78 protein-coding genes, 1 tRNA gene and 1 other annotated feature are annotated in these 84,464 nt (G+C 28.6%); of the genes, 10 read left to right on the plus strand and 69 right to left on the minus strand.

All coding sequences use genetic code 11. From position 1 onward, the window contains the following. Nucleotides 1-14 precede the first annotated feature (14 nt). The 14 genes from HMPREF0078_RS05700 to HMPREF0078_RS05765 form a co-directional block, all read right to left on the minus strand. Nucleotides 15-389 carry a RidA family protein gene (locus HMPREF0078_RS05700; RefSeq protein WP_039920558.1) on the minus strand — a complete coding sequence of 125 codons (375 nt, stop codon included), beginning with the start codon at nucleotides 387-389 and terminating at the stop codon, nucleotides 15-17. Between the two features lie 99 nt (nucleotides 390-488). Further along, nucleotides 489-1,589: a tetratricopeptide repeat protein gene (locus HMPREF0078_RS05705; RefSeq protein WP_039920559.1), complete on the minus strand. Its 1,101-nt coding sequence runs from the start codon at nucleotides 1,587-1,589 to the stop codon at nucleotides 489-491. Between the two features lies 1 nt (nucleotide 1,590). Beyond that, nucleotides 1,591-2,292, minus strand: coding sequence for a hypothetical protein (locus tag HMPREF0078_RS05710; protein WP_004839175.1), 702 nt, complete (start codon nucleotides 2,290-2,292; stop codon nucleotides 1,591-1,593). Next, nucleotides 2,292-3,992 (minus strand): arginine--tRNA ligase, encoded by a 1,701-nt coding sequence (argS, locus tag HMPREF0078_RS05715; RefSeq protein ID WP_004839176.1) that lies wholly within the window; start codon nucleotides 3,990-3,992, stop codon nucleotides 2,292-2,294. The genes HMPREF0078_RS05710 and argS overlap by 1 nt, the downstream gene beginning before the upstream one ends. 14 nt (nucleotides 3,993-4,006) lie before the next feature. Then, a complete protein-coding gene (locus HMPREF0078_RS05720) occupies nucleotides 4,007-6,352 on the minus strand; it encodes an endonuclease MutS2 (protein WP_004839177.1) in 2,346 nt (781 codons plus the stop codon). Then, nucleotides 6,352-8,568 (minus strand): peptidase U32 family protein, encoded by a 2,217-nt coding sequence (locus HMPREF0078_RS05725; RefSeq protein WP_004839178.1) that lies wholly within the window; start codon nucleotides 8,566-8,568, stop codon nucleotides 6,352-6,354. The genes HMPREF0078_RS05720 and HMPREF0078_RS05725 overlap by 1 nt, the downstream gene beginning before the upstream one ends. Further along, nucleotides 8,568-9,092, minus strand: coding sequence for a cell division protein ZapA (zapA, locus tag HMPREF0078_RS05730; protein ID WP_004839179.1), 525 nt, complete (start codon nucleotides 9,090-9,092; stop codon nucleotides 8,568-8,570). Before zapA ends, HMPREF0078_RS05725 begins: the two co-directional genes overlap by 1 nt. A gap of 8 nt (nucleotides 9,093-9,100) precedes the next feature. Further along, the gene (gene pheT / locus HMPREF0078_RS05735) at nucleotides 9,101-11,479 is read right to left on the minus strand and encodes a phenylalanine--tRNA ligase subunit beta (RefSeq protein WP_004839180.1); all 2,379 of its coding nucleotides are present in this window, start codon (nucleotides 11,477-11,479) and stop codon (nucleotides 9,101-9,103) included. An 8-nt stretch (nucleotides 11,480-11,487) separates the two neighbouring features. Beyond that, on the minus strand, nucleotides 11,488-12,510 hold the full coding sequence (pheS, locus tag HMPREF0078_RS05740) for a phenylalanine--tRNA ligase subunit alpha (RefSeq protein WP_004839181.1): 1,023 nt from the start codon (nucleotides 12,508-12,510) through the stop codon (nucleotides 11,488-11,490). Nucleotides 12,511-12,727: 217 nt separating this feature from the next. Beyond that, nucleotides 12,728-13,459, minus strand: a complete 732-nt coding sequence (locus tag HMPREF0078_RS05745) for a TrmH family RNA methyltransferase (protein ID WP_004839182.1) — start codon at nucleotides 13,457-13,459, stop codon at nucleotides 12,728-12,730. Further along, nucleotides 13,459-13,812, minus strand: a complete 354-nt coding sequence (rplT, locus tag HMPREF0078_RS05750; RefSeq protein ID WP_004839183.1) for a 50S ribosomal protein L20 — start codon at nucleotides 13,810-13,812, stop codon at nucleotides 13,459-13,461. Before rplT ends, HMPREF0078_RS05745 begins: the two co-directional genes overlap by 1 nt. A 12-nt stretch (nucleotides 13,813-13,824) precedes the next feature. After that, complete coding sequence (gene rpmI, locus HMPREF0078_RS05755; protein WP_004839184.1) at nucleotides 13,825-14,025, minus strand: 50S ribosomal protein L35; 201 nt, start codon at nucleotides 14,023-14,025, stop codon at nucleotides 13,825-13,827. A gap of 9 nt (nucleotides 14,026-14,034) precedes the next feature. Continuing rightward, nucleotides 14,035-14,589 carry a translation initiation factor IF-3 gene (infC, locus tag HMPREF0078_RS05760; protein ID WP_004839185.1) on the minus strand — a complete coding sequence of 185 codons (555 nt, stop codon included), beginning with the start codon at nucleotides 14,587-14,589 and terminating at the stop codon, nucleotides 14,035-14,037. A gap of 207 nt (nucleotides 14,590-14,796) precedes the next feature. Continuing rightward, on the minus strand, nucleotides 14,797-16,173 hold the full coding sequence (locus tag HMPREF0078_RS05765; protein ID WP_039920560.1) for an NAD(P)/FAD-dependent oxidoreductase: 1,377 nt from the start codon (nucleotides 16,171-16,173) through the stop codon (nucleotides 14,797-14,799). A 151-nt stretch (nucleotides 16,174-16,324) separates the two neighbouring features. Between HMPREF0078_RS05765 and HMPREF0078_RS05770 the strand changes: the two genes are divergently transcribed. Together HMPREF0078_RS05770 and HMPREF0078_RS05775 are read left to right on the plus strand one after the other, a co-directional pair. Then, complete coding sequence (locus HMPREF0078_RS05770) at nucleotides 16,325-16,966, plus strand: SdpI family protein (protein ID WP_039920562.1); 642 nt, start codon at nucleotides 16,325-16,327, stop codon at nucleotides 16,964-16,966. 160 nt (nucleotides 16,967-17,126) lie between these two features. Next, a complete protein-coding gene (locus HMPREF0078_RS05775; RefSeq protein WP_004839188.1) occupies nucleotides 17,127-18,869 on the plus strand; it encodes a hypothetical protein in 1,743 nt (580 codons plus the stop codon). 60 nt (nucleotides 18,870-18,929) lie between these two features. On the opposite strand, the gene HMPREF0078_RS05780 is transcribed toward HMPREF0078_RS05775, so the two are convergent. Beyond that, nucleotides 18,930-20,171 (minus strand): aminotransferase class I/II-fold pyridoxal phosphate-dependent enzyme, encoded by a 1,242-nt coding sequence (locus HMPREF0078_RS05780; protein WP_004839189.1) that lies wholly within the window; start codon nucleotides 20,169-20,171, stop codon nucleotides 18,930-18,932. Nucleotides 20,172-20,293: 122 nt separating this feature from the next. Here HMPREF0078_RS05780 and msrB point away from each other — a divergent pair, with 122 nt between their 5' ends. Then, a complete protein-coding gene (gene msrB / locus HMPREF0078_RS05785) occupies nucleotides 20,294-20,731 on the plus strand; it encodes a peptide-methionine (R)-S-oxide reductase MsrB (protein ID WP_004839190.1) in 438 nt (145 codons plus the stop codon). A gap of 97 nt (nucleotides 20,732-20,828) precedes the next feature. Here the strand turns inward: msrB and HMPREF0078_RS05790 are convergent, their stop codons facing one another. The 14 genes from HMPREF0078_RS05790 to HMPREF0078_RS05855 all read right to left on the minus strand — a co-directional run bounded on the left by HMPREF0078_RS05790 (nucleotide 20,829) and on the right by HMPREF0078_RS05855 (nucleotide 34,762). After that, the gene (locus tag HMPREF0078_RS05790; protein WP_232618466.1) at nucleotides 20,829-21,941 is read right to left on the minus strand and encodes a uroporphyrinogen decarboxylase family protein; all 1,113 of its coding nucleotides are present in this window, start codon (nucleotides 21,939-21,941) and stop codon (nucleotides 20,829-20,831) included. A gap of 11 nt (nucleotides 21,942-21,952) precedes the next feature. Further along, the gene (locus tag HMPREF0078_RS05795; protein WP_039920563.1) at nucleotides 21,953-23,068 is read right to left on the minus strand and encodes a uroporphyrinogen decarboxylase family protein; all 1,116 of its coding nucleotides are present in this window, start codon (nucleotides 23,066-23,068) and stop codon (nucleotides 21,953-21,955) included. Nucleotides 23,069-23,077: 9 nt separating this feature from the next. Then, nucleotides 23,078-23,590 (minus strand): hypothetical protein, encoded by a 513-nt coding sequence (locus tag HMPREF0078_RS05800; RefSeq protein ID WP_004839193.1) that lies wholly within the window; start codon nucleotides 23,588-23,590, stop codon nucleotides 23,078-23,080. Further along, complete coding sequence (locus HMPREF0078_RS05805; protein WP_004839194.1) at nucleotides 23,591-24,016, minus strand: DUF4430 domain-containing protein; 426 nt, start codon at nucleotides 24,014-24,016, stop codon at nucleotides 23,591-23,593. A gap of 10 nt (nucleotides 24,017-24,026) precedes the next feature. After that, complete coding sequence (locus HMPREF0078_RS05810) at nucleotides 24,027-25,598, minus strand: ASKHA domain-containing protein (RefSeq protein WP_004839199.1); 1,572 nt, start codon at nucleotides 25,596-25,598, stop codon at nucleotides 24,027-24,029. Next, the gene (locus HMPREF0078_RS05815) at nucleotides 25,588-26,244 is read right to left on the minus strand and encodes a corrinoid protein (protein ID WP_004839200.1); all 657 of its coding nucleotides are present in this window, start codon (nucleotides 26,242-26,244) and stop codon (nucleotides 25,588-25,590) included. The genes HMPREF0078_RS05810 and HMPREF0078_RS05815 overlap by 11 nt, the downstream gene beginning before the upstream one ends. Further along, nucleotides 26,245-27,018 carry a uroporphyrinogen decarboxylase family protein gene (locus tag HMPREF0078_RS05820; RefSeq protein ID WP_004839201.1) on the minus strand — a complete coding sequence of 258 codons (774 nt, stop codon included), beginning with the start codon at nucleotides 27,016-27,018 and terminating at the stop codon, nucleotides 26,245-26,247. It abuts the gene before it with no gap. A gap of 281 nt (nucleotides 27,019-27,299) precedes the next feature. Beyond that, a complete protein-coding gene (locus tag HMPREF0078_RS05825; protein ID WP_004839202.1) occupies nucleotides 27,300-28,475 on the minus strand; it encodes an NAD(P)-dependent malic enzyme in 1,176 nt (391 codons plus the stop codon). A gap of 10 nt (nucleotides 28,476-28,485) precedes the next feature. Beyond that, nucleotides 28,486-29,844, minus strand: coding sequence for a class II fumarate hydratase (locus HMPREF0078_RS05830; protein ID WP_004839203.1), 1,359 nt, complete (start codon nucleotides 29,842-29,844; stop codon nucleotides 28,486-28,488). Nucleotides 29,845-29,858: 14 nt separating this feature from the next. Further along, complete coding sequence (locus HMPREF0078_RS05835; protein ID WP_004839204.1) at nucleotides 29,859-30,767, minus strand: LysR family transcriptional regulator; 909 nt, start codon at nucleotides 30,765-30,767, stop codon at nucleotides 29,859-29,861. Nucleotides 30,768-30,775: 8 nt separating this feature from the next. Then, nucleotides 30,776-31,492, minus strand: a complete 717-nt coding sequence (locus HMPREF0078_RS05840; protein ID WP_004839205.1) for an aspartate/glutamate racemase family protein — start codon at nucleotides 31,490-31,492, stop codon at nucleotides 30,776-30,778. A gap of 2 nt (nucleotides 31,493-31,494) precedes the next feature. Next, a complete protein-coding gene (locus HMPREF0078_RS05845; protein WP_004839208.1) occupies nucleotides 31,495-32,799 on the minus strand; it encodes a dicarboxylate/amino acid:cation symporter in 1,305 nt (434 codons plus the stop codon). 31 nt (nucleotides 32,800-32,830) lie between these two features. Then, complete coding sequence (locus tag HMPREF0078_RS05850) at nucleotides 32,831-34,249, minus strand: aspartate ammonia-lyase (RefSeq protein WP_039920566.1); 1,419 nt, start codon at nucleotides 34,247-34,249, stop codon at nucleotides 32,831-32,833. 423 nt (nucleotides 34,250-34,672) lie between these two features. Then, nucleotides 34,673-34,762, minus strand: a tRNA-Leu gene (locus HMPREF0078_RS05855). An 84-nt stretch (nucleotides 34,763-34,846) separates the two neighbouring features. On the opposite strand from HMPREF0078_RS05855, the gene HMPREF0078_RS05860 reads away from it, so the two are divergent. Continuing rightward, nucleotides 34,847-35,554, plus strand: a complete 708-nt coding sequence (locus tag HMPREF0078_RS05860) for a glycerophosphodiester phosphodiesterase family protein (RefSeq protein ID WP_004839210.1) — start codon at nucleotides 34,847-34,849, stop codon at nucleotides 35,552-35,554. 19 nt (nucleotides 35,555-35,573) lie between these two features. On the opposite strand, the gene HMPREF0078_RS05865 is transcribed toward HMPREF0078_RS05860, so the two are convergent. From HMPREF0078_RS05865 to HMPREF0078_RS05905, 9 genes are all read right to left on the minus strand, one after another. Then, nucleotides 35,574-39,833 (minus strand): 2-hydroxyacyl-CoA dehydratase, encoded by a 4,260-nt coding sequence (locus HMPREF0078_RS05865; RefSeq protein WP_004839211.1) that lies wholly within the window; start codon nucleotides 39,831-39,833, stop codon nucleotides 35,574-35,576. A gap of 313 nt (nucleotides 39,834-40,146) precedes the next feature. Further along, a complete protein-coding gene (locus HMPREF0078_RS05870; protein WP_004839212.1) occupies nucleotides 40,147-40,752 on the minus strand; it encodes an isochorismatase family protein in 606 nt (201 codons plus the stop codon). After that, nucleotides 40,737-41,660 carry a TIGR01212 family radical SAM protein gene (locus HMPREF0078_RS05875; RefSeq protein WP_004839213.1) on the minus strand — a complete coding sequence of 308 codons (924 nt, stop codon included), beginning with the start codon at nucleotides 41,658-41,660 and terminating at the stop codon, nucleotides 40,737-40,739. Before HMPREF0078_RS05875 ends, HMPREF0078_RS05870 begins: the two co-directional genes overlap by 16 nt. An 84-nt stretch (nucleotides 41,661-41,744) precedes the next feature. Continuing rightward, nucleotides 41,745-41,969, minus strand: coding sequence for a 30S ribosomal protein S18 (gene rpsR / locus HMPREF0078_RS05880; protein ID WP_004839214.1), 225 nt, complete (start codon nucleotides 41,967-41,969; stop codon nucleotides 41,745-41,747). 16 nt (nucleotides 41,970-41,985) lie between these two features. Continuing rightward, nucleotides 41,986-42,513, minus strand: a complete 528-nt coding sequence (locus HMPREF0078_RS05885; RefSeq protein WP_004839215.1) for a single-stranded DNA-binding protein — start codon at nucleotides 42,511-42,513, stop codon at nucleotides 41,986-41,988. Next, nucleotides 42,514-42,798 carry a 30S ribosomal protein S6 gene (rpsF, locus tag HMPREF0078_RS05890; protein WP_004839216.1) on the minus strand — a complete coding sequence of 95 codons (285 nt, stop codon included), beginning with the start codon at nucleotides 42,796-42,798 and terminating at the stop codon, nucleotides 42,514-42,516. 98 nt (nucleotides 42,799-42,896) lie between these two features. Beyond that, nucleotides 42,897-43,829, minus strand: a complete 933-nt coding sequence (locus tag HMPREF0078_RS05895) for a P1 family peptidase (protein WP_004839217.1) — start codon at nucleotides 43,827-43,829, stop codon at nucleotides 42,897-42,899. A gap of 36 nt (nucleotides 43,830-43,865) precedes the next feature. After that, entirely contained in the window at nucleotides 43,866-44,540 is a 675-nt protein-coding gene (locus HMPREF0078_RS05900; RefSeq protein WP_004839218.1) for a beta/alpha barrel domain-containing protein, read from the minus strand. Nucleotides 44,541-44,559: 19 nt separating this feature from the next. Then, nucleotides 44,560-45,612 (minus strand): alpha-amylase family protein, encoded by a 1,053-nt coding sequence (locus HMPREF0078_RS05905; protein WP_004839219.1) that lies wholly within the window; start codon nucleotides 45,610-45,612, stop codon nucleotides 44,560-44,562. A 252-nt stretch (nucleotides 45,613-45,864) separates the two neighbouring features. Here HMPREF0078_RS05905 and HMPREF0078_RS05910 point away from each other — a divergent pair, with 252 nt between their 5' ends. Beyond that, a complete protein-coding gene (locus HMPREF0078_RS05910) occupies nucleotides 45,865-46,140 on the plus strand; it encodes an autorepressor SdpR family transcription factor (protein ID WP_004839220.1) in 276 nt (91 codons plus the stop codon). Continuing rightward, on the plus strand, nucleotides 46,130-46,771 hold the full coding sequence (locus tag HMPREF0078_RS05915; RefSeq protein WP_004839221.1) for an SdpI family protein: 642 nt from the start codon (nucleotides 46,130-46,132) through the stop codon (nucleotides 46,769-46,771). Before HMPREF0078_RS05910 ends, HMPREF0078_RS05915 begins: the two co-directional genes overlap by 11 nt. 69 nt (nucleotides 46,772-46,840) lie before the next feature. Here the strand turns inward: HMPREF0078_RS05915 and HMPREF0078_RS05920 are convergent, their stop codons facing one another. Further along, complete coding sequence (locus HMPREF0078_RS05920; protein WP_039920734.1) at nucleotides 46,841-47,239, minus strand: phage holin family protein; 399 nt, start codon at nucleotides 47,237-47,239, stop codon at nucleotides 46,841-46,843. An 83-nt stretch (nucleotides 47,240-47,322) separates the two neighbouring features. Then, nucleotides 47,323-47,808, minus strand: a complete 486-nt coding sequence (locus HMPREF0078_RS05925; RefSeq protein WP_004839223.1) for a coiled-coil domain-containing protein — start codon at nucleotides 47,806-47,808, stop codon at nucleotides 47,323-47,325. Between the two features lie 99 nt (nucleotides 47,809-47,907). Between HMPREF0078_RS05925 and HMPREF0078_RS05930 the strand changes: the two genes are divergently transcribed. Next, a complete protein-coding gene (locus HMPREF0078_RS05930; RefSeq protein ID WP_039920569.1) occupies nucleotides 47,908-48,462 on the plus strand; it encodes a DUF3783 domain-containing protein in 555 nt (184 codons plus the stop codon). Nucleotides 48,463-48,614: 152 nt separating this feature from the next. Next, nucleotides 48,615-48,824 (plus strand) — a binding site (T-box leader). Between the two features lie 158 nt (nucleotides 48,825-48,982). Here HMPREF0078_RS05930 and HMPREF0078_RS05935 read toward each other — a convergent pair. The 7 genes from HMPREF0078_RS05935 to hcp all read right to left on the minus strand — a co-directional run bounded on the left by HMPREF0078_RS05935 (nucleotide 48,983) and on the right by hcp (nucleotide 58,200). Continuing rightward, nucleotides 48,983-52,561, minus strand: coding sequence for a coiled-coil domain-containing protein (locus tag HMPREF0078_RS05935; RefSeq protein WP_004839225.1), 3,579 nt, complete (start codon nucleotides 52,559-52,561; stop codon nucleotides 48,983-48,985). 108 nt (nucleotides 52,562-52,669) lie between these two features. Then, a complete protein-coding gene (locus tag HMPREF0078_RS05940) occupies nucleotides 52,670-53,317 on the minus strand; it encodes a Crp/Fnr family transcriptional regulator (protein WP_004839226.1) in 648 nt (215 codons plus the stop codon). Between the two features lie 83 nt (nucleotides 53,318-53,400). Then, nucleotides 53,401-53,655 carry a DUF3343 domain-containing protein gene (locus HMPREF0078_RS05945; protein ID WP_004839227.1) on the minus strand — a complete coding sequence of 85 codons (255 nt, stop codon included), beginning with the start codon at nucleotides 53,653-53,655 and terminating at the stop codon, nucleotides 53,401-53,403. Next, nucleotides 53,655-54,929 carry a double-cubane-cluster-containing anaerobic reductase gene (locus HMPREF0078_RS05950; RefSeq protein WP_039920570.1) on the minus strand — a complete coding sequence of 425 codons (1,275 nt, stop codon included), beginning with the start codon at nucleotides 54,927-54,929 and terminating at the stop codon, nucleotides 53,655-53,657. Before HMPREF0078_RS05950 ends, HMPREF0078_RS05945 begins: the two co-directional genes overlap by 1 nt. A gap of 1 nt (nucleotide 54,930) precedes the next feature. After that, a complete protein-coding gene (locus HMPREF0078_RS05955; protein ID WP_004839229.1) occupies nucleotides 54,931-55,668 on the minus strand; it encodes a hypothetical protein in 738 nt (245 codons plus the stop codon). Continuing rightward, the gene (locus HMPREF0078_RS05960; protein ID WP_004839230.1) at nucleotides 55,665-56,414 is read right to left on the minus strand and encodes an acyl-CoA dehydratase activase; all 750 of its coding nucleotides are present in this window, start codon (nucleotides 56,412-56,414) and stop codon (nucleotides 55,665-55,667) included. The genes HMPREF0078_RS05955 and HMPREF0078_RS05960 overlap by 4 nt, the downstream gene beginning before the upstream one ends. A gap of 169 nt (nucleotides 56,415-56,583) precedes the next feature. Further along, the gene (gene hcp / locus HMPREF0078_RS05965; protein ID WP_004839231.1) at nucleotides 56,584-58,200 is read right to left on the minus strand and encodes a hydroxylamine reductase; all 1,617 of its coding nucleotides are present in this window, start codon (nucleotides 58,198-58,200) and stop codon (nucleotides 56,584-56,586) included. Nucleotides 58,201-58,386: 186 nt separating this feature from the next. Between hcp and HMPREF0078_RS05970 the strand changes: the two genes are divergently transcribed. Further along, complete coding sequence (locus tag HMPREF0078_RS05970; RefSeq protein ID WP_019118420.1) at nucleotides 58,387-59,202, plus strand: Cof-type HAD-IIB family hydrolase; 816 nt, start codon at nucleotides 58,387-58,389, stop codon at nucleotides 59,200-59,202. A 73-nt stretch (nucleotides 59,203-59,275) separates the two neighbouring features. Then, complete coding sequence (gene ald / locus HMPREF0078_RS05975) at nucleotides 59,276-60,388, plus strand: alanine dehydrogenase (RefSeq protein ID WP_004839233.1); 1,113 nt, start codon at nucleotides 59,276-59,278, stop codon at nucleotides 60,386-60,388. 38 nt (nucleotides 60,389-60,426) lie between these two features. On the opposite strand, the gene HMPREF0078_RS05980 is transcribed toward ald, so the two are convergent. The 12 genes from HMPREF0078_RS05980 to HMPREF0078_RS06035 all read right to left on the minus strand — a co-directional run bounded on the left by HMPREF0078_RS05980 (nucleotide 60,427) and on the right by HMPREF0078_RS06035 (nucleotide 73,978). Further along, nucleotides 60,427-60,771, minus strand: a complete 345-nt coding sequence (locus HMPREF0078_RS05980; protein ID WP_039920571.1) for an SdpI family protein — start codon at nucleotides 60,769-60,771, stop codon at nucleotides 60,427-60,429. A gap of 217 nt (nucleotides 60,772-60,988) precedes the next feature. Continuing rightward, a complete protein-coding gene (locus HMPREF0078_RS05985; RefSeq protein WP_004839235.1) occupies nucleotides 60,989-61,909 on the minus strand; it encodes a nucleotidyltransferase family protein in 921 nt (306 codons plus the stop codon). Nucleotides 61,910-61,911: 2 nt separating this feature from the next. After that, nucleotides 61,912-62,937, minus strand: a complete 1,026-nt coding sequence (gene galE, locus HMPREF0078_RS05990) for a UDP-glucose 4-epimerase GalE (RefSeq protein ID WP_004839236.1) — start codon at nucleotides 62,935-62,937, stop codon at nucleotides 61,912-61,914. Between the two features lie 11 nt (nucleotides 62,938-62,948). Then, nucleotides 62,949-64,049: an ABC transporter ATP-binding protein gene (locus HMPREF0078_RS05995; RefSeq protein WP_004839237.1), complete on the minus strand. Its 1,101-nt coding sequence runs from the start codon at nucleotides 64,047-64,049 to the stop codon at nucleotides 62,949-62,951. 11 nt (nucleotides 64,050-64,060) lie between these two features. Beyond that, the gene (locus HMPREF0078_RS06000; RefSeq protein ID WP_004839238.1) at nucleotides 64,061-64,240 is read right to left on the minus strand and encodes a DUF6903 family protein; all 180 of its coding nucleotides are present in this window, start codon (nucleotides 64,238-64,240) and stop codon (nucleotides 64,061-64,063) included. A 2-nt stretch (nucleotides 64,241-64,242) separates the two neighbouring features. Beyond that, the gene (gnpA, locus tag HMPREF0078_RS06005) at nucleotides 64,243-66,402 is read right to left on the minus strand and encodes a 1,3-beta-galactosyl-N-acetylhexosamine phosphorylase (protein WP_004839239.1); all 2,160 of its coding nucleotides are present in this window, start codon (nucleotides 66,400-66,402) and stop codon (nucleotides 64,243-64,245) included. Then, nucleotides 66,399-67,253 (minus strand): carbohydrate ABC transporter permease, encoded by an 855-nt coding sequence (locus tag HMPREF0078_RS06010; RefSeq protein WP_004839240.1) that lies wholly within the window; start codon nucleotides 67,251-67,253, stop codon nucleotides 66,399-66,401. Before HMPREF0078_RS06010 ends, gnpA begins: the two co-directional genes overlap by 4 nt. Before the next feature lie 9 nt (nucleotides 67,254-67,262). Continuing rightward, nucleotides 67,263-68,153, minus strand: coding sequence for a carbohydrate ABC transporter permease (locus HMPREF0078_RS06015; RefSeq protein ID WP_004839241.1), 891 nt, complete (start codon nucleotides 68,151-68,153; stop codon nucleotides 67,263-67,265). Nucleotides 68,154-68,206: 53 nt separating this feature from the next. Continuing rightward, a complete protein-coding gene (locus HMPREF0078_RS06020; RefSeq protein ID WP_004839242.1) occupies nucleotides 68,207-69,604 on the minus strand; it encodes a carbohydrate ABC transporter substrate-binding protein in 1,398 nt (465 codons plus the stop codon). Nucleotides 69,605-69,845: 241 nt separating this feature from the next. Continuing rightward, on the minus strand, nucleotides 69,846-71,477 hold the full coding sequence (locus HMPREF0078_RS06025; RefSeq protein WP_004839243.1) for a hypothetical protein: 1,632 nt from the start codon (nucleotides 71,475-71,477) through the stop codon (nucleotides 69,846-69,848). After that, entirely contained in the window at nucleotides 71,467-72,192 is a 726-nt protein-coding gene (locus tag HMPREF0078_RS06030) for an ABC transporter ATP-binding protein (protein WP_004839244.1), read from the minus strand. Before HMPREF0078_RS06030 ends, HMPREF0078_RS06025 begins: the two co-directional genes overlap by 11 nt. A 94-nt stretch (nucleotides 72,193-72,286) precedes the next feature. Further along, complete coding sequence (locus HMPREF0078_RS06035; RefSeq protein WP_004839245.1) at nucleotides 72,287-73,978, minus strand: Na/Pi cotransporter family protein; 1,692 nt, start codon at nucleotides 73,976-73,978, stop codon at nucleotides 72,287-72,289. A 205-nt stretch (nucleotides 73,979-74,183) separates the two neighbouring features. On the opposite strand from HMPREF0078_RS06035, the gene HMPREF0078_RS09335 reads away from it, so the two are divergent. Further along, nucleotides 74,184-74,312 (plus strand): hypothetical protein, encoded by a 129-nt coding sequence (locus tag HMPREF0078_RS09335; RefSeq protein ID WP_004839246.1) that lies wholly within the window; start codon nucleotides 74,184-74,186, stop codon nucleotides 74,310-74,312. A gap of 200 nt (nucleotides 74,313-74,512) precedes the next feature. Here the strand turns inward: HMPREF0078_RS09335 and HMPREF0078_RS06040 are convergent, their stop codons facing one another. From HMPREF0078_RS06040 to mobC, 10 genes are all read right to left on the minus strand, one after another. After that, nucleotides 74,513-75,268, minus strand: coding sequence for a DUF5104 domain-containing protein (locus HMPREF0078_RS06040; RefSeq protein WP_232618467.1), 756 nt, complete (start codon nucleotides 75,266-75,268; stop codon nucleotides 74,513-74,515). 139 nt (nucleotides 75,269-75,407) lie between these two features. Further along, nucleotides 75,408-75,689 carry a DUF6506 family protein gene (locus HMPREF0078_RS06045; RefSeq protein WP_004839248.1) on the minus strand — a complete coding sequence of 94 codons (282 nt, stop codon included), beginning with the start codon at nucleotides 75,687-75,689 and terminating at the stop codon, nucleotides 75,408-75,410. 146 nt (nucleotides 75,690-75,835) lie between these two features. Continuing rightward, nucleotides 75,836-76,438, minus strand: coding sequence for a hypothetical protein (locus HMPREF0078_RS06050; RefSeq protein WP_004839249.1), 603 nt, complete (start codon nucleotides 76,436-76,438; stop codon nucleotides 75,836-75,838). Between the two features lie 545 nt (nucleotides 76,439-76,983). After that, complete coding sequence (locus HMPREF0078_RS06055) at nucleotides 76,984-79,152, minus strand: hypothetical protein (protein ID WP_004839250.1); 2,169 nt, start codon at nucleotides 79,150-79,152, stop codon at nucleotides 76,984-76,986. A 78-nt stretch (nucleotides 79,153-79,230) separates the two neighbouring features. After that, nucleotides 79,231-79,347 (minus strand): HpaII family restriction endonuclease, encoded by a 117-nt coding sequence (locus tag HMPREF0078_RS09005; protein WP_232618495.1) that lies wholly within the window; start codon nucleotides 79,345-79,347, stop codon nucleotides 79,231-79,233. 295 nt (nucleotides 79,348-79,642) lie between these two features. Then, the gene (locus HMPREF0078_RS06060) at nucleotides 79,643-80,326 is read right to left on the minus strand and encodes a Type 1 glutamine amidotransferase-like domain-containing protein (RefSeq protein ID WP_004839251.1); all 684 of its coding nucleotides are present in this window, start codon (nucleotides 80,324-80,326) and stop codon (nucleotides 79,643-79,645) included. Between the two features lie 80 nt (nucleotides 80,327-80,406). Beyond that, on the minus strand, nucleotides 80,407-81,876 hold the full coding sequence (locus tag HMPREF0078_RS06065; RefSeq protein ID WP_004839252.1) for a restriction endonuclease subunit S: 1,470 nt from the start codon (nucleotides 81,874-81,876) through the stop codon (nucleotides 80,407-80,409). Further along, on the minus strand, nucleotides 81,870-83,894 hold the full coding sequence (locus HMPREF0078_RS06070) for an N-6 DNA methylase (protein WP_004839253.1): 2,025 nt from the start codon (nucleotides 83,892-83,894) through the stop codon (nucleotides 81,870-81,872). The genes HMPREF0078_RS06065 and HMPREF0078_RS06070 overlap by 7 nt, the downstream gene beginning before the upstream one ends. Continuing rightward, nucleotides 83,895-84,119 (minus strand): helix-turn-helix domain-containing protein, encoded by a 225-nt coding sequence (locus HMPREF0078_RS06075; protein ID WP_039920572.1) that lies wholly within the window; start codon nucleotides 84,117-84,119, stop codon nucleotides 83,895-83,897. A 92-nt stretch (nucleotides 84,120-84,211) separates the two neighbouring features. After that, the coding region (gene mobC / locus HMPREF0078_RS06080; RefSeq protein WP_004839255.1) for a plasmid mobilization relaxosome protein MobC at nucleotides 84,212-84,464 on the minus strand (253 nt) is incomplete at its 5' end.

Raw genomic sequence — 84,464 nt, forward strand, 5'->3', positions numbered from 1 at the left:
ATTTGTTTAATTTATTAGATTTCTGCTATTGCTTCGATTTCTAATAATCCATTTTTTGGAAGTTTTCCAACTTCTACGCAGCTTCTTGCTGGTTTGTGATCTCCAAAAAATTCTGCATAAGCTTCGTTTACTGCTGCAAAGTCGTTTACGTCATCTAAGAAAATATTTACTTTTACTATTTTTTCTACTGATGAGCCACCTGCTTCTACGATAGCTTTTACATTTTCTAATGATTGTCTTGTTGCTTTTTTAACGTCATCTGAAATTAATTCACCTGTTTCTGGAACTAATGGTAGTTGTCCTGATGAATATACAAATCCGTTTGATACTATTCCTTGTGAATATGCTCCTACTGCACCTGGTGCATTTTTTGTTTCTATTATTTTCATAATTTCCTCCTATTTAAGTAAACGTTATTCATTATAAACATACTTTTTTTCTATTTTTATTCAACTGCAATAAAAAAAATCTCAAAATTTAATTTGAGATTAATTTATTTTATATTGTTCTTTAATTATTTGTAAGTTTGTTGATAATTCGTCGCTAAGGTCGTCATAGCTTTCTAAATTTTCTATATCTTCTTTGGCTTTGTTGATATTATTTAGTGATAAATTTATTTGCAACCTATTGTAGATCATTCTAGGATCTTCTGGGTATTTTTTTAATCCTTGATTTATTATTTCTATTGCATCTATTGGTTTTTCTGTTGCGTATAAGCTTATTGAGTAATCGTTATAAAGCTCTCTAAATTCTCCACCTTTTTCTAGAGCATTTTCAAAGGCTAGGATGGAATTTTCGTATTGTCCTATATTTTGATAGGCCACTCCTAAATAATAATAAGCGTCTGCTCTTTTTGTTTTTGATAAAAGCCTTGTTAGAATTTGTATTGCTTTGTCGAAGTTTCCTTTTCCTATATAATATAGCCCTTCTTCAATTTCTGCATTGTCAAAAATCATTTTGATTTTATCTCTTATTTCGTTTTGGGCTTCTATGTCTTTTGTTCTTTGTAGAGCATTTTCATAATAGGATCTTGCTTTTATATATTCTCCAAGATTTGCGTATATATTTCCTAATTCATAATATGAAAGTGGAAAGTTCTCGTCTTGGCTTATTATATCTTGCAAAATTCTAAGGGATTCTTTTATAAATTCGTCCTTATATTCTGTATCTTCGTAGGCTTTTGGCCACAAAATTCTTGCATAATTATAGGCGTTATATTTATCAAAAGGATTTATTATATAGGCTCCTCTCAATAAAAGCAAGGATTTTTCTGTTTTGTTTTCCAAATTTTTTAGGGCCTTTTGTGTGGCGTAGGCTCCTATATTTTTTATATAATTTTCTATAATTTTTATATAGGTATCTTTGTATTTGAAATCCTTATCTATGGCAAGGTTCATTATTAATCCATCTAAAATAACATCTAAATTTATTTTATTTTCAAATTCTCCATTTATCACATTTTCTGATAAGTCTTGTGTGTAAAGAGCTAGTGGAGTTTTGTTTAATAAATCGTATGATGATTCTTTTTTTAGGTCAATATATCCAAGCTTATCTGTAAAATTCAAAAAATATTGGTCAATTTTTGCCATCTTATCCTCTCATAAATTTTCTTTGTCTGTAGGAATGATTTGATAATGTTTTGAATAAATGTCCTTTAAATAATAAAGATATTGTATCCCAAAGGGCAAGCAATATTACATATATAAATTCATTTGCAAATGCTGATGTGTTTACTACAATCTTATTTATCAAAAATGAATCTATCAAAATAAATATTAGGGCATAAATTCCCCAAACAAAAAAATTGTTTTTTACAAAATTAAATGAGTCTATAAGTATACTAAATCCATAAACGCTATCTATATAGACAAGCTCTATTACAGCCGATGTGAATAATTTAAATAAAATTTTAAGCAAATTAGAAATTGCAGGATCAAGTCCGCTCAATAAATTATCAAATATAAGCTCAATTATATAAATTGAAAACATTGCTGCCATTATTAAATAGAAAAAATTCGATATGGAATTTTCTATTGATTTTTTGCCTGTATTATTGTAAAGAACAATTGATCTTAAAGCTTGAGCAACAAAACACAAAATTAATATTTCTATAAAATAATTTATTAATGATGATAGGTATGAAGAGTTTAAAATTGATAAACCCTTCATGCCTTCAAATATCGACCTAACTACCAAAGATATGAAAAGAATATAGGATTTTTTTATTTTTTTTACACTTTCTGAAAATGCGTATTTAGAACATTCTAAAAAATCTATAATTCTTTCACTCATTACATTTGTTCCACTGTTTTGATTCCTAATATTCCTAAACCATTTTTAATTACTATTGATGTAGCTTTAGTTAGGGCAAGTCTTTCTTCTTTTAATTTTTCATCATCTACCAAGATTTGTGTAGAATTGTAAAATTTATTGAATTTTTGAGCAATTTCCATTACTTTTCTTGCAACTACTGATGGTTCAAGTCTATTTTTAGCAAGTATTATTGCATCTTGGAAACTTTCTAATGCTTTAATCAAACTGTATTCTTCATCTGTATTTAATTTTTCAAAATTCATTTGTCCAAATTCTTCTTTTCCAGCTTTTCTTAATACAGATTTTGCTCTTGCGTAAGTGTAGTGTACGTATGGGCCTGTTTCTCCTTCGAAGTTTAATAATTCATCCCAATCAAACACATAATCTTTGATTCTTGAATTGTATAATTCTTGGAATTTAACTGCACCAATACCTACAATTTTTGCTGCCTCATCAAGATTTTCAATTTGGTTATCTCTATCTTTCATTATTGAATATGTTTTTTCGATTGTTTTATTTAAAACATCTTCTAAGAAAACAACGTGGCCTTTTCTTGTAGAAAGAACTTGGTCTTTTAGTGAAACCATACCAAATTGTACGTGTAAAACTTCTTCGCTTACATCTTCGTGTCCCATTAAGTATAAAATTTTCTTTAATTGTTGGAAATGTAATTTTTGTTGGCTTCCTACAATATATATATTTTTATCTAGTCCGTAAGTTCTATGTCTATAAAGTGCTGTAGCAACGTCTCTTGTAATATATGCTGATGAACCATTTGATTTAATTAACATTGATGGTGGCAAATTAAATTCACTCAAATCTACAATGTAAGCTCCATCAGATTCTACTAAAAGATTTTTTTCTTTTAATTCTTCAAGGGCTGCTGGCATCCATTGTGAATGGTAACTTTCTCCGTGATAATTATCATATTTTATATCAAGCATTCCATAAACTCTATCAAATTCTCTCAAAGATAAGTCTTTAAACCATTGCCATAATCTCATAGCTTCTTCTTCGCCATCTTCAAGATTTTTAAATTCTTGTCTAGCTTTTTCTTGATATTCTTCGTTATCTTCTTCTTCTTTTGTATATCTTACATATAAATTTAAAAGTTCATTGATAGGGTCTTTATCGATTGCTTCTTTATCTCCCCAAAGTTTGTAAGCTGCAATCATTACACCAAATTGTGTACCATAATCTCCAATATAGTTAGAAGCTGTTACATTATATCCAAGATATTCATAAATATTTCTAATAACATCTCCAATTACTGTTGATCTAATGTGGCCAATATGGAAAGGCTTAGCGATATTTACAGATGAGAACTCAACAAGTTCGTTGATTCCCTTACCCATATCACTTTTACCATAATCGTCTTCTTTTTCTATAACTTCATTAATTACATCATTTGTTACTTTTTGTCTATCTAGATAAAAGTTTACATAAGCATTTTCATTTACAATTTTTTCAACGCCATCAATTTCCAAACTACTTGCAACTTCTTCTGCAATAAGTTTAGGATTTTTTCTCATAGTTTTTGCCAATGTAAAGCAAGGGAAAGCAAAATCTCCCATATTTTCTTGAGGTGGAATTTCAATTAAATCATAAATTTCTTTGTAACCCAATCCTAGTTCTTTTTCTTCTAATTTTTTAGCTATAATTTCTTTAAAATCTTTCATATTCCCTCCAAGTCCTATTTGAATTTTACAATTGTTACTCCGTATCCACCTTCTTTTTCATTTCCAGGTCTATAGGAGTCGATCATCTTATTATTTTTTAAATAATCATTTATACCATTTCTCAAAGCACCAGTTCCCTTGCCGTGGATTATTTTTGCTTGGTCAAGTCCTGAGAGCATAGCATCATCTAGGTATTTGTCAAAATTTCTCAAAGCCTCGTCATATCTTTGACCCCTCAAATCAAGAGTTGGAGAAATGTGCATGGCTTTTTTTGCCTTATAAATTCTGTTAGTATTTTCTTTAGTCTTATTATTTGACTTTATTTTGGTAACATTTTTAATATTGGAATCCATTTTCAAAATACCCATTTGTACTTTTATATTACCCTTTTCGTCGGGATTTTCAATTACTTGAGCCTTTTCATTTAATCCTTCAATTAAAACTACATCTCCAACTTTTAAATTTTGTGGAGCGTTTTTGCTTATTTTTTCTTTAAATACTTCTTCTTGCCTGTCAATTTTTGAATCTTTATATTTATTTCTAATATCATTTAAAGACCTATCAATATCAGAAGTATTTCCATTTTTTGATTTTTTTGCAATTTTTAGCATATCTTGGCTTGCTTTATTTGCTTCTTCTAAAATTTTATTTGCCTTATCTTCTGCCTTTTCAATAATTTCTTTTTCTTGTTTTTTAATATTTTCAGACAAAGCCAAAAGATCATTTCTTGCTTTTTTGATTTTTTTCTTGTAATCTTCTATCTCTTGATTTTTTATTTCCATTTCTTTTTTATTTTGATCAAGCTGTTCAAGAATTGTATTGAAATTTTTATTATCATCTGAAAGAATTGATTTTGCATTTGCTAATATTTTTTTATCTAAGCCAAGTCTTTTTGAAATTTCAAAAGCATTTGATTTTCCTGGAGTTCCTATAATTAATTTGTAGGTTGGCGATAAGCTTTCAACATCAAACTCCACACTTGCATTCATTACTCCTTCTTTTTCCAAAGCATAATATTTTAATTCAGAATAATGAGTTGTTGCAAAAGTCATTACATTTTTATTTTTCAAAAATTCCAAAATAGAAATAGCAAGGGCAGCTCCTTCTGTTGGATCTGTACCACTTCCAACTTCATCTAATAAAACCAAAGAATTTTCGCTGACATTTTCGGTGATTTTTACAATATTTGTAAGTGATGCCGAAAAAGTTGAAAGGCTCATTTCAATTGATTGGGTATCGCCAATATCCAAAAATATATCATCAAAAACATTTACCACACTATCTTCATCACATGGAATATAAAATCCTGCTTGAGCCATTAAAGAAACAAGACCAACAGTTTTAAGTGATACAGTTTTTCCTCCTGTATTTGGTCCTGTAATTATTAATGTCTTGTATCCATCTCCAATTTTCACATCAATTGGAACAACATTTCCTTTCAAAAGTGGATGGCGGGCTGACTTTAAATTTATGATTTTTTTATCTGTAAGTTTTGGCATGGTGTATTCGTGTGCCAAAAAATATTTAACCTTTGCTTGTAAAAAATCTATTCTTTGAATTAATTTTTGGTTTTCTAAAATTTCTTGGTCAAAGCCCTCTACAAATCTTGAAAGCCTATCCAAAATTCTTCTAATCTCATCGCTTTCTTCTATTTGTAAATTTGAAAGGTCATTGTTTAATTCAACGATAGCATTTGGTTCAATAAAAAGTGTATTTCCTGATTGGGACCTATCGTGGATTATTCCATTTAAAACTGATTTTTTATTTGTTTTTACTGGAAGAACATATCTTCCATCCCTAATTGAAACAACCTTGTCTTGGAGAGATTCGTCAAATTTTGGAGATGAAATATAAAAGGATAATTTATTTTTAATTTCAGCTTCTTTTTTGCCTATTTTTTTTCTAATAGACCTTAAATTTGCTGAGGCATTATCTGCTATTTCATCTTCTGAAATAATTGACCTTTCGATTTCATCTTTTATAAAATCATTTACTGAAATCCTATCAAACAAATCTTTTATGTAAGGATTTTCAATATTTTCTCCATATTCTTTTAAATAATTGCTTACTCTGAGTAAGTCCAAAACTTTTAAAAGCTCAAAGGGTTCTAGTATTCCTTTTTTCCTTACATATTCAATAATTTCTTTTAAATCGAAAAGTCCAAAAATATCAATATTTCCATTTTCTACAATGACCTCTTCCATGGCTTTTGTTTTATCAAGTTCGTCTTTTATTTCTTTTATATTATTTTTAGGTTTTATTTTTGAAATTTCTTTTTTAACAAGTTCACTTCTTGCATAAGTTTTAAGTTTTTCCAAAATTTTTCCAAACTCCAAAACTTCTAAGGTTTTTTCCTGCATTAAATAACACCCCTGTCATATCCAAGATTGTTAATCTTATTTTTTCTTATATTTTTTATATCCTTCTCATCTCTTACAAGATACAATAAAGATACTGATTTTTCAATTTTTTTAAGGTCAATGTTGGCACTTTCATTGGAATAAATTCTAGAAAGTCCATCCCTTCTTTTTATATCAAAAAGATTTCCGTCTTCATCTTTTATTTTTGAATCTGAAAATTTACAAGATTCACAGCCAACAAGCCCACATTTTTTTATGGCAGAAAATGGACAATGACGCATATTCATAAGTTCAATTGGACCGTATGCCAAAATTTCTGTAGGATAAATTCTTGAATTTTTGTTTATATTTTCAAAAGAATTTTCAACTGAAGATGAAATCATTGAAGAAAAATCACTATAAAAATCAAAAGCATAGGAATTAAAAACGTTGAGATATCTACCAATCCTGATTTCAAATCCATTTTTTATAAGTTCATCTTTTAGGACAAAATCTTTATAATTATTAAAAACTACTCCCTTAAAATTTTTCTCTTTTAAAAATGAAATAAAATCAAGGTCATATTTTTTATCAGCATCCATAATATAAAAAATATTTAGCCCATCAAACTTTTTGTCGTATTTTCTCAAATAAATATTGTCAAAATCTTTTAATAAAGAAATATCTATATCATTTGACAAAAGTTCTATGTTTTTTTCTCTTTTAAAATTCTTTTTATCTTTTAATTTTCTTTTTTCAATTTTAACCGGATTATTTTTGTAAATGCCAAGTCTTTTTTCATTTAAAATTTCAACTGCTCTTCTTCTCATTGAATTTATATCTTTTTTTCTCAAAAATATATTTGAGTCGATATTTATTTCAACTTCATTAGCCTTATAAATTGTATTTCCAAGTTTTGTAAGATTTTCTGAAATATCTTTTTTCGTTAAAGAAATATTTTTTCCTTCTTCAACCAAATTTTCCCCTTCATAAGAAATTTTTGTATCTTTATATTTGAGGGTAATTTTGGGATTTTGTCCAATTTGCGCTTCAAATTTTATGTCCAAAGGCAAATTTTTGTAAAAATTTAGACCTTGGTCTAAATTGTCTCTTAATATTTTTGAAGAAAGAAGATAAATTTTAGAACCTAATTTTGCATCTTTAAAATCTTTTAATTCCAATTCTTGATTTTTTTTCAAATCCTCTGTCAAGGTCAAGGGAAGTTTTCTATTTTTTACAGTTGTAACTTGAAGAATTGATTCTTTTATCAAATTTGAATTTGATTTAAAAAATCTCTTACCATTTTTTTCATAAACTTCGCCAATTTCTCTGTGTTTATTTTCATTTTCAAGAGCAAGGTAGGAAGATTTTTGACCAAAAATAAATCCATTTGTGTAAGACCTATTTGAAATATCTCTTAATTGGTCCTTATCATAAGAGTTTTTCTCTAACTTTTGCCTATAATTTTTTACAGAATTATAAACATACTCATCAGTTTTCATACGTCCTTCAATTTTTAAGGAATCAACTCCAGCCTTTATCAAATCTTCAGTAAAATCTATGGTTGATAAATCTTTCATTGAAAGATAGTAATCTTCTCCCAAAACTTTTCCGTCATTTATAAGCTGATATTTTTTTCTACAAATTCCTGCACACCTACCCCTGTTTGCGGATCTTTTTCCAAGATATGATGACATCAAACATTCTCCAGAAAAAGAAACGCAAAGAGATCCATGAACAAAAACTTCTGTATCAATATCTAGTTTGCAAATTTTTTCTATCTCATCAATTTCAGTTTCTCTTGCAACAACCACCCTGTCAAAACCAAGTTTTTTCGCAGCAAGAGCTCCATCGCAATCTTTTATTGCCATTTGGGTTGAAGCGTGAAATTCTAATTTGTGCTTTGCATTTTCATTTATATCTTTAACCAAAGAATAAAGACCAATATCTTGGATCAAAATCGCATCAGCTCCGTATTCAAAAAGTTTTTCAATATAAAAAATCGCCTTATCAATTTCTTCATCTTTAATAAGAGTATTTATAGTTATAAAAACTTTCTTATCAAATAAATGAACATAATCAATAACTTCTTCTATGTTTTCTAGGGAGAAATTTTTGGCGTAGGCTCTTGCCCCAAAATCGTCCAAGGCTAAATAAAAACTGCAAGCCCCTGCAGAAAGCCCAGCATATAGCATGGACATTTTTCCAACAGGAGCTAATATTTCAACTTCTCTCATTATAAATCTCTTTTCAAATCTTCATTTTCTTTTTGTAAATCTAAATTTTCTTCTTGCAAAGAAATAAGATTTTCTCTTAATTTTTGAAGATTTTCATCTTTGGATTTATTTATTTTATTTTTTTTGTCAATTTCATCATTTAGCCTATTGATTGTAGAATTTAATTCATCAATTTTTTTCATAGATTCCATAAAATCTTTTTTGGATTTTTCAAAATCATCTTTTATAAGTTGATTTTCTTCTTCCAAATCTTCATAGGCTTCTTTTATTTTTGGATAATTTTCGATTGGCTCTTCGGCTTCTTTTCTTAAATTTTTGTGCTTTATCAAAAGTTTATACATTTCATCAGCAATATTTAAAGATGCCAAAACCAATTGATTTTCACGAGTTAGCTTGTCATTGTCGATTTCTCTTATTTTTTTGTCGACATAAGCTGCTATTTGTTCAATTTGATTTTCATCTTGATCACTTATCAAAGTGTAGTCCATGCCAGCAATATTAACAACAATTTTATTATCTGCCACTTTAACTCCTAACTACGCAAGTTTATATTTTCCTTACTTAAATCTTCTAAAAATTCTTTTTCAATTTTTTCTACTTCTTCATCTTTTAAAGTTCCATTATTTTTTCCATAAGCTACCTTGTAAGAAATAGATTTTTGTCCATGATCAATTTGACTTCCAGTATAAATATCAAAAATTTCTATATTTCTTACCAAGCCATTTGCTCTTGAAATAATTATATCTTCAATCATTTGACTTTCTACATTCCTATCACAAGTAAATGAATAATCACGTAAAATTGATGGGAATTTTGAAAGAGCCTTGTATTTTACTTGGTCGATTTTTTTATCCTTAATCATAGAAAGATCAATTTCAAGTGCCAAGGCTGGATTTTTGATTTTAAATTCTTCCATAACTTCATAGGAAATTTGTCCCATAATACCAATTTTTTCTCCATCAAGATAAATATTTGCACATCTTCCTGGGTGGAAAGTTTTAATATTTTCTTCAGTTTCAAATCTAAAACCATAAAAACCAGTTTTTTTCATAGACTTAATAAAGAAATCTTTCAAATCATAAAAAGAATAATCTCCATAAAGACCCATAGTCAAATATTGTTTTTCTTCTGGAAGATCAGCCCCATCTTTAATAAAAGCAGTTCCAATTTCATAAAATCTCAAATCATTTTGTTTTTTGGAAATATTTTTATAAAAAGTATCAAGCATATTTGAAAGAAGGGTTGTTCTCATTACAGAATAATCTTCTCCCAAAGGATTTATAATTTTTATATAATCCCTTAATTTTGAATTTTCATCAACCAACAATTTATCATAATCTCTTGGAGAAATAAAAGAATAGGTTGTAATTTCTGAGAATTTTTGTCCAAATAAATTATTTTTTAATTCATCTTTCAATAATCTCATAGGAGTTTTTTCTCCTCTTTGTAATGATGAATAAAGTGGTTTTGACTCAACTTTTCCCATACCGTAAAGTCTTGCAACTTCTTCGATTAAATCTGCCTCAATTGAAATATCCATTCTGAAATTTGGAATATTTGCTTCAATTGTGTCATCATCAATATCTTCAATATCAAATTCCAAAGATTTTAAATAAGAAATCGCATCATCTTTTGAAAAATCTTTTCCAATTAAAGAATTTAATCTAGAAATTCTAAGTTTTACTTTGTTTTCTGGGCTTTCTTTTATTCCTTCATCAAAATAATCTTCTAAAACTTCACCAATTCCAAGATCTGTTATTAGTTTCATAACTCTTTTTGATGCAAAATCTGCATTTTCTACAGAAATTTCTTTTTCAAATCTTGATGATGCCTCAGATCTTAAATTTAAAAACTTAGAAGATTTTCTAATATTATCAGAATCAAAATTAGCTGATTCAAGAAGAATAGTTTTTGTATTTTCTGTAATTTCACTATCCATTGAGCCCATAATTCCAGCAAGGCCGATTGCTTCTTTCCCATCAGAAATTACCAAAACTTCTTCATTTAATTTTCTTTCTTCTCCGTCAAGAGTTTTAATAATCTCTCCGTCATTAGCATCTCTTACAATAATTTTTCTATCGTGTAAAGTTTCAAGATCGTAAGCGTGAAGGGGTTGACCTGTTTCAAGCATTACAAAATTTGTAATATCTACAACATTATTTACAGGTCTCATTCCAGCAAGCATCAAACAATTTTTAAGCCATTGAGGAGATTCGCCAACTTTTACATTTTTAATAATTCTTCCTGTAAATCTTTTACAATTTTTTGATTTGATTTCAATCCCATTAAAGTAATCTTCTTTTTTATCAGAAACTGTTGGATATTCTAATGATGGATAAGTAATTTTTTTATCAAAAGATGCAGCAGATTCTCTTGCCATTCCAATAATTGAAAGACAATCAGGTCTATTTGGAGTAATTTCATATTCAATTACTGGAGTATTTGAAAATAAAACTTCAACAGCAGGAGTGCCTGGTTTAAATTCTCCAGATAAAACTATAACTCCATCCTTCGATTTTTTTTCAATAACTGAATCATCATAACCTATTTCTTTGTATGATGTAAGCATTCCTTGACTTACAATTCCAAAAAATTCATGGTCATCAATTTTTTGTCCGTTAATTTCTGATCCTGATTTAATTACTATAAGATAGTCGCCTTCTTTTGTATTTTTTGCAGAAGTTACTATAGTAATTTCTTCTCCAACATCAATTGTAAGGACAAATAATTTGTCGGCATTTGGGTGTTTTTCTTGTTTTAAAACTTTTCCTACAACAAGTCCATCTAGTTTATCAGAAATAAAATTTACACTTTCTACGTGTGATCCTGTCTCTGATAATCTGTCTGTAATTGTTTTTAAATCTTCGTCTAATTTTATATAATCATTTTGCCAAATTAAAGGTACTAACATAATCCCTCCTAGAATTGCTCAATAAATCTTTTGTCATTATCAAATAGTAATCTAATATCATCTAGTCCGTACTTAACCATGGCAATTCTATCAACTCCAAGACCAAAGGCAAAACCAGTATATTTTTCACTATCTATTCCACAATTTTCTAATACATTTGGATGAACCATTCCTCCACCCAAAAGTTCCATTGACCAACCTGTATTTGAACAAGCAGGACATCCCTTGCCACCACAAATCGGACAAGTTACATCAACTTCTAAAGATGGTTCTGTAAATGGAAAATGATGAGGACGATAACGCATTTTCATTTCATCGCCAAACATTTCTTTTATAAAAGTTTCAAGAGTTGCTTTTAAATTTGCAAGTGATACATTCTCATCAACAACTAAACATTCCAATTGATGAAACATTGGAGAGTGAGTTGCATCTACTTCATCATTTCTAAAAACTCTTCCAGCTGAAACCATTTTTATTGGAAGTTTCCCTTCATTCATCACACGAATTTGCATACTTGATGTGTGAGGACGAAGAAGTGTATTTTCATTTATATAAAAAGTGTCAGAAAGTGATCTTGATGGGTGATTTTTTGGAGAATTTAAATCGTCAAAAACATTTTTTACTGTATCAATTTCTGGTCCTTCTACAACGTCAAAGCCCATATTTTGAAAAATTTCTTCAAGCTCTGCCATTGTTTGATTTATAACTGAAAAATGTCCGCTAGAATAGAGATCAAAATTTGCAGTTACATCAATTTTTTCTTCTTTTATTTTTTTATCAAGAAGAATTTTTTTAATTTCTTCTTTTCTTTTTTCTAATTTTTCTTCAACTTCTTTTGATATTTCATTTATTAACTTACCAGCCATCGGCTTTTCTTCATTTGGTAATTTTGAAATATTTTTCTTTAAAGAAGTAATTTCACCTTTTTTACCAAGATATTTAACTCTTAAATCATCAAGAGATTTTAAATCTTCACTTTTTTCAATTGCCTCAGTCGCTTCTTTAACCAAGGCTTCTAATTTTTCCTTCATCTTTTCTCCTTTAAATTTTGGTACAAAAAAACTGCCCTATAAAAGGACAGAATAATCTGCGGTACCACCTAATTTGATTGTAATAATCCACTCAATAATTATAACGCATTACCGTCTCAACTACTTAATTCGTATCAAAGCTAGGCGGGGAATTACTATACCGTTACAAGGTGGCCTCTCATCATCTACCACTTGCTTTGCTTGGATAGTATAGCTTTTATCCGCTTTGGCTAAAATTATTCATCAATATTGATGCAGCAATTGCCGCATTTAATGATTCGATTCTTCCATCCATTTTTATGGACACAAAATCATTTGATAAACCTTTTAAAGATTTACTAATTCCATTAGCCTCGTTTCCTATTGCTAATATTATTTTATCACAAGATTTGTAATAATCTACTGATTTTCCATTCATATCTGCCAAAACCAGTTTATAATTTTTATCTAACAAATCTTTTAAATCATTTATTTCGACTTCGATAAAATTTAACCTAAATATAGAACCCATACTTGCTCTAATTGTTTTTTCGTTGTATATATCTACACAAGAATTTAATAAAATTATATCCTTAAAAGAAAATGCCTCAGCACTTCTTATGATTGTGCCAAGATTTCCTGGATCTTGTATATGGTCTAAAAGTAAAATTTTATCAGAAGAAATTTCTTTTTGATTTTTTATTTTCAAACAAGCTGAAACACCTTCAGGATTTTCCAGTAAAGATAGCTTATCAAATAATTTATTTGAAAAAACTATCTTTTTAAAATTAGTTTCATAATCTTTCATATCTTCATTTACAAAAACAAACTCGCATTCAAAGTCTTTTGGAATTTGTTCTACAATTTTTATTGATTCGATTATGAAAGAATTAAACTTTTTCCTGTATTTCTTCTTTTTTAATTTATTTAAATACTTATATTTTTCGTTAGATTCTGATTTTATTATCATTAAGCTGCTTGGTTAGCTAATTCTACTAATTTTGTAAATTCTTCTGGATTTGATACAGCAATTTCTGCAAGCATTTTTCTATTAATATCTATATTTGCTTTTTTAAGATTTCCCATTAATTTAGAATAGCTTGTTCCATTTGCTCTTGCTGCTGCATTTATTCTTGCAATCCATAATTTTCTAAAATCTCTTTTTCTTCTTTTTCTTCCAATGAATGCATATTGTAAAGATTTCATTACTGCTTGGTTTGCAGTTTTGAAAAGTAATGATTTTGAACCGTAGTAACCTTTAGCTTGTTTAAGAACTTTTTTATGTCTTTTTTTAGCGTTTAATGCTCTTTTTACTCTTGCCATTGTTTCCTCCTATTAGATATTTAATAATCTTTTGATATTTTTTGTATCGCCTTTAGATGCCATTGTAGATTTTCTTAATCTTCTTTTTCTTGCTGGTGTTTTTTTAGCTGTAAGGTGTCCCTTATAAGCTTTGTGTCTTTTTATTTTTCCACTGCCTGTAACTTTAAATCTTTTTGCAGCTGCTCTTTTTGTTTTGATTTTGTTCTTAGCCATATTTGCCTCCTATTTTTCTTCTGTCTTTGGTGAAATGAATAGTACAAGTGATCTTCCTTCCATTGCTGGTTTCTTATCAACTTGTGCACAATCTCCAACAAATTCCATAAATTTATCTAATACATCATAGCCTAAGTTTTTATGACCCAATTCTCTACCTTTAAATCTTAATGAGACTTTTACCTTGTCTCCGTTGTTAAGAAATTTCTTTGTTTGATTAGCCTTGGTTGCTAGGTCATGATCTTCGATATTTAAGCTAAATCTTGTTTCTTTTGTTTGAGTTGTTTTTTGTTTTTTCTTATTTTCTTTAGCTTTTTTCTCTTGGTCGTATTTAAACTTCCCATAATCCATAATTCTTGCAACTGGTGGCTTAGCATTTGGTGACATTAATACTAGATCCAATTGTTTATCATAAGCAATATCCAAAGCTTCATCTTTTGATACAACTCCAATTTGTGATCCGTCTTCGTCTATAAGTCTAAGCTTATTGTCTCTAATTTCGTCATTAATTTTTAAATCTTTTATAATGTTACCTCCAAAATATTCAAATAAAAAAATGGGCACTCAAAGTACCCATTAAAATACAAAATATAATTAGAAAAATTTTCTAACAAGAGATTGTAACCTGAAAACAAATTGTCGGCAGGTGAGTAGTGGGTACTTCTTTAACTCTCTTTTGTTATAATACAAGAATTTATATTTTTTGTCAAATATTTTTATTTGAAAATTTAATTTTAAAATCAAATTTTTTTAAATCAAAATTTAAAATTATTAAGCTCTTTCATTTAAAATTCTTGCCATTTCAACTCCTGATGCTGAAGCTTGTGATAAGGAATGTGTTACTCCTGATCCATCGCCTAGACAAAATAGATTTTTTTGACTTGTTTCAAATTCTTCATTAACTTCTACAACTGAATTATAAAATTTAACTTCTATTCCATATAAAAGTGTATCGTCATTTGCCATGCCTGGAGCAATTTTATCAAGAGCATAAATCATTTCTATTATGTCATCTAATTGTCTTTTTGGCATAACTAAAGACAAATCTCCAGCTGTTGCATTTAAGGTTGGTCTTAGGAAAGATTTTTTCATTCTTCTTTCTGATGATCTTCTTCCCTTTACAAGATCTCCAAATCTTTGCATCAATACTCCACCACCGAGCATATTTGAAACTCTTGCAATTGATTCGCCATATTCATTTGAATCTTTAAATGGTTCTGTAAATTTATTTGTAACCAAAAGAGCAAAATTTGTATTTTCTGTTCTAAGTTCTGGGTTTGCATAAGAGTGACCGTTCACAGTCATAATTCCATTTGTATTTTCTGTTACAACTTCTCCATAAGGATTCATACAAAATGTTCTTACAAGATCGTTATATTGTTTTGTTTGATAAACAATTTTTGCTTCATAAACTTTATCTGTTATGTGTTTGAAAATTTCTGCTGGAACTTCTACACGAACTCCAATATCAACCCTATTTTTTTTCATTTCTACATCAAATTCTTGGCAAGTATCTGAAATCCATTTTGAACCAGATCTTCCAGCAGCAAGAACTAAATATTTACATTTTATTATTTCGTTTTTGTCTGTTTTTACAAAATAATATCCGTCTTCAAAATCTACACTTATAACTTTTGTCATAAATTCAAAATCTACAGTATCTTTTACATAATCGTATATTTTTTGTAAAATTTCTCTGTTTCTTTCTGTACCAAAATGACGAACTTTTGCTGTTAATAAATGCAAATCATTTTTTAGACATTCACTTTTTAATCCTGTATTTTCTGTTGAATAAAGTGTAGCATCTCCCTTATCAAAATTCATAAGAACAGAATCCACATACTCCATCAATTTAAGAGCCTTATCTTCTCCAATATAATTATGTAAATCTCCACCAAAATTGGTTGTTATATTATATTTTCCATCTGATAAAGTTCCTGCTCCTCCAAATCCATACATTATATTACAAGGATTGCATCCTATACAAGAATTAACTTTTCCTTCTGATATAGGACATTTTCTAGCTTTTACTTTTCTTCCTGCATCTATTACACAAACTTTTTTATCTGAATTTAATTTAGTAAATTCGTAGGCCATAAAAGATCCGCTAGCGCCGCTGCCTACTACAACAACATCATATTCTTTCATAATATTCCTTTCTTGTTTCGCATACATAATTATTATAGCATTTAAAAATAAAAAACAAAATAATTTTATCTTTAAATTTTTAAACTTATATACTTTTACAAACAAATTTAATATAATGATATTAATTAAAGTAGAAAGGTAGGTGGATTTTTTGAAAGAAAATAAAAAAAATTTAATTTTTGCAACGATTATTTTTATTTTATCTATAATAATAGCAATTATTTTTTATGATAGACTTCCGGTAAGAATTCCAATTCATTATGATTTGTATGCAAATTCTAATTTTTATACAAATAAAACTAATGCTTTGTTGTTTGTAATTACTTTTATGATTTTGCTTTATCTGGCGCTTTTTCTTATCATTAGCCTTGATCCAAAATCTGACAAACACGACAAAAATTATAAGCACATTTTTTTATTATTTATTCCGATTTTAAATTTTCTTATTGTAAGTTTGACTATTTGGAAAACATTTAATGATAATATTGATGTCGGCAGAATTTTACTTGGGCTTTTTTCTTTGCTTGTAGCAATTAGCGGAATTTTTATGCCAAAAATAAAAAGAAATTATACAATGGGATTTAGGACATCTTGGGCTATGGAAGATGATTTAGTGTGGAAAAAAACTCAAAAATTTGCAGGGATTTTATTTTTCTTTAGCGGAATTATTTCACTTACATCCTTATCATTTTCTTTAAATATTTGCTTTTATATTTTTATAGCCAGTCTAGTAATTTCAACTTTATTTTCCTTTATTTATTCTTATTATATTTATAGGAAAATAAAAAAATAAATTTGTAATTTTAAAATGAGATTTTTTGTAAGAACTTATTAAATGTTTTTGATGAATGTTCTTACAAAGAATCTTTTTTTCTTGTTTTAGATGGGGATTTGATATATAATTAATAAAAATTATTAATAAAAATAGAAAAGAGTAAAGAAAGAGAGATAAAATGAGCAAAGAATTTTCGATTACAGGCAACAAAGCCATATTAAATTTATCCGAACAATTTTTTAATGATGTAAATGAACTTTTAAATAGTGAATCCTTTCTTGATTTGACAAAATGTTTTATAAATTATCACAAAAAGGATTCGACAAGAGTATATGCTTATATTGAACAGTTTTTTATAAATTCATCTGTTGATTCTCTTGCAAGAGAGCTAACTGATATTTTGAAACTTTTGACAGTTATGAATATTGATGAAGTTTCATCAAAAATTAATAAATATCACAATTTGAATAAGGAAAAAGATGGCTTACTAAAAATCGTTGAGGAATTTTATAATTATTGGAGAAATCTTGAAAGATATTCAATAATACAACAAAATGAGAATTCTAGAGGAGTTGGAGTTGTAAATTTTGTTGAAATAAATGAAAAATTAAAAAATATGATTCTTCAAGCCTACAGGCGAATTGAAATGTCAATTCTTGGAGAATGGCCAAAGGTTTATAGGCAAGTCCCAGCAGCTGCCGATGCGTCTATTATGATTAGGCAATTTAATAAAAATTATCCAGAAATTTATAAAGATTTAAATAAAATTCCATTTATAACTCAAGTTATGATTGAAACTCCTTATATAACTTATACAAAATCAAACAAGAGAGATGGGGTTTTTGAAGAAGTTTATGAAAATCCAATTTTAAATACAAATATAAATTATCCACACTTTTTCTGTTATCCAGCAAAAGTTGGCGATAATTTAATTTTTATATATTTCCACAGAGATTTATTAACACATGGGGTTTCTGCATCAAACCTTTTTGAATTAGCTGATGTCAAAGAAATTGAAGAAAAAGCTCCAGATGCAATTTATATTTATGGACCAAAAGATGAAGGCGAAAGAAAAAATTCTTTTTATTATGATAAGGAAAATAAATTATATGTAGGCTACATTGCATACTCTGATAAAATTGATTATTTTGGTTATTTGAAAAAAATGGTCCTTACTTTAAATAACGTAATAAATATTAAAAAAGAATATTTGCCAATTCATGGTGCAGGACTTTCTGTAGTTTTGCAAAATAATAAAACTGTAAATATTGTAATTCTTGGCGATAGCGGAGCAGGAAAAAGCGAATCAATAGAAGCATTCAGATCACTTGCCAAAGACTATATAAAAGAAATGACAATTGTATTTGATGATATGGGTTCATTTAGAATTAAAAATAATAAAGTTTATGCTTATGGAACAGAAATTGGAGCCTTTGTAAGACTTGATGACCTTGATGCAGGTTACGCCTTCAAACAAATCGACAGGTCAATTTTTATGAATCCCGACAAAGTAAATTCAAGATTAATAATGCCAGTTGCATCTTTTGATGAAATAAATTTAGGCTATGAAGTCGACTTTTTCCTATACGCTGACAACTATTCAGCAGTTCTTGATGGATGTGATTCAATAGAAATTTTTAATACAAAAGAAGAAGCCCTAAGAGTTTTCAAAAGAGGTGCAAGACTTGCCAAAGGAACAACAACAGAAACAGGACTTGTTCAAACATATTTTGCAAATCCATTTGGCCCAGTTCAAAAAAGAGAAGAATGTGATAAATTGTTAGATAAATATTTTGATAACTTATTTGAAAATAAAGTAAAAGTAGGAACAATAAAAACCCAACTAGGACTTAACAACATGCAATTTGAAGGCCCAAGATCCGCAGCCATTGAGCTTTTTGAATTGATTAAAAATATGTAAAAAAATAGACCATCGTGGTCTATTTTTTTTGCATAAATCATTATATTTTTTTAAACTTTTTTAATTATTTATCTCATCTATCACTTCTTTTATAATCTTTGGAGAAATTTTACATTTTTTTTCGCTTACTGCACATACTGCAAATCTTAATCCTTCTTTGTTTGCAACTATATACATATCTTTTTCTTTTAATTTTTCTGCGATTTTTTTAGAATTTTTGCAAGGAATTGATATGAAAAATCCTCCAAAATATGGAAGTGTTACAAGTCCTACTTTTTTTGAATTTTTTGTGAAGGCTTTGGCTCTTTTTTCAAGCATTATTCTGTAAAATTCTAATTCTTTTTCGTAGGATTTTTTCTTTTTTTCATCCTTTTCTAAATCTACCAAGATATTCATTCCTGCATGAGTTATGTTTGACCAAATCGCCCTGTTTGAATGTTTCATTGAATCAAAAACTTGATTTGCAATTTCTTCGTTTGATGAAACAATTATACAAGCTCCTGACCTTAGTCCATAAGCTGTGTAGGATTTACTCATTGAATAGGCAACTGTTGTGATAATATTTTCTGGCAAATCTCCAAATTTTTGGAAAAATTTCTTTTGACTTCCATCTCCAGCAAATTCAATGTAGGCAACGTCTAATAAAATCGTAATATATTTTCCATCAACCGCTCTATCTTTTATTATTTTTAAAATTTTATCCCACATAGAATCTTCAATTGAAAATCCTGTCGGATTATTTGCAGGCGAATTAAATACACACACTACCCTATCTTTTTTTTCTAAAGAAAAATCCAAGGCTTTTGTAAATTCTTTTAAATTAAATTCAAAATTTTCATTTAAAAATTCATAATTTAAAAATTCTCTATTGTATTCTTCGCACATTGTGGCGTAAGCTGGCCAATACCAATTCGGGCAAATTACATAATCGCCAACTCCTGATAAAGTCCAAATCGTATGTCTTACTGCTCCACTTCCTCCAGCTGTTGCAACTGATTTTATAAATCCTTTTGGTTTATAAGCTCCAAAACATTTTTCAATTACTAAATCCAAAAATTCTTTGTCGCCTTCTATCGCTCCATAGCTCGCTATATCTTTTTTGTCCATATTTTTTAAAGTATCATAAACGCTATCAAAGGCAATAATATTTCCATCATCATCAATTAATGTTCCCAAAGTGGAATTTATAATTTTATCTTTTCCTTTTTTTGCTATTGCTTTTTTACACTCTCCGCTAATTTTAAAAATTGCATCTTCAAGTCTAGGCCATTTGGCATGGTCTGCTATAATATTTTTCCCCATAATTTATCTCCATTTTTCATTATTATTGAAAATATTGTATCACTAATTAATTCATTTTAAAAGTAAATAAAATTATTGCCTAAATTATTATAAATTAGTAAAATATTTGTAAGGGGGATATTATGGATGAGAAAATAAAAAAAGATAAACTCAATAAGATTTCTAAATTATCTTATGAGGTTACTCAAAAATCTTACACAGAAAAACCTTTTTCTAGTATCTACAATGATTTTTATAAGGATGGAATTTATGTAGATATAATTAGCGGAGAGGTTTTATTTTCATCTTTAGATAAGTTTGATTCAGGTTGTGGCTGGCCTTCTTTTACAAAGCCACTAGAAAATAATATAAAAGAAAATGAGGACTTATCTCATGGAATGATAAGAACAGAAGTAAAATCCAAAAATGCAAATTCACACTTAGGTCATGTTTTTCCTGACGGCCCAAAAGAAAAAGGCGGACTAAGATATTGCATAAACGGCGCAAGCCTTAGATTTATTCCAAAAAAGAAATTAAAAGAAGAAGGATACGAAAAATATCTGGATTTGTTTGAAAATTAAAAATAAATTTTCAAATAAAAATTTTTTTATATTTTTGATAGACAAAAAATGAGCCTTAAATTTTTGTTAGAAATTTTTGGCTCATTTTTATAATTTTTTATTCGTTTATAGCTTCTGGCATTTCTCCTAATTTTGCATTTTTTCCGTATTTATTTATTGCATAAATAAAGGCATCCAAATTTTCTATTGGAGTTTTTACAGGAGAACCACAACCAGTTGCTGCTATATATCCACATTTTGCATCAGCTGCTTTTTTTATGCAAGTTTTCACTGATTCTATTACATCATCAATTGATCCATAGCGCATTACTTCTACTGGAGGAATATTTCCTACAACAATTAATTTATCTTCAATTTCTTTTTTACATTCTTCTAAATCTTCACAATTATCAACTGAGAAAAAATCTATGTCCAAATCTTTAAAATATTTCCATTGTTTTTTTGTGTGACCGCAAATATGTAAGTTTGCCTTAATTCCATTTAATTCGTAATAAGCACTCAATTGTTTTTTCAAATATGGCAAAGAAAATTCTTTTACTTGCTTTGGACTTAAAATATCATCGCAACCAACTGGGTCTACAACCATGACACTTGTTGGACCAAATTCTTTTTTGAAAGCTTTCGCCCATTTCATATTTGCTTCAAAACAAAAATCTAATAATTCTTTTACTCCTTGGGGATTTTTTCTCAAATCTCTCAAAAGTTTTTCAATTGGTCTAATAGCGGCTGCTGTTGTTATCGGCCCTGGAATTTCTGTTTCGATTGCCATATTTGGAAATCTTTCTTTTTGGATTCTTGCTCTTTCTAATTTTGGAGCCAAAACTTCATTTGTATAAGGATCTGGCAAATCAATTAAATCCATATCGAGTTTTTCTTCCATTACAAATTCTTCTATATAATCAATATCATCTTCTGGAAAAATTAATTTTGAACCAACAGCATGGCCCATTGATCTCAAACTTAATTCTTCTGTTAAGCCAACAATTTTATAATTATCGTATTTGTATTGGACAATATCTGATAATTTATCCACATCTTCCATATCGCTGATTGTATAATTTAGATGATTTGCAATAATTCTATTTGTACTCATAATTGCAAAGGGAATGTGGTCAACTCTTTCGCCACTTAAATATTTAGATATTCTTTCTGACGAAGTGATTTCTGGTTTATAATTTTTCATCTCTTCTTTAAGTTCTTCTTTGTTCATAAATCCTCCCATTAATCTTCCCACACAGCTTGTGGAATTTCTCCGATTTTTGCATCTTTTCCGTATTTTTGAACTGCATAGACAAAGGCATCCAAATTTTCTTTTGGACTATTTGCAGGAGTTGCACAACCTGTTGCACATATAAATCCCATTTTATTATCCGCACCTTTTTTTATACAAGATTTTACAGAATTTATTACATCTTCAACACTACCATTTCTCATTACATCAACCGGCGGAACATTTCCCATTAAGGACAATTTATCTTGAATTATTTCTTTACATTCACTAAGGTCATGACAATTATCAACACTAAATGATCCAATTTGTAAATTTGTAAGATTTTCCCATTGCCTTTTTGTGTGACCGCAAATATGAAGATTTGCCTTGATATTATTTACCTTATAAATTCTATCGGTCAATTCTTTTAAATATGGAAATGAAAATTCTTTTACTTGTTTTGGACTTAAAATATCGTCACAAGAAACTGGATCTGCAATCATCACTCCCACATCTCCAAATTCTTTGTTAAAAACTTCAATCCATTTCATATTTGCCTCTAAAACAAAATCTAATAATTTTTTTACTCCTTGAGGATTTTTTCTCAAATCTCTCAAAAGTTTTTCAATAGGTCTTAAAGCTGAAAGAACAGTCATAGGTCCCGCTACAAAAGTAGAAATTTTATGGTCTGGGAAACTTTCTTTGAGCCTTCTTGCATTGTCAATTTTTCTTTTTAAAAATTTATTCTTGTAGGGATCTGGCATTTCTAATAAATTCATATCAATTTCATCTTCCAACAAATATTTTTCGACATGGTCTATATCATTTTCCGGAAAAATTCCACTTGAACCAAGGGCATAGCCCATAGCTCTAAGATTTAAACCTTCAGAAATTCCATACACCTTGTATTCTTGGCATCTTTTTTTAATAATTTTTATTAAATTTTCAATTTGGTCTGTTTCTTTCAATGTATATCCCAAATTCATTCCATAGGCCATATCAAGGCTCATGAGATTAAATGGCAAATGGTCAACTCGCTCTCCTTTAAAATAGGCTTTTAATCTTTCATCTGAAGTCATTTCTGGTTTATAATTTGAAATTTCTTTTTGAAGTTTTATTTTATCCATCATCTCTCCTTAATTTTTAAAATGCTTTTCTCCCATAATATATTTTTCAAGCCTAAAGATAAGAAAAATATATATTACAATATTTCCAACCATGTGGTTAATATCAAAAGGAATTGATCCAGCATAAAGTCCAAAAAAAGTAAAAATATTGCCACTCATAAATAAGACTTGCATTATAGTAATCAAAAATCCATAAATAAATCCAGAAAGCCCTAGAGCAATTGCCTTATTTATTTTTGTTCTTTTGATTTTTATTTTATTAAATAAAATAAAATTTGAAATTCCCAAAATTCCAAAATCCAAAACTTGAAATATAACCCAGTAGCCAAAACCTAGAAAAAAACTTGTTATGATCATAGTAGTCGCATTTACAATCAAAGATTCGTCAAGCTTTCCATTTATTGCAAGAATTAAAATTATATCAGATAAGATTTGGACATTTGGAATTAATTTTAAATATATCCTTGTGATTACACAAATCGCACAAAGACTTGCAAGTCTTGTAAGTTTTTTTGTATCCATCTACATTTGTTCAAATCTAAATTCTATTTGGTCATTTTCTTTTGGAAGGTAATCGCCAATTCCAACTTCAGCCATTTCTCCATTTACATAATACATCCAGTATTGATTTTTTTCTTTGTCTTGTTTTATTCCTTCAAGTTCTGTCATCATTCCGTCTTCAAATTTTGCCTTGTGATTTTCTTCAAGATATTTTTGAAGACCATCCTTATCAATTTTTCCCTCTTCTTTTAAAATTTCTTTTTCATTTACTGTATCTTTAATTAAAATACTTACATTTGTGACCTCTTCTTTTTCGCTAGACTCAACGCTTACTATGCTTGTTGGATTTGAATTGTTAGAATTTTTTTCTTCATTTCTATCCCCACATGAAGTTAGGGTTAAAGTTGTTAGGGTAAGAACTGTTAATAATTTTTTGAAATTTTTCATTTTTTTCTCCTTAAAATTGCATTGCTTTCGCAAATTTTCTTTCATAATTTTTACTTGTTGCAAGGTCCAAATAAGCTATATTTTGGGCTAAATCTTCCATTTCTTTAATAATATCTTCATTCATCAATGCCATATAGGCTCCGATTAGGGAAGAATTTCCAACATATCTTATCTTTTCTTCTACTTTTTTTGGCAAGATGCCAACGCCTGTCAAATCTTCTTTTTTTAGATGACTTCCAAAGCCACCTGCTATTATTACAGAATTTAAATCTTCTATATTTATATTTTCTTTTTCAAGAAGAATTAAAAATCCTGATAAAATTGCTCCTTTTGCAAGCTGAACCTGCCTAATGTCTTTTTGACTTATATAAATATTTTCCTTTGAATCTAAAATTATAATTCTTTTTTTATTTTCATCTTCTCTTATAAAATTTTTCCTATAATCATCTTTTTCTAATTTTTCTGGATCTAAAATCCTTCCTCTTTTATTTACAAAATCTTTCTCAATGATTTGAGCTACTAAACTTAAAAGTCCACTCCCACAAATTCCTACGGGCTTTTTATTGTCTATTGTAGAAAATTTTATATTTTCATCTTGAATTTTTACTGAGTCAATAGCCCCGCTTTCTGCTCGCATGCCACAAGAAATATTCATCCCCTCAAGGGCGGGACCTGCCGCAGTTGACGTTGCGTAAAGTTTATCCTTTGTTTTTAAAACTATCTCTCCATTTGTTCCAATATCGATAAAAAGTGTATTTTTTTGATTTTTTAAATCCGTCAAATATACCCCTGCTACAATATCACTTCCAACAAAAGCTGAAACATTTGGAAGAGTATAAATTTTTGCAGAAATATTAAGACCAAGGTCTTTGGAATTAATTTTTAAAGAATTTAAAAATTTTGCCTTGTAAGGAAATTTCCCAAAAGATTTCACATCTTCGCCTACTAGCATGTGAAGCATGGTAGTATTTGCTCCAATTACAAGTTTTTTAATTTGACTTCTTTCAATTTCGTTTTTATTTACAAGCTCATCAATTAAATTATTGATACTTTTTATAATTTCTTCTTGAAGTAAATTTTTACCATTTTCATTTTCATATTCAAAACTAATTCTTGTCATGACGTCAAGTCCATATTTTACCTGAGAATTTATAGAAGAATTTTTATCTATAATTTCCCCAGTTGATAAATCAACCAAGTAGATTGCAAGACTTGTAGTCCCAATATCAAGACAAAGACCAAAACCTTCATGAAATTTCATTTTAAAATCAGGAATTTCCCCTAAGTCCAAAATTTTAAAATCTAGAAAATTGCTGATAGTTTTAATTTTAAGGTCAGTTTTAGGAAAACTTAGGCAAGCTAGTCGAATCCCTGAATTTATCTCATCATCGCTTAACAAAGATTTTTCTAAAGATGTGATTGGATTAAGACTTCCCTTTAAAATTTTAATTTTACATTTTCCACAAGTCCCCTTGCCGTTACAAAAATTATCGATTTTTATATTATTTTCAAGTAGACTTTCTAGGATATTTTTTCCTTTTGAATCAATAATTTTATTCAAATTTTCAATTTCAATTTTCATGATTTTTAATTAAACTTTTTGCAACCTTTACTGCCTCATTTGCATTTTCACTGTAGGCATCAGCTCCAATATCTTTTGCAAAACTTTCAGAAACTGGACCGCCACCAACCATTACAATAAATTGGTCGCGAATATTTCTTTCATTTAAAATATCAATTACTTTTTTCATATTTGCCATAGTCGTTGTCATAAGTGTTGACATCATAATAAATTGAGCATCATTTTTGATTGCCTCATCAACAAATTTTTCACAAGGAACATCCTTGCCCAAATCAATCATTTTAAAACCATTAACTTCAAGCATCAATTTCACAAGATTTTTCCCAATATCATGAGTATCGCCTTCAACAACTCCAATAACAGCTGTGGCAAGGTTATTTTCTCCGTAGCTTTCAATTTTTTCTTTCAAAACATCAATGCCGTTATACATAGCATCCGAACAAATTAATAAGTCTGAAATAAAATATTCTTCCTCTTCAAAAAGTCTTCCAACTTCATTCATCCCCTTAATTAGTCCATTAAAAATAGCTTCCTCTGGATCATAACCTTCTTTTAAATACTCACGGCACAAATCTCCTATTTCCTCATCTTCCATTTCAACAACCATTTCTGCCATTTTATCAAGATATTCTTTTTGACTAGTCATCTATTCCTCCTTCAAAATTATTTTATTTACACTTTTAAATTTTTTATCTGCCAAATTCAAACACCTATCTCCAAGCAATGTCTTATTTTCATATAAAATATCTATATATTTTTTAGGACTTTCATATTCAATAGGAAAAAATTCCGCCTTTTCTAAATCAACAAGGATAAGGCTTGATTTTGGACAAAGATGAAAGGTAAATGGATTTTCTTTTTGCAAAATTCTTATTTCTTTTAAAAATTTAAGCAAAAAATCATCCACATAATTTTCTACTTCTCTTGGTCCAAATAATTTTATATCCAAAATGCTTTCAGCAAAACTAAAAATTGTAATTCCCATCTCTTGCATTTTCTTAATATATTCAAGATAAATTTCAATAAATTCATCGTAGAGAAAAATCAAATTTTCCCTATTTTTTCTCATAGCCCTCATTATCTTTTCTATTCCCAAAAGATTATCCAAAATAGCAAGAGGCCCTCTCATTTCAATTACAGTTTTTTTATTATCAATAATTTCTATGGATTTAACCATTGCCTTGTATTCTTCTTTTTCATAATTCATTTCAAGTTTCACATCTTGAATTTTTTCAAAAATCGGATTTGCCTTGATTCCATTTTCAAATTCAACTCCCAAACAAAGAGAAATCATAGGAAGAAGTGGCAAGGAAATAAATTTTTCTCCACAAGCATAATCTGCCATTTTATTTGGATTTAATAAAATATCATAGCTAATAGGTTTTTGTGGATTGTCGATACATTTATAAGATCTAATCATAAAATCCCTCTCCAAAATCTGCACAAATTATTAAAAACAAAAAAATTAATGACTAAAATAGTTTCAAAATTTGATTTTAACTAAAATAATCATTAATCACATACTACATACCTAATTTAAAATTTAGATATTATTTATATTAATTTATCATTTAGGAAAACATTTGTCAAGTTGATGGCTTTAAATTGATTTTTTAAAAATAAATTTTCACAAAAAAATTCTCCCTCTTAATTTTAATAGGGAGAATTTAATTTATTTTTGCTTAAAATATTTAATTATTTTTATTTTTGAGAAATTCCTTCTTCTCTTGCACATTTTGCTACAGCTTCTGCAACAACATCAGCAACTCCTAAATCAAATGCTGATGGTATTACGTAATCTTCTGAAATTTTTTCATCAGGAATTAAACTTGCAATAGCTTCTGCTGCCGCAACTTTCATTTTTTCTGTAATTTTTGTAGCACGAACTGACAAAGCTCCTTTAAAAAGTCCAGGGAAAGCTAAAACATTATTAACTTGATTTGGATAATCGCTTCTTCCTGTTCCAACAACTCTTGCTCCTGCTTCTTTTGCATCTTCATAAGTAATTTCTGGATCTGGATTTGCCATAGCCAAAACTATTGGATCACGTCTCATAGATTTTACCATTTCTTTGCTTACTTTATTTGGTACAGAAACTCCTACAAAAATATCAGCGTCTGCCATCGCTTCTTCTAGTGTTAAATTTTTATTTTCTTTGTTTGTTTCTTTAGCAAGTTTGTTGTATAAATCTTTTGAATATTTTTCGTCTTCTCTTAAAATTCCTCTAGAATTAAAAGCATATATGTCATTAATTCCAAAATCATTTAACATTCTTACAATTGATGAGCCTGCAGCTCCAACTCCTGAGATGACTACATTACATTCTTCTGGCTTTTTATTTACAAGTTTTAAAGAATTTATTAAAGCTGCAATTGTAACTATTGCTGTTCCGTGTTGGTCGTCGTGAAAAACTGGAATATCTAATTCTTCTTTTAATCTTGTTTCAATTTCTATACATCTTGGAGAAGAAATATCTTCAAGATTTACTCCGCCAAATGTTGGTGAAACTTGTTTTACAAATTTAATTATCTCTTCTGTGTCTGTTGTATCAATTACAAGTGGAACTGCATTAAGTCCGCCAAATTTTTTAAACAAACAAGCCTTTCCTTCCATTACAGGAAGTGCTGCTTTTGGCCCAATATTTCCAAGTCCCAACACAGCTGTTCCATCAGAAATAACTGCAATTGTATTTGCTTTTCCAGTATAAACGTAAGCGTCGTCTTCGTTTTCGTGGATTTTTTTACAAGGTTCAGCAACTCCTGGAGAATATACTAAAGATAAATCATCTTTGTTTTCCAATTTTGTTTTTAATTCTGTTGAAATTTTTCCTTGAATCTCTTTGTGTAAGTCAAGTGCTTTTTCTTTTAGATTTTCCATTATTTTCTCCTTATACCATTTTTTCTGGTTTTACTATTTCATCAAATTCTTCATCGCTTAAATATTTTAATTCGTGACAAGCTTGTTTTAATGTTAAATTATTTTTATAAGCATATTTTGCAATTTTGCTTGCCTTATCGTATCCAATATGTGGAGATAAACTTGTTACAAGCATAAGAGAATTTTCTAAATTTTTTGCAATATTTTTTTCATTTGCAACAAGTCCTTCTAATAATTTTTCCCTAAAACATTTTAATGATTTAGACAAAAGTGTAATTGAATTGTCCATTGAATGAATTATCAAAGGCATGTATGTGTTTAGCTGTAATTGGCCTTGAGTGTTTGCCATTGAAATTGCAAAATCATTTGCCATTATTTTTATACAAACCATAGTAATTGATTCAACTTGAGTTGGATTTACTTTTCCAGGCATAATTGATGAGCCTGGTTCGTTTGCAGGAATTATTAACTCACTTATTCCACATCTTGGCCCACAAGATAAAAATCTTATATCATTTGCAATTTTATAAAGATCTGTCGCAAGAGCTTTTATTGTTCCGTGAACATTTACAAGAGCAGATTTTGATGATAATTGGTAAAATTTATTCTCATCTGATTTAAATTCAAAACCATAAAAATCTGAAAGCTCTTTTGCCATTTCATTACCAAATTCTTTTTTTGCATTTATTCCTGTTCCAACAGCAGTACCACCTATAGCAAGGTAGGTCAATTCTTCTTTTACTTCTTTTAAAACTTTCAAATCTCTTTCAAGGCACACTCGCCAAGCAGAAATTTCTTGAGAAAGTTTTAAAGGAGTTGCATCTTGAAGATGAGTTCTTCCTGTTTTTATTATATTTTTATTTTCATCTTCCAATTTTTTAATTGCATCAATTGTTTTTGGTAATTCTTCTAATAATTTTTCTGATAAATTTTTATAAGTTGAAAGATGCATTGCTGTTGGGAAAACATCATTTGAAGATTGGCTCATATTTACATGGTCGTTTGGATGAATTATTTTTTCATTTTCATTTGCAATATGGCTTATAACTTCATTGACATTCATATTCGTTTGAGTGCCAGAGCCTGTTTGCCAAACTGTTAATGGAAATTCATTGTCGAATTCTCCCTTTAAAATTCTATCGCAAGCTTTTACAATCAATTCTTTTTTATTATCATCTAATTTTTTTTCTTTATTATTTACAATAGCAGCACATCTTTTTATACTTGCTATTGCCATAATTTGAGAATGTGGCATTTTTTCAACTTCTTGAGGAAAATTTTCTAAGGATCTTTCAGTTTGTGCTCCCCAAAAATGATTAGCTGGAACATTTACTATCCCTAGAGAATCTTCTTCTTGTCTGTATTTCATTTTTTACCTCGATTTTAAAATTCTTCTTTAGCGTATCTTTTTAACCTATCTATAAATATTTTTGCAATAGTTTTTAATTTGTGATTTTTGGAATAATTTATCATAGTAGTTCTTGATGATAAGCCTTCTTTTAATTTGAAATATATAAGGTCATCCTTCTTTTCTTTTAGCATTTTTTCAGGCAAAATGGCAAGGCCCATATTTTCTCTTACACATTTTTCAGCTATAAAGATTGAATCTGTTTCTAAAACCGTATTTAAAGAATTTTCTGTAAATTTATCAAGCTCTTGGTATTGCAAAATAAGATTTTGTCCTTTTTTCATTCTTATAATATTTTGCCCTGCAAGTTTTTTGGCACTAATTGTTTTTACTTTTCCTTTGCCTGACAAATCATTTTTTAATTTATTTTCTTTTGACATAGCCAAATATACATCTTCTCTATAAAGATTTATGCTTTCCAAATCATCAAACATATCAGTTTCATAAGTTATTGAAAAATCACACAAACCATTTAGGGCAAAAGTGTTTAACTGATTAGTTTTAGCTTCTAATAAATTTATTTTTATTCCTGGATAATCTTCATTAAAATCTTTTAAAACTTTTGATAGAAAAAAATAAGTTTGATAATCGGTAGAACCAATTGATAGCTCTCCGATTTTTAACTTATTTATTTCTTCAATTTTTAAAAGAGTATTTTCTTTTAATTTTTCTATATCTTCAAGGGACTTTTTATAAATTATGCCAGCCTCAGTAAGTTTTATAGGTTTAAAATCCCTATTAAATATTTCAACTCCCAATTTTTTCTCAATCCTAATTATGTGTTGGCTTAAAGCTGATTGGGAAATATAAATTTTTTTTGAGGCTGCAGTAATAGAACCATATTTTAAAATAGCTCTAATATATTCCAAGTCCATCTCTGACATATTTGCTCCTAAATGTCTATATTTTTTTGAAGTTTAAGTCCTAACTTCAAACTCTCATTTACCAATTCTTTTTCACTATCTATTAATGGATAAAGATTTGAATTTTCATCTTTGCTATTTATATATGAAGCTTCTGTGCATCCTATAATTATATAATCGCATCCTTGATCCATCATTTCTTTCAAAGTGTTGTGGTATCTTTCAAAATTAATTGTCCCTTTTTCTTTTACATCACCATAAAGACATTCATTTATATTATCTTGAATTTTTCTTGATGAAACGAAAGCCTTATGAGAACATCTTTCTATTATGTTATTAAATAATTTACTTTTTATCGTTCCTTCTGTTGCAAAAATTCCAATTGTAGAAGGCTTTTTGATTTTATTTAATTTATTTTCAACAAGCTCAATCATATTTATGATTGGTTTTTTTGTTAATTTTTGTAAATCATCATAGAAAAAATGTGCTGTGTTACAAGTAATCACGTAAAAATCTGGATTTAATTTATCAACACTTTCTATATCTTCTTTTAGAAAATCAAATGGATTTTCTTTTGATTTTTTTAATATAAAGGAAGTCCTATCAGGAATTGTGGCGTGATTTACCACCAAATAATTTAAATATTCTTGATCTGAGCTTGGCTTATAAGCTTCATTTAAATCATTTAAAAAATTTGTTGTAGCCAAAGTTCCCATTCCTCCCAAAATCACAAAGAAATTTTTCATAATTAAAAATCAACCTCTTCCATTTCTGGTTTTTCATCAGATAAATATCTATTTTTATCTAATAAGTTTTCTTTAGTTGCAGAAACAAATGTTGACACAACATCTCCTGTTACGTTAAGTGCTGTTCTAAACATATCTACAATTCTTTCAACACTCATAATTAAGCTTACGCCTTCTACTGGAAGACCTACTGATGAAAGAACCATTGATAGCATTATCATTCCACTTCCTGGAACTCCTGCTGTACCAATTGATGATAAAACCGCTGTTAATACTACTGTAACTAAATTTCCAAATGTCAAATCTATTCCATAAGCATTTGCTATAAATATTACTGCGCATCCTTGGTATATTGCTGTACCATTCATGTTGATTGTCGCTCCTAGTGGAATTGTAAATGATGAAATTTCTCTAGGAACTCCAAGTGTATCACATGATGAAAGTGTTAATGGTATTGTTGCATTTGATGATGCTGATGAAAAAGCAAAGGTATAAACTGGGAATACTTTTTTCAAAAAATGACTAGGACTTGTCTTTGATGTAATTACAATTAATGGAATGTAAGCTAAAACTACCAATATTACCATTGAGCTTAATACTGATCCCAAAAATGTAAGAAGTGGTCCTACTATGCCAAGTCCAATATCTGTAAATGTTCTTGCTATTAGAGCAAATACTCCGATTGGAGCAGCTTTCATAACTAAAGCTGTAACTTTCATCATAAAATCATTGCCAACATTCATAAAATCTTCTAATAATTTTAATTCTTGACCAAATCTTCCTATAACTATACCAGACAAAAATGCCCAGAAAATTACTTGGAGCATATCTCCGTTTGCCAAAGATTCTATAGGATTTTTTGGAATTATATTTACCAAAGTTTCAATTAGTGTTGGGGCTTCTTTCGCATCTGCTGTTGGTGCTGCTGATTTTGTAGCCTCAGCAAGATTCATTCCAACGCCTGGTTTTAATAATTTTGCTATGAATAAGGCTATGGCAATTGCAAGTGCAGTAGTTATCAAATATAAAACAAGAGTTCTTATAGCAACTCTTCCAAATTGTGAAACATCTCTCATTTGCATAACGCCAGTACCAATTGAGAAAAATACAAGTGGTACTACAAGCATTTGTAATAATCTAACAAAGCCTTGACCAAATAAGAAAAATACTCCATCAATCAAAACAGATTTTTTAAAAAATCCGTCGGGTACTATATAATGAAGTCCTATACCTACTACAAGACCAATGAGCATTGACAATAATATTTTTTTAGTTGCGCTCATTTTTTTATTTTCATTTGTAGTCATCTTATCCTCCTAATATTTATCATCTAAAAATTTATTTTTCTTCCAATTTGTCCTCTTCTAAGATTCCAGGTGTAATCATTTTTTTGAAATCTAAAATCTTATCGAGTTCATCTTCTCCTAATAATTTTTCTTCAAGAACAATTTCTCTTACAGTTTTTCCACTCTCTTGTGCCTTGTGTGCAATCTTACTTGATTTTTCATATCCAATATGTGGGGCAAGGGCTGTAACAAGTCCTACACATTGTTCAACTTCTTCTAATAATAATTCTTTATTAGCAGTTATACCATCAATACAATTAACTCTTAATGTATAAATTGCACCCTTTAAAGCTCTTAATGATTCAAAAAGTTTATAAAATATTACAGGCTCAAAAGCATTAAGTTCAAGTTGTCCAGCTTCAACTGCCATTGTAACAGTAGTATCATTTCCACAAACTGCAAAAGCAACTTGGCTTACAACTTCTGGGATTACAGGATTTACTTTTCCAGGCATTATTGAAGAACCTGCTTGTCTAACTGGTAAATTAATATCGCCAATTCCTGTTTGAGGACCTGAAGACATTAGTCTTAAATCGTTAGAAATTTTTGAAAGTGAAACCGCAAAAGTTTTTAAAATTGATGAAGCATATAAAAATCCGTCCAAATTTTGTGTGCCATCAACCAAATCTTCTGCTTGTTTTAAATCAAGACCTGTTACATCTTTTAAAACACCAACAATTTCTTTTACATAAGTTCTATCTGCATTAAGACCTGTTCCAATTGCAGTAGCTCCCAAATTTACATTTGATAATTCATCAATAGCTTTTTGAATTCTCTTATAATCTCTTTTAATTACAGAATGATAAGCATTAAATTCTTGACCTAAACTTATAGGAACAGCATCTTGCAATTGAGTACGACCCATTTTGTAAACATCTTTAAATTCATCCGCTTTTTTTTCAAAAGATTTTAAAAGTTTTTCACATTCATCTTTAAGTTCAATAAAATATCTAACAAGAGCAATCTTTCCACTTGTTGGAATAACATCATTAGTTGATTGACCCTTATTTACATCATCATTTGGATGAACCTTATCGTAAACTCCAAGGCCTCCACCAAGTTTTTCATTTGCAATATTTGCAATAATTTCATTAGTATTCATGTTATAACTTGTTCCAGCTCCACCTTGAATTGGATCAACAATAAAATTATCCCTATATTCTCCAGCAAGAATTTTATCACAAGCATAAACAATAGCATCCTTTTGGTCTTTTGAAATTAAATCTAATTTTTCATTTTCAAAAGCTGCAGCCTTTTTAACTTCAACCATAGCATCCAAAAATTTATCATCAGCTTTAAGACCTGTTATTGGAAAATTTTCCTCAGCTCTTTTGGCATTTGCACCATAATAAGCATTTTCTAAAATATCCATTTCACCAACAGAATCATGTTCTCTACGAAACTTAGTCATTATTTCCTCCATTAATTCACTAAGCGATTTTCAATTTATAATTTCAAATCACTTACAATTATAATAAATATTAGTAGCTTTTTTCAAATATAATTATATAGAAAACGTTTTTAATAGTAAAATTATTAATTTATAATCGCAACCATAAGTCAAAACTTATAACATCTATATTTAAAGTGCTAGACTTCATAGAAATTTGAATTTTTTAAAAATTTTTTTCAAAAATACATTAAAAACAAAAATAAAAAAACATTTTCCTTTTAGATAAATTTATAACTATATATTTTCGTAAGTTGCTTATTAATTTTAAATTAAAACTCAACTCTTTCTAAAAATTTTATAAGAAAAATCAAAAAATATATTTTAAAAACGAAAATTTAAAAATAAACACAAAAAAAGCACTCGCTTTTGAGTGCATAAATTTGGTGCAGGATAGAAGATTTGAACTTCCACGTCCTAAAATCGGACACAAGATCCTTAGTCTTGCGCGTCTGCCAATTCCGCCAATCCTGCGAGTACTTAAATATAATACCAAGTTCTAAATATATTGTCAAATATTTATATTTTTATTTTGGGTATAAATTACTAGGAGGCTTTATGAAAATTATTGCGCACAGGGGCTTTTCTTCCCTTTATCCAGAAAATACTATGCTTGCTTTTAAAAAAGCTTATGAAATGGGTGTTTATGCTATTGAACTTGATGTTCATTTATCAAAAAATAAGGAATTAATTATAATTCACGATGAAAAAATTGATAGAACAAGTGATGGTTCTGGTTTTATAAAAGATCATAGCCTAGAAGAATTACAAAAATATTCTTTTTCTTACAATAAAAATTTTGAAAATATAAAAATTTCTGATATTGATGAATATTTCTCTTATTTTAAGGACAAGGATATTATTACAAATATTGAAGTAAAAACAAATGTGATTGAATATAAAAATATCGAAAAACTTTTGATGGGGAAAATTTATGCTTACGGCCTGGTCGATAAAATTATTATTTCTTCTTTTAATTTAAATTCTTTAAAAAGAATTAGAGAAATTGATACTGAAATTCCCCTAGCCTATTTGACTAGCAAAAAAGTTGATAATATAAAAAGTATTTGCAAGGATTTAAATTTGCAATATTATCATCCAAAAAATACTGCCGTTAGTCAAAAAGAAATTATTGATTTAAAAAATATGGGAGTTTTGACTAATATTTGGTTTTCAAATAAAAAGGAAGATTATGAAAAATTAGAAATTTTAAATCCCAATGGAATCATCACAAATCATGTTGAAAAATTTATAAAAAAAATCTAGCAAAAACTGCTAGATTTTTTTATGCTTTTACATTTTCTTTTAGATTTTCTCTTGCTTGGCTCATCATTAGTTTTACTCTATTTATTTGATTTACTTCGCTTGCACCTGGGTCGTAGTCTATTGCTACTACGTTTGCTTGTGGGTAAATTTCTCTGATTTTTTTCATTACTCCCTTGCCTGTGATGTGGTTTGGTAAGCAACCAAATGGTTGTATGCAAACTATATTTGGTGCATCTTGATGAATTAATTCTATCATTTCGCCTGCAAGTAGCCAGCCTTCTCCTGCTTGATTACCAAGACTTGTAACTTCTTTTGCAAAAGTCTTTACGTCATTTATATACACTGGCTCATCAAATCTTTTTGAATTTCTTAAAGCCTTTCTTATTGGCTTTCTATAAAATTCTATTGTGTTTATGGCTGTTTTTCCAAAAAATGCTGTCATTGGACTTTTGCCATATAAATCTTTTTTTATTTGTGTGTTTGCAAGACAATACATAAAAAAGTCTGTTAAATCTGGAACTATTACTTCGGCTCCTTCTGCTTCTAGTGTATCTTGCAAATGGTTGTTTGCTTCTTTTAAATATTTTACAAGAATTTCTCCAACAATTCCTGCTTTTGGTTTTTTTATATCTAAAACTTCAATCTCATCAAAATCTTCTACAATATCGTTTATAATTTTTCTGTAAGATTTTGAACTCATTTTTACAATATTATCTCTACAAATTTCAATCCATTTTTCTTTCAATTTATCTACAGAGCCTTTTTCTTTTTCATAAGGTCTTGTAGCGTTTGAAACTCTATTTATTAAATCTCCCAATAACAAAGCTCTTAGTGAATTTACTAGTAAAGGAATATTTGAAACTTTTTTTAAATCAAAGCCTGAGTGTGATTCTATTCCTTGAGCTGATAAGGCAATAACTGGAATTTGTGGATAGCCAGCATCTTTTAAGGCTTTTCTAATATATCCTACATAATTTGATGCACGACAAGCTCCTCCTGTTTGAGTCATAAGAAGCGCTAATTTGTTTGGGTCATATCTTCCAGAATTTACAGCTTCCATAAATTGACCTACAACTGTAATTGAAGGATAACATGAATCATTATTTACATATTTTAATCCATTATCTATTACTTTCTCGTCAACTTTATTTAAAAATTCTATTTTGTATCCATTTCCATTAAAAAGTTTTTCCAAAATTTGGAAATGCTCTCTTGCCATTTGTGGGGCAAGAATTGTATAGCCTTCTTCCTTCATTGCCTTTGTAAATTCATGATTTTCATAAGAAATTTTATCTTTTCTTTTTCTTAAATGAAGGTCTTTGTCATCTTGTTGGTCTAGTGCTTGAATTAATGATCTAATTCTGATTTTTACAGCTCCAAGATTTGAAACCTCATCAATTTTTAACAAGGTATAAATTTTTCCGTTTGCCTCTAAAATATCTTGAACTTGGTCGGTTGTTACTGCATCAAGTCCACAACCAAATGAATTTAATTGAACTAATTGAAGGCAAGGATCTTTTCCTACAAATTCTGCCGCTCTGTAAAGTCTTGCATGATAAGACCATTGGTCCAAAACCCTTGTTTCTTTTTCCAAATCTTCTGTTGAATAAGCAAGGGCATCTTCTGATAAAACTGGAATTCTCATTGATTCAATCAATTCTGGTATTCCATGATTTATTTCTGGATCAATATGATAAGGACGACCTGCAAGAACGATGGCTTTTTCTTTATTCACATGAACATATTCTAAAATTTCCCTACCTTTTTTTCTTATATCTTCATGGTAGTCGGTTTGTTTTTGCCAAGCATTTTTTACAGCATTTATTATTTGATTTTTCTTCAAAACATATCCATCATGCTCATATCCTTCAAAAATTTCAACCAGCCTATCTCCAATAATTTTTTCAGATTCAAATGAAAGATATGGTGCTAAATATTTTATATTTTTAAGTCCATCAACATTATTTTCAATTACATCAGGATAACCTGAAACAACTGGACAATTCATGTGATTTTGTGCCTTATCAAATTGCTTGTACTCATAAAAAATTGCAGGATAAAAAATCATATCTATATTTTTTTCTAGTAAATTTTCTATATGACCGTGGGCAATTTTTGCAGGATAGCAAGCAGTTTCTGATGAAATTGTTGCAATTCCTTTTTCATAAATTTTCCTGTTTGATTCATCTGACAAAATAACATCAAAACCTAAGGAAGTAAAAAATTCATGCCAAAAAGGATAATCTTCGTACATATTTAAAACTCTTGGTAGTCCAACTTTTCCAAAAATATTTTTCTCCCCCAAAGTTTTCCTATCAAACAAAAGTTTGTTTTTAAATTTGTACATATTAAGATCTGCCAAAGTTTCTTCTTGTTTTACTCCAGCTCCTCTTTCGCACCTATTTCCTGTTATAAATCTTGATCCGTCTGGGAAAATATTTATTTGTAGGGAACAATTATTTGTACATCTTCCACACCTTGCAGATTTTTGTGTATAGGTAAAATTATCTATTTCATTTTCTGATAAAATTTTGGAATGGCCTGTTGATTTTTCTTTGGAAATCAAAGCCATGCCCATAGCCCCCATAAGGCCTGAAATTTCTGGTCTTGTTACACTTCTTGATGATAACTTTTCAAAGGCTCTTAAAATTGCATCTCCATAAAAAGTTCCACCTTGAACAACTATATTTTTCCCCAAAGATTTTGGATCGCGAACTTTTATAACTTTTTGGATGGCATTTTTTATTACGGAATAACAAAGTCCTGCCGCTATATCAGAAACATCTGATCCTTCTTTTTGGGCTTGTTTTACCTTTGAATTCATAAAAACTGTACATCTTGAACCCAAATCTGCTGGTTCTTTTGCAAAAAGAGCTTTTTGTTGAAATTCTTCTACAGAAAGACCGACGCTTGCTGCAAAAGTTGATAAAAATGACCCGCAGCCTGATGAACAAGATTCGTTTAATTGGATTGAATCTATAATTCCATCACGAATGTGCATAGCTTTCATATCTTGTCCGCCAATATCCAAAATAAAATCTACATCTGGATTGAAAAATTTTGCCGCAGAATAATGGGCTATAGTTTCAACTTCGCCGTTGTCAATGTGGAGAGCATTTCTAATAAATTCTTCCCCATAGCCACAAATTCCTGATGAAACAATTTTTGCTTTTGCAGGAATTTTTTTATAGGCATCTTTTAACATAGAAATTACAACTTCAAGAGGTTTTCCCAAATTCATCCTATAATCTTGGTGTAAAATTTCATTGTCTTTGCTGATTAAAACAATTTTTGAGGTGGTTGATCCTGCATCAATTCCAAGAAAAATTTCTCCTTCATAATCTTCAATATTTTTATATTTTACAAGATTAGTCTTGTGTCTTTTCTTAAATTCTCCGTAGTCTTTTTCATCTTCAAAAAGCCTATCCATTTTCTTGGTCATTTCCATATCAACTTTTTTATCTTCTTCCAAAGATTTTATAAGAGATTTGTAAGAAATTGGCTTTTCATTTTCAGATAAAATTGCAGCACCCTTTGCCACATAAAGCTCTGCATCTTCTGGAATATAAAAATTATTTTCTTCTTCGCCCAAAGTTTCAATAAATCTATCTCTTAAAGCCTTCAAAAAATGAAGTGGTCCTCCTAAGAAAGTTACATTTCCCTTTATTGGTCTTCCACAAGCAAGATTTGAAATTGTTTGGTTTACAACTGATTGAAAAACAGAAATTGCTATATCTTCCCTGCTTGCCCCCTGATTCATAAGAGCTTGAATATCAGTTTTTGCAAAAACCCCACAACGACTTGCTATTGGATAAATTTTTTTATAATTTTTACTTAATTCATTTAAACCTTTAGCGTCTGTATCAAGAAGAGCTGCCATTTGATCAATAAAAGCACCCGTTCCACCAGCACAAATTGAATTCATTCTTTGCTCAACAGAGCCTTTGAGGTAGGTTATTTTCGAATCCTCGCCCCCAAGTTCTATTACAACATCAGTTTGAGGAATAAATTTTTTTATAGCTTTTGTTTCAGCAATAACTTCTTGAACAAAATTAATGCCTAAATATTTTTCAACAAACATTCCACCAGAGCCTGTAACATTTACGGTAAGATAATCATCTTTAAATCTGTCATAGGCCTCCATCAAAACATTTGTAACTGTTTGTTTTACATCTGATTTATGTCGTCTATAAACTGAATAAAGAATGTTAAAATTTTCATCAGTAATAACAATCTTCACAGTCGTAGAACCGACATCAAGTCCCATATGTAAATTCATACATTTTCCTTTCCTATATATTAAAATATTTAAATACAAATAGAATAAAAATATCTACCTTATATATTTTATTATAAATAAAGTCAGATACAAGCAAATAAGTCGGTTTTATCAATTAAATTATATAAAATATTTTTTGTAAACTTATTGCAAATTTACCTAATATTTTTAACAATTTTAAAACACAAAACACCAAACTTGTATCAATATATAATAAGATAAAAAGAAAAATTCATCAAGGATTATTTAGAAATTATTTATTATAAAAAAAAATAAAAATAAGCACAAAAATAGCCTTCATAAGAAGGCTAAATTATTTTCTTAAATTTTTTACCATTTTAGAAATTTCTTTAAAATTTTCATCTTTTGCATCACTTGCCAAATCGAACATCAGCATTTCCGTATTTACAAGGCTTGCTCCCATATCAGACATAGCTTTTAATCCTAAAGATTTTTGTTTCTCATTAAAGCTTGAAACTGCATCTTCAACTACAAAAACTTTGTAGCCTTCAAATAATAATCTTCTTACTGTTTGATAAACACAAATATGAGTTTCTGCTCCTGTAATTATTACATTTGTGATTTTATTTTCTTTTAAATAAGAAGAAACTTCATCTGTTATTGCATCAAAGCTTGTTTTTGAAAAAATATTCTCATCATCAAGATTTTCTTTTATTTCATCTACGCTTTGTCCAAGTCCTTTTGGATATTGTTCTGTTGCAATTTTTTTAATTCCGTACATTTCAAAAACTTTTAATAGACAAGCTGAATTTTTAATTATTTTATCAGATTCATAAATTGCTGGCATCAATTTTTCTTGCAAATCAATTACCAATAAAAGTGTATTGTCCTTGTTATCATAAGTTTTTTTATTAAAATTATAACCTTCTATAAAAAAGCTTCCTATTTCTCTTTCCATAAATCCCCCTGATTTTTATTTAAATCTTTTAATTTTTTATCAATTTTAGATAAAACTTTCGCCTTATTTTTTGACCAAATCGGCCAAACAATTTTATCACGACGTCCATCTCCGGTTAGTCTTTGGACAATTATATTTGGATTTAAATACTCCAAAATAAGTATAACATAATCGACAAACTCATCCAAAGTCATAGTAAATTCATTTTGATTTTTCAAATAATAATCATAAATTCTAGAACCTTTTTCTATATAAAGATTGTGAATTTTAATTGCCCAAAATTCTCTTTCGTTTATATAAGAAATAGCTCCAAGATAATCATTCAAATCTTCGTTTGGAAGACCAATTATAAGATGAGCCAAAGTTTTTATATTTTTTTCTTTTAACTTCAAAAATCCCTCATCAAATTCTTTGTGAGAATATCCTCTGTTTATAAATTCAATAGATTTTTCATTTACAGATTGAAGACCAAGCTCAACAATTAGAAAAGTTTTTTTATTTAAATCATCTAAAAGCTCAATCACTTCATCTGAAAGACAATCCGCACGAGTTGCAATAGATAAGCCCATGATATTTGGATTATTTATAGCCTTATAAAATAATTTTTTAATTTTTTCAAAATCTCCATAGGTTGATGTAAAATTTTGAAAATATGCCATGTAGCCTTCTTTTCTTTTTGGATTTTTTAATCTTTTTATTTGATAATCAATTTGCTTATTCAAATCATCGTATTTTGTAAAATCTCCAGCTCCATTTTCTGAACAATAAATACAACCTAATTTTGAAATTTTTCCGTCCCTATTTGGGCAAGTAAATCCTCCATCAAGGGGAATTTTTATTATTTTTTTATTAAATTTTCTTTTAAAATAGGAATCCACATCCCTATATCTTTTTTTATTTATTTCCATAATTTTATTTTACTTTTATATAAAAAAAAGACACCTTTTGGTGCCTTTGCTTGCTTATTGAAAGTTTATATATTCTATTTATCTTTAATTATCTTCGTATGGCAATAAAGCTACTTGTCTAGCTCTTTTGATTGCTCTTGTAATTTCTCTTTGATGTTTCGCATTTAGTCCTGTAACTCTTCTTGGAAGGATCTTTCCTCTATCAGAAACAAATCTTTTTAGAGTATCAATATCCTTGTAATCTATTACTTTTGAAGGGTCTTTGACAAATGGATCGACTTTTTTTCTTGGTCTGAAATTTCTACGCATTTTATCCTCCTAAAATCTAGAAAGGAATTCTTCCGTCGTCTTCAATTTCTGTAAAGTCATCGTCAAAAAAGTCATCATTATTATTCATGTTTTGATTGTTATTTTGTTGGAAATTATTTGAATTATTGTAAGATCTTTCTTGGTTCATATTTCCAAAACCATTATCTTGGTTCATTGGATTGTTATAATTTTGATATTGACCATCTGATCTTGATTCTAAAAATTCAACTCTGTCTGCTACAACATCAGTTGTGTAGACTGTTTTTCCATCTTTATCTTGGTAAGAACCTGTTTGGATTCTACCATCTATCGCACATTGATTTCCTTTTTTTAGATATCTTGATACATTTTCAGCTTGTACTCCCCATACTGTTATACGTGGAAAATCAGCTGTTGGACGATTCATTGATTCCATTTCTTGTCTTTTTTGTTTACTTAAACCTCTATCAACTGCTAAAGAAAAACTAACAACTGCTTGCCCAGATTGGGTATATCTTAAATCTGGATCTTTTGTGAGTCTTCCTATAAGAAAAACTTTATTCATTTAGTCCTCTTTTCTGATTACCATGTATCTAAGAATCAAATCAGATATTCTAAGTCTTCTTTCAAATTCTTTGATGTGGTCACCACTAGCTTTAAAATCAACGATATAGTAATATCCTTCTTTGATATAGTTGATTTCGTATGCAAGTTTTCTTTTTCCCCAGTCATCTACAGATTCTACTTCTCCACTTTCAGCTATAATGCCTTTGAAGATTTCTAAAGATTTATTTCTTTCTTCATCTGAAACTTCTGGTTTGTAAATCAATACTGCTTCGTAGTTATTCATCTATTTCACCTCCCTTTGGTCTTTGACCCCGATCTTTTGTCGGAGTAGAGAATTCTTATCTATGTTACTATAAACAGTTTTAAAAGTCAATTATTTTCTCAAATAAATTCACAAGAATTTTCTATATTAGAAAAATAAATTGCATTTGCAATCGCACGTGCCATAACCTTTGCCCCAAGGCTTCCCACAAGATTTATATCAGCATCAACCTTATTAGTCGCAAGGGAGAAAATTGTATCTCCATCCATCATTGTATGAACTGGTCTAATCGCTCTGGCATAGCCGTTGTGAGTCATTGAGGCGATTTTTCTAAGCTCAGTTTTAGAAAATTTTCCATTTGTTGCAACAATTCCAATTGTTGTGTTCAAAGAATTTTTTTCAGATATTTTTTCTAAAACTTCAAGAGTTGGAATGAATTTATTATTTTTTAAAATTCCTGCAATTTGTTTATTTTCTTCATCGTCAAAAATATCCCCCATAGCATTTACTGCAACTATTGCAGAAAATTTTAAATCTCCAAGACAAATTGTTGCAGATCCAAGTCCTGATTTCATAGAAAATTCTTTTCCCAAGGCCTTTCCAACTGTAGCTCCAGTCCCCGCTCCAATTATTCCTTGACGATTTTCATCAAAACTTGCATTTTTATAAGCATCACTTCCCATTTTTTTGTCTGGTCTAATTTTATAAGATTTATAATCCAAATCGTACAAAATTGCTTGGGGAACTATGGGAACAATTCCGCTTGGTACCTTAAAACCAATCCCATCTTTTTCTAACTCTTCAACAACTCCAATTGAACCTGCAAGGCCATAAGATGAACCACCAGATAAAACAAGAGCTGAAACTTCACTTACAGTATTTACAGGATTTAAAAGATCAGTTTCACGAGTTCCAGGACCTCCCCCTCTTACATCAACACTTGCAGTATTTCCCTTTGGAGGAATTAAAACCGTAAGACCAGTTCCTGCATCAAAATTTTGAGCATGACCTACTTTTATTCCTTCAATATCTGTTATGTAGCCCTTATACATTTTTTCTCCTTATTAAAATATTAAAAAATATAAATCCTACTTCCTATACCTATCCATCATTTCTCCAAAAACTTCTGCTGATGATGGTGCTGTGTAGGAAATTGCATTTGCTCCTGCGTCAATTGTTTTTTTAATTGATTCAGATTTGCTTCCACCTGTCGCTATAATTGGAAATTTATCTCCAATTATTTTTCTAATTTCAGCGACAAGCTCTGGAGTTTTTGGTCCGCCAGATACATTTAAAATTTCTGCGCCAGCTTCTATTTTCCCCAAAACATCGTCTTTAAATCCAGTTACAGTTGCAATCACTGGTATGTCTACAAATTCTGAGATTGCTTTAATATCTTCATTTGGAATCGGAGAATTTACAACAACACCATAAGCTCCTTCAAGCTCTGCATCAAAAGCAATATATTTTGATCTTGCTCCTTGAGTTGTACCTCCACCAACACCAATAAAACATGGAACTGATGCAGTAGAAATAATTGATTGAGCAATTGTATTTTGTGGAGTGTAAGGATAAACTGCCATAATAGAATCTGCATTAGTATTTCTAATTATGGCAAGGTCTGTTGTAAATAAAAGTGATTTTATTCTTTTTTCATAAATTTTTATTCCACTTGCCTTATAAATTTCTTCAGGCATTGTTATAAAAGATTTTCTAAGTTTTGAATGTACTTCTGGTACAAATTTATTATTTTTTTCAACCATTCTTATCTCCTTTTATAAATTATTTTATGTAAGTTTCAAATACAAAAGATTCATAAGCTCTTAAATTAATATTTTTTACTATAGTTCGTTTGGAGATATTTCCAATTACAAAATTTGATTTTCTTATATCAATAAATTTTGGCAAATCAACTATTATATCTTTTTGACAAAGATTATTTAAAATCACAAGAGCTTTTTTCCCATCATAAAACATATAAGAAAGAACATCTTCATCCTTTAATTTAATAGGAAAATATCCACTTCTAATTATATCAAGATAATCATATCTTACCAAAAAAATCTTCCTATAAAAATCAAATATTTCCTTTCTTATCCTAGAGTCAATTTTGTCTAAATAATATAAAGTTTCTTCCCCTTCTTTAATAAAAATATCATTTTGCCTTATTAGTGTAATAATAGCTATAAGTTTTGCTGATATTGTGTAAAAATGTTTAAAGTCCAAAAAATTAAGACAAGAAAAATCAAAATCATCATTTAAAGAAAATATGTTTGAATTTTTATTTTCATTTAAAATAAATTCTTTCAAATTTTCATTTTCCATACTTTTATAAGATAAGTCTACAATTTTACAAATATTTTTATATTCTTCCCCATTTTTTGTATTTACAATTAAAATCAGATTTTTGTAAGATTTTTTCAAATATAAAAGGACTTCCCTAAAATTTATTTTAGAATTTTTACAATCATCAAATAAAAATCCATCAACCCCCTTATCAATCCAAAAATTTAAAATTGCCAAAATATTTTTCGCTTCCATTTGCCCATTCATTTTATTTATATCAATCCTTAAAATTATAGACAAAGAAAGCTCATGACACAATAAAATTTCTCCTACAAAATCTCTAGTTTGCCCCAAATTTTTATCAACTTGCGAATAATCAAAAAAATTCTTTTTATCCTTTTTAAAAATATCTTCTATTATCAAACAATCAATCCCAAGAATTTTTGCAAGCATAAATCTTTTATCAAGATCATAAATATCCACAAAACCCAAATCTGATTTATCTTTATTCAATTTTTTTGGATAGGTTCTATAAAAAATCTCAGCCATAATTCTCCTTATTTATATATTATTATATTTACAATGCTAAAATATTCAAAAGTCTAGTAATCAGTTTAATTGTCATTGGAAATAATTTTTTAAAAAAATAAAAAATTCTTAGCTTTTAAAAATTTTAAAATAATTTTAAGTTAAATCTATTTAGATTTTTTTCGAAATAGATTTGACTTTTTTAATTTTACATTCTATAATAAAAATAGCTATTTAGATAATTATCAAAATAGATCGAAAGGGAGTGATAAATTGTTTTCTGATACTTTTAAAGCTTTATCTGATCCGGTAAGAATTGAAATTTTAAATTTATTGAGAAAAAAAGGATCTATGAATGCAGGAGAAATTGCTGAAAATTTTGACTTATCAAAGGCAACCATCTCCCACCATTTAAAATTATTAAAAAATGAAGATTTAATTTATGAAACAAAAAAGAAAAATTTTATTTATTACGAGCTAAACACAAGTATTTTTGAGGATATAATGGCTTGGTTTGTGAAATTTAAAGGAGTAGAAAATGAAAAATAAAATTAAATTTAAAAAAGAAAGTGTAATCTCAGTTATTATTTCTATCTTGTTGTTTGCCCTTGTAAATTTATTATTTTACAAAAAAATGCCAGAAACTTTGCCTACTCATTGGGGATTCAATAACAAAATTGATGGCTATTCAAGTAAATTTACAACCCTAATAACAACTCCCTTGCTTTTGATTTTTTTAAATATTTTTTCTTGCTTTATGCTTGATAACGATCCAAAAAACAAAGACAAAAATAATTTTGTAATAACAATCGGCAAGGCAACAATTCCTTTGGTTATGCTCATAACTTTTGTAATCAGCGTTTTTTATGGGCTTGGAAAAAAGATCAATGTTATGGTAATTATTTCTATATTCGTAGGTTTTCTTTTAATTTTAATTGGAAATTATTTGCCAAAAACAAAAAGAAATTATACAGTTGGAATAAAACTTCCTTGGACTTTAAATAGTGATGAAAATTGGAACAAAACTCATAGACTAGCAGGATATTTTTTTATACTTGGAGGAATATTTTTCTTATTGACTCCCTTTATAGGAAATGAATATTTGATTTTTTTAACATTTATGATAATAGGAATAATTCCTGCGATCTATTCTTTTTATCTTTATAAAAATGGAGTGTAAAATATAAAAATATAAGTCAAACACAAAAAAAGCATTGAACGTAAAAGTCCAATGCTTTTTCTAAATCTTTTATTTTTCTTCTTTGAATTGTTCAAGAAGTATTTTTAATTTTTTAGGAATTGGCAAATCCATAGCAAGAGCATTTTCAAGAATTGAAAGTCCCTCATTTGCAATATAAAAAAATATTATCGAACTTCTTATCATAGCTTGGTTCTTAATCAAATTTTTATCGCAAATATTTGCAATTCCTACTATTATAAAAATCATAATTTTTTTCAAAATCCCTTTAAAACCTATTTTTGATGATAATTTTCTCTCAAATCCCGCCCTTATAATTCCTGAAACATAATCGCAAATTACAAAAGCTGTAAGAGAGTAAATGAAAATATCCAAATCTCCAAGAAAAAATCCTATTAAAGAGCCAAAAATAGTAAAAAAGATTTTTACTAAGTCCTTAAATTTATCCATACTTTCTCCTTTAAAAATTTTTTCCATAAAAAAATCACCTCCTACTTATAAATAAGTAAAAAGGTGATATTATCCCAAAATATTTAATTTTCAAAAGATTTAAGCTCAATATCTCTTTTGATTTTATTTATTTCCTTAGATTTTTCCTTAGTAAGTTTTTTAATAAGGGTGATAAGTTTTTTTTCGGATTTTTGAATATCCAATTTCTTTTTTCTCATATCAATCCTTAATTTCATATCAGAAAGAGCATTTCTAGGTCTTGAAAATTCGCTAAGCTTATAAGGAAGATCAAGAATACTTGCAAGATTTGGATCAAAAATCAATAAGTCAGCATGAAGTTTTAATAAAACATCTTGACTTCTATCAATCGATTTATTAATTACATTATTTTTATTTGATCTTAAAAAATCTCCAACAATATTTCGTCCAACAAGACCAGTAATAGAATAATCAGACGCCTTTCCCACTCTTATACTTGCTCTTTGCAAAACTCCAAGGGCTTCTCTCGCCTCATCAAGTAATTTATTAATTTCTTTTATTCTAGTATTTTCATAATTATAATCTTTCATAAATCTCTCCCCAAATTTTTCTCTTATTATATTATACCCAAAAGTGAGCAAAATAACTTTTTGGGTATAGTAATAATAATTAAAATAAAAGGAGATTTTATGGCTTTAATAATTTTATTTAATGCTAACGATATAGAAAAAGAAAAATTAAGAATTTTATGCAATAAAGAAAATGTAAAATTAAAAATAATTGGCATGGAAAATGTTGACCAAAAAGTTGGCTATCTTGCAGAAATTGATGGATTTGAAAAAATAGAATCCAAGGGAGAATATATAAAAGATTTTGATTTTACCTTTGCGTTTTTTAAAGACTTTGGAGAAAATGATTTGTTTCCATTTATAGATAAAATGAGAGAAAACGGCATTGTGATAGAACACAAAGCAGCAATCACTCCAACAAATATAAAATGGACACTTAGATATTTACTAGAAGAAAACGACCAAGAACACAAAACAATGCAAGTCGTAGAAGAAATAAATACCTACTTAGAAAAAGCAAGCAAAATAAAAGAAGAAAGTGGCAAAGAAAATCCAGAAATAGCAAAATCAGTAAAAGAATTAAACCACTACTTCCAAACAGCCGGCGAAAATTTCGATATAAAAATCGCAAAAGAATTTAGAGATAAAATTAAAAATTTGGTAGAAAATTTATAGGAAAAACTCTTAAATTAATTTATAAGAGTTTTTAATTTTAAAAATTCAATTATTTTTATAAAAATCAAAAAATCTTTGCTGCACTCTAAAAGTGAAATATTAAAATATTTATAAATATATTTGACAAAGTGTAAAAAACATGGTATTATCTTATCAATACGAAGAAGAGTTTAGTAAATTAAAAAATATTAATCCCAGAGAGGTTTCGTTTGCTGAAAGAAACTATGATATTTTTAATTGAATAGAGGCTTGGAGTTGGAAGTATAATACATAAGCTTCCCGTTGACTGCGTTTTAGTCTTACTAATGAGGCAAAATTTATTTTGCGAATTAGGGTGGCAACACGTTTATATCGTCCCTTTATCGGGGCGTTTTTTTTATAGAAAAATATTAAATTTTTTTTAAAAAAAAATTCAATCGACTACAGATTACATAAATAAATATAAACTGTTATAAACGCTTAATTTACCTAAAATATATATAAATAAAAAATAAAACTACCAGTTTTTTTGCTGGTAGTTTTATTTTTTCAATTTTTTATTTCTTTTTCTTAATAAAGCATACAATAATCCGCTTAGTGAGCTTGTTAGAATTATGGATATTTTATTTCCCACTCCTGTTTTTGGATTATTTGTTGATGGACTTTCGATTTTTATTTTGCTTTGATTATCCTTTGTTTTTATTTTTTGTTTAGGTCTTTGTACTTTTTCTTTGGTTTCTTTTAATTCTTGCCAATAAGCTTTTAAATTAATATTATCTTCTAAATAAATTTCAGAATTTGGATAATAAATTTTATCTCCATTTTTCCAATACAAAAATTTAAATCCTTTTTTCATTGGTTTTGGTAGTTTATATTTTGTATTTCTTTGTCCTTTTATTAATACATTTCCCAAAACTCCATTTAAATCTCCTCCATCAAGATCAAGATTTATATTTACAGCCATAAATCTCTCCAAATCTTTTTGGGCAAAATTGAAATCTGCAAGAGCCATTGCGTATCTTTTTTTAGCCTCGTCAAATTCATCTTTTAATTTATTTGTTTTTTCTTTTTGTCTATCAAGATTTTCTTTTGCCTTATCCAAAGCAATTTGAGCATTTTCTTTTGCCTTTACCTTTTTATTTATTTCTTCAATATTTTCATAACTTTGTGGATTATTTAAATCTATATTTTGAGCAATTTCAAAATCAGCCTCAGCCTTTGCTAAATTTTCATTTTTCAATTTTAAATTATTTTCGGCATCTTCTTTTGATTTTTTTAAATCTTCAAAAACTTTTTTCATAGCTTTTACTTTTCTTTTTGCCCTAGCTAGATTTTCTTTTGCCGTAGAATAACTTTCAAATTCTTGATTTTTTTGTTCTAATAATTCATTTGCTAATTTTAATTCTTCGCTAGCCTCTGCAAGAGCCTTTGCCGCTTCATCTTTTTTATCTTTTAAATCACTTATATTTTTATTTGTATTTTCTATATTATCATTTAGCTTATTAGTTTCTTCATTTAATTTATTTATTTCTTCATTTTTAGAATTTTCTTCTGATTTTTTGTTTTCTAATTCTTTTTCTTTAGCTTTCAAATTATTTTCTAAAGTTTTTCTTTTCTCATTTAAGTTTAAAATTTGATTTTGAAGATTATTTTTTTCTTCTTCTGCTTTTGTTTTTGTATCTTCTAGTGTTTTTATTTCCTTATTTTTATCATCAAGTTCTTTATTTGTACTAGCTAAATCATTTTCTAATTTTTTTAATTTTTCTCCGTATTCCTTATTAGAATCTATGTGATTTGCAATTTCATTATCAAGCTCATTAATTTCTGCTGTTAAATTATTTATTTCACTTTCTAAGGCTATCTTTTCTTCTTCTAATTTTTGAATTTCCTCTTTATTTGCTTCAAGTTTATTAATTCTTTCTTGATTTTCATTTTTCTTATTTTCTAGATTTTGATTTATAGCTTGTAGGTCTTCCTTTTCTTTTTCAAGCTCAGAATTTTTAGCTGCAATTTGTTTTTCTAAAGCATCAATTTCTTTTTTTAGCTGTTCAATTTTTGCCAAATCTTCTTTGCTAGGAGTTTTTATTCCATTCATTAAATTTTGAAGATTTGTGCAATAATCGTTGAATTTTTTTTCGTATTCTTCTATAGAATGAGCTTCATTATCTTTAGTATAATTTAATTGAAGAGATTGAACGTATCCAAACATTCCTGGTCTTATAGCATATCCAGATGTATTAGAATCTCCAAATTTAAATTGTCCCCACATTAAATCATCTACTAGATTTGTATAGTGTCCTACTTGTTGAAAATCTTTTGATATTCCTGTATCTTTAAATATTTCGTCGCTGTGTAAAGCTATATAGTTTCCCATTTCTTCTCTACTTTTACAGCCTTTTTTTCTCAAATAATCAAATAAAATTTTTTCTTGATCCCACCAGCCTTGAATTGCTGCTTGTCCTTTGTCAGATCCTCCCCATGATAAATTTTCAAAAGGTGGTTTATGAATTCCTGCATGTTCGATTTTATTAGCTGAATAATTCGCATTTGCTTGGGCAACTGCCATATCAAAATCGCTGATTTTTAGAACACTTAATTTTCTTCCATCAATTCCACCATCAGTTTGTCTTTTTTCATTAACAACTTTTAAAGCCTCAATAGCTTTTTTCATATTTTCAAGACTTCTAGAATCATCAGATGACATATTTTTATTTGCATTCAAATACTCTTGACCAATTTCTTTAGCCCTTTGATTGTTTGGAAGTTTTGTAAATACATCAAGAGCTTTTTGTGATTTGTTTTGTTCAAAAAATCCTACAGAGCCTTTGTCCCATTGCTCTTTTGCTTTTTGTTTTTCTTCTTCGCTTACAGTCTTCAAAGAATCTTCCAATTTTTTTAGTTCTTCTTTTTTGCTGTTAAGATTTTTTTCAAGCTCTGTTTTTTCGGCAGTTTTTTCCTTAATAGAATTTTCTTTTTCAGTTTTGTTAGCATTAAGATTTTCTATATTTTTCTTTTCTTCATCTATTGTTTTTTGTAAATTTTCATTTTCTTTGGAAAGATTTCCTATCTTAGTACCGTCTTCATTCAGCTTATTTTCTTTTTCAGTTTTGCTTTCTTCTTTTTGTGATTTTTCCTTATTTAAATCATCAAGTTTTTTGCTAAATTCTTCATTTTCTTTTTTTAGATTTTCTATATCTTTTTGAAGTTTTGACATTTTATCTTCAATAGATTTTTTATCTGATTTTGTTGCTTCAAGATTTGCTTCTATTTCTTTAAGTTCTTGCTCTTTTTCTCCTAACTTACTTTGTAAATCTTTGTAGCTTTGGCTATCTTCGCTTACTTCGCCAATAGATTTTTCTATCTTATCTATTTCGTTTGATATTTTATTTTCTTCATCTTTTATCTTGGCCAATTCTTCATTTGCTGTATCAAGCTTATTTTGCAAATTTTCTTGTTCTTTTTTAAGTGAACTTAGTTTTTCTTCTTCTTGCTTTAGACTTTCACTTTTTTCATCCAAATCTTTTTGAGCTTGATCTTGTTTTTCCTCTGCCTCTTTTTTCTTATTTTCGGCATCTTTTAAACTTTCTTCAGCATTTGGATTTTTTTCTTTTTCTTTTTCAAAGTCAGCATTGGCATTCTTTTCTTCTTCATCTGCCTTATCAAGATCTTCCTTTGCCTTATTTGATTTTTCTTCTTTTTCTTTTAAATCTTTTTCGGCTTTTTCTTTTTCATTTTTTACACTTTCTAAATCTTTTTCTTTTTGAGATTTATAATCTTCTACTGTTGAATCTAAATCTTCTTTTGCCTTTTTATTTTCTTCTTCCAAATTTTTATTTTCTTTTTCAAGATTTTTTTCTTCTTCTTTGGAATTTTCATAATCTTTTTGGCTTTGCTCTAGATTTTTTTCTTCTTTATCGAGATTGTCTTTTGCCTTATCGTAATTTTCTTTTGCTTGTTCGTAAGTTTTTGCCTTTGTATCTTTTTCAGTAGAAGGATTTTCGATGGTTGCAGGATCATTATAAACGTTATCATCAGCTATAGCTTTATTTGCTCCATTAATTATAAATGTGCTTGAAAGAGCCATTATCAAAGCTATTTTTTGTATATTTTTCTTTTTCATTTTACTTGCGATAAAATCGCAGACCTCCTTTTAAAATATTTTAATTTCTTTTATTATTATATCAGATTACAGCAACAAAATAAAATATTTTGTATAAAAATAAACTTTTTACAATAAATTTTTCAACAAGTCCTTGTCCAAAATATAAATTTCTCTTCCTTTTATTTTTATTATATTTTCATCTGCCATATTTGATAATTCTCTTGAAAGGGATGGTCTTGTTGTTGCTAGAAAATCTGCTAGTTCTTCTCTCGTTTGGTCTAAAATAATTTTGCCATCATTTTCTTCTATCAATAAATAATTTCCTATTTTTTGTCTTAGGGTAAATTGATTTGTTATTTGATTTTTTTGACTTAAAACAAGACATTTTTTGCTAATTAAATCTATATAATTTATCAAAAATGATTTTGGCATAGTTTCATTAATTAAATTTCTAAATTCTTTTATCACTATTAATTTTGATTTTTTTTGAACATAGGCTGAAAAATCGTAAGGCTCTTTTAGGTAAGCATAAACTTCTCCAAAAATTGCTTTTTGATTAAATGTTTGAATTATAGATCTTTTGCCATTTGAATCGAATTTTGCGACTAGAATTGAACCTTCTATTAAAAAATATAAATCTTCTTTTATTTCGCCTTGATTAAAAATATATGAATCTTTTTCATAAATTTTTTCTTCAATTTTTATTTTTTCTTGTAAAATTTTTAAATCTTTTTCTGATAAATTTTTAAAAATTGGTATTTGTCTTAAATTCATTTTCCACCTCTACTAAAATTATATCTTTTATTAATTTTTTTCAAATTAAAAAGCGATGAAGTTTTTTCTTCATCGCTTTTTGCTTATAAAAATTTATTTCTTTTTGTATTAAAATCTACATTTGATTCAAAAATTTCATCAATTTTTATCTTATTTTCTTTCGCCAATGGCTCAATTTTTTCTAAATCTTCCTTATTGTATAGATAAACTGATACTCCACAAGGATGGCTAGCCTGTCTTGGTGTTGGCGCAAGGGTTGCTTTTATTTTTTCTTTTCTTAAAATTTCTAAAAGCTCTGTCGCAATCATTGCATTTTCTACTAAAATAAAATATTTCATTAGTCAAGCATTTCTATAAATGCACCAATTCTTGTTTTTAATTGTTCTGCATCTTCGTCTGTGTAGTCTGTTTCTATTCCAATGCAAGGAATATTTTCTTCTTTTAATCTTTTTTCTACAAAATATCCTTCTGTATCGTAAATATTACAGAATTTAAGGTTGATGTCGATTACTCCGTCGGCATTGTATTCGTGATAAAGTCTTATAATATCGTCAATTCTTGATGTGTTTGGTGTAAAGCAAGCGCAATTTATACTTCCCAAATATCTTTGTGCAAGATTTTTAACTTCTGTATCCAAATCGCCCTTTGTTTCGTCTACTGGATTTTCTATATATCTAATTCCTGTACACAATTCTTCGCCAACAACTGCTCCACCGTTTGTTTCGATTATTTGATGAAGTTTCCAGTTTGGAATTGAAAGTGGAGTTCCTGTAAGAAGAATTCTTTTTGTTCCTTTTTTAAATACAGATACATTTTCTTTAACTCTTTTGTCAAGTTCATCGCATAGTTCATTTACTTTTTGTGTAAATCTTACTGGATCATCGAAAAATGAAATTTGTGTAATTAAAAGTGTATCTCTTCCTGAAATTGGCACATTATCTAATTTTCTAAAATCGTATAGTCTTTGCATTGCACGTCTTTTGTTATTTATCATTACAATTGCATCGTGCAAACTTTCTGCTGTTACTTTATTTCCTGTTAATTCTTCTAATTTATCAATATATAATTTGATTTCTTTTTCCCATTTTTGGAAATCTTCGTCCCTTTTCATTTGTGGAATATCCATTATATACATTGGGGCATCTTCTGCCAAAATTTCCCAAGCTTTTTTCTTGCCATCGCAAGTTGTTTCTCCAACAAATAAATCTGCTATTCTAAAAAATGGACAAGTTCTATCAAATCTTGCGCCAAGTGATGCTTTTATCAAAGGGCAAGTTGCTGTTGGCAATTTTTTCTCTCCACCTGGAACCCAAAATTGTGATCCTGAGCAAAGTCCTGTAGAAATTCCATTTGCTGCCCAAACAACTTCTTCTGGAACGTGGATACAAAAACTTCCTATAACTTTTTGTCCATTTTTTTGAGCCTCAATCAATTCAGCAGGTCTTACTCCGTGAATGTCTGCTGTAACTGCATTAAAATAATCCATTTTTTCTGGTCTGTTTTCTTGTGATAAAAAAACATCCCCAAAAGCTTGTGGTAAAACTTCGCACAACAAATCGTGCTTATCAAGATCCATACTCAAATCGTCCCACATTTTATGATTTTTATCCATTTTATATCTCCTCATAAGTTAAAATTTTTTCTGCCTCATAGATACAATTTTTGAAAGCAAAGTCTGGGTTTTTTGATTTACTTATTTTATAATTCTCACAAATATTTTTATCAATAATATCACTTACTGCAAATGGACAAGTTGCTTTTATAATTTTTCTTTTTATGTTTTTCTTTTTATATTCGGATTTTATATCCAATAAAAATGAAATCCTATCATCTAAGTTTTTAATAAATCTTATGTAAAATTCTAATTTATAAAGCAAAGTCCCACTAATATCACTTTCTTGTAAATCTCTTAATATCTGATTAATTTTTTCGATTTTTTTAAGACTTTCAAAATATATTTTTTCATCAAAATTTCTATCTTCCAATTTTTCAAGATAATCTTTTAGTTCATTTTCGAAAACCACATCTTTGTCCGTATTTTTTTCCAAATACTCATTAAATTTCTTGCAATAATCATCAAGAACAAAAAATTTTGAAGAATATATCAAGGGGCATTTTTTGGTTTTTAGATAGGCAATTGTTGAATTAATTGGATCACATACATTTTCTAATTTGTAGTAATCAAATACATAACTATCAAGCCCAATAATTGGGTAAACAATAAAACCATAAGAGATTAAGAGAGCATCAAACTTATCTGAAAAAACTCCAACTACATTGTCATTTTCCATTTTTGCATAAATTGCATCCACATAGGCTTCTCTTCTCAAATCTTCTAGTTTTATCTTCATAAAATAGCAGCTCCAATCGCTCCCGCAAATCTGCCATCGGGATGGCTTTTAACACTACTGTTAAGTTTTTCTTCCAAAGCTTTCATTATGTATTCATTATTTGAAAAACCACCAGTAAGAAAATATCCATCAGTATCAGATTTTTTTTGAGCAAGTTTTGAAACTTTTGAAACAATAGAATTTATAACCCCGCTTGCAATATCTTCTCTTTTTGTTCCTTTGCCCATCAAAGAAACAACTTCAGATTCTGCAAAAACTGTGCAAGTTGAAGAAAGTTCTATGTCCTTGCCTTTCTTTGCCATTTGAAAAAATTCTTTCAAATCAAGACCAAGCCTATTTGCCATAACTTCCAAAAATTTCCCAGTTCCAGCCGAACATTTATCATTCATCAAAAAATCCACAACCCTATCTTCGTTTTGGACAATTATTTTTGTATCTTGTCCGCCAATGTCGATTATAGTTCTATCTTTTGATCCCAAAAAATGTGCGCCCTTGCCGTGGGCAGTAATTTCTGTAATAATTTTATCAGCAAAATCTACGGCAATTCTACCATAACCTGTAGCTGTGATATGACTTTCTTTTCTTTCATATCCCAAATCTTCTAGCTTTTTGATTATTTTTCTGCCAGTTTCTTTGCTATTCCATCCGCTGCTTATAACTTCTTTATAAAGTATTTCATTTTTTTCATTATTTAGGACAACATACTTACTAGCAGTTGATCCAATATCTATACCAATATAATACATATTACCTCTCTAAATTATATTAACATAAATGAAAACTTTTTCCAAATTTGATTTAAAAAATTTTCCAAAATATTTAATTAAATTTTAATTTCAAAATAAAAAATTCCCCAAAAAAATTTTTAAATTTTGGGGAAATATTTTTAAACGTATATAAATTTATTTTTTCTTTTTATGCAGTAATTATTTCCAAATCTTTTTCTACATTTGTAATTGGCGAAATATTAAAATTTTCTACCAAGAAATTCACAACTGTTTCTGACAAAAATGCTGGGAGAGTTGGTCCAAGATGAATATTTTTTACTCCTAGACTTAACAAAGCCAATAACACTATTACAGCTTTTTGCTCATACCATGCTATATTAAATTCAAGTGGCAAATCATTTACTGATTCAAGTCCAAAGGCATCTTGTAATAACAAAGCAGTTTTTACCAAAGAATATGAATCATTACATTGACCAGCATCCAAAACTCTTGGAATTCCATTTATATCTCCAAGATTTAATTTGTTGTATCTGTATTTTGCACAGCCTGCTGTCAAAATAACATAATCTTCTGGCAATTTTTCAGCAAATTCTGTGTAATATGATCTGCCCTTGTGTCTTCCATCACAGCCTGCCATTACAACAAATTTTTTAATATTTCCAGCCTTAATTTCTTTTACTACATCTTCTGCAAGTGCTTCAACTTGATTGTGAGCAAAGCCTCCAACAATTTTTGTATTTTCTAAATTTTCTGGAGCCTTGCAAGATTTTGCCATCTCAATAATTTGAGAGAAATCTTTTTTGCCATTTTCATCCGCTTCTATGTGTTTTGCACCAGGGTATCCTGCATTTCCTGTTGTAAATAACCTATCAAGATAGTCATTATCTTTTTTAAGTGGAACTATACAATTTGTTGTCATCAAAATTGGTCCATTGAATTTTTGGAATTCTTCATTTTGGCTCCACCAAGAATTTCCATAATTTCCATGGAAGTGGTCATATTTTTTGAATTTTGGATAATAATTTGCTGGAAGCATTTCTGAGTGAGTGTAAATATCTACACCAGAATCTTTGCTTTGCTCAAGTAACATTTCCATATCATTAAGGTCATGACCTGAAATTAAAATCGCAGGATTATCTCCAGCAGAAAAATCAACTTCTGTAATTTCTGGATTTCCAAATTTTTCTGTGTTTGCCTTATCCAAAAGCTCCATTGCCATAAGACCATGTTTTCCAGTTTCCATGGTTAAATCAATTAAATCATTAATATCTTTATCATCTTTTAAAGTTTTTTCCAAAGTTTTGGCAATAAATTTATCAACTTCTTCATTTCTATAACCTAATACATTTGCGTGATGGTTATAAGCTGCCATTCCTTTTAAGCCATAAGTTACAAGTTCAACCAAAGACCTTTCATCTTCATTTATTATATTTAAAACACCAACTTCAATAGCTTTTCTTTTTAGCTCATCCCTATCATCACTTGTATACTTTGCCGCATCAGATAAATTTTCAAGTTTATTTTCTTTTATCAATTTATCCTTAGCCTTTATAGTTTCTTCTACCTTGTCTAAAATATCTTCCTCATCAAAATTTGCATTTGTAATTGTTACAAACATATTATTTGAAATTAAATCATAATATTTAGAATCAACTTCTCCAATTTTATTTACAACCTCACTAAGTCCTTTTGTAACATAAATTAATAAATCTTGGCTATTTGCAGTATTTTCATTTTTCCCACAAACACCAACCTTCGTACAGCCCTTGTTGCCAGCCGTTTCTTGACATTGAAAACAAAACATAATAAAATCCTTTCTTTTTTTTATCTTTCTTACATTCTTATAATACAAAATAAAAAATATTTAATCGGTAACTTATGTTACAAGAACAAAATTTTTTAAATCAAATCTCATTTTAAAATAAAATTTATTTTTTGAATAAATTGCTATCTCTATTATAATTAGACTATGAAAAGAAAAGGAGTAATTATGAAAAAAATTATTGCAGTTGATATAGATGGTACTTTGTTAAATTCGAAAAGACAGATTACTGAAAAAACTAAAAATGCTTTGATTAAGGCGCAAGAGCTTGGTCATATTGTTGTTATTGCATCTGGGCGTGATCCTCTTGGGGTTTATCCTTTTGCGGATATTTTGGAATTTGAAAAATATGGTGGGCTTATTTCTAATTTTAATGGTGGAAGAATTACTAATTATAAAACAAAGGATGTGATTATTAATCATCCTATGGATTTTGACCTTGCAAAAGAAATTTTGCAATTTAGCGAAAAAAATCTTTTTATGCACTATATTATTTACACTGAGGATAAAATTATTACAAGCTCTTCTAAAACTTACAAGCTTGAGGAAATTTGTCAAAAAGCCTTTACTCATTATGAAGTAATTGATGATTTGGCTTATAGTTTGGATTTTGCTCCTAATAAAATTTTATTTTCTCAAGATCCTAACTTGATTGATGATGATGCAAAAAAATTGATGGATAAATTTTCTAACAAAACCACTCAGGTAAAATCTACTCCTTATTTTTATGAAATTATGCCAAAGGGAATTGGCAAGGGAGAAAGTCTTGTTGAAATCGCTAAATATTTTGATATGGATATGAAAGATGTGATTGCTTTTGGCGATGAGGAGAACGATCAAACCATGATTGAGATGGCAGGCCTTGGTGTGGTTATGGAAAATGGCGCTAATTTTATGAAAGAAAAAGCTGATTTTATTACAAAATCAAATGATGATGATGGAATTGCTTACTATTTGGAAAAATTTGTTTTTAATGAAAAATAATTAAAATTTTTGATTTTTTATTTGATTTGGGTATATTTTAATTGAGATATTTCGAAATATATAAGGAGGAAATATGATAATAGGAATACCAAAAGAGATTAAGGACCAAGAATCTAGAGTTGCAACTGTGCCTGGCGCTGTTGCGGAATTAGTTAAAGCTGGTCATGAAGTTTTAATTGAAAATAATGCTGGTTTAAATTCTGGTATTACAAATAAAGATTATGAAGATGTTGGCGCAAAAATTGTCGATTCAGCAAAAGATGTTTGGGAAAAATCTGATATTGTTTACAAGGTAAAAGAGCCTTTAAAAGAAGAATATAAATATTTAAGAGAAGGTTTGATTTTATATACTTATCTCCACCTTGCAAGTAATGAAGAATTAACAAAAGAATTAGTCGATAAAAAAGTTACAGGCATAGCTTATGAAACTTTAAAACTTGATAACAAATTACCACTTCTAGCTCCTATGAGTGAAATTGCTGGAAGAATGGCGGTTCAAGAAGGTGCAAGATATTTAACAAAGCCTGAAGGCGGAAGAGGAATTTTACTTCAAGGAGTTCCAGGAGTAAGACCTGCTCACGTTGTAATTGTAGGAGCTGGTACTGTTGGAGCTGGTGCTGTAAGAATTGCTGTAGGAATGGGCGCAAGAGTTACAGTTTTGGATGTAAATATTGACGCTTTGAGCAGATTACAAGATATTTTCCCAGATAAAATAGAAACACTCTATTCAAATCCTATAAATATTGAAGATTCTGTTAAAGATGCAGATTTAGTAATATCCACAGTTTTAATTCCAGGAAGACGTGCTCCTCAACTTATCAAAGAAGATATGGTAAAACAAATGAAAGATGGCTCAGTAATAGTTGACGTTGCAATCGACCAAGGTGGTTCAACAGATATTACAAAAGGACATCCAACAAGCCACACCGATCCAGTTTTTGTAAAACACGGAGTAATTCATTATGCTGTTGCTAATATTCCAGGAGCAGTTGCTATGACATCAACTTATGCCCTATCAAACGCAACAACAAAATATGTAAAAACAATAGCAAATCTTGGACTAAAAAATGCCTGCGAAAAATCTCCAGAAATAATTTCTGCAGTTAATACTTACGATGGATATGTTACAAACGAAGGAATAGCAGAAGATAACGGCTACGAATATAAAGAATTAAATATAAAATAAAAATCAAATAGGGACTGTTTGAAAATGAAATAATCATTTCAAACACTCCCTTTCTTATTCACAAAATATAATTTTATTTCACTAAGCACACTAATCAAAATCAAAAAAACAATTTGGATTCCAACTAAAATCAAAACAATTTTATCATTCAAATCATATTTGTAAAAAACAAACAAGGTAATAACCATACTAATTATCCCAAAAATCAAAGACAATTTGCTAGCATAAAGATTTCCAATTTCCCAATTTTTTTCATTTTTCATAGAAAGCCTAGTTCTAAAACCAGACCACTTAGAAATTTTTTTATAAGCCTTGTTCTTTAAGAAAAAATACATAAAAAAGAAAGAAATAGGAATAATCAAACATACAAAAAATAAAAACATACCACCCTCCAAGTTTTATCATTTTACTTATACCCAAACTTTTAAAATATTCTTAATTATTGCTGATTTTTTACTTAAAATTTAAAAATATTTTATTAGTTCTTAATAAATTATTTTTTCACGTGATTTTTATTTGATAATCCCATATAATCAAAAAAATTGCCCTCTTTACTGATTTTAGTCAGTTAAGAGGGTTCATTTTAAAATTTTTTCTTTATTATTTTTCCCAAATATTATCTGGGTATAATCCTTGGTCGAACATTTTTTGGAAGGATTTTTTTGCTGGAACTAGGTCTTCTTTGTAAGTTATTCCTATCCACTTGTCATTTGTTGGAAGAATTGTTACATCTGCTTTATTTTCTTTTATTAGCTCTCCTATCATTTCTGGAAGAACGTATTCGCATGAATCTAAATTTTCTTTATTTTTTTCTAGATATTTTATAAAATAATCTTCGCTCATATCAATAAATTCTGGGAATGATGCCCAAAGGTTCATTGATACTGTTGTTTCTAGATTAAGTATATCGCTATCGAGATTTTCTTTGCTTGATATTTTTCCATCTTTTTCTAATTTTATTTCGTGAGTTTCTATTATGTCTACTAGTTTATTTTCTTCGTTTCCTATAGATACTCCTCTTGTAACGGCCCCCTTGTCTGATAGGGTGTTTTTTAATTTATATCCTGCCATAGCTATTTGTAGCTTGTCGTCGATTTTTTTATCGCTTGTTACAAGAAATTCGTGTAAGGAATTAAACACGCCTTTTCCATAATAATCGTCTGCGTTTATTATTAAAAATGGTTCTTTTACTATATTTTTTGTAGATAGTAAAGCATCAACTGTTCCCCATGGTTTTTTTCTGTCTTTTGGACTTTCAAATCCTTTTGGCAAATCCATATCTTGGTAAGCATATTCTACTTCTACTATTTTTTCAATTCTATTTCCAATTATTTCTTTAAAGTCTTCTTCTATATCTTTTCTAATTATAAAAACAACCTTATTAAATCCAGCTTTTATTGCATCATAAATTGAATAATCTATTATGGTATAACCGTTGTCATCCATTTTTGCAAGCTGTTTTATTCCTTGTCCATATCTTGAGCCAATTCCTGCAGCAAGAACTACTAGTGTTGTATTCATTATTACTCCTTTTCTTCATAACCGTTAGGATTTTGTGATTGCCATCTCCATGAATCCTCGCACATCTCATCAATGCCTTTTTCTGCTTTCCATCCTAATACTTCATAAGCTTTGCTTGCATCTGCAAAACATTTTGCAATATCGCCTTCTCGTCTTTCTACAATTTTATAGGAAATTTTCTTACCACATGCTTTTTCAAATGCTTTTAAAACTTCAAGGACAGAATATCCATTGCCTGTTGCAAGATTTATAATCGAAACACCTTCTAGCTTATCAATTTTGTCTACAGAAAGCACATGGCCTTTTGCAAGATCTACTACATGAATGTAATCTCTAACTCCTGTTCCATCAACTGTATCATAATCATCTCCAAAAACTCTCAAATAGTCAAGTTTTCCTACAGCAACTTGAGCGATATATGGTAAAAGATTGTTTGGAATTCCTTGTGGATCTTCTCCAATTTTTCCTGATTCATGTGCTCCTATCGGATTAAAATATCTCAAAAGAACAACTTTCCATTCGGGATCTGATTTTTGTAAATCTGTCATAATTTGTTCCATCATGGATTTAGTCCAACCATACGGATTTGTGCAAATTCCTTTTGGAAAATCTTCAGTAATTGGAACTTTTTCTGGATCCCCATAAACTGTTGCTGATGATGAAAATATTATATTTTTGCAAGAATATTTTCTCATAATCTTTAATAAGGATAAGGTTCCACTTATATTGTTATGATAATATTCTAGAGGTTTTTTCACTGATTCTCCTACAGCTTTCAAAGCTGCGCAGTGGATTACTACATCTATATTTTCTTTTTCAAAAACTTCGCTTAATTTTTTTTCATCAAGTATATCAGCTTCATAAAAAATTATATTTTTGCCAGTAATTTCCTCTACTCTTTTTACAGAAATTTTTGATGAGTTTGTTAAATTATCATATACTATAACCTTATAATTTTTATTTAATAATTCAACTGCTACATGGCTTCCAATATAACCTGCTCCACCGGTTATCAATACATTTTTCATTTAGAATCTCCTTATAGAAGAATATTTTTTTGACTTTCTTTATCAAAGAAATGCATTTTTTCTTCGTCTAGGTATATTTTTATTTCCTTATTCTTTTCCAATAAATTTTCAACGCTCAAAGCGCAAGTAATTTTTTCTTCTTTGCACTTAATATATGCATATTGTTGGGCTCCTAATAATTCTACAAAATCAACTTTTCCTATTAATGTTGAATTAGTTTTTCTAAATCCATCATATATATGCTCAGGTCTAATTCCACAAACAATATCTTTTGATAAATAACCTAAATCTTGAAGTTTTAATGCTTTTTCTTGACTAATATGGAATTTTACATTTTCATTTTCCATATAATAATCGTCATCTTCTTTTATTATTTTACCACTTATTAAATTCATTTGTGGAGAACCAATGAAAGTTGCTACAAATAGATTTTCTGGTTTTGAATAAACGTTTATAGGAGTATCTACTTGTTGGATTACTCCGTTATTCATAATAACAATTCTATCTGCCATAGTCATTGCTTCTGTTTGATCGTGGGTTACATATATAAATGTTGTTGCAAGTTGCTCGTGAAGTTTTGATATTTCTGCTCTAGTTTGCACTCTAAGTTTTGCATCCAAGTTACTAAGAGGCTCGTCCATCAAAAATACTTGAGGATTTCTTACAATCGCACGACCTAAGGCAACTCTTTGTCTTTGACCACCAGAAAGAGCTGCAGGCTTTCTATCAAGATATTGTTCTAGTCCCAAAACTTCTGCTGCTGCTTTTACTTTTTTATTTATATCTTCTTTTGGAACTTTTGCAATTTTTAAAGCGTAGCTCATATTATCTTTTACAGTCATTTGTGGATAAAGAGCATAATTTTGAAATACCATTGCTATATCTCTATCTTTTGGTTCAATATCATTTACTAACCTATCTCCAATATATAGCTTTCCTTTTGATATTTCTTCAAGTCCTGCAACCATTCTAAGAGTTGTAGATTTTCCACAACCAGATGGCCCAACAAAAACAATAAACTCTTCATCTTTTATTTCTAAATTAAAGTCATTTACAGCAGTAAATTTATTATCATATATTTTATAAATATGCTCGAATTTTAATCCAGCCATATCAAACCTCCTTAAACATGTCTTCTATTATATAAAAACAAAACTAAAAGCATAAGCGCTAGTGAAACAAATTGAATTAAAAGTGGACCATAGCCTGCTTTTCTATGTCCTACAAATTGCAAAATAACTCCAAGAACAAATATTATAAAAAGTACAATATTATTTAATTTTTCTTTTTTGTAATAATCCATATTTACTCCTCAAACCAGATAATTTCGCCTGCATCAATTTCTATTTCGTGCGCATTTTTATCTCCATCATAAACAATAGATTTTACTTTTTCATTTGAATTGTTTATTACACAATATTTAGAAATTTCAGGATAAGCAGTTACTTCTAGCCTAATGTCTTTAGCAAAATATTTTTCTAAAATATCTTCCTTGTGAGAAACATAGTGAATAGCTCTTTTTAATAATCTTGTATTTTCTAAACTATAGGAAAGGCCCATAGCATAAAAACTTCTTCCTTTTCCATAATCATTTGCTGCCATATAGACTTCATTATTTTCATATTTTAAAATTTGAGTCTTTTCATTTATTGCATAAACATTTGGTTTTTCTTCCCCATATTTATATTCTTTTAAATCTTTAGTTATAAAATGATCTTTGGTTTCTTGTGTAAAATATCTATCAAATCCTTGTGAAAATCCTTTTTCAACATCAACTCCCAATACATCTGCAAGTTGGAAAAATCTTCCTTGATGTTGGTAAGCACTTGGATCTCCTATTCCAATAAAGCCTCCGCCTTCATAAACAAATTTTCTAATATTTGCAAGAACTTCTGGATCTAAGAAATTTTCTCCACCAGAAAATGCAGTATAAGCATCTCCAGCATTAATTATTACATCAATGTCCTTATCAATTCCTTTTTTTACATCTTCGAAATTAATAAATTTAACATCCATATCCATACCAGAAAGTGCTTCAATTATTCCACTGTATGAATAAGCTAATTTAAACCATTTTCCATGAGCTACAACATAAGCTCCCCAAGTTCTTATAGATCCCCAAGAATTTAAAATTGCAACTTTACAAGCCTTGTAAGGTTTTGCCTTTGATGAAATATCATAAATTTCTCTAAATTCATCTGCAACTTTTGTTATATAATCTATAAATTTTGGAAATTTGTAAGCAAGAGATAAGTATCCGCCATATCCAATCCTATCAAGAGGATTTCTCAATAAAGCACGTCTTGCCTTTACCCAATTATCTTTTGCTTCAATTGATGGGTCATTTCCTTCATAAAATTCATCTGGGAAAAAGTATGGTAAAAATCTACCCTCTGTCATAGGAACATCTATGTCTGAAATTATTCTTAAAGTTGATCCATCTCCGACTGAGCCAACCACTCCATCAAGTCCTATATTTTTAAAATATTTTCCATAAGGCTCTGTTCCAATCCAATGATCTCCCAAAAACATTATTGCTTTTTTGCCATATTTATGAACAAGATCAACTAATTTTTTTGCCTTATTAGAAACAAATCTTTGTTGAAAATCAATGTAATCTAAATATTTTTTGCTTGGTATTCTGTAATTACTATTATAAAAACCTTGGTCAACAAAATCTTCACTTGTTAATCTATAACCATATTCTTTTTCAAAGGCAATCATAGCCTCTGGGGAAACACTGTTTGAATAGCCAAACCAATCTACATATTTTTCCTTAGCATCTTCATTAAAGAAAAGTGAAAATTGATAGAAGAATGTTGTAAATCTTACTACATTTGTTTTTGGATTTTCTTGTAACCATTTTTCTAAATTTTTTTCTACAAATTCACTAGATTTTTCATATCTAACATCAAAAGGAATATGATGAGCAACTTCATCTCCCCAATCATTTGTTATGTGATTGTACATTTGAACTGGATCCCAAATTCCATAAGCCAAAAAGTTTACTGTATAAACATGATAAGGAATTGTTTTTACACTGACTATATCTTTTTCTTTATCAATTTCCCAATTTGAAGGATCAACAACTTCGCCTGTGCTTCTATCATAAACTTGCCACCATTTTTTTGGATCATAATCATAATCAGCTATTAATTGTTTTTTGTAATAGCCTTTTAGAAAATCTATTTTTGTAATATCGCTAGTTGCTGTTACAAAATCACTTATCAAGAAAAATCTTGATCTTTCAAAAGGAACAGTTTCTGCAAATTCGTTGTGACCACGAGTTGGAAAGAAGTTTGTATATATATCAACTCCTTCTATATCTTTAATCTCATCTGGAAGATATGTTCCATCAGAATCTCTTATTGCATCTGCTCCAAGCTTTTCAATCATCTCGCAAGTTTCATCATAAAAATTAGCTTCACTTGGAAGAGTCAATCTTCCTCTTTTTTTATCTATCATCCCTTATCTCCTCCTACCATCATTCCTTCAGTAAGTTGTTTTTGAACTAAAATATAAATTATTAATGTTGGTATCATTACAATTACTAGACCTGCGTAAAGTCTTCCATAATTTGCTGCTCCTCTTGCTGCTTGTTGAAGATTTATTAATCCAACTGGCAAGGTTCTTTTTGATGGATCAGTCATAAGAGTTAGGGCTAAAATATATTCATTCCAAAAACTCAAAAAATTAAACAAAATAACTGTAATAACTGCTGGTCTTGCCATAGGTATCATTATGTCCATCATAGTTCTATAATAACCAGCCCCATCAATATAAGCTGCCTCTTCATAAGATTTAGAAATTGATGAGAAAAAGTTTGTCAAAAGATAAACTGTAAATGGAACTGCTGTTGACGCATATATTAATGCAAGGACAAATCTATTATTTAATAAAGCTAATGGAATAGATTTTGAAACATCTCTTAACATTAAAAATATTGGTATAACGATGTATGACAAGTTTATAAATAAACCTGCTTTTATATATGAAGTTACGAATCTTCTTCCTTTAAATTGCATTCTTGCTAAAATATATGAAAATGGAAGTGATATAAGCAAAAGCAAAGCCAAAGCAATTGCTGTAACTATCAAAGAATTTAAAAAATAATCTCCCATATTAGCAGCGGCCCATGCATCTTTAAAGTTATTTAAGTAAAAACTCATAGGCAAGGCCCAAGGGTTGCCATAAAATTCTGGATTTGTTTTTATTGATGCCATAAAAACCCAAAAAACTGGGACTAAAATTGATAAGGCAAAAATAACCAAACACAAATAAATAAATATATTAAAAAGTTTTGATTTTTTCTTCATTTTTTTCTCCTAGTATTGCATGATATCTCTTTTTGTCAATCTATGAATTATTGCTGAAAGAATAAAAGAGAATAAGAACACGACAACACCAATAGCAAGTCCATAACCAAAAGATGAATTGGTGTAGGCTTGTTCATATTGATAATTTAATAGGGTAAGACTTGCACCATCAGGTCCTCCGCCTGTCAAAGCTTTTATAATTTGGAAAGCTATGTTGATATTTGAAATTACATAAAATGTTAATGTAGTTCTAATTGTTTGCCATGTAAGTGGTAAGGTAATATCAAAAAATTGACGAATTTTTCCAGCTCCATCGAGGTTTGCTGCCTCATATAAATGTTCAGGAATTTGACTCATAGTTGACATATACATTACCATATAATATCCAATTGCTTGCCAAATCATTGCAAAGCCAATTGAATAAACAACATACATCCTATCTCCTAAAAAAGGAACGTTTGTATGATTACTATTAAATAATCTCATAAATCCATTTATAAGACCTTGATCCATTCCATAAATTGCTGCAAAAATTGATGCAATAACTGCTATAGAAAGGATGTTTGGTATATAAAATATAATCCTAAAGAAATTTTGGCCTGCTATTTTTTCTCTTGATAAAATTGATGCGAAAATAATTGCCAAAAACATAGTCACAATTGTAACTATTACTATTAAAAATATTGTATTTTGAAAATACCTAATAAAATTACTATCAGAAAATAATAATTTAAAATTAGCTAGACCAACAAAAGTTTTATTTCCAGATAAGCCCCCCGTTTTAAACAAAGACTCATAAAATACATTTATGGTAGGATAGACCATAAAGATAGTATAAAGTATCAATGAAGGTAATAATCCTAAGGCTATAAATCGTTTTTTATCCTTACTATTTTTCATATTAACTCCTTATAAAAATTTAAGGCGGAATAGACCGCCTTAATTATTTTCAATTACTTTTCAGCTTTTACAGCTTCTGATATTTTTTGTGCTGCAGATACTACATCTTTTTGCCAATCTTTTACAGATTTATCTTTATTTGCTACTGAGTTTATAGCATCAAATAATTCTTTTGACATATCTACACCTTCAACTGCTGGAGCTGCTGCCCATCCACCTAGAGCTGCTTTTACATCATCGCCATAGATTGAATAGAATAATTTTTGATTTTCATCTGTTATCATATTTTCAACATCGTTGATTGGTTGAACTGCTCCACCGTTTTCTATAAATGCTTTTGCTGCTTCGTCTGAATACAAGTAAGCAAGAAATTCTTTAGCAAGTTCTGGTTCTTTTGCAGTTTGTGTTATAAATATTTGTTCAAACCAAGAATATGCATATCTTTCGCCGTCTTTCATTGAAGGAAGTGGCATAAAGCCCCATTCAAATCCATCAGCAACGCCTTTTGCATCTTTCATTTCTTCAACTACCCAAGTTCCGTTTGGCATAAATAATGCTTCGTTTTTCATAACTTGTAGTTGGTTTTGTGTAAATGATTCGTTGTTAGCTTGAGCTACTGTATTTGGATTTAAGTATTCCAAAATTTTTCCTACTGTTTCAAAATATGGTGTAGCTTCATTTTCCCAAGCTTTTGCATCGTAGTTCATCAACTTATCAAATAATTCATTTCCACCAATGTTGTAGAACATTGCAAATGAGAATGTGTCAAAATATCCTGTTGTAGGATATGTAAATAATGAAATTTTATCTTTTTTAGCTTCTTCACCAAGTGCTAAGAATTCATCCATTGTTTTTGGAAGTTCATATTTTCCGCCACCATCTTTAAACATTGCTTTGTTATACCAAAGTCCTGTTGGTGAATAGAATAATGGAGCAAGATATGTTTTACCGTCGCCGTAAGGATTTGTTACAGCAGTATCTGTAAATCCTGGAATTATTTTTTCTCCTACAGTTTTTTCTTCTCCTGGAACTTTTTTGTCCAAAACATCGCTTATATCCATAAGCATTTTTTCTTTAATCATTGTTTCTGTAAGACCTGATTCTTGTCCAATATTATTATAAATTACGTCAGGAGCATTTCCTGCTTGGATTTCTGGTCTTATTACTTCGTGAATATTTTTTTCAAATTTTGCTTCTACTTTTGCGCCTGTCTTTTTTTCAAAGTTAGCTATAACTTTTTTCCAGCCCTTTGTTCCATATCCGCCGTCAAGACCTGCTAGTGTTAATGTCTTACCTTCGAAAGCCTTTTCAGAATTATCTGAACTTTTTTCAGTTTCTGAAGACTTGTTTGACGCTGCATTGTTACTACTATCGTTTGCTTTGTTATTGCCACAAGATGTAAGTGCAAATACTGCTAACAATGCCACCAAAGTTGTTTTCCATTTTTTCATATTTTCCTCCTCGTATATGGTAATTACCTATATTGTTATTATAATTAATAACTTTCAAAAAGTCAAGATTTTTTAGAAACATTTTCAAGGCTTAGAACGTGAAAATACTTTCAATTTTTTCATTTAAAAATAGCGTTTTCTAGGAAATAATTTCAAAATTTATTTTTTTATTTTAAATTTGAGTAAGAAAATAGAGTTTGATAAATAAACTAATCTTTTTTTATCAAACTCTTGTATTTTTTTATAAATCATAAAATCCTTTTTGATATTTTTTCAAACATGATTTGTATAAAAAAATTATAGAAATTATTATTAAGCTTATTACAAATAAAAATCCAACATAAATATTTGTAAAAGTATAAATTAAATACGCAAAAACTCCTACGATTGTCATTGTTATTCCACTAATTACATAATAACCTACGTTTTGTGATGAGCCTTTTGTAAGATCTCTTTCTTTTTGCCAATGAATGTTGACTGAATTTGCATCCATCAAAAGTCCCAAAAAAGATGAAACAAGACTTGCAAGTGTAAATCCCAAAAAAATTACAAAGCTTACAAGAATATTTATTTTAATTATAAATTTTAATACCATACAAAATGAAATATTTATAATTAAATTTACAAGATTTATTGATAGAGCTCTTCCCAAAATATTTTCTTTTGGGCTTATTGGCAAGGTTAGGGTTTGGTACAAGCTTTCTCCTTCTCTTGAAAGGGAAGAATTTATTGCCAAGTCGTTTGCTGTTATGAAAAATCTAAAGACAAATGCTCCAATAATTATAAATAAATATATTTCTACATTTGAAATATCAAGTTTTTTTATAAAATCAAACATTTCAATTGTCCCAAATCCCCATATACATGTAAAAATAATCATAGATGAAATAATTGGAAACAAATATACCGGACTTTTTATAATAGTTTTAAAATCTTTTTTAAAAATTGCTATGATTGTTGATGATTTTTTGATTGATATTTTTATATTTTTCTTGCGAATTTTTCTTTTTTCATTTCCTAATAGAGAATCAAAATATATTTTTGATGCAAGCTTTGCCAAAATATATAGGATTAAAAAAGTGTATATATAAAGAAGGAAAGTATAAATAATAAAATCTATTCCACTTCCTCCTAAACTTTTTCCGTAAATTCTTGTATGGAAAAATAGAAGTGACATCTTATCTTTATGGTCAAGAAAAAATTTTGTTACTAGCTTGATTATACTTACATCTCCATTTTTCCTATAAGAATAAAAATATATAAAGCCCAAAAGCAAAAGCAAAAATCCATATCCAATAAATTTCAAACTGGTTTTGTAAAATCTTATGTTTGAATACCTCATAATTACCATTATAAAAATAGAAATTATGGCAACTGATGTTACAAATATTGGAAATGAATTTATTATCAAGCCAAAAAATTTAATAAAGGAAAATCCCTTATTAAATAAATAAATCAAAATCATCAAAATATAAAAATAAAATATTTCAAATTTTGATAAAACTATGGCAAGAAATTTTGACAAATAAATTTCTTCATCTTTTATTGGCATAGTCATCAAAATATTTGTGTCCTTGCTTTTTGAATAATCAGAAATCAAATCAACCGCCGATAAAATTATTGTAAAAATACTTATGATTAGACTGGCAGATAAAAAATAGGAATATTCATCATTTTTCCTTAAATACGAAAACGCCAACAAGGAAAATGTTGCAAGTCCCATAATAGTATAAAATCCATACATCAAAAGTATATATAAAATCCTAAGTGTATAATCATTTGGAAGTCCGTAAACTTTTGTTCCGGGCAAATATTGAGCGATTTCTTCCTTAAAATTTTTCCTAAAAAGAATTTTTAATCTTTTATTTTTCATCTGTAAGCTCCAAAAATAATTCTTCTAGGGATTTATTTTCATTAAGATTTGCCCTTATTTCTGAAAGCGAACCTACTGCTACAATTTTTCCTTTGGAAATTATAGCAAGTCTATCACAAATATTTTCTGCAACTTCCATTATATGAGTTGAGAAGAAAACCATCTTACCCTCATCTTTTCTTTCTTTCATTATTTTTTTAAGATTAAAAGAAGATTTTGGATCAAGACCAACCATTGGCTCATCTAAAATCAAAAGATCTGGATTGTGGATAAGGGATGCAATTATGGCAAGTTTTTGCTTCATTCCATGAGAAAATGAAGAAATCAAATCAGCCATAGCCTCTCTTATATCAAAATAATCAAGATAAGTATTGAGCCTTTCATTTCTAGTTTTTTCATCAATTCCATAAATATCTGCCACAAAATTTATATATTCAACTCCTGTAAATTTATCAAATAAATCTGGATTATCGGCAAGATAGGAAAATTTATTTTTGTATGAAATAGGATCATCTTCTAATTTTAATCCATCAATACTTATCTCTCCTTTTGTTTTTTTGATAAGTCCTACAATTGCCTTAATAGTTGTAGATTTTCCAGCACCATTTGGCCCCAAAAATCCAAAAATTTCTCCATTTTTCACTTCAAACGAAATATCATCAACGGCAAGCTTGCCATTATTGTATTTTTTTGTAAAATTTTTAACTTCTAACATAAAATCTCCTTTATCTTAAAGCCTAGAAAATATTTACCCAATATTTACACAAAAAAATCTCACAGCATACTCTGCGAGATTTTTAAAAATTTATTTAATTTGCTCCATCAAGTTTAACAACTGGCTTTTCGTATTCGCCGTGAACCTTTACAGGATCAACTGTTAGACGAGCAATATTGAAAGCGTGGTCTCCGATTCTTTCTACTGTTGATGCAATATCGACAAAAACTGAACTTGCAACTGTAGATAATTTTTCGCCTTCGGTAAGTCTTCTATAATGAGATCTTCTTAAATTTTGTTCTAATAAATCCAAGTTTGCCTCATCTTCTCTAAGAGTTTCGTACAAGGCTGAATCTTCAGATTCAAAAACTTCTATGGCATTTACATAGTTATGAATTACAAGCTCATAAATACTATTTAAATCAGCCAAGGCCTCATCATTATATTTTTCTCCTGCCTCATTAATTTCATCAAAATATTCTCCAAGATTTTGAGCAAGATCTGAAACTCTTTCTACATTTATTTGTACTTGTAAATAATTATGAATTTCTCCCTCAAGCTCACTTACCAAATTTGATTTTGAAATATCTAAGATATATTTTTGAATTTTTGTATCCATTTCATTTACCAAAGCCTCTGCTTGGTTGGCAGTTGATAAATCATTTTTATCTCTTGAATTTAAATATTTTTGAGTTGATTTTATAGTTTCAAGAGCAATTTTACTTTCTTTTATGATGGCAGTTTTTGCTTGATCAAGAGCTGCTGCTGGGAAAGTATTTATTAGACTTTCTTCAAGTTCAATATCTGAAACGTCAGAGAAAATTGAATCTTTACAAGGAATAATTTTATGAAGTATTGTTGATACTTGCTTAATAATTGGAACAAATAAAACCATACCCACAAAGTTAAATGAAAAATGTCCCAAGGCAATAGTCATCATTGGATTTAAGGAAAATTTATCAGAAACAAAAGAAATAAATCCTCCGTAAGGCACCAATAATACCAAAAATATTGCTGAAATTAAAACATTAAACAAAACATGGAATAAGCTTGTTCTTTTTGCAGACAAAGAGCCACCCAAAGATGCAAGAACTCCAGTTATACAAGTTCCAATATTTGCTCCAAATAAAAATCCTAAAGAAAGATTTAAGCCAATAGCTCCAGACGCATACAAAGATTGAACAATACCAATAAAAGCAGATGAAGATTGAATAATAGCAGTAAGAACTGCTCCAACCAAAACAGCAATTATAGGATTTTTGCCAAGATTTGTAACTATATCTTCAAAGCCTGGAATATTTTTAAGCTCAGCAAGGCTATCTCCCATCATTTTTAGACCAATAAATAAAAGTCCAAAACCAATTAAAATTTCTCCAATATATTTGCCCTTTCTCTTTTTTGAAAATAAAAAAACAATAACACCAATAAGGCAAATAAAATAAGATAAATAATCTAAATTAAAACCAATCAAAACAGCTGTAACAGTTGTACCAATATTAGCACCCAAAATTACACCGATTGCTTGTTCAAGGCTCATCACACCTGCCCTGACAAAAGAAATAGCTATAACGGTAGTTGCTGATGATGATTGAATTAATCCCGTAATAACAATTCCAACTAGAATTCCCTTAATAGGATTTGACGTATACTTTTCTACATATCCCCTAAGTTTTGGTCCAGCAAAATTTGTAAGAGAATCCCCCATCAAATTAATACCGAACAAAAATATTGCAAGTCCACCTGCAATAAGGTTCCATTGCAAAGACGATAAAGTCGATAATTGCATAATTCCTCCAAATATTTTTTTTAAGATAAAAGATTTTTCAAAAATCTCACCTAGTTATAATATTATCATAAAAAATATAAAACAACAATTGAAAAATAAATATTTCAAACTAAAAAACAAATTAAAATCAGACAAATATTTTCCTCTTTTAAAATTATTTATATGCTAAAAAAATTTTAAAAATAAACCAAATTTATTAAAATATATGGTAAAAAAATCAATGGCAAAATCCACAGATATACTAGAAAAAGAAAACGTAGACGACTTGTGCGACAAATGCGAAGACTACGCAAAAGATTGGAAAACAGTCGCAGAAGAATTGTGGAATAAATAATAAAAAATAATCAAAATCGAATTAGCAAAACTTATTGAAAAATAAGAATTTAAAAAAGTGCCTTAAGGCACTCACAACTAAAAAAACAAATCCTCATGCAAAAATTTATTTGATTTCAAATTTAAAAATCAAAAATTTTAAAAGCCTAAAATTTGCATTTGAGGATTTGTTTTTATTTAAAACACATTCAAGAAAAAAACTTAATCACTTTTTCCATCTTTCGAATAAATTGTCTCAAGTCTTTCATCTTCATTTACCACTTCCACTTTAATTATTTCATCTCCCGAAACATAGCAGATTACATAAGTTTTTTCACTTACCTCTTGCCTTATTTCAAAAACATTTTCATCTTCTAAGACCTCTCCATTAGCTTTTCCTATTTCTTTTAAAAGTTTTTTGTAGTCAGTACTTTCTCTTATAAAATTTCTAAAAAAATCAACAGAAAGCTTCCTATCAACCAGCTCATATTCTCTTCTATTTCCATACAAAATCATAGTTTTGTAATCTTCACAAGCTTCTTTTTGCACATATATTCCATCTTTAGAATGCCAAAGGAAATATCCATCTTCATAAGCATTTTTTGTCGCCAAATCAATAATATGAATACCCTGATTTTTTGGATTATTTTTATCCGAAGTTACAACTTTCATATAAATAAAAAATTCTTCCTTACCCTTTTTCAACATCAAATCAGCATCCAGACACCAATAACTCTTATCTTGAATGCCTTGTGTACGAGTCAAAATATCATTCCTATCAAAATCGCTGGATCTAGCATTTGCTTTATAAAATTTCAAAAAATCATCTAATTTCTTATCAAACTTATCCTTATTTCTTACATTTTCTGCAAACATCTTCTTTATAGCTTCCTTATCATTTTCATCAGCTGCACTAAGAAAATCCGTAAGAATGTTAGAAAAATCCTCATCATCAGAAGAAAATAAATAATCAGCCATAAAAGCTCTCCCACATCCAGATAAAAATATAGTAATAAATAAAAAAATTCCTATTATCCTTTTTTTAATCATTAAATTTCCCCAAACTATTCCTATAAAATTATATATCAATTGTTAAAACTTTCACTTAAAACAAAATTCAAGAAAAAATTTCATCAAACAAATCATTTTGACAATCCAAATGCCCAACAAAGCCAACAGGAATTTTCCCACAAGTTGCATCAATAATCTCCCTTGCACCACTTTCCCCAAAAGCCCCGCAAAGCTCAATCACATCAGCAATCCCAATTAAAGATTTAGCAACCACTTTAGCCTCATCCAAATTTCTAACACCAATAATTTCAGCATTATTATTTTTTCCAATAGCTTTTCTGTCAACCTTTGAATCAAAAGGTCCCATAATTATATAAATAAATTTCATAATCCCTCTCTTACTGCAGTATTTCTTTTGCAAACTTCCTAATATCTAAATTTTATCGTACATTTTCTAATGAAAGATTTACTAAAACTAATTCTATTTTTCGAATATTCTTTATTCTCCAATTCTTATATACTTACCAATAAAGCTCATTTTACTATAGTAGTTACAACAGAGATTAGAATTATCCCTATAATAGAAATTATCGGCCAATGATTTTTAAAAATATTATTTCCAGTATAAATTTTTCCTACTGATCTATAACCACTGATTATGTCTTTACTATTCATAGCTGAAATCATATCATCTGTAACACCAGGAATTACTTTTGTTATAGAATTTAATCCATTTCTAATCGCGGCCGCTTCTTCTATGTCCAGCATATTCTGTAAAATCCATTCTTCAAATTCTGTGCGTTCTCTGTTACAAAAATTAATGTATCTTGTCATCATTCCCACCTGAATTCTTCCAACAAAAAATACAATAAGCCCAATAACTAATGTACCAATTGTAGCAAGAAACATAAAAACCTCATTAACGTCACAAAACATTATTATAAAAGAAAGGATCCCCCCAAATAATAAGTCAATCCCCCAATTCGACAAATAGAATCCTCTTCGAAGTCTTTTAGTAACTTCTTCCGGAGAATAAACAATCTTATTTTCATCGAATTTCTTAAAAATACGAAAAATCAAATATGAAGGAATTCCTATAATAGCCAATGCTATAAGTAATAAAACAATGATTTCCATACAACTACTACCCCTTGTAAAAAATTATATTTATAATTATATTATATCATTCATTATAAAAATTCACATTTGTATTTTTTCAATATACAATACAAAAATTATTGTAAAACTGATATTTCCATCATTCCCCAACCTATTTTTCTCTCTGTTGTTTTTACTTATAAAATGCTTATCTATTAAAAGTAAGGCTATATTTATACAATAAAAAATTATATTTCAAACAAAAAAATGCAAGATGAATAATTCAATCTTGCATTTTTTGTTTGAAATACTGTAAGGTTCTGAAAAGAAACTAGGTTAATTTTAATGATTTTTAATCATCTTTCAACACGATAAACGTATATTTTTAGGTATTTCAATTTATCTTGTATCTTATTCCCATTCTTCTTTTCCAAACGTCCGATATATCCAAAACCATTCAAAATACTATATTCTATTTTTTAGAGTATCACTAAATTCACCTAATTATAGGACGTTTTCAGATTTTTTAGTCCCGTCCCAATCCCAGTACCGGAGAAAAATAATTAATTATAGTATATGTTAAATTAGTTAGTTAATTTTTCATTGCAAAATATCTTTAACTGGTTTAAATAAGATAATGGTATTTCGAAAAACTCCATTGGATTTAATTGGAATATATAATCATTTTCTATATGATTTGTTTCATTTACAAATTTACACACATTTGGGTATTCTTTTTTAAGATGTGAAATTAAAGTGCCACTATCTCTATCTTTTTCGAATAAAAATCTAATCGCTATTATTTGTGTATATATATTTCCATTTTTAACTAATTGTAATAATTTATCATCGCTTGTTTCATCAATTAGATCATTGTAATTCATATTAGGTATAAATTCATTTATAAAATCCATTCCTTTATTAATAAAATCCGATTTACTTTCATAATCTATTCTACTCTTATATTTATCTGAAGATCTTCCATGTATTAGATTTGATAAAACATCATATGCAGAATTTTCTAAAAAATTAGGTGTTGTTAATTCAATAAATTTTCTCAAGTTAATAATCCTAGTAGCGATGTCATAAGAACTTTCGATAGCAATACTTCGAGTTAATTCCACAATATTTTTCAAATCACTTTTTGTTATCTCTTTTTCTTCTAAATTCCCATCATTATTAATAAGGTATGTTGCATATACTGGTGTATGTATATCATATCTTCTTAAAAATTTGCCTTGTACGTAATCAATAACTGGCTGTAAATCATGTGTTAACATCAATACAGTTTTATTTTTAAAACTAAACTCCTTCTTATCAAATAATCTTTTTGTTACAGCAAATTTTTTATTTTTATCAAAAGAAGTTATAGGATCGTCTAAAATAATTAGATCTACATCATCATTGGCTACTTCAAACATAAACATTACTAGAGAAAAAGCATTTTTTTCACCCCAACTTAAATGATTTTGAGGGTTTTCTATTTTGTCAATTTCGTCTGCATTACTTGGAATTAAATAACAAATAGCATTATTTTCCCCATTGTTTTTTAATATAAATTTGTAAGGAAAACCTGCTATTGAAAAAAAATCATTTATATCTTCTCTCCTATCCTTTATTAAATCCTCCATTTTTTGCTGACATTTAAGAAATAATGTCTTTATAGCTGATGTTTTTTCTCTTAGTTCATCAATTTTCCCATTAATTTCTTTTATTAAAAATTTAATTTTCTCAGTTGTATAAAATCTAGATATTTGTCTATTATCAATAATAAAATTATCCAGCTGTGACTCTATATCTTCGAGTTGCTCACGAGATACATTCATGGGCTTAAATCTAAATAATTGCTTTATTTTTACGTATAAATATTCTGTTTCGATTCCAATCTGATTCATCTCAGCTAATAGTTCATTAGATTTAGAACTATCACCAATATATCTCTCCAAAATTTTAACAGAGTTTTGTTCAATATATCCTTTTTCTACAGCATTTTGTAAAAAATCCAATACTTCATTTGCCGTTTTTAAAGCAGAGTTTTTAAATACAGTTGATATTGTTTTATTTTGTTTTTCAATACTTTCCAAATTCATATTATGAGTACAAAATGGGCACGATTCACCATTCATTTGTTTTATTCCATCATTTCTCCATTTAGCCCATTTTGATACATCAGAAAAGTCTCTATTTTCATAAAACGGTTTATATGAATTTAACTCTTCGTGATTATCAAATCCCGAACCATTTCCTTTTAATAATTCTCCTAAGCCACCTCTTTTTGAAATATTACCATTATCAAAATTAGTGATGTTTCTATAACTAGGAAGAAAGTTCATCAAATCATTCAATTCTTCCGATTGTTCAAAAATATTTTTCAAACTTTTTAATAAATTTTCTGTATTTTCCCTGATCTTATCTAATTCTTTATCACGCAAAAAAACTTGATATGAATTATTTAAAAAGCTATCATTTTCAAAAAGGTACCTATTTACATAGTTTTCATCAAATAATCTTACTTTCTTAAACTTACAATTTTTTATTTTAGGATCTACATCTGAATTATATGGTCTTAAATTAGATAACGAATCATTATCTTTATTTGAAAAATATAAAATTGCCTTACTAATTGTAGATTTCCCCGTTCCATTCAAACCATATTTAATATTAAGTGAATTGGTATTTATATTAATATTTGCACTTTTGACACAATTACAATTTTCTATATTAATACTCATCACTTCTTTTATACCTTCCATTTTACTCCTCCATACACATTATAAATTTAATTTTTTATATTTAAAAATTCAAAATTTATCTAAACCTGATTTGAAGATTTAACTTAATAAAATCTTCTTCATCTTCACACTATAGACTTCTTCAAATTCATGTCTTGATGTGGATGCTGTTTCATATTTTGTATTTTTAAGAAGATATTCTTCAAAATAATTCACATTCTCAATTTTTTGTCCAAATGTAAACCACTTGGAACTATTATTCAAGTTATTCTTTTTTTACTTACAGTACCATTTGAGTACCAGTATCAATTTCCCATTCTCTTTATAGCTTGTAATTAAGGCATTTTAGAAAATTTTTCGATTACTCCCATTCTTCTTTTCCAAACGTACGATATATACCAAACCATTCAAAATACTAGATTTTATTTTTTCTTGTATCAATAAATCCATCTAATTATAGGACGTTTTCAAATTTTTAGTCCCGTCCCAGTCCCAGTACCGGAGAAAAACCTTAAAATAAAACTTCTTTATTCAAACCTGTATCACTCCAAGAAATTTTATATGCGTTTTTATTAGGGTTCGATTTAATAACGTACATCTTATAATTATCCCAAACAACTGCCACTTGATTTTCTATTGCAATCGCATCTGTTAGCTGTCCAACATAAAACTCATCAAATCCTACTCTATCAGGCTCGTCATAATGAGGACAGTGTAAATAAGGAATAATACCTAAACCCTTAACCCATATAGGTTTTGGATTTTCAACACCTTCTATATACTCACTATCACTATGGCCTGCAATAAACCAGCATATAGAGCCTGCACTTAAGCCTGCCAGTACTTTTCCACTTTTATAAGCTCTAATTAGCGCCTTATCTACACCATATTCTTCCCAAACTTTCATCATGTATTGAGTATTGCCGCCGCCAACATAGATGATGTCTGCATTTTCTATCTTTTGATTAACCTCTTCCTTGTTTACTTTTACGTTAGATAAATACAAGGTATCAGTTTTACATCCTAAGCTCTCGTATAAATTATTGATGATCTCTATATAAGCTTCAGCATCTTTACTTGCTGTAGGAATGAATAGAAAATTTGGATTTTCTTTTTTTGATGACTCGACAATGAATTTATCTATATCGTAGGTTTGATTTTGGGATATTTCCCCTCCTCCAATAGCTATAATCATAAATTTCCTCCTGTGTTTAAAATCTGTTTCTTTAGTAAAAGTCTTGAACTCCTTATATTTACATAACTATTTTACTCTATTTATAGTCCTAACACCTCTTTATTCATGATATTAATAGCTTCTTGTTCTTGTTTGTAAGCTTGATAACGTAATTCATTTGCCTTGAAAGCAAGATTATTTATTAGTTCAATTTTCTTAACATCTTTTAAAAACGGTACAGATACTTTTTTCAATTGAATAGGTTCTATAGCGTTCACAACACCACCATATTTTTGTCTATATATTAGTTTTTCCCCATATATGGAATTTAAAAAAATAAATATATAACCTACATAGTCTTTTTCACATTGCATTTGAATTAAATTATCACTTATAGCATATTTTCCTATTTGATGAAGCATAGCCATCATTACAGATCCTAGTGTACCTCTTGATGGTAATATAATTGAATTTTCTTTTATGAGCAATTCTTTTTCTAACCTGTTTTTATGAGCTTTTTTTGATAAGTATTTTCCTGTTTCTGACTTTAGTTGAAATAAATCTTTACCTCCTATGAATGGAACTCCATGTTCTTTTGTAACATATATTCTAGTGAATCTTCCAGGCAAAATAATATCTTTTACTAAAGCTTTATCATCTAAATACCTTAAATCGGCATGTTTACTCATATATTTTTCTATAACATCTATCAAAGGAATATGATAGCTTCCCTCTAATCTTCCATCTAAATCACTTAATTTTGTAGAAAAAGAATTAATATCTTTGCTGTAAGAAAAAGCTTCTTTCTTTAATTCTTCAATTGGAGGTAACTCTAGCTCATCAATCATAATTTTAGTTGCTTCATCAATAAGTTTATTTGATTCATCTCTTTTAGCATATGATTGTAGAATTAAATCGTCAATTTTTTTCTTAATCATATCTGGAGGGTTAGGAATAGGCATGTTTTTTAATGCTTCTGGTTCAATTTCTAATATTACTGATCCAAATTTCTCTGCATGCAATAAATTTTGTGCAATATCGGTTTTAAGATAGGCATATACATATCCAGGAAATTTATCAATAACTAACCTTATTGCATGTTCACTAACTAAATATTTTGCTAATGACTTATTTACAAAAGTTACATTACCTATAGTTCCAGATCGAGATATCAAAATTATTTCTTCACTCAAAGAAAGTTGTTTAACCATAGAATTATCGGGAGAAACATATTTTATTGGTTTAGGATAAATATCTAACATTTCTGAACTTCCAAGAAACCCTATAGACGTACTATCTATATCGCTTAAATAATTTCTTTTTGCACGTGGTCCATAGTAGCAATCATTAAACCCAATATTATCTGATCCTAAAGTTATTACTTCATATTTACTATTGTTTAATAGCTGTAATGCATGATCTCTATCTATATTAAATGTTGATGCTTCTAATCGTTTATCTCTAGTTAAAATATCGCTCAAAGAAACACTAGACCAGTTAATATCATCCTTAGGTATTTCAACTATTTCTATTAGTTGTTTTTCTAATTTTTTAGCTGCTGAATTTACCATGATATTCCCTCATTAATCTTCCATTTTCTAAAAATATCTGGTACGAGAATTGTTTGATCGTCAACAATTTTCTCTATACTTTCCATTTGGGCTGTTTTATCTCCTGCCGATGTTTCATCTAATCTATAGACGTTTTGTTTTTCAGGAACCATTATCTCGTTTCCTTCATTATCTCTTTTAAAAAGAGTGTTTCCTCTTTTATCATGACCAATTTTGTCAACTATTGCCATATAAATGTTATAATCAGCCATTTGTCCAGTAGATTCTTCTTTGGATATTTCTTCTTTTGTTTTCTTTTGTAAGATTAACACTGATGTTTGAGTACCATTTCTTGGTTGGAATGTATCTTCGTGTAAATCGATACTTGCAATAATCTTTGTATTTTTAATCAGCCACTCTCTTATATAACCAGTGCCTGGCGAACCCAATAGAGCATCAGGAAGAACTATGCCCATTCTTCCACCTGGTTTTAAAAATTGATAGCATCTTTCTATAAATAATATTTCAGGGGAAACAGATGATTGATACCTATCAGTCATTGTCCATTTACCTGTTTTTTTATCCTGATTCCATATTCTGGCAAGTTCAAATTGAGATAATATAGCATGATCTTTTATTGGAATCTTACTACCAAATGGTGGGTTGGTTACAATTACATCAAAAAATCCTATATCATAGTGATTTATAATTGATTTTTTATCAATTTGTAGAGCTGATGCTAATCTTGTTTTAAAATCATCTGTCCATTCATGGGGAGGTAAGAGGGAATTTGTTTGAAGAATATTTCCGCTGCCATCATTATTCATAACCATGTTCATCTTTGTCGCTTTTACTAAATCTGGATTAATATCAAATCCAAAATAGTTATTTTTTGCCATGTCAGAAATTTTATCTTGGAAAGCTTTCTTTTCATAATCATTCCAGTTTTCTTTATCTTTTCCAATATCTTTTGTGAATTCTGACCTTAATTGCTTCATAGCATGAGTCATAGCAGTTACAACAAATCCTCCCGTTCCACAAGATGAGTCCAAAACTTTCTCATCAATAGTAGGATTTATCATTTCAACAACCATCTGCATTACATTTCTGGGTGTAAAAAATTCACCACGATCCCCTCTAAGGTAAGCACCAACTATTTCTTCATATGCTTTTCCCTTAATATCTATTCTTGTATTTAAAAGACTATACTTTTGTAATTCGCTCACTATATAGGATAATGTCCTTGGATGTAATTTTATGCTATCATTCGGTTCAAAGATCTTTGCATTTTTCTTTTCTTTTTTTACTCTTTCAAATATCTTTTCTATCCTATTTTTAATGGTTAGTTGACCATCACCATTAGATCTTTCTTCACTTGTTGCATAAAATTCTAATGGTTTTGGAATGTCCCTCTCATCTTCAATTTTACAAAAAATAACTTTTAAAAGTTCAAAAAAAGCAGGTTGTTTTTGCATTCCTTCATTTACATAAATATGGTTATGACATGTTTTGAATGTGAATAACAAATTATCATCTGATGCGTTTTTTAAAGTTGTTCTTTTAGGTCTATTAATATCATCTAAGCTTCCATCAGCTGATGGAATGTCATTATAGTCCATAAATTGTATAGATCCAGAATCATCTATATATTTTTTGAATACAAACTTTTCTTTACTATTTGTCCACATGCCCCATTCTGCATTGGAACAAGCTGACATATATGATTTTAATTGAGCGACCCCATCTTTAGAGTTACTAGCTTCAATTTTTTCACTTTTACATTCAATAATAATTTTTATATTTTCTTGTATTTTATCAACTTTTTCATCAGGAAATATAACTATGTCTGCTCTCTTTTTACCAGAACCAATTTGAACTGTATATTCAACGCTTATTTGATCTCGATTATATTTATGTTCGTTTATTAGTCTTTTTTCAATAGTTTGACGTACATATTCTTCTGGCGTATCTTTTCTAAATTTTCCATCTATATAATCACATACCTTACCTTCAGGTATAACTATTACTTTTGATTCCATTTAAAGTTCTCCTTTATTTCTTTGCAATTTAATAAGATCGCCAACTTCGACATTTAGCGCTATACAAATTCTTGCTAATACGTCAAGATCTATTCGTTTTACTTTATTATTTGCATATGAGTTTAATTGACTTCTTTGTAAATTAGCATTTTCTTCAAGCCAATTCTTGCTAATATTTTTTTCATTAAGTACTTCATTTATCGTAAATATAATTTCATTGCTCATTATTTGACCCCCCCATATAAACATATATATTATATCAAATAAAACAAGTTTCTGCAACTGTATATATAGACAGCTCTACAAACTTATATATCTTATTTCTTTCTTAATAATAGGGAATGTATATCCCATATTTCTTTTGCCAATTTTTCTATTTCTTTGTTCATTGATTCAATTTCATTCTTGTAAATAACACCAGTTGTATTAGTTGCTTTTGCAATCTGGTTTATATTATTTGTTACATTTGAAAGTAGCCATTGAAGATCTCTAAATGGTTCTAGGTCTACAATATAAATTTCTTTTTCTAATACACATTTTCTAAGAAAGTGGGACATTGTTTTGCAATTA

This window comes from Anaerococcus vaginalis ATCC 51170, assembly GCF_000163295.1.
Classification (GTDB): Bacteria; Bacillota; Clostridia; order Tissierellales; family Peptoniphilaceae; genus Anaerococcus; species Anaerococcus vaginalis.

Coding starts and splice junctions, on each gene's coding strand:
- HMPREF0078_RS05700 (WP_039920558.1), bottom strand. CDS start 389: ATGAAAATAATAGAAACAAAAAATGCACCAGGTGCAGTAGGAGCATAT.
- HMPREF0078_RS05705 (WP_039920559.1), bottom strand. CDS start 1,589: ATGGCAAAAATTGACCAATATTTTTTGAATTTTACAGATAAGCTTGGA.
- HMPREF0078_RS05710 (WP_004839175.1), bottom strand. CDS start 2,292: ATGAGTGAAAGAATTATAGATTTTTTAGAATGTTCTAAATACGCATTT.
- argS (WP_004839176.1), bottom strand. CDS start 3,992: ATGAAAGATTTTAAAGAAATTATAGCTAAAAAATTAGAAGAAAAAGAA.
- HMPREF0078_RS05720 (WP_004839177.1), bottom strand. CDS start 6,352: ATGCAGGAAAAAACCTTAGAAGTTTTGGAGTTTGGAAAAATTTTGGAA.
- HMPREF0078_RS05725 (WP_004839178.1), bottom strand. CDS start 8,568: ATGAGAGAAGTTGAAATATTAGCTCCTGTTGGAAAAATGTCCATGCTA.
- pheT (WP_004839180.1), bottom strand. CDS start 11,479: ATGTTAGTACCTTTAATTTGGCAAAATGATTATATAAAATTAGACGAA.
- pheS (WP_004839181.1), bottom strand. CDS start 12,510: ATGAAGGAAAAATTAGAAGCCTTGGTTAAAGAAGCGACTGAGGCAATT.
- HMPREF0078_RS05745 (WP_004839182.1), bottom strand. CDS start 13,459: ATGATAATAAAATCAGAATCTAACGAAAAATATAAGTATTTAAATAAA.
- rplT (WP_004839183.1), bottom strand. CDS start 13,812: ATGGCAAGAGTAAAAAGAGCATTAAACGCTAAAAAAAGACATAAAAAA.
- rpmI (WP_004839184.1), bottom strand. CDS start 14,025: ATGGCTAAGAACAAAATCAAAACAAAAAGAGCAGCTGCAAAAAGATTT.
- HMPREF0078_RS05765 (WP_039920560.1), bottom strand. CDS start 16,173: ATGAAAGAATATGATGTTGTTGTAGTAGGCAGCGGCGCTAGCGGATCT.
- HMPREF0078_RS05775 (WP_004839188.1), top strand. CDS start 17,127: ATGAGCAAAGAATTTTCGATTACAGGCAACAAAGCCATATTAAATTTA.
- HMPREF0078_RS05780 (WP_004839189.1), bottom strand. CDS start 20,171: ATGGGGAAAAATATTATAGCAGACCATGCCAAATGGCCTAGACTTGAA.
- msrB (WP_004839190.1), top strand. CDS start 20,294: ATGGATGAGAAAATAAAAAAAGATAAACTCAATAAGATTTCTAAATTA.
- HMPREF0078_RS05790 (WP_232618466.1), bottom strand. CDS start 21,941: ATGAACAAAGAAGAACTTAAAGAAGAGATGAAAAATTATAAACCAGAA.
- HMPREF0078_RS05795 (WP_039920563.1), bottom strand. CDS start 23,068: ATGGATAAAATAAAACTTCAAAAAGAAATTTCAAATTATAAACCAGAA.
- HMPREF0078_RS05800 (WP_004839193.1), bottom strand. CDS start 23,590: ATGGATACAAAAAAACTTACAAGACTTGCAAGTCTTTGTGCGATTTGT.
- HMPREF0078_RS05805 (WP_004839194.1), bottom strand. CDS start 24,016: ATGAAAAATTTCAAAAAATTATTAACAGTTCTTACCCTAACAACTTTA.
- HMPREF0078_RS05810 (WP_004839199.1), bottom strand. CDS start 25,598: ATGAAAATTGAAATTGAAAATTTGAATAAAATTATTGATTCAAAAGGA.
- HMPREF0078_RS05815 (WP_004839200.1), bottom strand. CDS start 26,244: ATGACTAGTCAAAAAGAATATCTTGATAAAATGGCAGAAATGGTTGTT.
- HMPREF0078_RS05820 (WP_004839201.1), bottom strand. CDS start 27,018: ATGATTAGATCTTATAAATGTATCGACAATCCACAAAAACCTATTAGC.
- HMPREF0078_RS05825 (WP_004839202.1), bottom strand. CDS start 28,475: ATGGAAAATCTAAAAGAAAAAGCACTTGACTTACACAAAGAGATTCAA.
- HMPREF0078_RS05830 (WP_004839203.1), bottom strand. CDS start 29,844: ATGAAATACAGACAAGAAGAAGATTCTCTAGGGATAGTAAATGTTCCA.
- HMPREF0078_RS05835 (WP_004839204.1), bottom strand. CDS start 30,767: ATGTCAGAGATGGACTTGGAATATATTAGAGCTATTTTAAAATATGGT.
- HMPREF0078_RS05840 (WP_004839205.1), bottom strand. CDS start 31,492: ATGAAAAATTTCTTTGTGATTTTGGGAGGAATGGGAACTTTGGCTACA.
- HMPREF0078_RS05845 (WP_004839208.1), bottom strand. CDS start 32,799: ATGACTACAAATGAAAATAAAAAAATGAGCGCAACTAAAAAAATATTA.
- HMPREF0078_RS05850 (WP_039920566.1), bottom strand. CDS start 34,249: ATGACTAAGTTTCGTAGAGAACATGATTCTGTTGGTGAAATGGATATT.
- HMPREF0078_RS05860 (WP_004839210.1), top strand. CDS start 34,847: ATGAAAATTATTGCGCACAGGGGCTTTTCTTCCCTTTATCCAGAAAAT.
- HMPREF0078_RS05865 (WP_004839211.1), bottom strand. CDS start 39,833: ATGAATTTACATATGGGACTTGATGTCGGTTCTACGACTGTGAAGATT.
- HMPREF0078_RS05870 (WP_004839212.1), bottom strand. CDS start 40,752: ATGGAAAGAGAAATAGGAAGCTTTTTTATAGAAGGTTATAATTTTAAT.
- HMPREF0078_RS05875 (WP_004839213.1), bottom strand. CDS start 41,660: ATGGAAATAAATAAAAAAAGATATAGGGATGTGGATTCCTATTTTAAA.
- rpsR (WP_004839214.1), bottom strand. CDS start 41,969: ATGCGTAGAAATTTCAGACCAAGAAAAAAAGTCGATCCATTTGTCAAA.
- HMPREF0078_RS05885 (WP_004839215.1), bottom strand. CDS start 42,513: ATGAATAAAGTTTTTCTTATAGGAAGACTCACAAAAGATCCAGATTTA.
- rpsF (WP_004839216.1), bottom strand. CDS start 42,798: ATGAATAACTACGAAGCAGTATTGATTTACAAACCAGAAGTTTCAGAT.
- HMPREF0078_RS05895 (WP_004839217.1), bottom strand. CDS start 43,829: ATGTATAAGGGCTACATAACAGATATTGAAGGAATAAAAGTAGGTCAT.
- HMPREF0078_RS05900 (WP_004839218.1), bottom strand. CDS start 44,540: ATGGTTGAAAAAAATAATAAATTTGTACCAGAAGTACATTCAAAACTT.
- HMPREF0078_RS05905 (WP_004839219.1), bottom strand. CDS start 45,612: ATGGCTGAGATTTTTTATAGAACCTATCCAAAAAAATTGAATAAAGAT.
- HMPREF0078_RS05915 (WP_004839221.1), top strand. CDS start 46,130: ATGAAAAATAAAATTAAATTTAAAAAAGAAAGTGTAATCTCAGTTATT.
- HMPREF0078_RS05920 (WP_039920734.1), bottom strand. CDS start 47,239: ATGGATAAATTTAAGGACTTAGTAAAAATCTTTTTTACTATTTTTGGC.
- HMPREF0078_RS05925 (WP_004839223.1), bottom strand. CDS start 47,808: ATGAAAGATTATAATTATGAAAATACTAGAATAAAAGAAATTAATAAA.
- HMPREF0078_RS05930 (WP_039920569.1), top strand. CDS start 47,908: ATGGCTTTAATAATTTTATTTAATGCTAACGATATAGAAAAAGAAAAA.
- HMPREF0078_RS05935 (WP_004839225.1), bottom strand. CDS start 52,561: ATGAAAAAGAAAAATATACAAAAAATAGCTTTGATAATGGCTCTTTCA.
- HMPREF0078_RS05940 (WP_004839226.1), bottom strand. CDS start 53,317: ATGAATTTAAGACAAATACCAATTTTTAAAAATTTATCAGAAAAAGAT.
- HMPREF0078_RS05945 (WP_004839227.1), bottom strand. CDS start 53,655: ATGAAATATTTTATTTTAGTAGAAAATGCAATGATTGCGACAGAGCTT.
- HMPREF0078_RS05950 (WP_039920570.1), bottom strand. CDS start 54,929: ATGGATAAAAATCATAAAATGTGGGACGATTTGAGTATGGATCTTGAT.
- HMPREF0078_RS05955 (WP_004839229.1), bottom strand. CDS start 55,668: ATGAAGATAAAACTAGAAGATTTGAGAAGAGAAGCCTATGTGGATGCA.
- HMPREF0078_RS05960 (WP_004839230.1), bottom strand. CDS start 56,414: ATGTATTATATTGGTATAGATATTGGATCAACTGCTAGTAAGTATGTT.
- hcp (WP_004839231.1), bottom strand. CDS start 58,200: ATGTTTTGTTTTCAATGTCAAGAAACGGCTGGCAACAAGGGCTGTACG.
- HMPREF0078_RS05970 (WP_019118420.1), top strand. CDS start 58,387: ATGAAAAAAATTATTGCAGTTGATATAGATGGTACTTTGTTAAATTCG.
- ald (WP_004839233.1), top strand. CDS start 59,276: ATGATAATAGGAATACCAAAAGAGATTAAGGACCAAGAATCTAGAGTT.
- HMPREF0078_RS05980 (WP_039920571.1), bottom strand. CDS start 60,771: ATGTTTTTATTTTTTGTATGTTTGATTATTCCTATTTCTTTCTTTTTT.
- HMPREF0078_RS05985 (WP_004839235.1), bottom strand. CDS start 61,909: ATGAATACAACACTAGTAGTTCTTGCTGCAGGAATTGGCTCAAGATAT.
- galE (WP_004839236.1), bottom strand. CDS start 62,937: ATGAAAAATGTATTGATAACCGGTGGAGCAGGTTATATTGGAAGCCAT.
- HMPREF0078_RS05995 (WP_004839237.1), bottom strand. CDS start 64,049: ATGGCTGGATTAAAATTCGAGCATATTTATAAAATATATGATAATAAA.
- HMPREF0078_RS06000 (WP_004839238.1), bottom strand. CDS start 64,240: ATGGATTATTACAAAAAAGAAAAATTAAATAATATTGTACTTTTTATA.
- gnpA (WP_004839239.1), bottom strand. CDS start 66,402: ATGATAGATAAAAAAAGAGGAAGATTGACTCTTCCAAGTGAAGCTAAT.
- HMPREF0078_RS06010 (WP_004839240.1), bottom strand. CDS start 67,253: ATGAAGAAAAAATCAAAACTTTTTAATATATTTATTTATTTGTGTTTG.
- HMPREF0078_RS06015 (WP_004839241.1), bottom strand. CDS start 68,153: ATGAAAAATAGTAAGGATAAAAAACGATTTATAGCCTTAGGATTATTA.
- HMPREF0078_RS06020 (WP_004839242.1), bottom strand. CDS start 69,604: ATGAAAAAATGGAAAACAACTTTGGTGGCATTGTTAGCAGTATTTGCA.
- HMPREF0078_RS06025 (WP_004839243.1), bottom strand. CDS start 71,477: ATGAAAAATAAAAGATTAAAAATTCTTTTTAGGAAAAATTTTAAGGAA.
- HMPREF0078_RS06030 (WP_004839244.1), bottom strand. CDS start 72,192: ATGTTAGAAGTTAAAAATTTTACAAAAAAATACAATAATGGCAAGCTT.
- HMPREF0078_RS06035 (WP_004839245.1), bottom strand. CDS start 73,978: ATGCAATTATCGACTTTATCGTCTTTGCAATGGAACCTTATTGCAGGT.
- HMPREF0078_RS09335 (WP_004839246.1), top strand. CDS start 74,184: ATGGTAAAAAAATCAATGGCAAAATCCACAGATATACTAGAAAAAGAA.
- HMPREF0078_RS06040 (WP_232618467.1), bottom strand. CDS start 75,268: ATGGCTGATTATTTATTTTCTTCTGATGATGAGGATTTTTCTAACATT.
- HMPREF0078_RS06045 (WP_004839248.1), bottom strand. CDS start 75,689: ATGAAATTTATTTATATAATTATGGGACCTTTTGATTCAAAGGTTGAC.
- HMPREF0078_RS06050 (WP_004839249.1), bottom strand. CDS start 76,438: ATGGAAATCATTGTTTTATTACTTATAGCATTGGCTATTATAGGAATT.
- HMPREF0078_RS06055 (WP_004839250.1), bottom strand. CDS start 79,152: ATGGAAGGTATAAAAGAAGTGATGAGTATTAATATAGAAAATTGTAAT.
- HMPREF0078_RS06060 (WP_004839251.1), bottom strand. CDS start 80,326: ATGATTATAGCTATTGGAGGAGGGGAAATATCCCAAAATCAAACCTAC.
- HMPREF0078_RS06065 (WP_004839252.1), bottom strand. CDS start 81,876: ATGGTAAATTCAGCAGCTAAAAAATTAGAAAAACAACTAATAGAAATA.
- HMPREF0078_RS06070 (WP_004839253.1), bottom strand. CDS start 83,894: ATGGAATCAAAAGTAATAGTTATACCTGAAGGTAAGGTATGTGATTAT.
- HMPREF0078_RS06075 (WP_039920572.1), bottom strand. CDS start 84,119: ATGAGCAATGAAATTATATTTACGATAAATGAAGTACTTAATGAAAAA.